The sequence below is a fragment of the Fulvivirga ligni genome, assembly GCF_021389935.1.
GTDB classification, from domain to species: Bacteria; Bacteroidota; Bacteroidia; order Cytophagales; family Cyclobacteriaceae; genus Fulvivirga; species Fulvivirga ligni.
The window spans coordinates 6,371,543-6,486,885 of sequence record NZ_CP089979.1; the positions used below are offsets into that span (position 1 = coordinate 6,371,543).

Genomic DNA, 115,343 nt, shown 5'->3' on the forward strand with positions numbered 1-115,343 from the left:
ACTATTGTATGAATGGTAAATAAGACCTAAATTATGGTCAAACCTACTATTACTTAAACCTATGAATTCAAGACGCTCATTTCTGGGAAAGTCTCTACTTGCCCTCTCTTCTGGATTAATTACTAAAAATGCTTTTGCCAAAGGACTTCCTCAAAGTACTGTCGATGCTCTTCCGTCTTTAAAAGGACGAAAAATACTTTTCACCTATGGAGGATGGGACGGCCATGAACCAGAAAAATTCCTTAATTTTCTCAAACCCTGGATGCAGAAAGAAGGTGCTGAAGTAATGGTTTACGATAACTTAAGCCCATACGAAGATGAATCTATTATGAATCAAATAGATCTTATCGTTCAGGTATTTACTATGTCTAGCATTACAAAGGAGCAGGAAGCAGGCCTACTTAAAGCGGTTAAAAATGGCGCCGGAATGGCTGGCTGGCACGGAGGTATGTGCGATGCTTTCAGGCCAAACACAGAGTATCAGTTTATGACTGGTGGGCAGTGGGTGGCACATCCTGGCGGTGTAATAGAGTATAAGGTAAACATCATCGACCATGACGACCCTGTAACTAACGGACTTAAGGACTTTGCTATGCACAGCGAGCAATATTATATGCATGTAGACCCGAATGTTAAGGTAATGGCTACCACCACATTCAATGGTGATCATTCGCCCTGGATAGATGGCTGCACCATGCCGGTATGCTGGAAAAAGATGTATGGCAAAGGCCGGATCTTTTATACCTCACTAGGGCATAATCTTGACCATGTAACTACAGTGCCAGATGCCTTAAAAATTATCCAACGCGGCATTCAATGGGCCAGCGCTAGCAAATACCAACCCGCAGAGAAGTGGATTAGCCCTATGTATGCCAAACAATAGTTTCATCTTAAGCTTTAACTGATAGAAATTGACTTATTTTACAGCCAGTCATTTGTAAACAATATGTTCGATTTCAGATTACAGGTTTTTAAAACGGTAGCCAAACGGCTAAATTTCACCAAAGCTGCTCAGGAGTTATCCATTACTCAGCCTGCCGTAACCAAGCATGTAAAAGAGATAGAACAACACTATCAGGTAAAGCTATTTGATAGAAATGGCACTAAAATCAAGCTTACTCCTGCCGGAGAAATGCTACTACAATATGCAGAGCAGGTATTCGAGGTATACCGGCATCTGGAAATAGATTTGAACGCATTGGCCAGCAAGCATGGCGGCAAACTGAGAATTGGCGCCAGCACCACAGTAGCACAATATGTTTTACCTCCAGTAATGGCCGCCTTCCATGAAAAGTTTAAGGAGGTGCATATAACATTGGAAACAGGTAATACTGAGAAAATTGAACAGCACCTACTCCAAAGAAACATCGATTTGGGAATTATAGAGGGCCACTCAAAGTCAGCGGGCATTAAATACTCCACCTTTCTCAACGATGAAATAGTGCTGGTAGCTAATAGCAAATCAGAACTAGCTAAACGATCAGCCATCAATGCTCAGGAACTTTATGACATACCATTGTTGATGCGAGAGCATGGTTCGGGCACTCTTGATGTGATCAATCATGCATTGAAAGAAAACGGCATTAACCCAGCTCTGCTGAAAGAAGAAATGCAACTTAGCAGCACTGAAAGCATAAAAATGTACTTACTCAATTCTCAATGTGCCTCTTTCCTATCAATACATTCAGTACTCAAAGAACTGAAAAACAATGAATTGGCCATTGTCGATATGCAGAACTTTAGTATTGAAAGAAACTTCAATTTTATTCAACCGCAGGGCCAAAATGACCAGCTGGTTGAATTATTTATCAAATTCGCCTCTCGCTATAACTTCAGGTAATAGCTCATCACTAATTGTAATTTCTACGCGGGCCTGATTATCCTCAAGTTTGTATCATAATTTCAAGGATATGAACTGGAATACAGCCCAAAAACACAGAATTACAGCACAACTCAATCATCTATTAGAAAAGAGCATCTCATTACGAGAAGTAATATTCCTGTTGGCTGCATTGCTATGTTTATTTCCCATCATATCTCCGCCTTTGGCACTTCTTATAGGCATAATAACGGTGCAATTCATAGGAAATCCCTTCTTAAAACTCAATCACAAAGCCACACATATCTTACTTCAAGCTAGCGTAGTAGGCTTGGGATTCAGCCTTAACTTTTCAGAAGCGCTACAGGCCGGAGCAAGCGGTTTTAGCTTCTCCATTTTCTCTATAGCAGGCACTTTACTACTCGGCTTTATCTTGATGAAAGTGCTGAAAATAGAAAAAACTACTGGTTATCTGATTGTCATTGGCACCGCCATATGCGGTGGAAGTGCTATTGCAGCAGTTTCTCCAGCCATTAAAGCTAAAGAAAATCAAATCTCGGTGGCTCTGAGCAACGTTTTTATATTGAACGCAGCAGCCTTATTTATCTTTCCTTTCATAGGCAACACACTGAGCCTCAGCCAACAGCAATTCGGCATGTGGAGCGCCATAGCTATTCATGACACCAGCTCAGTAGTAGGAGCAGCAGCCAAATATGGCGCAGAAGCATTAGAAATAGCGACTACCGTAAAACTGGCCCGCGCCTTATGGATTATTCCTGTGACCATCATCTCTGCCATTGTTTTTAAAAGCGATAAGAAGAAGATAAAACTTCCTTATTTCATTCTGCTTTTTATCGTTGCTGTTATTATCAACAGCTACAGTCCCTGGGTACAGCAATATCACAATCACATTATTTCTATTTCTAAAACTGGCTTTACGCTCACTCTCTTTCTTATAGGCAGCAGCTTATCTAAAAAAGTACTTCAACAGGTAGGCATGAGACCTTTATTAATGGGGACAATCTTATGGGTAACCATCTCCGCGACCACTTTAGCGGCTATTATATAATTGTAACTGATCCTTTCAAACATTCTTACCTATTCATGGTTTTATGAAGACACCAAAAGCCTGCCCATATGATTGTAGACAGAAATCTAAAATGGAACCATATTTTCCACTACACCTGGAGAAGTATGTTATATTTCTTCATTCTTTCTGTATCGGTTTATACACTTCATGTAGAGTTTGATATTGAGAAGCTGACTCTTCCCTTTAATGCAGTGGCCACCTTAAGTACAGCGCTAGCCATTTACCTAGGCTTTAAAAGTAACAATGCCTATGATCGCTGGTGGGAGGCAAGAAAAATATGGGGCCTATTAGTAAACTACAGTAGAGCTTGGGGGCGACAGGTGATTTCATTAGCTATTCCGGCAGATTACGAGGATGCCCAAGCACTGAGAAAGTGGCAGTTTAAGGTTATTGAAAGGCATATTGCTTTTGTTCATGGATTAAGAGTTTTTCTAAGAAAAAAACATGCTTATAATGAAACTAGTGTGACAGAGGTTATTGAAGATTTCAACCGATATGAAGACCTAAAAGACTTTCTTTCTCCTGAAGAATACGAACTGGTGATGGATAAGAAAAATCCACCTAACTACTTACTACAGCTGCAAAGCAACGACCTGCAAGTAGCTTATAAAAATGGGTGGCTTTCTGATTACCGCTTTGTAAGGCTTGATGAAACGCTTACCGAATTTAACAACCATCAGGGTATGAGCGAAAGAATTAAGAACACACCATTCCCAAGGCCTTTCAGTTTCTTTTCCAGAATGTTTGTGCTCATCCACGGCACATTAGTTCCATTCGCCTTTGTGGAAGAACTGGGCTGGATTAACATACCTCTTTCATTGCTCATCAACTTTGTATTCCTGGCACTTGACCTAGTAGGTGAGCGCCACGAAGACCCTTTTGAAAATAGAATGGATGATACTCCGCTCACAGCCATCAGCGTGACTATTGAAGAAAACCTGAAAGAAATGCTGGATAGAGATGATCTGCCAGTAAAACCAGAACCTATAGAAGGAGTAGTATTTTAGAATAGGAATAGGCTGTCTTAATATCCGCAGCTTTCACAGCTGGCACCTCTTAAGACAGCCTAAATCGTTATTTTATTTTTGCAAATGCTTTATGATTGCCATCACATCTTCATCACCATATGCGGCTCTGGCATCCTGAAAAGAATCATGAGTATCCAGCCCGGTCTTGCCTTGTAATCCGCTAGCCTTGGCGTAACGTAAATCCTTAGAAAGATGCTCCAAGGTAAAAGCCGCGTTGTAGTTATCCTGCAACACTGCATCACTCTTTATCTTAATATAAGGACTACCTAATGCACTGTTATTCAAGATACTTAGAAAATCCTCTGTCTTTACTCCCATAGATTTACTGAACTCTATGGTTTCAGCTAATCCTTGCGTTACTATACCCAGAAAGGTGTTTACCGCCAACTTAGCTGCATTACCAGTTCCAATTTCACCAATATACACCACAGCCTTTCCAATCAATTCCAGTTGAGGCTTCACCTTCTCTACCACATCCTGTTTACCGCCTGCAATGATTACTAAAGTAGCTTCTTGCGCCTGCTTCACACTACCCGATACCGGAGCATCCACATAGTCAATGCCTTTTGCCTCGCATTTCTCCGCCATCGCCTTGCTCATATCAGGAGTTATGGTGCTCATGTTTATGACCACTTTCCCTTCAGCAGAGCTCTTCAGCAAGCCATCTTCTCCTGTGAACACATCCTCCACTGCCGCATCATCAGATATCATAAGGAACACTACATCACTCTGGTCCAGCAAATCAGCTGGAGATGATGCTGTGCTGGCTCCCTGATCAGTAAGTGGTTTCATTTTGTCCGCAGTGCGGTTATATACAATCAGGTCATGACCTGCATTAATTAACTTTTCTGACATAGGCACTCCCATTTTGCCTAAGCCTATCCATCCTAGTTTCATATGTATGTTGATTATTTTTAAAAAGATTTCATTGTAAAAACGGGCTCATTACAGTTACGTTTTGTCGCCCATGATACGTTTACGATGATTTACGCCCCATTGTCTGAGCGAATCAATCACATTTTCAAGAGATTGGCCGTATTCCGTAAGTGAATATTCTACTGTAACTGGAAAAGTATCATGCACCGTGCGCTTTACCAGCTGGTTAAGTTCCAAATCTCTTAGCTCCTTGGAAAGCATTCTATCCGTAATACCAGGAATTTCTCTAGACAGCTCTGAAAAGCGCTTTACGCCAAAGGTTAGTGCTATAATTATCGGTAATTTCCACTTTCCGTTAATGACATCCAGAGCATCTCTCACCGGCAAAATCATGCCTCTACATTCGGTGTGGTTTCTTTCATGCTTCTTTTCCATAAGTGCAAATATGGCCAATTGAGCCTAAACTATAAGAGAGTATAGCGCTATACTTTGGTATAGTACTTACAAAAGTATAGCGCTTTTAAATAGGTTTGCTTTAAATATTATTACTGAAAATTCAATATAATGAAGAACAAAATCATTTTTTGGGTCTCTACAGGACTCATATCTCTCATGATGTTATTTAGTGCTTATGCCTATTTCACTAACCCTGAAATGGAAGCCAACTTCAAGCATGTCGGCTTTCCAGATTATTTCAGAATAGAACTAGCTGTAGCTAAAATTATAGGTGTGATAGTACTATTAATTCCTGCGCCTAAAATGATTAAAGAATGGGTTTATGCTGGATTTGGAATCACCTTTATATCAGCATTTATCGCTCACTCAGCCGTAGGAGATCCAATTTCTGGTAAGGTTATGCCTTTAGTAGCCTTAGCTCTACTGGCGGTGTCAAGAATTTATTTAGATAAAAAATAAACATCAAACAGAGTTGTGATGATTTATTAGACATTGCAACTCTGTTTGAATGCTTTTATAAAATCAATTCCATTTGAATATTACATCTTTCATAAGGTGTAGTATGTCCTACCACTTTCTTAAAACCCAGTTTTTCATAAAGTGAAATAGCAGGTTTTAGTATAGTGTTACTCTCCAAATACAGATTAGTGGCTCCCAGGCTTCTGGCTTTAGTTTTAATGGCCTCGCCCAAAATATTTCCTATACCTTTTCCCTGAACTTTTGGAGAAACTGCCATTTTAGCCAACTCGTAATCATACACCTCATCCTCCATTTTTACCAAGGCGCAAACTCCAACGGGTTCATCTTGATAGAGCGCAACCAGTATACTGCCGCCCTTATTTAAAATATAACCTTCAGGGTCTTCGAGCGCCTTCACATCAGGCAGCTCCATTTTAAAAAACTTAGAGATCCATTCTTCATTCAGATCTTTAAAGGCCTTTTTATATTGAGGTGAATATTCTACCACAGAAACCTCTTTGCTTTCGCGTATTTTCTTCTGCTCAATTACACGCCGTAATAAAGGTTTTTGCTCCAATAAATACTCCCACTCCTCAATAGCCTGCCATAAATCATTACGTGTTTGCGACATAATATCTTCCACAGCGTTAGTCACATCTTCATATTGATCTTTCATTTTTTCTGCTATTTCCTCTCCTTTTGAGGATAGAGAAATTACATTCCTTCTGCCGTCAGTCTTATCCTTCATCTCCTTCACTAAGCCTGCCTTAGACATTTCTCTCACAATCTTACTCACAGATGGATGTGAGTGGCCAATTTCCTTCGAAATAGTTGTGATGGCTTGCGGCTCTCCTTGTGATAGTACATAGAACACAGGAAACCATTTAGGCTGAATATCAGTGCCATAGAGCTGATATAAACTTGTAGCATCTGTGGTTATTTTTTCGGTGAGTAATCTTAACCTACTCCCTATAGCCATCTTTCCGGTATTATTAAAAAACTCCATACATACATAATTACGTAACTGATTACATAAATCTAAATCATTTCATTTTAAAATGAAATAAAAGACTATCTGTTTTTTTAGTTTTACAAAAAATCAAACAACACCCATGGCCAAAACACACCTATATCAAACTCAGCTAAAATGGACAGGAAATACCGGAGAAGGCACTGCCAATTACAGATCATACGAGCGCAGTCATATCATCTCCGTAAGTGGTAAACCAGACATTCCCGGCTCTTCTGATCCTTCTTTCAGAGGGGATAAATCAAGATATAATCCTGAAGAAATGCTGGTTTCATCTCTATCTTCATGCCATATGCTATGGTATCTGCACTTGTGTTCAGAAGCTGGAATTATTGTAGAAAGCTACGAAGATGAGGCTGAAGGCGTTATGCAAGAGACTGCTGACGGTGGCGGACACTTCAGTGAGGTTACGCTAAAGCCTGTGGTAACAATTTCAGATTCATCTATGATTAACACAGCCAATAAACTTCACGAACAGGCCAATAAACTCTGTTTCATTGCCAACTCATGTAACTTCCCTGTTAAGCATTCTGCCAAGTGCTTAGTGAGCGAATAGAAAAAATATAAGATTATCATAGTCCGCGGCTCCACTGAGCTGCGGACTACTTGCCTAGCATAATAATATCATCTCCCTCTAATACCTTTTTTTCATACCCAACTTTCACCAGCCTGATCATAGCTCTGGCTAGCTCGTCTAGTTTACAAAAGCCCTTGGCATAGATTAACCTACCCATAGGAAACATCCATGAAATGTACTTATAATAAGTGTGAACATTTGGCTGACCTTTAATCGGCAAGATAAAACCAGGCCTTAATGCAAATACCCTTTTAAAGGGCAGTTCCAACAGGTCATTCTCAGTTTTCCCTTTTACTTTTGCCCAGTGCATCTTACTTGTTTTCTCAGTACTATCAGTGCCAGCTCCCGAATAATAGCAAAAGGTCATATCGGAATTTAGCCTGCTCACTAATTCCGCCATATGCATGGTAAGTGTATAAGTAATTCTGAAATAATCTTCTTTCGATAAACCCACAGAAGATATTCCTAAACAGAAAAAGCATGCATCATAACCTACTAATGAATTTTCAATAGGCCTTAAATCATTAAAATCTTTATGAATTATTTCTTTTAATTTGGAAGACTCCACACCACAAGAACTTCTATTAATGACTAAAATCTCCTCTACATTAGGATCTTGCAGACAATAGTGGAGCACTCCCCCTCCCACCATACCAGTACTCCCGGTGATAATAACTTTAATCTTCACTACGCTTATCTCTTACTTTGAAGACGTAAAAGCCAGCTAGATATTTTAAGTGAATCAGTTACAAAAGATTAATTTTTGGAATCTATTGGTACAAGAGAATTCGTAGATCAAATAGTATTTCAAAAAAAATTAATTGATCGGAAAACAAATTTTATTTTATTTTGTTTGAACCTCTTTTCGCAAATTTGCATTTATAAGACTGTAACGACTTTTTAAACTATTTAATTATGATCAAGTCCGAAATTATCTGGTTTCATTTACTACTAGGCTTAGGCATCATCTTTTACGAACTAGCTATGAATAATATGTTCGAAGTTACTATCTGGACTATGCTTACTGGTGGAGAGTGGTTTGTGTTTAAGAGACTAGGCCTCATCAGCTAATTGCTGAAACTTCTGCAATAACTTATCAAGCACTTTTTTAAAGATCAAAGCTTCTTCAGCATTCACATCATCTGACTGCAGCTGAGAAAATATGGCTTCAGGTATACAAGCAGCTTTATCCTGAAGTTTTACTCCTTTAGCAGTAAGAGAGATTATAACTTGTCTTTCATCGGCATTAGATCTATTCCTTTTAACTATTCCTTTCTGCTCCATCCTTTTTAGTAAAGGCGTGAGCGTATTAGATTCCAAAAGCAGCAAATCGCTGATCTGATTCACAGTTTTCATATCTTCTCTCCATAATACCAATAAAACCAGATACTGCGGATAAGTAAGATCAAGCTCCTTGAGTAGCGGAGCATATAGCTTTGTCACCATTCTTGAGGTAGCATATAGAGGAAAGCAAATTTGATTTTCCAACCATAATTGTGGCTGACTTTCAGTTTTACTCTTTGACATCATTTGAACCTTACTTTTTTGAGAACCAAACCTTTAGAACGCCCGCAGACCACAGTGCCCATAAAATAAGCACAGGCTGAAAGAACAATCGGATTAATCTCTTCTTATCGGTATCTAAACCAAAGGCATCAATCCCATTTGTATACTGAGCAATATTTCCTGGAAAAATTAGCACATAGAATATAGCCAGAGCCAAACCGGCCCACACTTTATAACGAGTGATGAACACCATGGCTACACCAAGCATTAATTCGGCTACTCCAGACAGAATTACCACAAGATCCTTACTTAACGGCACCCATTGCGGCACCTGAGCCTGAAACTCTTCCCTCTGAAAAGTCATGTGCCCTATGGCCGCCAGTATCATAAACAACCCCAGGATGATCCGAAGTACTTTTTGCAAGGTAGAAGTCTCTGTATTTTTTGGTAACATATTTTAAATCTTTAGTGAATTAATCGTGCACGATTTAAATAACCTATAGAGATTAAAAAAGTTATCTTTATCAAACTTATTTTACAAGCCCGAGTTAAACTTATAATCAATAACAGGCCGTTGCCTCAACTTGAAAAACATGACCTATACCATAGAAAATCAATACCTAAAAGTTTCCGCCAAATCACAAGGAGCGGAACTTACATCGATCTTTAATAAAATCACTGGTAAAGAAATGCTCTGGGAGGGAAATCCAGAATTCTGGGGTAGACACGCACCCGTTCTGTTCCCCTTTGTAGGTAAGCTAAACAATAACAGCTATACATATAACGGTAAGAGTTTCGCAATGGGTCAGCATGGTTTTGCCAGAGACATGGACTTTGAACTCATTGAGCAAAGTGAAAATAAAATACAATTTAGCCTTAAGTCATCTCAGGAAAGCAAGGAGAATTATCCTTTCGATTTCGAACTTATACTAGGCTATGAACTAGCTGCTGAAACCATTATTCATACTTATGAGATAAAAAACGGCGGCACCACCGACATGCTTTACTCCATTGGCGCTCACCCTGCATATAATATAGAAGGAGAGTTTAGCGAGTATGAGCTACTATTTGAAAAGCCAGAACCACACTTACAAAGAACTTATCTACAAGCTGGCTTATTAGATACACAAAAGGCTTATACTCTAAATAATGAGAGGATCTTAGCACTCAACCATCAACTATTTGCAGAAGATGCTTTAGTTTTTGAAAACCTGGAATCAGATGAAATTACCCTGGTTAGAAATGAAGAAAAAGTCCTTACAATGAATTTTAAAGGCTTCCCATTTTTTGGTATTTGGACCAAGCCAGGAGCACCCTTCTTATGCATGGAACCATGGTTGGGCATAGCCGATGTTCATAATTTCAATGGCGATCTTTCAGAGAAAAAAGGCATAATGACGCTAAAAGCCGATGATAAAATCAATTTCGACTATTCAGTATCATTTTATTAAATTTATTACCACTTACATAAAATTTAATATATAATTTTCATTTAAATGTTAGAATAAGCATATTTCGAAGATTTTTTTATCTTATAAAAAAGACCGCTTTTTCTACCATGAAGTTTATCCATTATCCTCTATCTCCTAAATTAGAGAATACTGATTTTTTAAAACCCAGCGCTTCTTTCAAGAAAATAGCTGTATCAGTGGTTTTATCTATCATTATGTTCTTCCTATTTTACCTACTCTTGGTAGCATTAGGTGCTGGCATTCTAGTAGGTTCAGTATACGCAGGGCTGGGGATGATGTCAGTAAGAATCATGTGGTTCACGGTGGTGGCCGGAATAGGCATAATGGCTTTAGGTTTGATGTTTTTCATATTCCTGGTCAAATTTATTTTCGCAAGAAGCAAAGATGAAAATCCTTACCGAATGCAAATACATGAGTCTGAGCACCCTGAGCTTTTCAGCTTTATAAAACAGCTTAGCCTTGATACAAAAACTAAGTTTCCTAAGAAAATCTTTATATCTCCAGATGTTAATGCTAAAGTATTTTACAACTCTAGTTTTTGGAGTTTGTTCTTTCCAGTCCGTAAAAATCTGGAAATAGGCTTAGGACTTATTAATACCTTAACCATCAGTGAATTAAAGGGTGTTATCGCACATGAATTTGGCCATTTCTCACAGCGCAGCATGAAGCTTGGGAGTTACATTTACACGGTAAACAGAGCAATCTATAACCTGGTATACACCCATGATAGCTGGGATAACTGGCTCGCACAATGGGCCTCCGCCGGCGGGCTCTTTGGTATTTTTGCTGGCCTCACCTTCTGGATGGTAGAAAGAGTGAGAGACTTACTTAAAGTAGCTCATAACCTGATCAATATTAACTACATGAAGCTTTCGCGAGAAATGGAGTATCATGCTGATCTGGTAGCAATAAGTGTAAGCGGCAATGAACCTTTCAAAAATGCCCTAAGAAAAATAGAATTTGGAGGAATAGCTTACGGCTTAACCACTGGCCACCTGGACAAATTGGCCAATCATAATTTAGCCACCAAAAACCTTTATCACAACCATATTGACAGCCTGGCATTCCTCGCCGAAAAGAATAATATACCATATCACAATCATCAGCTCACATTATCCGATGAAGACATTAAAGATCATATTGTAAAAACCAGGGTAAATTACAAAGATCAATGGGCATCGCACCCCACTTTAGAAGAAAGAGAAGCAAGCATTGCGAGAGTTAACATCCAAACTGAAACTGCGGAAGAAAGTGCCTGGCAATTGTTTCGTGAGCCAGCAAGTCTTCAGGAAACCGTTACCAAAAAGCTTTATGAGATCGGCTTTAATAATACTGATTTTGAGGAGATCACTACTGAAGAATATAAAGCCTATATGACTTCTGAAGCAGACATTTATACTTTAGCGGATGAATACAACGGCTACTACGACGGAAGGATGTTCAGCAAATTCAACCCTGCTGACACTAATGCCTTACCAGTGGCTTATTCTACCTTTGATGAGGCCTATGCCCAGGAAAATATTGATCTCATAAAAAGCCTAATTGCTAATAAAACTGATTTGGAAACTTTAAACCTGATCAATGACAAAAACATTTCAGCCAAGCACTTTGAATTTGATGGTGTTCAATACAAGCGAAAGCAGGCCAAACCACTGATTCAACGCCTGGAAAAAGAAGTTCAGGAACAGGAGCAACAGCTTCTAAAGCAAGATCAAAAAGTATTTGGATATCACTTACTGATGGCCAAAATCAAAGAAAAAGAGGGATCTCTAATATCTGCCTACAGAAAATACACTGGTTATGTTACTAACATGAATGAACTAGAGGGCTATGCTTATAGGATTGGTAGCCTCAACCAAAGGTTATACTCTAAAATGAATTGGACTGAAGATGAAATAAAAATAGTGGCCACAGACATAGCTGGTATTGAGAAAGAGTTTAAGCTTTATATTTCCGACGACAGCCTCAAAGAGATAAGCCAGTATATAGATGTAGCTAAAGACCAGGAATATTTGGAGAATTACATTCATTCAGACACCTATCTAAACAGGTCATATGCTTTTTCTCATGAACATTTCCAGGCCTTTATCAATCTATTTAATCTGGTTCATAGTGCAGCTAGTGTAGCTACCAGTAAACAACTTAAAACATTAACAGACTTTCAGCTTACTCTGGAGAGAAGTGCTCAGTACGTTACTGAGTAGATTATTTCACTGCCTCCCACCACTTTTCAAATTTCTGGTCAGGATCATCTAACCTTACTACCTGCCCGATCTTCGGCGTTACAAGGGGAAAGTTATAACTTTCGTTTAACCTGGAAACTTCAGAAAGTGGCTCATCCCATGGGTGAAGTGCAAGCACAAACTTAGATGAATGCACAGGGAAAACTCTCTTAGCACCCAGATCATTAGCTGCCATTAATGTTTGCTCAGGTAGCATGTGAATAGCCTCCCAGGCTTTATTGTATTGGCCATTTTCCAGAATAGCAAAATCTATCGGCCCGAACTTCTTCCCTATATCTGCGAAATGAGTATCATATCCGCTGTCACCACCTATATATATCTTTCTATTGCTAAACTCCAGCACATAGGAGGTCCAAAGCGTATTATTTCTTACAAACCCTCTACCTGAAAAGTGCCTTGTTGGCGTAAAATGAGCTTTTAAACCTGGCGCCAGACTTACTTCATCGTACCAATCGCCTTCTATGATTTGATCAGCAGAATAACCCCACTTCTCAAAATGAGAGCCTACACCCAATCCACAAAGCACCTTACCCACTTTGTTTTTAAGAGCCACTATGGTTTCGTAATCCAGGTGATCATAGTGATCATGGCTAATGAATAGATAATCTATTTCAGGCAGTTCACTCACTCCATAGTTATTCGCTCCCGGGAAAGCCGTAACAGAACCTGGCACTGGCGATGCATTGCCACTGAACACAGGATCTACCAAAATTCGCTTACCCTCATTCTGAATGAAATATGATGAGTGCCCAAACCAAATCAACACATTCTGATCTGGAGACAAGTTCTGAATATCAGTAGTTTCTGATGGAATAACATCTTTTGGATTTAATCTTGGATGCTTCTTAAAAAACCTGTCATAGGCTATTCCTAGCATACTGTACCCCTCTGTAAGAGTAGGAGTGAAATGGAAATTTTCAAACTTACCATCCTTAAAATGGCCAGACTTTTTCATAGCATCTAATCTCTCCCCTTCTGGCTTCTGCCCAAACTTATCCTGACGCATATAGAAATAAGTAGTTATGACTAAGGCCACTGCCACACCAATAATTACAATCATCGCACGCTTTATAATTTTAAAAATTCGCTTCATTGCGTCTATAGACGTAAGCTTGCAAATTATATTTTAAGCAAATTGAAAATTTTTGATTTTTATTTCTGAAGTCATTTAGGCCCAGTGGCTATGATCTTCTGGTGAACTACACAATCTTCATCATGTGCACCCGGCAAGTAGCCAATACTCATTAAAAATTCACCTACTATTTCACCTCCGGTAAACTTAAAAGTCTTCTTAAAAAGCTTTACCCATTCTGGCTTGGTTTTGGGGTGATGGTGCTCGAGCCACTTTTCGAAAGAACCATGTTCCTTTTGTAGCTCAATTATCTTTTTGGCATTTTCAATAGCTGCATTCACCTTTAGTTTATTACGTATAATACCAGCATCTTGCAACAGCCTTTCCCGGTCCTGCTCTGTATATGCAGCGATCTTTTGAATATTAAAATCATCATAGGCCTTTCTGAAAGATTCTTCCTTCTTCAGAATTGTTTCCCAGCTCAATCCAGCCTGATTAATTTCCATGATTAGCCTGCCTAGCAGTTCGTTATCATCATGAATAGGAAAACCGTAGTGGTGATCATGATATTTTTTATGTAGAGACTTTCTCGGCTCAGGCATGGTCTGGATCGCAGTGCAGTATGACATGGTTTATGATTGGGTTAAATAAAAACATACGGGTTGACTGAAATGCTGTTTCGTTATTTCGGAAAACATAATTGATTCTGAGAAAAAGGATGCTGTGCTGCAGATGAAATCTGTCAAAACTAAGGCCTCATCCGATCTTAAACCCCACCTATATTAATCGCTCCAACTTTACAGCCAGCCAACTGACAATAGTAAAATAAACAACAGGCATAACAATGTAGAGATAATAAAAATATGGAGTATCTGCTGGCCAGAAAAACCCGTGTTCAAAACTACCTATCACAGACTTAAAAGAAAATATATTAATAGGAAGTGGATATAGCATAACAATCACCTTGAAAGCAATTGAAGAATTAGTAATTCGAAAGAAATATCCATGGTCATATTCCAAATTATAAAAAAATATAATATTCAGAATAAGAAAAACTACCACTGGAAAAACAAAGATCCTAAACTTCTGAAGAGGAAACCAAATCACTGTTGCAATAGAAAATAAAAGTAATACGGCCTGCAATAAAATAGGGGTGAGAAACTCCCATGCATCAAATCCAAAATATAGCTCATCCGATGCAATATATACAAACTCCATCATTACGTTCAGGATAAAGTTTAATACTATGCATACAAAAGCTATATTAAGGTCTTTTTTTAATGTGAAGGCCTGTTGCTTTAAAGAATATGACATGATGTTAAAAATAACATAAATCTTTCAGCTATTCTTAAAGATTTTCTCAAGCCCCGTAAGTCTTCACCAACAGAACAACAATCCTTTAACCCATTTAAAATGAATTAATTAGATTTAGGCTTACTCTGTTTTAATCACACTGATGCAAAATTTCGAAACTTACCTCCACGACTTCGTAAAACTTCCCGCCGATGCTATGCAGGCTTTATTAGATCTCTTTACTCCGGTGAGCATGGAAAAGCAGTTTCATTTTGCCAGAGAAGGCGAATATTGTAAAAAGCTCTGCTTTATTCAGGAAGGGATTATGCGTGCATACTATAGAAACCCAAAAGGAGAAGAGTTCAATAAGTTGTTTTTTGTTAACCCCGCCATAGTAGGAGGATACTCGTCTCTGATCACGGGCAACAAAAATATGATCAACATCCAATGCCTCACCGAATGCACTTTACTCCAGGCTAATTTTCAAGACATTCTGGACCTGTACGAGGAGTTTCCACTTGTAGAGAGACTGAACAGGATCATTGCTGAAGACTTCTTTGTGAAAAAAGAAAGAAGAGAAATGACGCTGGTAATGAATGACGCCTCTGAAAGATATAAGATATTTAAAGAGGAATATCCACAACTGGAAAATCAGATTGCCCAGTATCATGTAGCCTCTTATTTAGGTGTAACACCCACGCAGCTCAGTAGGATTAGAGCAAAAAGAGCCTAAAGTGTTTTCTTTACATATGTAAATGTTTCTCATCTCGGAGCCTTCCATATTTGCTTCATAATCAAATGATAAAAGTTATGAATCAAAGCACATTCACAACTCCGACAGAAGATAGCTCTTCTACAAAAAGAGATTTCAAAGGAAAGAAGCTAAATGTAAGCAAACCATCAAATGCTTTCGTGGCAGTATCCTGGTGTACCCTCATTGTCGGAATGACGGCCTATTTTATTGGTCTTTATAATGCTGAAATGCTATTGAACGAGAAAGGATATTACTTTTCAATAATAATGTTTGGCTTATTTTCAGTGGTATCAGTACAGAAAAGTGTCCGCGATAGACTAGAAGGTATTCCTGTGACGGATATCTATTACGGCATCAGCTGGTTCTCCGCCTTATTATCGGTAACCCTGCTTATAGTAGGTCTATGGAATGCCGACTTAACCCTAAGCGAAAAAGGCTTCTACGGCATGAGCTTTCTGCTAAGTATGTTCTCTGCCATTGCCGTACAGAAAAATACCCGCGACCTGCAGAGTTATCCGGATAATGACTAAAAATAATATTAAGAAAGACTTCCTTGAAGGAGGTCTTTCTGCCTTAAATTGTTGGTGATAGCACAAGCAGTTTATAAATATCTCTTGCCTCTTAGCCTCTGTTGGTGTCATCAACTACAATAGCGTAAAACTACAATACTTAGCCTCTGTTGGTGTTATCACCAACAATGGCGAGGAATTACCAAAATCCATATCCGGATATAAAAACTAATGCAATGAAGAATGGAACAAAAATAATTTTCGTGGTCGTTACACTAACACTTGCAATTTGTATTGGACACATCTTAAACGATCATGGTGGCTCAGCCCTGAGAAATATATTAGACACAATAACATTAGGTTCGTTAATAGTTTTTATTCTTTCTTTGAGCCTGCTCTCCTTTTCTTTCAAAAGATACGCTAAAAGTATCATCATTTGGATTTTACTGTTAATTAGCAGCCCATTAGCACTCACCACTATAATTAATCTTCATAGGGAACTTACAGTAAGACTCTCCATAACAACAACCCCAAATGAGTTTCGCTATGAGCTAAATGTGACACCTAACTATAAGCAAGATATAGACATGTTGCAGAAGAAGGTTGACAGCCTAGTTGAACTTAAGACAATTGCCATCCCTTCAGAATACACTCGGCGATATTTCAACGGCAATTTCTATAATGATAATATAGACAGACACTGGGCAATAGACATATCTACAAGTAACTACCAATCATGTCTTATTGATACTCTATTTTACGACAAAAATGGAAAAGATATTATTGCGGGCCTGCTTATAACCAAAACCACCAATTATAACAATGAAATAGAATATAATGGCTATGGATTTAGATATAACAAAACATCTATGAAACCTTTTGAAATCTTAAAATATATCATGACGGGTTATGACAATGCGACATCATGCTCCCAACTCCTTAGATATTATTATTTAAAAAAAATAGGCTCTGATGGAGAGGAATACAATATGAATGATATTAGGTTTCTAAACAGAAAAAATGATACACTGCTACCTGAACAAGCTCACATAAAAAAATGATACTTGATTGAATAATTAATATGTGTTACTGGCAAATCCGGTAGAATATAGGTGGTAACACCAACAATGACATAATACCAATAACATTGAATTGAGAATCCTGCAACAATATGAAAGTGCGAGAATTACTCTTTACATACCCTTCTCACCAAATCTCCCAACTTTATTACGTAAAATCCTGAATTTAAATTAGATACATCTATTATTAGCTGAGCATCATTATTTAAATTTGCTTTGGTTAAATGAGTCACATCATCTCCCAAGACATTAAATATTTTAAAATATTCGCCACCTGATATGGCGCCTTCAACAGTAATCTGATTAAAGACTGGATTAGGATAAATATTCAGTTGATTGATTTCCAGATAAGGAATACTTACATGTCTTATGGACGAGTAGTTAAATTGACCATCCATATCTGTTTGTTTTAGACGATAGTATGCTTTGCCAATAGGGTTTTGATCCTTAAAAGTATATCTTAATACTTCGGAAGAATTACCAGCTCCTTTCACCTTTCCTAGGGTCACCCAATTCATTCCATTTCCTGAACGCTCTACAGCAAAGTAGTCATTATTGATTTCCGAAGCAGTTTGCCACTCTAATAACACGCTCAACTGATCAGTCAAGGAAGCTTTAAAATTTACCAGTTCTACTGGCAACACAGTAACAGTAGATGCAGCAACTTCAAATAAAGAGAATGAGGTTAAACTATCATGTTCAACGGGCAAACTTTTAGCTACTCCGTCACACTTATCTCTCCCGGTAGCAGCACCATCTTTTAGAATGGTATAGGAGGTATAAGCATTATCGGTATAATCTGCAGGATTTAAGGTAATATTATAGTTGGTGATACCCCCTCCCGGGTTGGTTATTTCCCAAGAACCATTACCAACCCTATATTGTACATCCTGAAAATCTCCTGTACCGCAGATCACTATATTATCCAAAGCGCCTACACCTGTACTATCATGAAAAATTGCCGAAATCACCCCGCTGCCAATGTTTGATTTAATGGAAGCAAACTGAAGCCCGTCCCCTCCACCTGCATCCACATGTGTCCCTCCCACCGGAAAATCATAGGAAAAACCCTGAGCGACACTTCGGCGCACCTCACCTTCTATCAACTTGTCCACATCTCCATTATTGCCCGAATTAAGAATTGCTGCAGGATCATTATTCTTTACATAAATATAATTGGAAGAAACAGCTTGCAGAACGCCCTGATCAAGGCTGACAACTCCAGATGCATCTACTTCCACGACACTTCCCAACTTTAATACCGCACCAACATCTTTCTTCACGATAACATTGTAAAAATCATTAACTCCTGTAAAAGATCCTGATATAATTTGCGTATTAGAACCTACAAAGACTTCATCTCCGGTGGTGGTGAAGGTTCCTGAATTATACATGCTTCCTGTAAGCTGCACTTCTGCCGCAGTATTCACATATGTTCCTTCAATTGTGATAGTGCTATCAACATAAACTGCAACATTTGCAGGCACTGTTTCTACCGAAGCTAGTGTTCCTGAAGCTGTTCCTACAATATAAAGGCTACCACTCGTACCATCGTCAATGAAGATTTGGGCCTTGGCCTGAACACTATAAAAGGCAATTAGCATTAATGAAAAATATTTACTCATAGCCACCATAAAATTATAGTTTCTTAAATCTAAAGGAGCCTTTATAGGTGATCACATTATGTGCACTTATTACGAAACTCCCACTACTTACGAAAAAGAAAGCGCTTACATCCATATTAACTATTCTGAAATGTGTTGCATCATAAGGGGCTATATAATTTCTATAGCTATAGGCAGCATCCCCTTACAGTAAACCTGAGAGATGAATGAGCTTATGAACCTCAGTAGTGCCACTTACATTACTTGCTTGTGTATTTACTGGATGAACCGAGGTATCAAAAGAATAACCTTCAGGCAGTTTGAATATATAGGATCCAGACCCGGCTGTAGCTCCGGTGATGTTAGTATGTGAATACTCAAAGTTCACCGTTACCCATCCACCATCATCGGTAGCATAGATATAGTCGTTTATGGTTGTGGTTGCCTTGTTTGGAGCTGTGCCTGTTGCCGTGATGGTGAGCGTTTCTACTGGCGAAGTAACTAGCGTACTTACAGTCCTCCAGTTCGTGGCATCTTCGTCCGGTGTGACAGCAGTGTTGGTAGTGGTTAAGTGCTTGTATAAAGAGCCATTATATAAAACCACATAATTAGCAGAGTAGGTAGCTCCCGAAGTCCATGTAGTTGAAAAAGCAGCATCTTTTATATTTCCATTCACTTCTAATTTTTCAGTAGGCGTGGTGGTGCCTATACCAACATTTCCCGTTTGAGCTTGAGCATTATATACAATAAACAATGATAACATCACAACCACATATATTAACTTCTTCATTTTTAGGTCCATATTATTCAGCTTTGTGTTAAAGAATTATCTAGATGAGACTTGTTATGAGCAGATGGCAATCAGTGTGCGCCTTTTTCACTAACATAATCGACTCCCATCGTTCGCTCATTCCATACCTAAAATAATCTCATTTTCAGACCGTTCCTACTTAAAAAAATGAAGGTATAATGCGTTTGTAATTTTTAATGATTATTATGCCTCATAAAATGAAATGATTCAATTCAATAAAACTATACTCATCCTTTTAATAATTTTATTTCATAAGTTCACTTGTTCTGCTCAAGCCATACCCCCTTCCCCATTCTTCGGTCTGAAAGACAAAAAAGAGGCTTCTCAAATATTATTTCCTGAGTTAATCTGCAAGAACACATGGGAAACCAAAGGGACCTTTTCGCCTGACGGCACATTATTCATATATACTGTACAATGGCTCTACTCAGGAGGCACTTTGATGTACGTAAAACTTAAAAATGGCGAATGGACTACCCCTGAGATCACCCCGTTCTCAGGAGAATATGGTGGCGTAGATCCTATATTTTCACCAGATGGAAAAAAGATATACTTTACATCCAGAAGACCTATAGATGAAAAAGATACGACTAGAGACGATACCAACTTATGGTATGTTGAAGTTTCAGGGCATACATTTGGAACAGCTAAGGCTTTACACCATTCTCTTAACACAGCTGATAATGAATTCCATACCTCTGTCTCGAACCGAGGCACGATATTCTTTCACACTAAGAATGAATCTTCAAATTCCATGGATATTTATAAGGCCAAGTGGACAGATGACCAATACCTTGTAGAACCTTTAGATTCAGTCATAAATACATCGCACGGTGAATTTGATGTTTACATCTCCCCTGATGAAGATTATCTTATTTTCAGTTCTAACCGACCGGGTGGCTTTGGCAGCACTGATTTATATATATCGTTTTATGAGAATGGTCAATGGCAGGCTCCTATTAATTTAGGAGACAAAATAAATACTAGCAGTAGTGAATATGCACCTTGCCTCTCATCCGGAATATTAACCTACGCTAGCAACAGGATGCTGGAACCATGGAGTTCTGAGAACAAAAAAGATTACCAGACACTGATGCAAAAGATTAACAGCTTTGATAATCAAACAAATAACATCTGGTGGATTAATATTGATGTGGATCACTATAGGTAACGATTTTAGATGGCGTACCAAACACATTCTTCCAATCTGGTGCAGTCGCTAAGCTTTGGATGTTTGAAATCACCTTGTTTTATCATTCCTATCCTTTTCATCACAGCCTCCGAAGGCTTGTTCACCACGGGGCAAACCGCTATTACTTTCTTCAACTTGAGCTCTTGAAAGGCAAATTGCATGCAGCGCTTTGCTCCCTCGGTAGCATAGCCCTTTCCCCAAGCAGACTTTTTTAGCCTCCAGCCAATATCCACGGCAGGATTAAAAGGCGACGGGTAATCTTGCCAACTCAGACCAATAAATCCGATGAAATTTTGATCGTTTAAGGTTTCAACCGCAAAATAGTTAAATCCGAAGCTTTCAAAATGTGCCTGCTGACGTTCTATGAAAGCTAAGGCATCATCCCTTGTTTGGGTTTGTGGGAAAAACCTCATCACCTCAGGATCCGCTATCATTTGCGCAAAGCCCTCCAAATCTCTACTATTCCAATTACGAAATCCCAGCCTCTCTGATGTAAATAAGTAGTTATTGCTCATTGAATTACCTAACACTTGATAGATTTTTATACTAAGTCTTCAAAACGTATCAAACAGATACTGGGTTACTGTAGCAAACACCTTCACCAACTTCGAAACAATTTTATACATGGAAGTAACTATTGATTATTCATTAAAATTTAATGACTTAATTAAGCTTTATACCCATGCATTTACCTCAAATATTACATTAATAATTTTAGGTCATCATTCACTCTCCTTTCCTTCTCAAGAAGGAACCACTCTTACTCAAGTTATATCTTATCTCAATTAATACCCCTCTATAAAACAGATTTTAATAGCAGAATAACACACTCAGGTACTATTTCGCAATAGTTAATTACTGACTTCTTAAACTCAGAAATATTATTATTCCACAAACAATTCAGCAACGTAAGGTTTGCAATATTTTCATAAAAAAAAGCAACCGGCAAATGCTTAGCTTTTGTAATGTAACTGTAATAATTGAGGCCGGAACTTGGGAATAGTGTTGACTATCTAACTCCTCTTAAAACAGTTAAAACTAACTTTTTTAACCGAACATTTAGATTACGAAAATGCCACTACTCCATAAAACCTTCTCGTCTAAAACTTCATTGACACTTAAAGGAGTGCTCATACAATCAATTATGATTGCCTTCACTTTAATTATAGCACCTTATCACATCCATGCACAGACCCCAGGATTGATCATAGATCCGGCGGTGGGCGGCGCTCCTGTGCTAGATCCGAATGGCGATGGTTATGTCTCCTCAGACAATTCCGGTTTTGTGAGCAATGACAATGCTGAGAGCGAAATTCCATATCAAACCATTACTGTGCCTGAAATAGAACCTATCAGCGACGTAGCCTCTGGTCCTGCCTGCGGATTTACAGATTTTGCCGATGACGCCACACGCTACGTGGCTGCGTCATATCTTGATGCCTCTAACAACTGGCTTTTCCGCTTCAGGTTAGGAGGATATGCTCCTAATTCAAAGGGATATAGCGTTTTAATAGATACAGACAACTTATTCGGAAGTGGCAGTGACCCCAACCACGTGAGTGGCAACCCAGGCTTTGAAATTGAAATAGAATTAGTCACTAATTTTGGTGTAAGGCTCTATGATGTAGATGGCACCACATCGCCTACTTTAATGACCACATTGGCTTATGATGACTATGCTCAAAAGTCCATTGCTCAATCTACATCATGTTCCGATCCAGACTATTTCTATGATTTTTACATACCATTTTCCACCATTACCACCTTTTTCCCATCCATAACCACCTCCACCCCTATGCGCCTGGTAGCCAATACTGTAATTAATACACAAAGTGCTATCGGAGGCGGCATTTCCGACATTGGAGGTATAGATGACGATGCCTATGGTCATAATATTGATAAAATATGGGGCATTGTTATAGATAATCAAGTGGCTACTGCACCTGACGATATTAATTCAGGCTTTCCTCCCAGCCGCAGTGTGGCCCCTGCCATTACCAGCCCGGTATCAATTGGAGCCACTAGTGTTTCTGGAACATCAAGCGAAGCTGACGGCACCGTTATTGAACTTTTTGTAAATGGCATTTCAGTAGGTACCACTACTGTCACAGGCGGTAGCTGGACATTGTCTGGTTTAAGTGCATTAGCTGAAAATGACGCCCTTACCGCCACTGCTACTGCAAGTGGTGAATCTGTATCTTTAAGTTCGGAAGAAGTGAGTGTAGGCGCCTCTTGTAGCACCGCCCCCACCATTACCTGTGGCGGTAGAAAAGGTATAGAAATAAGTACTGTCAGTACACTGCCAGTGGGCACAGTATTGAGGTCATACAACCCAAATGATGCCTCTTTCCCCAGCCCGGTTGGCACTTTCACTGTTACCACACCTGGAACATCTTTTGTCATCGCTTGTAATGGATCCAATTCAGGCTGTAATTCAGGTACCAACTGTCAACCCAACGGTAGTTACTGGGCTACGGTGCAGGAGCCAGGAAACTGTGAATCAGTACCTTCAGCTTCATTTTGCACGGGTGGTGGTAGCTCTGCCAGCACCACACCTACCGTAAGCACGGCATCGGTAACCACATCTACCACTTCCATTAGCGGAACCTCCACCAGTGGGTTCAAAATATTTCTTTTTATTGATGGTGATTACACTAGTACTACCACTGCCGATGGCTCCGGAGCCTGGAGCTTTTCTGGCTTAAGCTTGAGTTTAGGTCAAGTATTGCAAGTGAAAGCACTACAATCTGGCCAGTGTTTATCAGCAGCCGTTAGCAGAACCGTAACAGAGCAATCTACAGCACCTATCATTAACGGCCCGCTGTCCAATGGCGCTACCAGCGTATCAGGAACAAGTACGGAGGCTGCTGGAACTGTAATCGACGTGTTAGTAGGCGGAGTTTCCGTAGGCACCACCACTGTAGATGCCAATGGCAATTGGTCGCTTACAGGCCTTTCTTTGAGTACAGGTCAGGTAGTAACTGCCACAGCCACAGCGGCTGGTGAATTAGTTAGTGCGGCATCATCTGCTTTCACGGTTCTGGAGGTAAGCGCTACACCTTCCATCTCGGGCAGTTACACTGAAGGAGGAACATCAGTATCTGGAACCTCTCCCTCTGCAGATGGTACCGACATAGATGTTTACATTGACGGCGGCGAACTAGGATCCACAACCACCTCATCTGGAAGCTGGACCGTGGGTGGTCTAAGTTCTGCTAATAATGATTTATATGCCGGAGGTGTTATCACTGCAACCGCTACCGAAGCTGGCAAGGCAGAAAGCCCGGAATCTGCCGGCACAACCGTGTCTTGCAACGCACCATTAACGGATCGCACAGTAAATGTGCTAAGTACAGAAGTATGCGAAAATACCACTGCACAGGTAGAAATTTCCAACTCCGAGGCGGGAGTAATTTATACTTTACGAGACAATGCCAACACCGTAGATAGAAGTACAGCCCTGCTCGGCACTGGCGGTGCTATTATTTTTGACTCTTTTGAACTCTCTTCCACAGAAACATTACAAATAGAAGCACTGAAAATACCTGACCTCTCCTGCATTGGCCTTAACAGTAATTCTGCCGCCATTACGGTATACAGTAACCCTGCTGATGACAGGACCGTTACCAGCACAGCTTCCACCATAGATTCGGGTGAATCTACTGACATTGAAGTGGCAAACTCAGAGGTGGGCGTAGATTATCTATTGAGAGATGATGCCGACGACTCGGCGATAGGAAGCTCCGTAGCTGGTACGGGTGGCACCATTCTTCTTCCTACTGGCACCATCGGATCCACGACCACATTTAATGTGCTGGCCACCAAAACATCTCCCATCACTTGCACCATTGAACAGCTCAACACAGCCACCGTGACCGTAAACCCGGTGCTACCTGTAGAATTGATTAACTTCACTGCTGAAGAAGATGACAATAGCCATGCTATTCACTTAACCTGGGCCACTGCATCTGAACTTAATAATGACTATTTTGTAATAGAGAGAAGTTCAGACGCAGCATCTTTTGATGCTATAGGACAAGTGCAAGGAGCTGGAGACAGCCAGGAAAGATTGGATTATAATTTTACCGATACTAAACCAACCACTAACCTAAGTTATTACAGACTTAAACAAGTGGATTTTGATGGAAGCCATCATTATTCATCCATTATATCAATCACCAGCGATGGCAATTATCAAATTCTGGTAAACCCGAACCCATTTGAAACTTTTACTACTATAAAAGTTAATGGGCTACGAAAGGATCAACAGATCTCTGTAGTCATAACAGATCAATCAGGAAAACCAATAAAGCGAATAACAGGAGGATCTGAAGTGAAACTGTATAGAGATAACCTACCATCAGGCCTATACATATACCAGGTATACATAGGCAAGCAATCTTTAAAAACAGGTAAGATCATTATCAAATAATGCATGCCACACAGCTAGCATATAGTCGTTGCGAGGGCGCGTTGAAATTATGTCAATGAAACAGCAATTCAACAAAGGTATATTTTCATATTATCAATAAAATAACATTTATATTAAAAATATAATATAAATAAAGAAAAATGCTTATGAAAATTTGAATAAATAAACCCTTTTATTAACTTTGAAATATCAATTAACGAATTGATCTACACTGTAGGGTGATGAAACAGGCAGACATGCCCTCCGGTCTCGGGGGTGGAGGTCACGGGATAAATTCTTTAGAGTATCCAATAACACTAAAAAGTACTAACCGCTCCGTGGAGGTTCGAATCCTCCCTCTACAGCAACAAGAAAGGCAGCTCAAATGGGCTGCCTTTTTTTATGTTATCAATTTCAAGGAAAGGTATTCATTCCATCAAAACACATCCACTAGATTCATACAAACCACATTCCTACTTTAATCCTATGCTTCATTGTAAATTTCACAATAAATTCGCCGAAGATATAAGCGATTTTAAAATTCAATCAACAATAAAGAGTTAATATTAAAAATATCACATAAATCAAGCTAATTACTTGCAAAAATTTGAATAAATAAACCCTTTTATTAACTTTGAAATATCAATTAACGAATTGATCTACACTGTAGGGTGATGAAACAGGCAGACATGCCCTCCGGTCTCGGGGGTGGAGGTCACGGGATAAATTCTTTAGAGTATCCAATAACACTAAAAAGCGCTAACCGCTCCGTGAAGGTTCGAATCCTTCTCCTACAGCTAATAGTAAAAATTCCTTGTATTGCACAGAATGTTTGACAAACGACCTGCCCTCGGGCAGGTTGTTTTGTTTTAAGGCATTTCTAAATCATTCCATTGTCATGCGCCATAGCCTCAGGAATTTTCTGCTTCACACTCCAATGCTCAGCAATCAATCCATCTTCCACAAGATAAATATTATAAGCTACACAAGATTCATTGTTGCCAATAGTGCTACACTGACTCACTACAAAGTTTCCCTCAGCTAATACACGATAGCATTTTTCAGTCTTTTGAGAAGCAGCAAATCTTTTCCAGGCTAGGTTTCCATCTTCAACATCTGGTATATGCTGAATGAGATTAGTATGAACATACTTATCCCATTCATCTGTACCTCCAATTAGCACTTTATTGATGAAATCTGCTACCAACTTTTTATTCCGATTGGTGGATTCATGCTCTTTTATCTCAACCGGACCTTCTACCATATTATCAATTCCTGATGGAATAATCTCAGAAGCATCCCAATGTTCAGCTAGTTTTCCATCTTCCAATCTAAACAGGTCCACTACTGCTCGCTTTTGCCCCATAAAGGAAATGCCTATATGAGCCACCACAAACTCACCATCACTAATGAATCGATAAAAGGGCTTATCAGGATTTTGTGATTTCGGCAGGCTAGCAAACATATCTATCATTTTCAGAATGCCTTGCTTACCGTCTTCAATGGTTGGGCTATGCTGTATATAATCATCTTTTATCAGTATATCTGCCAGTTCTTTATTGCTCTTACCTATTATTTTAGAGTAAAAATCAATTACTATTTCTTTATTATTCTTCATTTGAATTCTGTTATCGCGCGCCAGATAATGCGCGCAGGGTTATGAGTTGATATTGTTATCAACTTTTTAAAATTATTAAAATTTGGATGTTGGAAGGCGGGCACACCTGTGACTTGTGCAAGGTCAGTGCTTTACTGAACCACCTTCTTAAAAGGGTGCCTTAATGTAAGGCTTAGATATGTGAAGAATAAATAACAGAATATAAATTTAGATATATGAATGAAAGGATACAAGTCTTAATGTCCTAATAATAAATATTCCTTCAAAGTATCCGTTTTAGGATTTTCAAAAACCGAATTGGGTGTACCCTGCTCTATCACCTCTCCAAAATACATAAACACCACATAATCAGCTAACCGTTTAGCTTGCCTTAATATATGAGTTACTAAAATGATTGAGAACTCCTCGCTCAGCTCTTTAAACTGTTCCTCAATCCTTCTGCTGGAAATAGGATCCAGGGCAGATGTAGGCTCATCTGCAAGAATAACTCTTGGCTCTACCGCCAAACCTCTGGCCAAACACAAACGCTGCTGCTGCCCTATAGAAAGTCGACCTGCCGAGCTCTTGAGCCGATCCTTTACCTCTTCCCACAAGCTCACTTTCTTCAAATAAAACTCCACTCTATCTTCTAACTCGGACTTACCATTAATACCTTTTAACTTTAGGGCGTATTTAATATTCTCACTAATTGTACCAGGCAGTGGCTGTGGCTTTTGAGATAATAATCCCATTTTTTGACGCAGATCATAAACATCAACATTTTTATCAAAGATATTCTTACCCTCTAATAGAATCTGTCCTCGCTGGCTCACATCAGGGTAAAGGTCAGACAAACGGTTGAAGGTTTTTAGTAAAGTAGTCTTTCCACAACCAGAAGGCCCCAGCAGAACAGCTATACCTTTATCTTCTATATCAAGATTAATGCTTTTTAAAGTTTGTTGCGATCCATGCCAAAGATTTAAGTCTTTTACTCTAATTAGTGTCTTGTGTCTATGTGCGGCAGTTGCATGCAAATCCAACTCTGGAGCAGTGGCTATATGGTTATTTATAGTTTGTGTCATTATATAATATTCTTTGATAGTTTTCTAGTAATTAATCGGGATGAGAGGCTTATTATCAAAATTATGATGGTAAGCACTACCGCTGCGGCGTAGGCTCTCGCTTTCACCTCAGGTATGGGTGAGCTAAGCTGAAAGAAAATGGCCAATGGTAGTGTAGCAGCAGGTTCTGAAAGACTTTCAGGAATGTAATCAGTATAGCCAGCTGTAAATAAAACTGATGCCGTATCACCTATTCCCTTTCCGAGCGCCAGCAAAAAGGCTGTAGCCACTCCTGGAAGAGACTGTCTCAACAGAAATTTATACCCTATTTCACCTTTAAAAAAGCCCAGAGAAATAGCAGATTCAAATAATGAATGTGAGACCTGCTGCAAGCTTTCATCCATTGTTCTGATCATAACAGGGCAAATCAAAAATGCCACTGTGATGATAGCTGCCAACAATGAACTTGACCAACCGAACATAAGCATTAGATTAAACCCAAAAGCACCGTAAACTATAGGTGGAATGCCCCATAGCACATCAAGACTTAGCCTGATTCTTCTCTGCCATGCAGGGAATGAAAATAGATAAGTATGCATGAATAATGCTACCGGAACACTGAGAACGATAGCGATTAATGAGGCACCAAAAGCGAGATAGATAGAACCAATGATAGCATTTAGAATACCACCTTCTTTCCCAAAGTAGTAACCTCCTTTGGGGACCTGGCTGATAATATCCCAGGTTAGAGCCGGCAAGCCTTTCATGAAAATACCTACTAATATGCTAGCAAGAACCACTACAACGAGAAAGGTAAAAAAAGCCAACACCAGCCTTGCCAGCTTTTCTTCCGTGTATTTATTCAATTTCATAATTATTATAATTTAGTGTAATAATGATTGACCAGTGTTCTTGCTAATAGATTGAATACCAGCACTATCATAAAAAGAATTAATGCAGACAGCATAAGTGCGGCATCATATCGAGGTATAGTCATCATCTCCCCATAATTGTTGGCCAATAAGGCGGGTAAAGGGTAGCCAGCAGAAAACAGCCCCTCAGGAACCTTCACCATATTGCCCACCACCATGAGTACAGCTATGGTTTCTCCAAATGTTTTACTAACACCCAGAGTAAATGCTGCTATAATTCCTGGCCTGAGCTTTTTTAAAAGAACATCTTTTATCACCTGCCAATAACTGGCACCCAAAGCCAGGGCCGACTCCTTGAGGTCCGTACTTACTGACTCGAAAAGCTCCATAAGCATATTTAAAATATAGGGTGATACAGAGAAAGAAACTACCAGACCTGCGGCCAGGATAGAATACCCTGTGGTATTAGTAGCTCCATAAGCTACGGCCAGGCTGGCTACCATAGGCACAATGGTTATCACACCCCACAAACCGAAGATAACAGAAGGAATACCTGCAAGAATATCAATAATGGAACGTAATGATCTTGACAACCAAGCAGGAGCAAATTGAGTTATAAAAATAGCGGCTGATAGACAGACCGGTACCATGAATAATAAACCTATAAAGGATACGATGATGGAACTACAAATAAATGGCCATAGGCCAAACTTCCCTTGAACGGGTGACCATTCTGTACTCAAAAGGTTAGTGAATAATTCATTAGGCTGCAACAAAGGCCATGATTTATATACCAACGATAACCCAATAGCAATAGGCAGAATAACTATTAACCCGAGTGCTATTCTCATCCAAACACTTCTTAAGTGCTCTTGATAAAGTCGTGTAGCGATCATATTATAAACTATTTTTTTGAGTAGTCAACACTTCATCACTCAACAGGATGTAGCCATTTTCCTGAACAAAATTTTGACCTGAATCCAGTATCCACTGAAGAAATGTTACCATCAATGGATCAGTCGGCTTTTCCTTTGAAATCAGGTACAGCTCCCGAGCGGGTGGAGAAGGGTATCTCCCATCTGCTATAGCAGCAGTAATGGAATGGATATCATGATAAAAATCTTCCTCAACATCTATTTTACCATTACCATTGATATCAATAGGAAGTACCTCTAGACCTGGATACTTCTTGCCACTAGTTAAGTCATACGCATAGATCACATTGTTATAGCCTATGGCCAAAGGATCTTTCTTCACGGCTTCAGCCAAACCAGGATCACCATATACTGCCACCCCCTTAATAGCCTCCTGACTATCAGCCCCCAGATACTTTGCCCATGTATCAGCGGCTCCAGCAGCATCAGATCTGGTGAATACACTCACTTTATTGGATGAATTTTTCCATGTTTCATTACCCTCTTTTAAAAAGTAATTGATCAATTCACCCCTGGTAATTCCTTCTTTCTTTAACTGGCTCAATATTGGATTTTTATCACTGATAGTAGGCACTACCGCATCTTTGGCAACAGAAACCCACCACACTCCCTTATCTCTTTCTTCCGGTTTTATCTCTCTGGAAAACATTCCTAAATCTGTAGCCCCGGCTAATACATCAGCCATACCCTTTCCGGCACCACCTCCTGATATGTTAATTTTTACCTTGGGATGTTCTTTTCTGAACTCCTCAGCCCAAACATTCATGAGTGGATACAGAGCAAAAGCGCCCGAAACTGAGATAGAGCCTTGGATTTCATCAGAAGAACTTTGCTGCTGATCATTGGCAGTACGCTCACATGCCGTGGTTAAAGCCGTAACTACACAAGCTAAAATTAAAAATGAATTTCTCATCGTATTATTTATTTATTCTATAGGATTTATAGAGTATTAGAAAAAAATTAATGTTTTGTATTGATTAATTCTGGAGACCATGTAACCATAACATATAAGAATTGACCTGTTTGATCCTTACTACCACCCTTTCCTGTATTCAACATCAAGATGGTTTCGCCTGGTATGAGAAACATATATGCTAGCTCTAGCTCGGTATAATCATTAGGATTAAACCGACATCTGAAATCATTTTCCCAAGCATAAAACTTATCAAGCGAATTACTCACCCCATCGTTTTGCTGGTATATGGTTTTCTGCGTTTCCAGGATATGGCTTTCCCAACTGAGCTTGAATTTTGCCCCTAATTTATAATCGTGTATCAGATATGGATTTACTATTCCTTCATGTTCATTGGTTCTCACAGTTTTTTGAGTGTAATCCATACGACCATTATATCTATGAAAAGCTCCGTACTGAGCCAAAAATGCTGTTGATTTTGCATCATCTGGATTGGCATCACCACTAAAAACCTGTGCCCCCACGCGTAGGGTGTAATGTGGGTTGATGGTCCATTTCATTTCAGGCTCTAGATAGTAGGCCTGATGCACTTTACCACTCTCAATTTCTCCCCATTGATAATATCCTGCAAAGGTAAAATATAGCTCTCCTTCTTCATATTCCACCCTACCGCCATTTGTAAATTTCCATCTTCCTACATTATCACCACGGCCGGGGTCTGTATACTCATCAGTGAAGTTGATAAACCTTAAATTCACCTTTGCAGAAGGTTTGAAAGACACAAAGCTTGCTAACAAAGTCCGGTATTCATCCCATGGGATTTGGTAAGCAGTACCATATTCACTTTCTTTCTCCTGATTATAAGCGGCAACAACATCAGCTTGCCATTTATTCTTTTTGTAAATAAATCTCACTGCATCATGCTGCCCGCCTGCTTGCCGCCAGTTGTTTTCAGCAAATAATCTTTCATTATCATATTGAACTCTTTGGCGGCCTATTCTTACGGATAATGACTCACTAAGTATTGGTTCTACATAAAATTCATAAAATTGAGCCTTACCAGTAGCGTCTCTAGGGTCAGTATCTCCCCATACCCTGATATCTTGAAAACTTGTATGGAAAATAAACTTATTCGATTTGTAGTCAAAATTCAAGCGAGCCCTGTGAGAGGTAAAAAAGGCAATTTGTGACGAATCATTGGGCAGACTTCTGTACCCTCTTCTTAACTCAGTTCTCGGTCTATACTCAAGACTTAAACTTATCTGTTTACTACTTTCTTCATTCGGTGCTAAACCCTGAGACTGTAGCGCGTGCGGAAGCCATACAGAGGCTAAAATTACAAGTTTGATAATCTTCATTTCTTAGAAATTAATAGTTATTAGATAAGATTGATGTATACCTAAGGTAGGTAGTCACATTTTTGAATCCCTGTGGGAATTTTCTACTGGCCTCTTCATTTGATATTGAGTCTGGTATAATTACATCATCTCCTAATTCCCAATTAGCCGGTGTATTATTTGCTCGTATTCGTTTAACTGTAAGTTATCCAACACCCTCAATATCTCTATGAAATTTTTACCTACAGATGCTGGATAAGTGATGATTAACCTTATTTGCTTTAAGGGGTCAATGATAAATACAGATCGAGTATTACAACCAGAGATGTTCTTTCGATGTGTACCCAAGAATAGTTGCGTTACGCTTGCATCCTGATCTGCTATAATAGGAAAATATACCTTGGTCTGATGAATTGTATTAATGTCCTTGATCCATATTCGATGTGAATACAAGCTATCGATGCTGCAAGCCAATACCTTGGTTCTTCTTAATTCAAATTCATTTTTAAGTTGTGTCGCTACACCTAACTCAGTGGTACAAACTGGCGCAAAATCACACGGATGAAAAAATAAAAGACCCCAAGAGTCCCTATCCAGTCATACAGTTGAATGAGGCCATCAGTACTACTTGCCCTAAAATCCGGTGCATCCTGTCCTATTCTTAATTGATCCATATATAAAGGGTATAAAGTCTATAGTTTCAGTAGAGTATTTAAACAAAATAAAAACACATGATATATGTGCTTCCAATCTTGTTATAGAAAGACAAATGTAGAAAATAAAATTAATATTCCAATACCCTATAGATTTAATAGGGTAATAGTTTTAATTTAATTATTATGCCGTTAGCACCATTAGGATTTCCTTTTAGAAAGTACGTCTTCTCTTTCTACTAAAGTTTTTAATGTATGATTTTTGAAAATTCGAACAGATTCATTTCGTACCTTTTGAAAGGCTTCACGAATGGAGCAGGTCTCCTCGTCCTTACATTCTTCACACCTTTCATAAAATCTAAAGGTTACACATGGTAGTAGAGCTATCGCACCATCGAATAATCTGAGAATTTGAGCCACGTTTACATCCTCTGGGGGCTTCCTCAAATAGTAACCTCCACCTTTTCCTTTTTTACTACCCAAGATACCAGCATTCCGTAAATCGAGTAATATGGTTTCCAAAAATTTCTGGGGTATATTTTCTTCCTCTGCTACAGTACTTATTAGCGTAGGTCCATCTCCGTATTTACGAGCCAGATGAACCAAGGCATTCAGTGCATATTTTGCTTTTTTCGAAATCACGTCACAAATATAACATATAGTCTATCTTCTTAATAGACTTCTATCTTTTATTGCTTAATGGTGAGCAGTCTACGCATTTGGCAGACTACCCTTATCAATATCTATTTGTTATATACCTGACTAAATTTTTCTGCAAAATGTTCCAACTTCACCTTCCCAGTTGGCTTGTTTCCTTTTGCCACATAATCTTCCATCAATCTGCCATTGTGTAAACTGGCCCCCAGCACCACAAAATCTTCTACAATATGAGCTGGAAATGCGTATGACAAGCCTTGCCTCATTTCCTCGTTTGTTAAGGTTTTCCACTCCAGTTGTGGTTTATCAATGGCTTTTCCTAAAACGGTTGCCACTTCACTGGCTGTTTTTTCATCGCTCACCACATACCTTATGGCTTCTGCTTGTGTTTTTTGCAACTCATCAGCCGCTGCTTCTGCTATATCTTCGGGGGCAACTAATGGAATTTTATCAGCTCCACCGTAATTGGCAGCCATCATTCCCTGATGCTTTATCACATCTATCTGACCAAATAAATTATAATAGAAATAGCCAGCTCTTAGGAAGGTTATCTCCACATTTTCGATGTCCTTTAAAATATTCTCAGCATAATGAGCTCCAAGAATAAAGCCCGTATCCTTGCTCAGATGAGCACCATAACTACTTAAATAAACTACTCTTTTCACACTGCTAGCGGCAATGGCAGCAGCATATTTCTTTGCTATTCTTTCATAATAATCTACTACGCTCTTTTCAGAGAAATTAGGAGGCACCATAGCAAATAAAGCGTCCTTTCCCCGAAGTGTAGCTGTAAGAAAATCGAGATCGTCTAGCGAGCCGATAGCAGGGTGAGCTCCTAAATCATAAATCTCCTCCGCCCTCTCCTTATTGCTGCTTACCACTGTAACCTGGTGGCCGGCATCTATTAAAAACTGTGTTAATGGTCTACCAATATGACCTAAAGAACCTGTGATGACAATGTTCATAATCTTTGCATTTAGTTAAATAACAAACATCCTATGCAGACTTATCCCAGGTGTAGCTAATTCTCCGGTTGTTGTAGCCAATTATATTTATCAGGCTGTTTTTAGTGATTTTCTTAAAGCTAACAATCCTAAAATTGGACCTAAAACCAGCATCCAGAAGATATAAGGAGAGTCAAAGTTTTGCAACAAAAGGGTTAGCAATTGAATGCTGAGGATAGTAATCACATAGCCGAGACAGTTGACAATGGTAAGAGCCGTACCTTTTACTTCAGGGTCAGCATTTTGTGCCACAAGGGTAGAAAACAGTGGCGAATCAGCCACCACGGCCATGCCCCAGATCAGAAGAAAGAAAATAAAGAGCCATTGACTGGATACAGCAAATAAAAATGGACAAAGCAGACAGCAAACTCCTGATAATGAAAGTGCTCCAAAGGCCGTTTTAGCAGTTCCTTTGTTCTCCGCCACAAAACCACCGATAACACAAGCCGCACCTCCCACAGCAATAATCAAAAATGACCATAATGGAATATTAAGGTCAGCGTGACTGTGGCCTTCTAAATACTTTAATAAAACCACAGGAACAAAGGCCCAAAATGAGTACAACTCCCACATGTGACCGAAATAACCAAAGGCCGCAGAGCGAAAAGGGTCATTCTTAAACACCTGAACAAAAGAGGACAACTGCACTTTCAGGCCGGGCTTCCTAAACGGCCCGTCTGGCACTAACAAAACCATCAATATCCCGCCAAGCAACGCCAATATAGAAGTAGTGACAATGACGGTTTTCCACGGAAACAATGACTGCATATTTTTCAATAAATGCGGAAAAGCAGTCCCCAACACCAGCGCACCTACCAGAAAGCCAAGTGACTTGTCCAGGCCTTTCTGAAAATAATCAGCGGCTATTTTCATGCCTACGGGATATATTCCAGCCAGAAAAAAACCAGTCAGGAACCTGATCACCAATAAGCTACCTAACTGATTACCAGACCAAACCATGCCAGCATTACAAAGTGCAGCCAGCAAAGCACAAGCAAAAAACACCTTTGAAGGAGAAAATCTATCGGCAATTGAAAGAATGGCAAAAAGCAGTGTACCGATGATAAAGCCGAACTGCACGGCTGAGGTAAGATAGCCCAGGGCATCTGGCTGAAGCCCAAAATTATGCACAAGCTCATCCATAACAGCATTACCAGCGAACCACACCGAGGTGCAGCAAAACTGAGAGACAATGATGACGGTAAGTACAGATCGATTCACAGAGAAAAAAGGTTTACCCAATATTAATAAACCTAAGTCATTTGTTTGTCATCAGCAATACAAACTGCCTTTATTGAAATGATTGTCTGAAAGCTAGCGGAGAAAGGCTGGTTTTACTTTTAAATAGCTTACTGAAAGACTGAGAGTGTTCAAATCCCAAATCATAAGCAATTTCACTCACGGTTAAGTCGGTAGTAGAAAGCTTTTCTTTAGCTTTTTCAATCACCTTATTGTGTATATGCTGCTGTGTGCTTTGACCCGTAAGCACTTTCAGTAATCCACTGAGATAGTTAGGCGTGACATGCAGCTCTTCTGCTATCATTTGCACCGAAGGCAGACCTTTTTTCAATGCATCGCTCTCGAAATAATCAGCCAATATTCGCTCTAAGCGGCCAAGAATTTTATGATTACTGATTTTTCGAGTGATAAACTGCCGATGGTAAAACCGCTCAGCATAGGCCAGTAATACTTCAATCTGGGCAATGATTACAGTCTGAGTAAATGCATCAATATTTGCATGGTATTCGTGTTTTATATTTTCAATCACTCCTTTTATAGTCATCTCCTCTTTCTCAGATAAATGCAGCGCTTCATTCACCGCATAGTCGAAGAATTCATATTGTGCAATGGTTTTGGCCAAAGGCGTATTCCAAAGAAAATCAGGATGGATGAGCAACAGATAGCCAGAATGCTTTAGCTTTTTATTATTCTCAATGTGTAATACCTGCCCGGGCGACATGAAGTTCATGACTCCTTCATCAAAGTCATATTCCTGTTGGCCATACTTCATTTTACCATTGAATCCCCGTTTCAGAGCAATAGAATAAAACCCCAATACCATATTAATATCTCGCTCATCGGATGCACTTTTGATGTCATCAAAATTAATAACACTTATTAAGGGATGCTCCGGTTTTGAAATGCCTACCAGCTGATGATAGGCAGAAATTGTATTTATTTTTTCAGGTGTGGAATATTTCATTATTCATAATTTATAATGCCTGAGAAGAAGTGCTTTTTCATTTATTGTAAAAATGATAACACAAAATTCTGAAATTCAAAATTATTCTTTGTAGCTGTATCTCAGATCGATGTAGTCATTTCTCTCATGTAATAAATCCGGCTGCTTTGTTAAACATAATTTCCTTTTATTTGTCAAATGAAGGGGCGTTTATCGAGTTTGAGACTCTGCTCCTACATATTAGAAACAAGTAACCAATCTCTATGAGTTCTATTAACAGTAAAATCCAAAACTACAATAAGCAGGTAGGTCTGAAATTCCAGCTGTATAACAGCTTATTTACAAACTTACCGTTTCACCGTGTAGAAAAAACCGGCGTTCTATTATCCACCTTTTTACTTCATTGCGAAGAAGGATTTAAGAATAAACAGAGCCCCACTGAGATTATTGATTCTTTTTTCAAACAAAACACGTCATACAATACTAAAGAGCAAATAGATCTGCTTTTTAGATTTATACAATATACAGAAAGGCAAATTGTACTGTTCGATGCCGTAGAAGAAGCTGCTTTCAGTGAAATCTACGATCTGAAAGGAATTGGTACATTGAAGCATTTGGAATCTGAAGTGATCCAGTCGAGAAAGCAGGAAGAGCTGGCCGAGAAGCTTAAGGACTTCTCTGTGAGGCTAGTGCTTACGGCTCACCCTACGCAGTTTTATCCGAATGAGGTGCTAGGTATTATCAATGACCTTTCAAAAGCCATTGCTAAAGACAATACTTCCGAAGTAAACAGCCTACTACAGCAGCTGGGTAAAACGCCCTTCTTCAAAAAGGAAAAGCCTACACCTTATGATGAGGCTGTGAACCTGATCTGGTTCCTGCGCCACAGATTCTACCGTGCGGCAGGTAAGATTATGTCAGAATTTAAAGCACAATTCCCACAGGAAGTGAGCGAAACTAACCCACTTATCCGCCTGGGCTTCTGGCCTGGTGGTGATAGGGATGGAAACCCTTTTGTAAATGTAGACATCACCAAAAGAGTGGCCACTGAGCTAAGAGCTGGGGTACTGAAAGTGTATTATGAAGATGTGCACCATCTTAGAAGCAGGCTTACCTTCAAAGGTGTAGCCAACGTGCTTGCCTCTCTGGAAGCAAAAATTTCTGAGAACCTCGCTAACCCGGGTAATCCATCTACGCTGACAAAAGAAGAGATCATAGCTACGCTGAAGAAGATTCAGGATACCCTTTGGGAGCAACACAATGGCCTTTTCTCTGAAATGGTAGATGACTTACTTAGAAAAGTAGAGCTATTTGGGTTGTACTTCGCCTCATTAGATATCAGACAGGATAGCTCAGTGCATACAGAGCTGATGTCACAGGTTTCTAAAAAGACTTCTGCCCTACCTGATAACTACACTGACCTTTCTGACGAAGAAAAAATAGATATCATACTTAATATTGATCAGACGGCGGATCCTTCAATTTTTGAAGATGATCTTTTAAAAGACACCATCAGATCGGTAAATACAATAAGAGAAATACAAAAGCAGAACGGTGAAGACGGTTGCCACCGTTACATTATCAGCCACAGCACCAGCGCATTAGACGTTATGAATGTGTATGGTATTCTAAAGCTAGGTGGCTGGCAAGATGAAACGATGAGCGTAGATATCGTGCCGCTTTTCGAATCTGTGGAAGACCTTAAAAATGCCTCTGAGGTAATGAATACCTTGTATAGCAACAAAGTTTACCGTGAGCATTTGAAGAAAAGAAATAACATCCAAACCATCATGGTTGGTTTCTCTGATGGAACCAAAGATGGTGGCTATCTAATGGCTAACTTCGGTATCTATAAAGCAAAAGAAGAGCTGACCAAGGTATCCAAAGAAAATGACATCCAAGTGGTGTTCTTTGACGGACGTGGTGGGCCTCCTGCCAGAGGTGGAGGTAGAACGCATCAGTTCTATGCATCATTAGGAAACAACATTGCCAATAAAGAAATACAGCTTACCATTCAGGGACAGACCATTAGCTCTAACTTTGGAACGGTAGACAGTGCTCAGTTCAACATTGAACAACTGATGCATGCTGGTATTAGCAATGACCTTTTCTACTCTGATCAGGCCACGCAAACAGAGGAGGAAGACAATATTTTGTTGAGTCTTTCTGAAATCAGTTACAAGGCTTATGAAGACCTGAAAAATCATCCTGCATTCATTGAGTACCTGAATGAGGTGAGCCCGCTTAAATATTACGGACAGGCCAATATCGGTAGCCGACCGTCTAAAAGAAAACCAGGCAAGCTTAACCTGGATGACCTGAGAGCGGTGCCTTATGTAGGGTCATGGAGCCAATTGAAGCAAAACCTTCCTGGTTATTATGGGGTTGGCTATGCTTTTGAAAAAATGGAAGCTGAAGGACGTTGGGACGAGGTTTGCAACCTGTATAAAAACTCATCTTTCTTCAAAACCTTGCTAGACAACTGCGAGATGGCGATGACTAAATGCTTCTTCCCACTCACGGCTTATTTGGCTGATCACCCTCAATACGGTGAGCTATGGACATTAATCCATGAGGAATATGAGCGTTCTAAATCATATATGCTGAAGCTGGCGAACGCCAAAGAACTGATGGAAGACAAGCCTACCAATAGGGTATCCATCCAGATGAGACAGCGCATTGAATTACCGCTATTGACCATCCAGCAATATGCTCTAAACAAAATACGTGAGATGCAGGACACCAATGCAGATGAAGAAGTAGATACCTTTGAAAAAATGGTAGTAAGATGCTCCTTCGGAATTATTAATGCAGGGAGAAACTCGGCATAAGGGTTTAATAGATTTTAGACCTGAGATGTGAGATATGAGATAAGAAGGCCGACTTTGTCGGTCTTTTTTTGTTTCTTAACTTTTGATCAGCCTATTTTTTTTGAAATAACGAACTTTACCAACCATGCGCAATCCAACCCGAAGAAATAGAAATATAGGAACCAGCAAGCAAGGACATGGTAAAGACAACAAACTTACTATACCGTATCCAGCAGTTGTAGAAAAATCATTTATTGAAAGGCTATCTGATTATCATAAGGAGAATCGCACAATAAATGGAAATAATTTCAAGTTCGTTATAGAAACTACCAGAGAGAATTCAGCACATGCATGTACCGTGGATGATATAGCAGAGATTATCCGCCACATACCTCCGGAGGATTATCAAGATCTTAACCTAATTATTCTAAGGCAACCAAAAAGAAAAGAAGAAATACTAGCTTCGGTTTGGGGTAGGCTAATCTACTCTTATGATTTTGAAGGCACGAATGGCCCGGCCATTATGTTGGAAGCTATTGATTCTGACAAAACCCTTAAATGGACAAAACATCTGACCCCGGAAAAAAGATGGTCATGATTTTGTGGAAACCAAAAGGCACTACGAAGCTGAATATAATATTGAGAATGTTCGAAACACACAACTTTACCGCACACTTCCTCATGAATTCGGACATTACAAACATTTTTTAAAGGAAGTAGAAGACCCGGGAAGTGATGATGAACCGTTCGAAGAATGGGAAAAAAGATATGACAGCTACTTCAGCATACCATCAGCTACTAAAGAGCAATTTGCTCATCAGTATGCAGACAAGCTCAGAAAAAAGTTAGAAGAAAGTAGAGTGATTCCATTTGAGAGGATAGAAGACAAACCAGAGTGTTAACTCATAAAGTTAAATATCACATTCATAATTATAGGCCTAATAACACCGAGTTTTGTCCTCATTAAATACGAACCTGAATCAATAAAACTAGAAGACACTCACCTCCTCCCCCAACACACAAAACCCGCAAACAACCCAAACACTAAATTAAATCCAATATCCTCAGCCTCACCTCTGGAGACATGAAAGACAATGGCACTAACCATTAATACCACTACACCCAGAGCTGCCCAGAAGGTAAGCGCGGGCTTAATGTTTAATAATCCTGGTAATACTAATCCCAAACCTCCTAAGAAATCGATAATGGCTGTGGTGTATAAAAAGGCAGGTGATACTTCCGCCATCCAGGACCATAAGTCAGACAGTTGAGGTTGTGGGGTGAAGATTTTCATGTATGCTCCCCAGACTAAAGTAAGGCACATGAGGATCTGAACGATCCATAAAATAATATTAAAGGCCTTTGATATATTTTTCTTAGCTGTCATGTTTTAAAGTTTAATTACAGCCTCAAAAGTATTTATCTTTACTATCCATTGGATATTACTTTCCCATTGGATAGCACTACCCAAATGGAAAGTATGAGTAGAAATTGATAAAAGCATGCTAACAAGAGAAGATTGCCCTGAAAACGTACTAGCCATTAAAGATGCTTTAGAAGCCCTGGAAGGCAGATGGAAACTTTTGATCTTACTTTCTCTTTCTATGCGGAGCATGCGATTCAAAGAGATATCAAGACAAATTTCTGGTATTACTGATAAAACTCTGTCTAAAGAACTGAAGCTTCTTGAAAGTAATAAACTCATTACCAGAAAGGTATATGATACATTCCCTCCCAAAGTGGAGTATACTATTACAGACCATGGTTTGTCATTACAAAAGCTCCTGGACGAACTTCATGTTTGGGGACTGAAGCATAGAAAAGAGGTAATGGGTAAATAACATCGCATCCCCACTCTTATCTTTCCAGCGTATGATAATGCCCAATAATCGAAATTTTATTCGATTTCTTTTCTCTAAATTTTAGTAACGTTCAACCTACACTAATCACCTCTATGTTACTACTATCTATCAGCCGCATTGTCTGGAGAAGCTCCGTTTTTAGGCGAAAATCTGCGATTCAACTACTGTACCCCTGATGCTTTGACCATCAGCTTCCCCATTTGGAGCAGTGGCCATATAAAGCAGATGCGTAATTAATAAGTGCTATTGATTACTCAAACACATCCCTAACGACCTGAACGCGCCATGAAACTATTCTTTCATACCTTAACCCTATTGTTGCTTTCACACTTTCTTTTCGCTCAAATATCACAAGAAGATTTTAGGATTTATGCTAAAAAAGATGGCTTATCCAGTAATAACACTACGGCCTTTGCTCAAACCCATGATGGCTATTTATGGGTAGGCACCTCAGACGGACTTAACCGGTTTGATGGTCATTCTTTTCAAGTATTTAAGCACATGGACAATGAGCCTTCTTCCTTATCAGACAACTATGTTACCTCCCTGTTTGTGGACCACATGGGCGTGCTCTGGGTGGGCACAAAAACAAAAGGATTAAATAAATATTTACCTGAAAGCCAGACATTTGAGCATTTCCTTCATGATGATCATGACCCTAATTCCATCACTGACTCATACATTACCTGCATTACCGAAGATGCCAACCAAATTCTGTGGGTAGGCACCAGCATTGGCCTGAATCAATACAACAGAGAGACTAACCAGCTGAAAAGGTATTTTCATGATACTGAAATACTCATTGACCAAACATGTATCAATCAGCTATTGGCCAACGATGTACCGCCTGAGATCATTAAAAAATTACAGCCATTAAAAAGTGTTGTATTTCCCAACATGACACAATTTTCCCTGGCACTAGAAAAGGAACTGCAGACCAATCAATATAATCAGGTCATTTTACAGCATGTAAAAACCAAAATGTATGGGGATCATATTCAAATTCTGGAACCTGACGAAAAAGGGAACTTATGGATTGGATATATGAATAATGGTTTATACTACTTCAACCCGCACAGTGGATTTTTAGAAAAAATCAAACCCGAAAACTCCTCCACGCCCATCAAAAATATCAACGCGCTTCACCTTCAGGGAAATGATTTATGGATTGGCGAATCAACCGGCCTACTGAAGGTGCTGAATCTGAATAGCTTACAAGTTAAAAACATCCCTTTCGAAGAAGAACCTGGAAGTGTAGAGGCTATTTTAGCCACCCATGACCGTCAACTCTGGGTGGGAACAGATATTGGTGAGTTTATGCTCAGTGACCTTAAAAATCAAGGTAAACCTCTGCAGAAAAAATTTAAGCAGACCGCTTCGGAGTATTTTGCCGGTAAGCGATTTTTTGAAGACCGAGAGCAAAACATCTGGATATCGTTGGATCAAAGAGGCATTAAGATCATACCTAATCAGAAGTTTTCACCCATTACTACTCATTTTAAAACCCAGGATGCCCTTTCACTGGAGAGCATTTCTGCTTTAACTGAAGATCATGCGGGCAACCTCTGGATTGGCTACTATTCCGGTGGCATTTCTATTTGGGATAAAAACAGGCAACAAATCACCTACCATGAACCCACCGGAAAATCGGGACAGCTGGGCAAAGGATCAGTATACAGCATATTTGAAGACAGCAATAATAGCATATGGATCGGCACATATGATGGCGGCCTGCAGCAGTATAATTCCACGCTGCATATTTTCAAAAACATAGACCTGGCCATAGAAACCAACAATAATGAAAGGCTGGACATCAGGGATATTAAAGAAGATGCACACGGAAACTTATGGATGGCCTCACACGGCCAGGGCCTCATCACCTATAATCATGACACTAAAAAAGTGGAGCAATTTAAGGCCAATTACCTAAAATGGGAAAGGAGCCTGGCCAATGACTGGCTTTACACCTTGGAAATAGACCCCAAAGGCAGAATCTGGATAGGCAGTGTAGCTGGCATCACACTTTATGATCCGGGGCAAAATGTATTTAAAACTTATAATGAACAGAACAGTAATCTAAGCCACAACCAGGTAAGATGCATTTTTATAGACCATGAGCAGCAAATTTGGATTGGCACTGAGGATGGACTTAACCGTACAGACATTGCTTTTTATGGTAAATTTAAAACTTACAATCTTGCTTCAGGCATCAGTGAGCCCAACATAACCGCCATCAGTGAGGATAGCGCACACCGAATATGGCTTTCTACCAAAAGTGGTATTTACACCTACAATAAACCTTCAGACACTTTTCTTCAAGAACGCAATAATGGCCACTATGATCATAATGAAATATTCCATAATGCTTTTTCTAAAGGCCAGAACGGAAAACTGTATTTCGGTGGTAATCAGGGACTCATCTCCATCAATCCATTTCCTGAGAAGGATGGCCCTTCTCAACTGTCACTCATGCTTAAAAGCCTTACAGCCTATAACCAAAATGATAGCATCAGCTTGCAAATGACAGGGAAACATACCATTGAAGTTCCTCATCAGTTAAATAATATCAGCTTAGATTATATTGCCATTAACCTGAGCAACCCCAACCAAACCCAATACAAGCATCGGCTAAAAGGTTATGATAATCAATGGATTTTTGATGATAGAAATCAGTCAGCATCTTACTACAATCTAAAGCCCGGACACTACACTTTCCTCCTTCAAGCAACCAATAAAAATGGTGATTGGGCTGATGCTCCCTTAGAGATCCATTTCAGAATAACAGCACCATTCTGGATGACAGCTGAAGCATATCTCATTTACATATCGGTGGTAATGGTAGCCATTCTGATATTCATTTTTGTAAGAAAACAAAGTTCAAAGTCAGCAATTGTTAGGTCAGTTAATTACGGATTTACCCCACCGTATGCCTATCAACCAGTTATCGGCCTGACTCCGCAAAAAAGCATTAAGCTCATGCCCTTAATCTTCAATATTGACAATGAATATAAAACCCTTAATAACAATACTTTACCCAAGCTTCTAATTGCTGATAATGATAAAAAGCAGGCCTACAAACTGGAGCTGAGCAGAAATTTCAGAATAGAGAAAGCCATTTCAGAAAAAGAGGCCATTGCTGAGGCACTTCGGCTGGAGCCTGACCTCATTATCTCCAGGGTGTCTAACCATTTCGACGGCATTGACCTATGTCATAAGCTCAAAGTAAATCCTAAAACCGCCTTCATACCGGTAATATTAATAGGCGCAAAATTCAATGAAAAGACTATTCTTCAAAGCATGGCAGCCGGAGCTGATGATTATTTTCAAACCTCTCAAAAGGTGGTTATCCTGAAGTCGAAGCTCATTAACATGGCTCGTTTGAAACGTAATATTGAAGAGCATTCACATTTACTGAGTAATGACCTCCTGCCCTCCCAGGAAGCCAATCAAGAAGAGGATTTTCTTAACACTGTGCATCGGATTATAAAGGAACATATGGCCGATGATTCTTTCGGACCTAATCACCTTGCCCGCATGTTACACCTGAGCAGGTCGCAGCTATACAAGAAAGTAAAGAAAGAATTTGGTCAGTCGGTAAGTATTCTTATTCGAAATATCAGACTACAAAAAGCGGTGGACCTGCTGACCTCCTCCCAACTCAATATCACTGAGATTGCCTACAAGGTGGGCTTCACTGATCCTGGGTATTTTACTCGCTGCTTTAAAAATTACTATGGCCAATCGCCTTCAGAATACCTCCACAGAGAGCATCGATGAGAAAAATGTGAGACAATAGTTCAAATAAAAGACAATAGTCCTACCGGGAAACAATAGTATAAATGATTGATAAAATAGTGACGCCCGGCGTGAGATAATGAAAGTAACTTCATATTCTAACCTAAAACCCACGTGAATATGAATACTAATCACTACTGTTATGGCTTTTGGCAAAACTTCAAAAGCTGGTCTTTCCTCACCGCTATTGTTTTAAGCCTATTTGTCTTTCATCAATCAAAAGCTCAGAACTACTTAAGTGCTCAGGGCAATCACCTCATAGATAGCCAGGGTAATGAAGTACGTCTAACTGGTGTAAACTGGTTCGGTTTTGAAACAAGTATGCTCACCCCACACGGCCTCTGGACCAGAGACCTGAAAAGTATGCTCCAGCAGATCAAAGATCAGGGCTTCAACTCTGTGAGAATACCCTGGTGCAATGCTATGCTGGCTCCCGGAGCTTCTATAAATATTAGCTCTTATGGCACCGATGTTTATACTGGCATTAGCCCTATGAATGCTGAAGAAGCTACCAAATCCAGCCCTATAGAGATTATGGACATTCTGGTAGAATGGTGCCAGGATAATGACATGAAAATCATATTAGACAACCATTCCAGAGCCCCTGATGGCTACCTCAGTGAGGACCTTTGGTATACCAGTGCTGTACCTGAAAGCCAATGGATCAGTGACTGGGTGTTTCTGGCCAATCGCTATAAAAATTACGACGCCGTGGTAGCCATGGACCTCAACAACGAACCTCATGATGCCGCCACCTGGGGTAATTCAAACCCAGCTACCGATTGGAACAAGGCTGCCGAAAGGTGTGGCAATGCCATACTTGCGGTAAACCCTAATGTACTGATTATGGTAGAAGGAATTGAGGATTACAATGGCGATGTATACTGGTGGGGAGGCAACCTTATGGGCGCTGCCAGCTATCCCGTTACCTTGAGTAATCCTTCTAAGTTAGTGTATTCTCCTCATGAATACGGACCTACCGTTTATCCTCAGAGTTGGTTTACGGATCCATCATTTCCATCGAACATGCCGGGTATTTGGAACCAGCATTTTGGTTATTTATACAATAATAACATCTCACCTCTATTTGTAGGTGAATTTGGAATACGTGATCCGGAAGGCACCGACGAAATATGGTTTGATAGCTTTCTTGAATACATGGGTAATGATTACTCATGGACATTCTGGTGCTGGAACCCTAACTCTGGGGATACTGGTGGGCTTTTGGATAATCAGTGGGCCAATATCGTAACCTGGAAAATGAATAAGCTCATTCCATACCTAGCGCCTGAAATACCCAACGGCACCGTGTCTCCTCCTCAGGATCAATTAGTTGTAAGCACTAGCAACCTCACTTTTAGTGCTACAGCCGGAACGCAGAACGTAGACGTTAGTGCCAATATCAGCTGGTCTGCCACCTCCTCAGCTACCTGGCTTTCAGTGAGCCCGGCAAATGGATCAAATAATGGAACTCTAACCATAAGTACTACAGCTAATTCAGGGTCCACCGCCCGTACAGGTACTATCACGGTAAGCGGTAGTGGAATAACACGCACCATTAACGTATCTCAAAGCGGAGCTAATAGTAATCTATACCTCACTGTTTCAACCAATGAACTAAACTTCAACTCCAGCTCCGAAACAGAAACTGTCAATATCAGCGCTAACGTGAGCTGGTCTGCCAGCATCAGCGCTTCATGGATTGATGTAGCTCCTGCCAGCGGCACCAATAATGGCAGCGTTGATATTTCAGTTTCTGCTAATACAACCAGCTCAGCAAGAACAGGTAGCGTAACCATTTCAGGAGGCGCACTCAGCCAGGTAATAGCTATCTCTCAAGCAGGAGATTCTGGTCTACCATGCAGTAATCCAACCCCAATCAGCATATCCTTTAGCCACGATGGAGCAGGTGATTTTTGCTGGGTAACGACAGACCCCATCACCTACCTTAACTCATGGAACACAGCATCTGTAGAAATTAACGGTATTGACTATACTAATACCTGGTCTAATTCTCTACCTGCCAGAATCAATGGTAATTACTACATTCATTATTCAGCAAACTACGCCTATTCACACATAGAGCTGATGGCTGGATATACTTTTGCTAAAACAAGCGGTAATGAGATAGAACAGAACAAGCTGGCTTTAAAGATTTATCCTAACCCTTCACAAGGTGAATTTTACATAGACCTAAAAACAAAGGATAATTATCAGTTGCAAATTGTAGATGGGCAAGGGAAGCAGGTCTACATGAAAAGTATGACGCCAGAAAGCGGAACATCTCCGCTTCATCTTAACCTGAATCCTGGACTATACATTATCCAGATCATTCAGCGCGACCGCATCATACATTCTGAGCAAATCATGATAGCAGAGTAACTCAAAGATTTCATGGAGGATTGCCATTAATAGCTTTTCAAGCTAAATGGCTCCTCCATGTCTTTTCCAAACCAAATAAACCAACTACTTAAAACCTTATGTTATGAAAAACAGATTGACAAGCCGGGTGCTACTGTGCCTGGGCTGCTTGTTCGGGAGCCTTACCGCTTTCAGCCAGCAGACAAACGAGTATCTACAGCGGTTTATGGACCTAAGAAACAAGATCCATAACCCTGGAAACGGCTACTTTAGCCCTGACGGAGTGCCTTACCACTCTATTGAAACCCTGATTTGCGAAGCTCCTGATTATGGACACGAAACAGTAAGTGAAACCTATTCTTACTGGTTTTGGCTGGAAGCCTTCTATGGCCGAATAGCCGGCGACTGGCAACCTTTAAATGATGCCTGGGATAATATGGATCAGTACATCATCCCAACCATGGACCTGCAACCAACAGCAGGGAATTACAATCCAGGCTCACCGGCTACTTATGCTCCTGAGTTTCCTTTGCCGTCATTCTACCCAGCTCCTTTAAATTCAGGTGTGCCGGTAGGCCGAGACCCGATTTCGGCGGAACTCACCAGTGCCTACGGCAGCAGAGTTTATGGAATGCACTGGATACTAGACAGCGATAATTTCTACGGCTACGGCCTTAAAGGAGATGGCGTGAGTACACCATCCTACATCAATACCTTTCAGCGAGGTGAAGAAGAATCTGTATGGGAAACTATCCCTCAGCCTTCCTGGGATGAATTTAATTTTGGAGGCCAATATGGCTATCTGAATTTATTCACAGCTGAAAGTCAGGCGCCAGCACAGCAATGGAAATACACTAACGCTCCTGATGCAGATGCCAGAGCTGTTCAGGTTATGTACTGGGCTTATCAGTGGGCTGAAGAACAGGGCCTTAACCCAGAAAATGTACTTCCAATTTCTGAAGCCAGCAAAATGGGAGACTTTCTTCGCCTATCTATGTTTGATAAGTATTTTAAGCCCATGGGTGTGCAAAGTGCTTCCGCTCCCGGTGCCTCTGGCTATGAAAGTGCTCATTATCTCATCTCCTGGTACTACGCCTGGGGTGGCCCTACATCGCCCTCGCAAAACTGGGCCTGGAGAATAGGCTGTAGCCATAACCATTTCGGCTATCAAAATCCTGTGGCTGCATATGCTTTAAGCACATTCGATCCTTTAAAACCAGTTACTCCCAACGGAGCCAGAGACTGGGGCACCAGCCTTGATCGACAGCTGGAGTTTTACCAGTGGCTACAGTCTGACGAAGGTGCTATTGCGGGTGGCGCTACCAACAGCTGGAATGGAGACTACAGCCCATATCCATCCGGAACCCCTACTTTTTATGACATGGCTTACACTGAAGCCCCCGTTTACAAAGACCCGGGCAGCAACACCTGGTTTGGATGGCAGGCTTGGTCTATGGAAAGAATGGCCGAATACTATTACATTACCAATGACAGCCGCGCCGCTCAGGTATTACAAAAATGGGCCGACTGGGTGAAATCTGAGGTAGTGTTAAGCAACGGCACCTACCAGATTCCATCGACATTAAGCTGGAGCGGAGCACCTAACACCTGGAATCCTAACAGCCCTGCACCCAACACGGGCTTGCACGTAAGCGTTGAAGACTACACCCAAGACGTAGGTGTGGCCGGATGTTTGGCTAAAACGCTAACCTATTACGCAGCGGGCACTGAAAAATGGGGCACTTTAGATGCTGACGCTCAAAATTTAGCCAAAGAGATTTTAGATAGAATATGGGCTAACTACTCTGATAGCCAAGGAGTTTCTAACCCAGAAAGCCGTGGTGACTATAATCGTTTCTTTGATCAGGAAGTATATGTACCTGCCGGATGGACTGGCGAAATGCCTAACGGAGATGACATTGAGCCTGGTATTAAGTTCATAGACATCCGCTCTAAATACAGAGATGACCCTGACTGGCCAGACCTGGTAGCAGCTTATAATTCGGGCATTGATTACACCACTAACTACCATAGACTATGGGCTCAGATTGACGTGGCTACTGCCAATGCTGTTTATGGCTTATTATTTGGCGAGGGAACGGGCATAAATCGAGTTCCAAACGCCATAGCCTCCTCTGATATCACCTCCGGAGACGCTCCTTTAGCTGTTAGCTTCGATGGTACTGAATCATCTGATCCTGACGGCGACCCCATAACACTCATCTGGGATTTTGGAGATGGATCTACAGCCTCCGGCGCTACAGTTACACACACTTACTTAACCCCTGGCACCTATGCCGCCACACTCACCGTAACTGATAGCGCCGGCCTCTCCGATACTGCCACTATTACCATTGAAGTAGGCTCTCCGGGCAATGATGCGCCAGTAGCTTCATTCACAGCCACTCCAACCTCTGGCACCGCTCCTCTCACCGTGAGTGTAGATGCCAGCGCATCCTCCGATCCTGATGGTGATGCCCTCACTTACAGTTGGAACTTTGGCGACGGCTCTACCGGATCTGGCGTTACAGCTAATCATACTTACAGTGCTGCTGGCTCATACACCATTACGCTTACAGTAAGTGATGGTGACCTGAGTAGCACCGCCACAGCAGATGTTGAGGTAGATGAAGCCGGTGGTGGCACTTGTGAAAATAGCACTGCAGTGTCGTTACCATTGCGCCATGACGGTGCAGGCGAGTATTGTTGGGTAACAGAAGGCAATGTTAGCTATGTAAATTCATGGAATACCACTTTCGTGGAAATCAATGGAGTAGACTATACTAACACATGGTCTAACAATATGCCACCTGCTATCGACGGGAAGTACTACATTCATTACAGCTCGCCTTATCCATGGGGTCATTTTGAAATGATTGGCTCTAGTAATGCCTCAGCGCGCCGAACTACTAAAGACAAACTGAAAAATGCTGAACTTAAAATTTTCCCTAACCCTGCCAAGGATAAATTTTATATCCAGGGAGCTCAGGCTGATGCGGAAATACAAGTATTGGATTTAACTGGTCACGTGGTAGATCAAACCTTAAGCGCCGGCCAGGCACAAATAGAAATATCAACCAGCACTTATCACAAAGGTATGTACCTGATCAGGGTGGTTGAAAAAGGGCAGACCTCAACCCTATCCCTAGTCGTAGAATAATAGCGACACTTTAAAGAGGTTGTATCCAGGTTTCATCACTTAGATACAGCCTCTTTTTTATCTTTTTAAAAATTCTTCACAGAAAGTGTAATAATAACTCTCCACCTGACTCTAAAGGGTAAACAAATTTTCAAAATCATGAAAAAGAACCTGTTTACCACGAAATTACTTAGCGCTATAGGATTGATAATCATCTCATTAGCTACTACCCTCGCTCATTATTTCCAACTTCCTGACTTTATTTATGGCAGTTTTATTGGATTAGGTATTGGCGCTTTACTGGTGGCTCTTTTGAAAAAGTCAGACAAAAACATCAATATTACAAAAGGCTAAAAATAGGCTGAGTAGCAGGTTGATGGATAAAGAACAGAAGTTTAAAAAGGCCTTTGAGGTATCTAAAGATCAGATATATAGGTTATGTCTGGGCTTTATGGGCAATCATGAAGATGCTGACGATCTTTTCCAGGAGGTTTACATTAAAGTATGGAATAATCTGGATGCCTTTAGAGAGGAAAGCCAGATTACCACCTGGATTTACAGGATAGCCTCTAACACTGCGCTTTTACATGTTTCTAAAAGAAATAAAGCCACCGCGCTCACCAGCACACAGAAACCAGAGGACCTGCATTTGCCCGAACTGGAAAACACTACCCGGTATACAGATAAAGACCTGAAAAGACTATATCAGGCCATCGCCACCCTTAAAGAAAGAGATAGAATTATCATCGGCCTCCTTTTCGAGGATACGAAATATGAAGAAATAGCCGAAATAGTAGGAATAAGCACCTCTCATGTAGGTGTGCGCATTAATAGAATTAAGAAAACCTTAGCTAAAATACTATCATAATGAATGATTTTGACCAATGGCAGAACTTATGGCAGCAGCAAAAGTCAGAATCAGTAGATGCTGATGACCTGATAAGAAGTCTGAAAAAAATAGAGAAGACAAGGAAAGTGCAACGTGTTCTAATCCCCACTCTGTTCGCTTTTTCTTTAATTTCAATGATCACTCATCTTACACTAACTGCTTTTAATATTGCTTTGATCAGTGCTATGGGCATCGGAATGCTGTTGTTAGTGCTTCCATTATTTAAAGGCAAAATTGCTACCTCTAACTATCAGCTACTGGAAAGCAACGAATTGTTTTTAGATCAGACTATTTCTGGGTTAAAACAACGGGCCAAGATTCCTAAAAGGATTATGATTTTTAACATCATCTTGTTCATCGTATTTAACATGGCCTTTTTTTATTTCGCCAATGATTTCAAAGAGTATAGCCATGCCATGCTCTGGAGAATTGGAGCTCATTTACTTACACTGGTCATCTTCGTTGAGATTTATGTGGTGTTTCGAAAAGCCTCTAAAAACTATGTTAAAAACATTGCCCCGCTGATAGTAAAACTGCAGGATCTAAGGTCTGAAAAGGGGCTCTAAAAAAGTGAAAATTGGCAGAAAATATCCCTAAAACGGCGGTTACCTAAAATATTAACTTTTATTAACAATAATCTTAAACGGAGACCCAAAATGGGACTACCCTTTATTATTTGCCAAATAATGGTCTTTTTTTCAACCTGAATATTAAAAAATAATGATTTTTTCACATTATAAGACCTCTTCAAAAACTGACCTATGCGCTCATCGCTTGACTTGAAAGATGGCGTTGTGTAAGTTTGAACCAGTTTCAAAAAATGTTATTGGTGAGAATCTTAATGATCATATGCTTTTTACTGGCGGGAGTAGCCTCCCAGGCCAATGCTTATGCATTAAAATTCCAACAAACCAATAGCTCTGAGTTATCTCACATTGGTCATTCATTGCATGGCGACTACATTCTTTCTCCTGCACCTGCCAAAACTACCAGTGAACATCATGAGATAGACCTTTCAGAAAATGAAATAGAAGAAGACGAAACCTGCTTTGGTAAAAAGCATTTTGAAGTTACTGCACATTTTAAAAGCCTTCTTCACCCCAGGCCTAATGGATTTTTCTCTAGCCGCAAACACTATTTACATTTAAGTGAAAATCTTTCTATATCATCCTTTAAGTGGCATTTGCTCTTAGGCGTATTTCGTATATGATATAGCTCCTAGCCATATTTCGTGGCCACTACCCCAACTTATTTATACATTTTTTTAAACAACCAGACTCCTGCATAAGGATGTCAGACCAAGGTATAACAATACCGCTAATTTAATTTTCAAAAACAACCTTATCGTTTTTAAACAGCAATTAAGCAGAATTATTATGAAGAGAATTTTCATGATTATGAGCTTGTGTGCCTTACTAGGTTATACAAGCTGCGAATCTAAAAAGGAAAAACAGGAGCATGAATCCAAATTTTCTGTGACTAGCCCTGTTCGGCTAGATACTTCATTAACCAAGGAATATGTATGCCAGATCAGATCTATCCAACACATAGAACTTAGAGCGCAAGAAAAAGGATATCTAGAAAAGATATTCGTAGATGAAGGGCAGACAGTGAAGAAAGGACAATTGTTATTTAAAATTATGCCTAAGCTTTATGAAGCAGAGCAATCTAAAGCAAAAGCTGAAGCAAGAGCGGCACAGATTGAATTAAAAAACATTCAGTCATTAGCAGATAGCAACATTGTATCTCAAAACGAGCTAGCCATGGCAGAAGCTGAGTATGAGAAAGCTAACGCAGAATTGGCCCTTGCCAATGTACACCTGGGATTTACAGAAATCAGAGCGCCATTCGATGGTATCATTGACCGTTTCCATGTGAGACAAGGTAGTTTGGTAAACGAAGAAGATCTACTCACTAACCTTTCTGATAACAGCGAAATGTGGGTTTACTTTAACGTACCAGAAGCTGAGTATCTTGATTATAGAGAGAAAGTAAAGAAAGACAGCACCATGAACGTGAAGCTTTTGATGGCTAACAATAAAATGTTTTCATACCCTGGTGAAGTAAAAACAATAGAAGCCGATTTCAACAACGAAACTGGTAACATTCCTTTCAGGGCTACATTCCCTAACCCTGACAAACTTTTAAGACATGGTGAAACAGGTAGCATTCTTATGACTACTCCATTAAAGCACGCTATGATCATACCTCAGAAAACTACTTTCGAGGTGCTTGATAAGAGATATGTATTTGTGATAGACAAAGAGCATAAAGTAAGAGCAAGACCAGTGGAGATAGCTGCTGAAATGCCACACCTATATGTAGTAAGCGGTGGTATAAAAGAAGATGACCAAATTCTATTAGAAGGATTACGCCTGGTGAAGGAAGGTGATGAAATAGAAACTGAATTTGTAGAGCCTAAGAAGGCTATAACCGGCCTTGATCTATACGCAGAATAATCAGGCACGCTAAAAGTATTATTTATGTTTAAGAAAATTATTCATAGACCGGTCTTTGCGATTGTAATATCGGTCATTATCGTTTTCGTAGGTACGCTGGCCATTAAGCAGCTGCCTATATCGCAGTTTCCCCAGATTGCTCCTACCACGGTAAACGTGGCCATAGCATACCCTGGATCAAGTGCGGATGTATTAGTAAAATCGACACTTATTACCCTTGAGAACTCTATTAACGGTTGTCAGGGAATGAGATATATGGCTACCGATGCTACCAGTGCCGGTGAAGCTACCTTAAGATTGATCTTTGAACCTGGCACTGACCCTAACCAGGCGGTAATCAGGGTAAAAACCAGGGTAGACCGGGTAATGCCGCTCTTACCAGAACTGGTACAAAGGGAAGGTGTGGTTATCACACCGATTCAGCCAAGTATGTTGATGTACGTAAACCTTTACGGTACTGAAAAAGGAATGGATGAGAAATTCCTTTACAACTACGCTAACGTAAACATGATCCCTGAGATCAACCGTATTAAAGGTGTGGCTAACGCCCAGATCCTGGGTAGCCGCCGTTATGCTATGCGTGTGTGGTTAAACCCAGACAGAATGAGAGCTTACAACATTTCTACTGATGAAGTGATGGAAGCCATGCAAGAGCAAAGTATAGTAGGTAGACCAGGTCGATTAGGTAGAAGTTCCGGTATAGCAGCACAGTCATTAGAGTATGTACTTACTTATAAAGGTAGATATAGTACTCCTGCAGAGTATGAAGACATCATCATTAAAGCGAACGCTGATGGTGAAAGTGTACATTTAAGAGATGTAGCAAAAGTAGAGCTTGGTAGTGAGTTCTTTGACATTTATTCCAACTTAGACGGTCATCCCTCTGCCGCTATTGTACTTAAACAAAACTATGGAAGTAATGCCAGTGACGTAATTGCCGATGTAAAAGAAAAACTGAATGAGATGAAAGGATACTTCCCTCCGGGAGTAGACTACAAGATCAGTTATGACGTATCTCAGTTCCTCGATGCTTCTATTGAGCAGGTAGTTCATACTTTGAGAGATGCATTTATCCTGGTGGCCTTGGTAGTTTTCATATTCCTGGGCGACTGGAGGTCTACATTGATTCCAATTTTGGCGGTACCAGTGTCATTGGTAGGAGCCTTCTTTGTGATCCAGTTCTTCGGGTTATCTATTAACCTGGTTACGCTATTTGCCCTGGTACTAGCTATTGGTATTGTGGTGGATGATGCCATTGTGGTGGTGGAAGCCGTGCACGCAAAAATGGAAGAAAAGCATCTGAACCCGTATAATGCGGTGAAGGAAGTGATGGGTGAAATTAGTGGTGCTATCATCGCTATTACAGCTGTAATGGTATCTGTATTCTTACCTATATCATTCATGTCTGGTCCGGTAGGTACTTTCTATCGTCAGTTCTCTATCACCATGGCCAGCTCTATTGTGATCTCCGCGCTTATAGCCCTTACACTTACGCCAGTGCTTTGTGCCATGCTTTTGAAAAACAACCATGGTAAAGAAAGAAAGAGAAACATTCTTACCAGAGGTTTAGATAGCTTCAACAGAGGTTTTGATAAATTAACTGGCCGTTATACCAACCTGCTTAAGAAAATTGTAAGCAGAAAAACAGTAACCTGGTTAGTACTACTAGTATTCTGTGCGGGTATTTTCTTTGTAAACAAAGTACTTCCGGGCGGCTTTATACCTAGTGAAGATCAGGGTACTATCTATGCTATCATTCAGACACCTCCGGGAGCTACGTTAGAGCGTACAAACGAGGTATCTCGTAAGCTACAGAAGATATGTGAAGAGGTAGACGGAGTAGAATCAGTATCATCTTTGGCTGGTTATGAGATTATGACTGAAGGTCGTGGATCTAACGCGGGTACTTGTTTGATTAACTTAAAACCATGGTCTGAGAGAGAGCATTCCGTAACTGAAATTATGGAAGAGCTTGAAGAAGAAAGCAAAGGCCTTGGAGCTATTATAGAGTTCTTCGAGCCACCGGCCATCCCAGGTTTCGGTTCTTCTGGTGGTTTCTCTATGAGACTATTAGATAAGACTACTACTACTGACTATCAGGATTTTGATAAAATAAATCAGGAATTTATAGCTAACCTACAGAAGCGAAAAGAGCTTACTGGTGTATTCACCTTCTTCGCGGCTAACTACCCTCAGTTTGAGCTGGAGATAGATAACAAAGCGGCCATGCAGAAAGGTGTTTCCATTGGAGATGCTATGGAAAACCTGGATATACTCATTGGTTCCACCTACGAACAAGGATTCATCAGATTCGGTAGATTCTTCAAAGTTTACGTACAATCCGACCCACAATTCCGAAGACTACCGTCTGATGTCCTTAACTTATTCATCAAAAATGATCATGATGAAATGGTGCCTTACTCTTCATTTATGAAGCTTAAGAAAACCCAGGGCCCTAACGAGATTACACGCTATAACATGTATAACTCAGCGGCCATTAGAGGACTTCCGGCACCGGGATACACCACTGCAGATGCTATTGCAGCTATTAAAGAAGTAGCCAGCAATACCCTACCTCGTGGTTATGATATTGCCTGGGAAGGTTTATCATATGATGAGGCTAACAGAGGTAATGAATCTCTATATATCTTTATCATTGTATTGGTATTCGTTTACTTGGTGTTAGCAGCTCAGTATGAGAGCTTTATACTTCCACTAGCCGTTATATTCTCACTTCCTGTAGGGGTATTCGGATCGTTCCTGATACTGAAAGCCTTTGGTTTGGCCAATGACATTTATGCGCAGGTAGGTCTTATTATGCTGGTGGGTCTTCTGGGTAAAAACGCGGTACTGATCGTGGAATTTGCCGTGCAGAAACACCGGGAAGGAATGACCATTCTTGATGCCGCTATTGAGGGAGCTAAGGTGCGTTTCAGACCTATCTTAATGACATCTTTTGCCTTTATCGCGGGTCTTATTCCATTAGTGATAGCCTCCGGAGCAGGCGCCATTGGTAACAGAACTATCGGTTCTTCTGCCTTAGGAGGTATGCTTTTCGGAACCATCTTCGGGGTAATCATCATCCCTGGGCTGTATTACATCTTCGGAAAAATATCTTCCGGCCGTAAGCTAATAAAAGATGAAGACGATAATCCTTTAACTGAAGATTATGTTCATAATGACTAAGAGAAACATATATAAATATTTAGGAGTGGCCGCCATAGCTTTTAGCGTAACGGCCTGTGCTCCATCTATTACAGAAAAAACTGCCAAAAAGGATGTACCTACGAGCTATAGCAATAGCTCGCAGGATACAACCAATACGGCACAAATGAACTGGAAAGAGTATTTTACAGATCCTTATCTGACAGCGCTTATTGATACAGCTCTACAGAACAATCAGGAACTGAACATCACTTTACAGGAAATACAAATCTCACAAAATGAGGTAAGAGCCAGAAAAGGGGAGTATTTACCATTTTTAGGTGTAAGAGGTGCTGCTGAAGTAGAAAAAGTAGGTCGCTACACCAGCCAGGGAGCTAATGATGCTAACACTGAAATTAAGCCTGGTAAAGAAACTCCTGATCCACTAGGAGACTACCTACTTGAGGCATATGCAACTTGGGAAGTAGACATCTGGAAGAAGTTGAGAAATGCTAAGAAAGCTGCATTATCACGCTACCTATCTAGTGTAGAAGGTAGAAACTTTATGGTGACCAACCTGATTGGAGAAGTAGCCAGTTCTTATTATGAGCTGCTTGCTTTGGATAATCAGCTGGCCATTGTAAAAAGGAATATCGAGATTCAGAGCAATGCTTTAGAAATTGTAAAAATGCAAAAGCAGGCTTCAAGAGTTACTGAACTGGCGGTGAGAAAATTCCAGGCTGAAGTGTTACACACCAGAAGCTTACAGTTTGATATTCAGCAGGAAATAGTTGAAACTGAAAACAGAATCAACTTCCTTTTAGGTAGATATCCTCAGCACATAGAGCGTGATATGGAAGCTTTTGTAGCGTGGACTCCGAACCAAATTCAGGCAGGTGTACCAGCTCAGCTTTTGGATAACAGACCGGACATTAAGCAAGCTGAGTTAGATCTAGCAGCAGCTAAGCTAGATGTGAAAGTAGCCAAAGCACGTTTCTACCCATCATTAGGAATATCTGCTGGCGTCGGTTTTCAGGCATTTAACCCTAAATATCTGACTACTACACCAGAATCTCTTATCTATTCTTTAGCAGGAGATTTAATGGCTCCTTTGATTAATAGAAATGAGATAAAGGCAACTTACAAAAGCGCGAATGCTAAGCAAATACAAGCTGTTTATAATTACGAGAGAACAGTTTTAAACGCTTACATAGAAGTAGCTAATCAGCTTTCTAAAATAGACAACTTAGGCAAAAGCTATGACCTGAAAGCTCAGGAAGTAGATGCTTTAACCAGCTCTATCAACATCTCTAATAACCTTTTCAAATCAGCCCATGCTGATTATATGGAAGTGTTATTAACTCAGAGAGATGCGCTGGAATCTAAGTTTGACTTAGTAGAAACAAAAATGCAACAGATGAACGCCATGGTAAATATTTATCGGGCGCTTGGTGGGGGATGGAATTAATTTAGTGCCCTATAATTAATAGTTGTTCCCAATTTAGTGTAGAAGCCCTCAAGGATTATTTCTTGGGGGCTTTTTTATTGAATGGCTTTATTCAAGCAATCTATAAATACTATATTGCGGCCAGAAATGGAGAATGAATATACTATCACAAAGGCTATAGCTAAGAAGAGTACTATGAATTGGTTGATTCTTCTCCTTTTTCTCATTGCTTTCTTCGGTAGTTTTATTGTGATGGGCCTACTGGATCTCCCCTTGTGGCTTGGTTTAGTATTCCATTTCAGTCTAATAGCTATAATCATTTTATATAACTATAAGCACTTTTATAACCTACCTCAGATTGGATCAATTAAGATAACTGATGATAATATCGTATTGTCAGCAGACGAGGAAATAATTACTATTTCTGGAAATGAGATCAAAGTGATCAATATATATCCTCATTTAAACCTGGGTCAAACCCTTCATTGGGATGGAGTTAAACTGATAGAAGTAGTAATAAAACTTCACTCAGGCCACCATTTCACAAAGATCGTTTACAACACAAAAAACGGATTTGAGTACAAGCCCAACGATCCCTCCAAATTATGGGAAACCCTTGACCGGTTCGGTGGTTTACATAATTTTAGAGTGAACTTACTTTTGAGGAAGAATAAGTGAGTAGCTAACGGCGCATCATGTGCCACGATAGCACTTTAAAGATTCCTAATTTTCCCTGCTTAATCTCAAAGATCACTTTATAATCTTCCGGACTATTCTTTGCCTGCTCCATAATTGGTTTATAGTCGTAATAAATTCTAACATCGTCCTCATATTTATAGTAAAAGCATCGATTCTGACTATAGGTGGTCACCTTAATAACTGGCACTTCTATAGCTTCTACTTTTGACTGTTCCAAATCAAAAATAATCCAGAGATTAAAGCATAGTAATAATATGGCCGACACACCAAAAGACAAAACCAACATCTGCACTATATAAAGCCCAAACTCTATAACACCATCTTTAAAACTGGTTAATAGATGCTTAAAGAAAATAACATTAGCTACTAAAAAACATACCCCAGCCACAGTGTAAGTAATCCAATCCGGGTAATTGAGTAAGTTCTGATCCGTCCTAAAATAAACCGCAATTAAGATAAGAGCAATTACCACATACCATTCGGGCTTCCGCTGAATTTTACTCCACACCCCTGACTTTTTTCTGTGCTTCATCACCTACTTTTTTAACTGCTTCATCCGTAAACTTAGCGGATATATACCCTTTTGCATTCTTAATCATTTCTTTTTCTGCCTTTGCAACTTTCTTTTGATAATTATTAAGTCTCTTAGAGGATTCTCCTGCGTCAATTTTATTTAACAGTTTTTGAAACTTTTGAGCATAGACTTTATTAGTCTTTGTGAATTTATTTAATAATTCTTGAGCCTTATCCCCCATTTGATTTTCAATTAATGTTCCGATTGCAGCAGTGTATGCTAAATTCATAAAATCATCTGACAATAGATCAAAGTCAAAATCACCGTCTTTATCGTCATATTTTCCAGAAACATAATTTTTCATTGCCTCAGAAGTCAAATTGGCAACAAACTGAGCTGTAATTTTTCCAATCTTACTCTTGCCAATCTTAGCTAAGCGAATGGCTGTTTGTGAACCGGAAGGAGCAAAAAATGAAAAAGCAGTTGCTTTTACTCCTTCAAAGGCAGCCCCCTTCCAGTTAATATTATCAAAAGCTTGCTCAGCATTATCTCCCTTCAATACCAGATTAGTCACGAAGTCTAACCCAGCTTCAATCGCAAAAGCTGTGACTCCTTCCAATAGAGCTGTTATCGGATCATCACCCTCTGGATCTCTATAATTAATAGGGTTATTGTTAAATCCTACATATGGAGACAGTCCTGGATAATCTTTGAACTTAGGCTCAATACTCCACCATCTTCCGATTTTAGCACTATATTCTCTAAAGGTCGAGGTGTAGGTATCATTAGATAAACCCAAATCGTTCTCCATACCATTAAAGCCAAATCGATAAGCCGCGTCTCTAATATAACTTCTATCCTCCATCGCCATCCCAAAAGCATAATAATCTGTTGCATTAAGAATATCAGTCCAAGTACTATCTGATTTAAGGTGAATATTATCCGAAACTACTGCTAATACATTACCAAGATGATTAACCAGCTCATAGCGCTTATTCCCTAATAACCTAGTACCCTCCTTCTTATAACCTATTCTTACCCCGAGCCTATTTGTCCCATAAATTACTTGCTCTGTCAATAGACTATCAGTATATATTGCGAGAATATTTCCCACACCGTCTCTGACGTAATGAGTCTTGGTTAATACTCCTCCTGATAGAGTATTTTTCATTATTCTTTGTCCACTGGCGTCATAAGCAAAAGTATGCACCGTTCCATTAGACAGAGTCACTTCCTTTACTAACCCACGTGAATTCCAATTTATACCTAGCCCTTCAGACTGATCACTAATAAGATTACCTCTTTTATCATATTGAAAGGTCTGATTACTGCTGCCATCGATGTTTTTCAATCTATTGGTTTGGTCATAATAAATGTACTGAAAGTTGTCACGAACAGCATTCTGACCATTTCTTCTGATGAGTTGATTAAAATTCCCGTTGGCATCATAGCTATATGAAGCATCAAAAGGTGAAATTCCTGACCTCGCACTAAACCCGTTACCATCTATATAGTTACTCAAAGATGAGGCGTTTTTGATTCTGTTCAACTGGTCATATTTATATATCATAGCCTGCATCCCCTTGGTCCTGTCATTATTTTCCAGACCTATTTGCGGCAGATCGGTGGTCATCCAGGCAATATTTCCGTTATATAACCCGTCTGATGATGTATGCGTATTGTATCTCTGCCATACCTGATCTCTTTCACCGGATATAGCCACCGATGGATTGATCGGTTTATAGTCTCCCTGATAGTAACCTAACTCATAAGCAAATGCGTCCTTACCGATCCTTGAGCCATATAATCCATCTCTGGCAAGATCTGCTTCATAGGGCATATTTACACCCTTTAACCAGCCCTGCAGCGTATAATAATAATCCAGACCCTGAACATTATACTGACCTAAACTAAGCCTGGCAACAGGGCCATGTAAGTAATAAAAATAATAGGCATCCCTATCCCAGATAAATCCGTCACCAGAGGTGTATACTTCGGTGATACGATTATCAGCATCATAATTATAGCGATGGATAAACTCATCCTCTTGGCCGAACTGATATATCAGGTAATTAACTTTACTGCTGATCAGATCATAGACATAATCTGTGCGTTTTTTCTCTAGCCCCGGCAAGTCCTGGATCATTGACCTCACATTTCCATGACTATCGTAGCTATAGTAGGTAGCCACTGTATCAGAAGATAAAGGATCAATCTTTTCAGTCCATGACACCCTACTTCTCAAGTGTTTTTGCTGTAGATCAGATTGTATATCCGGACTTAGATCATCATAAAATGTTTTTGTGACATCTGACAGAACATAGTCTTGTTGAGTAGGAAAAACCGTACTTGTATCCATTTGCGTAATGAGATCCGCTATATTCTCTATGGTCTCAATTTCTCCTACTTCAATAATTCTACCCTGATCATCATACTTGGAGTAACTATATTGATCTTCAACTGCTTGCTGAGCATTTTGAGATAGCCTTAACTGACCTTGGGGATTATACCAGAACTTACTTACCCCAGCATCAGGTGTTTCTTGCTCTATGGCCTGATTAATAGAATTAACATGATAAAAAGTTCGTAAAGTGTGATTTGGCTCTACTATATTCCCCGCCAAAAACGCATCTACCTGAGTTGGGGTAAGTGGATGCACCCCCTTAGGAGGCACTGTTTGCACTAGCTGACTCGACTGATCATAATAGTAAAGAGTATAATGATATTCCTTTTGCTCAAAAGTATAATCAAGCCTCTCTTCCACTGTTTCTAAGCAAGCGGCGGTATAACTATCATATACACTACTGGTCACTTCATCCAGATAATCCTGTATGGCAAAGCTTAGCAGTCTATCTCTCTCTTCAGCAGCCCTTTCTTGACATAGAGCCACTTCTCTATCCCAATCTACCGTATAGGAAAAAGCACCCAGAGAACTAGTTGTATCATAATTCAGGCACACATACTCCCCTTCAAACCAAACTCCATTAGGTGTAGGGTTAATCTTCCTTACTTTTAAATCCTTAATATTAATGGCCTGGAAGGTATTGGCTGTACAGCTCATTATGGCCAGATAGAAATAGGTGCTGGCCTCTGTAGGTGTGAATACTATGCAGGTATCCTTATAAGTGGCATTACCCGCATTATTTTTCATCCACACATAATCACTAGATGCAGTTTGACCGCCAATTATTACAGGATCTATATACTGAGGCCTGGGTAAAAAACAACTTGCCAATTGCGATACTTCTGACATATTCGCTACCCCAATTCCTTTCTTAATCGCTGAAGAATCACTCAATAATGCAGTTTGTTTTGAAAGACTATTGGTAGTGACAATACCTTGAGCATTTAAGAACCCTTTACTACGGGAAAGCTGCATGTAAACATTATCCACAATAGGGGATGTAAATGTATTACCATCAGTATAAACCTCATATTTAAGGCACAATTCGTATTTCTGCCCCGGCTCTAAAGCTTTGACAAACGTGCCTCTAATAGCCTCAGAATCAACCTCTCCAGGGTATCCCCATAATAGCACTCGGCCATTTCCACCTCCTACATCTGTATTAGGTGTACCGGTAGCTACGGACCAACCATCATAGCAGGATGCTACTATATCTGAATTAGGACAATTACCATTTCCGTTTTGAGTAAAACTAGGGTTCACAATCCAGTTTTCCGGTTCTTCAACGCACACCAGTGGATCCTCCTGAGCAATACTATCTAAAGAACAGTTGTAGGTACTTAATATAGACTGAATGGCGGTTAACTGCGGACTGCTTTGAAGGTCTCCTCGTATGATAAAACGGAAGAAATTATGAGGATTTCCATTAAAATAAGCCTCTAAATGTCCCGCAATAGCTGTACTATCAGTTTGGCTTAGCTGGGTTCCGCAATTGAATGCTATATTACTAATAGTCATTTCCAGTTCGGCAGCACTTACAGGAGCATTAACACCATTGTCTTCTCCCCATTCTTCCAGCCCATCAGGTGTCTGTGGTATATTATCTACTTGTTCCAGTTCTTCTTTGGCTGCTGCACAATTCTGGTATGCTGGTATGGTCAGCTTAGTTTTTCTCTTGGCTTCAAAATAAAAGCTTTTGTACAAAGACCACCTCTGTTGATTTAATAGCTGCTGGTATGTTTCAGCATCTAGCTCACTTTCCCGCTGCATAAGATCAAAATACAGGATGTGGTATCCGCCAGATGCGTCTGGATTACCCCTTTCATCTACATAATATGAAGTGTTATTTGGATTAGTTACCTGACTCAGTGTACCTGAATAAGCATTAGATCCATCAGGAATATTATCTCCATTGGAGTCATATTGAATAGTTCCTATGCTAACATTATTAAGTCGGCTTTGTATGGCTGATTTGAATCCATTTCCACTTAAGCTACTATTATTGAAAAATGGATCCAGATTAATTAAATCAGTATAATTTGCTGAAGAGGCAGAAGACCAATCAGCATAACGAGCCACCTGTTTTTCAAAAATACTGCTCTGTTTATCTCTAATACAAAGCTCGTATTTACAATATAAGGGATGAGAAGTTATACTATCTTCAGGCACCACATACGGATCTTCGGAAAGGTCACCGTACTTGTCTTGATAGTATTGAATAATTTGCTGATAAATGTTATCACAGTCCAGCTGTGATACTTCCTCAATTGCCTCATTAATAGCATCTTCCACCTCAGGGCAATCTGTACAGATCTCACAAGCGGCTGAGTCTATAACATAACTCTCTATAATGGTTTGTATAGCGTTAACCACTGAGTCATCAGTCACCACCAGGTTCTGCATTTGCTCATAGCTTAGCTCCTGAGCTTTTAAGGTTTTGGTTACAGTGTAGTCTCCTATTTCAGTAAATAAGACAGTAAATTCTATATCATTAACCAGAGTTGCATTGGAGCAACTGCTGGCAGAAATATCATTTCGGATATAGGACTGTCCAGTTAGCGATTCGTTTCCTGAAGCGGACGATAAATCTATAGGATGCCCTTGAGTATCCGTAATAGAAATTTCCAGATCGTAATTACACGTTTGACACCCCATGTTCCCCAGCTCTGTACCTAGAGCCGATAAGCTATAGCTAAAGGTATAACTACTGTTAGGGTTTGCATTTAAAATTTTATGGGCTATTTCAGATTGATTATCATAGAACTGGTTCTTCTGAAATAAGTCAATAGTTATGGGGTCCGGATCCAAGTTATTATAACTTTCCAGTGCTTCAACATTAGATGGCGGATTACCGGCTAAAGCCGTTGCTATGACATCTCCTTTTTGAGTTTCATAATTTACCATTACTTGACCATTTGCTCCCACTACTAAATTCTTACTATAATGCGATGCATTACCAACATTTGACCCGAAAAGCCTGATTAGTTCTGAAGGTGCCGCATCCCCATAATAGTGCCTGGTAGAGTGATCACCATCAATTCTAAAGGATTCTCCCACTCGCCCCTGCCTACTAATACGTCCCGTTGGATCATTCAGGTATTCCGTTTGTTTATACACAAATCCCTCAGCATCAGGCAAATAACTCCTATGAATAACTCCTAAACCATTAGCCGGAGAATAGTATCTGGAAGCACCATCCACATTTGAAATGGTACTATTTTCTAATCTAGCGTTATCATAATTAAACTTCTTGCGTAATGCAGAGGTACGATCTGACACTTCTGTATTAGAAGGTACGAAATCATTGAGTCCTGAGGTATAGTCTAGAGAATTGTTGAGTACCGGACCAGGAATTACTTTGGCAGCCTCCCGACCTTCATAGTCATAATAAGTCTCTTCCAGCATAGTGATACCCAATGAACTTTGATTGATTAAAGTCTGACGACTCCTAAAAGTGGCGTCATAATACTGCATAATTTTTTTATACTTGCCTCCTTCTGAAAAAATGGTTTGCTGCTGCCAGGTTTTTTCAGCCTCATGGTTATCAATAGTGAGAGGTAAACCATTGCCGTAGGACCATTCTCCAAGAATTTTAAAATCCGGATGATCAGGGTTATAGCCTACCGCTCTAACCCTGAACCATATTCTACCGTCAGGGTAATAAGAAAGGTGTTGATAAAAATATCCATCAGACGTTATTCTTACCGGCTCCTTGTATTCAAAAGCATCTTCAGCAGAACTACCATTGTAATTTTCATAATCGCCTACAAAGACCCATTCTAGATCAAACTCATCGGCACCACTATTAGCAGGATAACTCCAACTGGCAAAAGTATTATTACTAGATATCTGATAATTTAATGAAGGGATAACCGTAGGATCAAAAACATTCTCATCTTTTCTGAACATAAGAATGTTTAGGTATAGATTATTCACAGCCACCACGCCGGTGTCTAATCTATCAGTAATGCTAAACTGAATACTCGAATTACAGGTTAAAAGACTATCATGAAAAACGGTGTTTACAAAGTGCTGAGAAACTGTGCTTAATCGGGCAGACTGAACCCATGTAGTATCCGGCTGGTCCAGCAAAATGATTTTCATATCTGTGCTCCAGGCCATTTCTGTATTGAGATCACCCAGATCATATTCTAGCTGAAATGCAATAAAATACTCCCCTTCCAAACATGGTGGGGCCTCAAAAACCTGATATGCATTATCTTCTTGCAGGTCTGCAAGCAGGTAGCTTCTTTCGTAATCAGGGATTGGGAGTCGTCCTGTTCGGCTGAGACGAATCTCATTTGGCATCTTCACTACGCCTGTGGTATCAGTATCCCACGCCACATTTTCGGCTTGCGTATCATGGCTCACCATTAGATATAAAACTCCTGCCACAAACAGGATATGAGAATACCTTAAGAGTCTACAGGCTTTTGAAATGAAGTTTCCCATGGTTTTATTTATTAGGTTTAAGTTTTTGTATCCCTTCTACCTTACCCAGATTAACAATATTTTTAATTCGATGTAGTTTCTACAAAATGATAGCCTTTATAGGCCGCTGAGGCCGAAAGCTTTCCATCATCAAGACGGATGAAATTCGTCTCATTGAACATTTGATCAGACAATTTTGCATGTCCATCAAAGAGTTTAAAATCAATCCTCACATAAGCACCCTGCCTGTATAAGTAGGCTATCTGCGTAAGCATTTTAGTATTAGAATTTATAGAAAGATATAATTCACTTACAGGGCCTTCTTTTTGATTTACTTTAAACTGTTCAATGGCACCCTCGCTACGCAAAAACACAGGTTCTTCATAAAATGAAAGAATACTATCCAGATTAAATTGAAAGGCTGAAGCCATCATATTTTCATCTGTATTGGCTCGCTTGCTACATACCATTTCCTTTGCAGAACCATCTACCATAATTAAATAGCGGTCATTCATTAGCATGGCATTACCGCCATAATTGTAGAGATAATTGTCTCCCTTTTTCTTAATATCCACATCAAGGCTATACATCTCTTCTTTTAATTCTTTTGAGGCATAAGCTTTCACATCCATCTTTATATGTAGATCTGTCATTTGCTCATAGGCCTCTCTCATTTCATTGAGGGAATTCTTTAAATCCTGAGCGTTTAATTTAGTAAGAGGTATTAAGCCAATTATGCTTAAGACAATAATTTTAATATAATTCTTCATTTCTCAGGTCTGTTAGTGCTCTACCAGGTAGCTTACATTTTCAGTGATGGTTTTCACCCCTTCCTCCGTTTCCTTTTTAGTTAAGTACAGATTACCCTCTGAATCGTAATAGAAATATGATGCGTAGTTCTCCTCATCTAAGGTTGCTTGTAGCCTATAGTCTGTAAGGTTGTAGACATAAGAAGTCATATTACCTTCAGAAGGAAAAAGGCGCAGATCATCGAACCAGGCTGTAGGGGCACTTCCTGATTTAAAAGTTAATTCAATGGAAGAATTTGGAATGGGGCAAACAAAGGCGCTATCTATGCGCTGCCACCCTTCGATGATATTGCCCTTTGGTTTTAACATAAAAGAAGCGACCTGCAGATCATCTTTATCTTTTATTTTGACTTCGATACCAATATTCTGAGCCAGAATGGGAACAGTTTTATGCTTATCATTTACAGAAACCCATGCGCTCACCTGATATTTTTTAGCAGAATCGAGCACCAATAACTTTTGTTCAAATGTCTCTTCTCCAGAAATTTTCAAGCTTTTGCTTCCACTATGCGCGATATTATTATCCAAGTTAGCATTTACTACAGGCTGAATATCATTTCTAAACATTACATGACCTCTCCAGGCACCTTCAAACAGGGCTCTTTTAAGAATTAGGATAGACCATTCAGGGTGCACCGGATGCTCCCTTCTACAAATAATTTCATTATCACGAATGTGACGGAAGTAAAAGAAAAATGGAAAACCAGACCAGAAATAGCTCCTTCCAAAGACGTCTACTTCATCATAGCCTTGTATTTCGTCTAAGCTAGCTTTAACAATTACAATGTGTTTATAGCAAAAATCTGTAGGATACCATTTATAGCGAGGCAACTGTTGGTTACCAAACACCCAATTCCCAGAGGCCTTCCCAGTAAGGTATTCGAAACCCGTATAGGCCATCTCATTGTATCTCATATTGACACCATTGGCACTTGGTAAATGACCACCATAGTCATACAATGCCGCATTATGAATTCCAAGTACATTTTCATTTTCAATATCGTAGCTATACGGACTATAAGCTGTCATGGTATTTAGCTTAATCCAATCGGGCACAGCATCGATGGCTGCATATTCCCAACTAAACTGGTCCATTTCAAATGTTCCTCCATCTCTTAAGGAAGGAGGATTAGTTTGATCTCTATCTACTTTATATACATAATCAGCTTCCTTACGCCATACCCCTTCACTACCATTTTCATAGCCCGACTTATCATTAAGTCCACTAGCTTCATATTGCAATGGCCAAGTATCAGAAAAAGTGGCTGTAGTGGTGGAGATAACTCTACTTTTCACCTGTGTGGGCACCTGAATGACGGTATCCTTGAATAAATCCTCATCAGGATCTACGGTGATCTGTTTTGTTACTGTAGTGAAATTACCCTGACAGGCAGCACACTGATAGTACACATTGAGTTTCACCGTGTATGTACCAGCTGAGGCGTAGCTATGCAGAGGAGCTTCTTCTTGAGAGGTTGTACCATCACCAAAATCCCATTGGTGGATCACATTACAATTTTGCGGATTACTTATATATTTCGTGAAATCAACAGCACAAATTAAGTTTTGCCAATCAAAATCTGCTTCAACATCCTCCAGAGTAGAGGCATCAAAAGTAAAACACTTATAATCCAAATAACTCACACCGCTGATATCAGTAGAGCTAATATATTCGCTACCTGGCTTTCCAAACCTTCCCAGTTGAGAGTAATAACAAGAGCCACTTCCTTGCCCATTATTGAGTCCTACTGTTGCTGGTATGCCGTAAAAACCATTATCACTACTAGATGCATCTCCGGTAGTCCACTGCATATCTCCGTAATAAAAGGCAACATTATTGCCAGCACCTAAATAAGGATCTGCCCCATCACTTATTACCAGCTTGAAAGTATTGCGTTTATCAGATTTCATTCTGAAATAACCCACATTATACCATATTACGGTAAGCCTGGTTGCTTCAACCTTATACGCCACATAACCAGTGTTATTTCGGGTATCCACGTCTGCCCAAAATGGTGCTATCATATCTCGTGGAGAGGGGAATCCGGTAGAACTGTAAGTTGAGTCTAATTCATCAAAAGTGATATTCCCATTATTATTTATATATACCTGATTATAATTTGTGCCAAAAAAATTGAAATTAAACGGTATGTTGATCACAGAGGTGGAACTATCATCATTTGCAGGCAAATAACTGAATGAAGGATCTAATAATGGATTCTCCACCGAACATGAGAATGACTGTCCTACGTTAAATTGAGCAAATCTAGACGTCTGATCAGTTTTATCAGGAGATTCAGTAGCCTCCTTTTGAAGGGTAGGATAATTCTTCTGAATAGCAGACTGAACTACCGGATTTTTAGCTGCCTCCTGCATTTTTCTATAGTCAGAAGTGCCCGGTGCCGGTTGATTTTGAGCCTGAACTCCAAAAGGTAGTAAAAGCAACAAAATCCATAATATCTTAATAGGGTTAGGCCTTTTCATCGTTAATAATCTTTTGGAATTGAAATAGTCTTGCTGTAAGTAGTGGTTCCCTGGCTTTGGGAAGGATCATCTAGTGCGGTAATGCTACTGACCTTCGCCATGAGCTGGTTACGGTACCCTGCCCTGATAATCATACATTTATACTCTGTAGCTGCTAATGAATTATTGGAGTAAAGGATCATTTCACCTCCTTCACTACCTATATAAATTCCTTTGCCAATAGGATTTTCAAGTTCACCGTTATGATCATAAAGCAATATTTCATCACCAGGATGTAAGCTGAGCTCAACATTTGATGGTGTAGAAAATGTAAACAGATCATTTTTATAAGGATTGGCCTGAACGTTACCTATGGTAAAGCCAAAACCTACATTTTGGTAAGCACCACCCATACCAGAATATTTAGTGTAAGCTGGTATAGAATAGGTGTACACAGGATCATCAAAATTATTATTAACCGTGCTCAATAGAACCTCCCCTGATAGTTTATCCCATTTCAGGTTAGTGGTTTTTACTAGTGAGCCTCCATCATAAGCCTCCACACTCTCAAGCACTCCTGATTTAAAAATCACCTTATTGGTAGAAGCTGTTTTTAAATCTGTACTACTCTTACTTACTCTTGGCCACACCGTAGGTACCGGCAAAGGGATAATCACAAATAGTAAAGGAATATAGACTATATCCACATTAAGCCTTGCTCCGCCTGTCCATGCGTTATCTTCATAATGTCGCATATCCATGAACAGCTCTGTTTCCTGACCTAAAGTCATTTTTGAAATGGAATTATTATTAATTTCATTAGATGAAGCCAGGCTTATGGTTCCATCCCCGTTATCTTTGAAAATATTTCCCAGTTCATTTATTTTCTTCTGCTTGTAAATTTTCTGAGATGAGCGGTAATTATATTTCACCCAAGAAATAGGCTCAGGCTCTATAGATCCTGTATTGTCTTGGCGGTAGTTACTTACCTTTTTAGGCTTACCGTGCATATCATTAGTTATTATGCTATAGCCTTGAGAACTGGCCAGACTGGAAATACCAATGCTTCCCAAGAAAGGCACCATTACTGACAGCTTATAAGGCTTATTCACTTTGTCTGTTTCATCAGTAATTACCGGAAAATCTTTTGCAGTATAGAATTCACTTACTTTCATTCCTGAAGTTCCATAGGTGATATTAGGGCCGGAAGGAAATAATGGCTCGCCATCCGATAAAGTAATATGATTGACCTCTTTTCCTGCCAAATAGGCTGAAGCCAAGCTTGTTACGGAAACCTTACTATAACCCACTTGAGGCCCAGGATAATAGGTTTCATTGATCGGATATTCGAAATAAAGATTATTATCCGACCTTAATGGCACTGTTTCTACATACTTCTTCGCATATCTTAAAGGGATTTCCTCTCCGCCAATTATAGGCTCATAAGCAGCCACGCCGCTACTAATAAGCTCTCCATTTTCTTCCGTAGTATATTCGTAAACCTGCCCATACAGGCCTTCTTCATCATCTGACCATTCATCGGTTATAGTGAGCTGCTTCACCCTCAGGCCTCCACCATACTTTATTTTATCGGGCGTTTTCAGCCTGATCCATGATTTATCGGCTACAACCTCTCTTCCCCATTCTTTTTTATAGCAATAATTATAAAATCCCTCAAACATCTGACGGATCTGAGCACCTAACCCAGCTAAGCTCTTCATTTGGCTTATGCGCTTCGAAGTGCTATTAGTCTGCTCTAGTCTTCGTCCGGAGTTGGTTAATTCAGGTTGGTTCGTTCTTAAGTGCTGAAAGGTTCTTAGCGAAAACGGGTGATAGCCCTCCTCTGACTTTACATAAAAATATCCATAAGCGTATTTTCCACTACCATCTTTCTCCAGCCCCATATTCTGAGCAAAATCAATATCTGCGTAGCCAGATATGTATTCATGAAAGTTTTCGGCAGGGGTTCTCAGATTTATAAAATTCTTAAAGAAGAGCTGACCTGTTTCATTATCAAGATATTTCAGCACTTCCTTTCTATGATCACTTGCAGGAAATGATGTTTCTAATGGCTTTTCCAGTTTAAACCTGATCTTCATGTTACTCTTACTTAAAAGAAATTTATTCTGAAGACTTCCGGTGGAAGAGGAATAAGGGTCTACAATATCTGTCATCTGCATGGCAGTACGATTCTGCACATAAGCATAATCATCAGACTCATAATCTATCATTACCCTACTGCCTGATGGCTGCCTTATCTCAGATAAACTCCAGGCTGACATATAATTATCTAAATCTTCCTTGTGCGCAGGATTTTGATCTACATATGGAAAATCTCTATTATAACGCTGATTACCAGCAGGGTAAGGCTTGTAATTCCCCCACCTATCATAAGCATAGAAATCATAGGCTGGATTAGCATTACTATAGGTAAACTCATAAGGGCTCATACTCCCCCTAGTACTATTCCCATGCTCAAACCACATTTTTTTAAGGGTTAGCTTCCCTCCAGAAGCGTTATTATAGACTCCCGGACATAGTGAATAGTCATATTGAAACCTGACCGTTTTAATTGGATAATTCACACCTGCAGATCTGGTGTAAAGTTTAACTGTATTTAAAGCATGTAATCTTGCTCCCTGGTTATTGCTATCCTGTAATTTAGCTGCTACTCCTCGCCCATCATTTCTGGCAGAAGTTTCAAAAGTGGCTATGTGTGATTTAGTTTCTGCTTTTGCAAGATACCAAACCTCTTTCTTCCCATAAGTGTAGGAGCCCATATCATCCCTTGGATCTGTTATCCAACCCTCTTGAAAATGCGCCTTAGAATAAGGATCTCTCCATTGGTACGGGCTGCTAGCATCAGAGGTTTGCTTGTATGTAAACTTCACCCAATAACCAAGATCATCAGCGCTCACACCGTTACCAGTTACGTCCACATAGTCTGCACCCACAATTGATGTAAGAAGGTAAGAGTGCGCATATGGCGGTAATTCAGTCTTTTTTAATTGTTTTCTGGTTCCGCTATGTTGATAAGAAGGATCATTACCACCATTATTACCTACGTTTACTCTAGCCGTTTGCCCGGCTTGTTTTTTAACACTAAAGCTGGCGTTTTCCTGATATAAATTATAAGCAGGTAAAGCATAATTATATCTCAACCCCTGTGCGTTTAATGCTGTATATCCTGCGATATGATGTGCCGGCAAAGAGGATCTGTTAAACTTAATCTCTGATCCGCTTTTGTTTATATAAGTAATATTAAACAGCGAATTCATCTCCTGCGCTCCACTTAAAAGCTCAGCATTTGTAATAGGCTGCACCACCTGACTTCTGGACTTACGCTCTCTATTTGCGCTCACATTTGATGGTGCTAACTGTTTCCAATTCTTATTTTCAAAACTACTTTTCAAAGTAGGATTTCGCCTACTGCCCCCCAACTCTAATCTCACAGCCTTATCTCCTCCTATAGCTTTAGAGGTAGCAAGTTCCTCAACGGTGGGCTCGCCATGCCCTTTTAAATACCATGGCTCATACAATTGATTGAGGTTCTTTTCCTGAAAGGCTGCTTTAGAGAGCATATCATTATTGTCACTCCATAAGCCAGAAGTGGACTTAGAATGGTTAACATCTAGGTTAACTCCACCATGAGACGCTGCGGGCGCCACATCTACCCCTACCGAAGCACCTACCGATATTGATTCGGTTTTTGGATCATGGATTCTACCATAATCATTTCGCATAGGCCTATACATGGCTGCCAGACCTTGCCCATTTACAGAATAAATATCATAAGTAAGTGAAGGAATGGCCAGGTTAGGAGACTCTTTAGACACCATTCCATCCTTTTCCCGGTTAAAGTCAAGTAAGTCCTCATCACTCTGTGAATGCTGATAATGCATATATCCATAAGCATTTGACTTCACTCTTTTCCGGTTATTTTTTAGCCATTGCTCATTATAAAACCCTCTAACGTAAGGAGCGCCAAATACACCCCACCACGAGCCACCTAACTGAAACTGAGCAGCAATATTGATATTCCTCATAGGCATGCTTACCATGGGCGTGTAGGATGGGTGCGCTAATGAAAGTGTAGCCCCCCACTTATTTTCAACAGTGGTTGCTCCCTTAAAAACTTTAATGTCTTTAAAAGTTTGAGACATTGAAACATTTTGAAAACCTTGTCTGGAATGATATCCGGCGGTTAATCCAGTTTTGCCCAGCTTCGAATCCAGTCCTAGAGAAGGCGAAACCCCTATTCCTTCTTTAGGATTTAGACTTACTTGCAGCGCCGCACCGGCAGTCATAGATGATCCCACCGACTGTTCATAGCCAACTGATCCGTCTATGCTGTAGCCCATTCCGGTATAGGTATTGTGAGAAACACTGAAACCTACATTCAATGAGAAGTTATCACTACCAAAAAGCTCAACTCCTGCACCTGCGCCCAGGCCAACTGTAACACTAGGCTCAATGGCCATCTTAGTGTATACTTCATCACCCTTGAACTCATCTGGCAAACCTCTCATTTGGCGCGTAATGGCTCCTGGATTTAAATTAAACCCTAATCCTACCCAACTGGCCTCCTGGTCCATGCCTATGCCTGCCTGATAGTTCAAATTAAACGGATACCCACCATTGGGACCGGGCAACTCAAAAAGCGGAATGTTATAACTAAAATCTCCACTAAAAAGATTAACCATCTCGGTGGCTCCAGCTGGCTGAAAAGACTGAACCTCTGGCTGAGTAGGTCCAGAAGTAAGAGCCTGAGCTGAAGGGATGTAGAATAACTGCAGACACATTAGAAAAGAAAGAAATAATGCAATGGTCCGCTTTCTTAGGTTGAATAAATTCATCATAGGTCTACTGTTGGAATGTCTTTTTTAGAAATTGATATTTTCACTAAGCCATCTCCAAATGCTGGAGAATCTATTAGAAGGGTCGATTGATCTGATACTGCGGCGTCGAAGCCTAAAACAAAGTTTCGTTCTGGCCTTAAATCAAAAGCCTTTTCAAAATGGAACATAACACATGGGTAGCGCTGCCCGTCTTGTTCAAGGTAAATCTGATCTTGAAAATTATAGGAGAAATAATAGGCCCTCTGCTCCCACACTTTTTTATCTTCAGAAACCCCTTTGACAAAGTCAATAGATGGATCTTTAAAGCTGATTCTAAGAATATAGTATTGAAAGGAGTTATCAGCCGACTTAAACTTCTCGCCACCTGAATGGCTTTCCTGAATCCATTTATATTCCGGAGGTAAATACTGTAAATCAAAAACATATGGATCTGCTACAACTTTTGAATGTAGTCCATGATCATAATCTCTTACCCACTTCACATAATCTTCCTTATCCAAGGAACCTGAACATGAAATACAAAAGCTATAAAAAGCAAGAACTAAGACAATGGCCAATCTTCTCATCATCATATCACTACTTAATATTTGATGTTACTGATTCAGGAATAGATACTGGCTCTACAAAAATGGAATGAAACACTTTGTCACCATCTTCACAATTTACCTTTACAATGCTCTTAGCCTCATTACCACAAGCATCTTCTACCTTTAAGAGCACAGTGTAAACCGGAGATTTATCTATCATTACCATCATCCCCTTTCCTCCTTTGCTAATTACTTCTTGCCTCGGTTGGTAAAGCATTTTTGACATGGATTCATCCAAAACAAACCAATGTGCTTTATACGGTGCTCTTCCTCCAGAAATGGACACATAATATTCCACCGAATTTTGAGCTTCTAACTCACAACTTAATTGTATAGGGTTGACAGTAATCTGAGGGTTAGGAGGGTCATTTTTTAGATGTCCTTTTCCTTGAAGTGCCAAATTGAATCTTCGATTATTTTCTGCAGTAGCTTCAACAAAATAAACTTGGTCGGGCATTAACCAGTCCATTTTTATTTCATAATGGTTGAGGCCGTAAGATTTAGCTAAGGAGTAATTGGCTACTTTTTCATGCTTCCAATTATATATCTGAATATTAAGAAACTTGTCTATACCTTGCTCATCAAAGTATTTGATATGCCCCACACCATCTATTATTTCATAAACTTTGGCGTGACTCTTACCATTGAGATCTATATAATATGGTACTGAGGTAGATGTAGCTATTTGCCCAAAGCACAGGACAGAAGATAACTCTACCAATAACAGTACAATACCACTTTTTAGGTTTAGGTTAATCATGGTTATAGTGGTTTACTGATACTATATGTTTATTTAAATGCGCTTATTCCTAGTCTAAATATCCATGGTGAATGATGTATAAAATATTGATCGTTAGGCTCTTCATTTACATTATAAAGAACAGATATATTAACAGCTATTTTTGATGTAACAGGCAACAAATACCCCCCACCAAAATAAAAGTGATGATTTGATGATTGTGCTTGCTCTTCTTGATTTACCTCACTAATGATATCTTCAGCCTGAGCATAAATCCTATACTTTAAAAAGGCGGCTTTTACAAAGGTTCGCACGCCCACCTCGGAACCAGGATATTGCGGATCACCTGTAACATTCCATTGTATGTCAGGCCCTACTCCAAGAGAAACTGATTTCCAAAATTGATAACCGAGAGCAGGTGACAGATAAATCACATCATTATTTAAGAAATTAGAAGCGCCTATATTCCCATCGAAATAAAGTTTATCCCAAATACTTGGTCTTGGAGAGACATCAATTTGTTGTAACTCTCCCACGCTCTTTTCTTGAATTATCGAGTTTAAATAGGCTTTACCTTTTTGCGAAATGCTCTCAATCATATCATCTATCATGGCTTCATCTAAAGAATATCCATACAGATAGTCCATATCCGAAATGGAATAGGCAGGTAATTTCATATTACCAAGCGAGGGGGCATCTACCTGAGCATTTAATTCCGGTAATGACATCTCTTGGCTGGGTTCGGCAGGAGGTTGATTATCAAAGAAATCTTGCTTCAATGCATTTATATAGCTTTGTTCATCAACTTCCGTTGGAGCATTTAAATCTTTCGGGAGATACCCCACCTGCAAAAGCGAATCCCTCTTTTCTTTTATAAATTTCGCATTATGAATTACGGTAGTGGAGTCCACTTTTGAATTCTCAACAAGCTGGCTCCAGCCTGAACTGAAATCTTGTGCTTGCACAGAAATGACAGTAAGTAGGGTCATCAAAGCTCCCAAGCTTAGAAAGTTACTAATGAGGCGATATGGTGATGAATGCCATATCATTCAATAATAAATTTCACAGTATCAACCAGCTTTCCGTCCAGTTTTAGCTTAGCAAAATAAATTCCAGGAGCCGCTTTAGAATATTCCTTCCACTCATACCGGGCATCATTTTGTTGAAGCTTTATGTCAGTGCCTCTTTTACCTTGTGCATTATAAATTTCAATGGAACCACTTGAAAAATTTAGTGCTTTCAGCGCAAATACTATGTAAGAAGATGATGGATTTGGGAAGACCGAAAGCAGTTTATTTTCATTAGTATTCTCCACGCCAGTAATCTTAAAACCAGTATAATTTTGGTTACTCAAATCTTGAGTGAGTCCATCATAACTCTTGCTAATTGGCTCAAAATCATACCCTTGTAATGAGGGGGTTAATACTCCGTTGAAGTCATAAGGCACATCAAGCGAATAATATCCTTCTTCGTTGGTAAATATTTCATTGGAAACCCCATTAATCAGCACATGATTCAGATAGCCACCTTCTGGAGTGGTTATCGTTCCTGATATAGTATAATTACCAACATATTGGCCGAAATAATTCTGATTGCTTTGATCCCCCTGCACATTTTCATAACTAAGTGTATCTGGAGTGAAAATGTAATCTTGTTTTACCGGGTAGACTTGCCCACTCCAACCTTCCAGTACAAAAGCTTCATAACTCCCATTAGAGGAAGAAAAAATTGGCTCATCGAACCCAACCAGTTCCACACCTTCTAAAGGCAGGTTATTCTCATCCGTAACTACACCTGAAATAGATAAACCATCGCTAATGATGTAAGTCACATCTATACTACTCCTTCTGTGATAGTTTGTTTTCTCTGAAACGTAGAAGGTGATTTGTGCTGTATAGCTGCTATCTAAATAAGCCGGCTCTACAAACACAATACTATCAGTTCTATCTATATTTAAAGATGGATCCGATGTATTTTCCCACCAGAACAAATCCGAAGAAACATAATCATCTGAGGCATATTCATTTAGATTAAGGACTGGAAATTTTGTAGTTCCTCTAGCTATAATTTGATCAGGTATAGCGGTAATTTCTGGACTCTTATTAGGAGGATTTGTTTTTCCGATAAGGGTAATTTCTTTTGTAGTCTTTCCTCCTTCTATATCAGTCACTTCTAAAGTGACGACGGCAACTGTGTCTGTGAATGTAAGCATGAAAGCATCCAATGTTATGCCGTCAGGCCTTGTATTAAACATCATATTTATTTTGCTATTCACCGCCCCAGTATTTGGGTCTGCTTCCAAAATTCTATATGATAAATCATCATTATCGTCATAGTCATCTTGCACGAAATGCTTCATGTAGGTCATGCTAGTAAAAGGATAGAGAGCCGGACATCCTTGATCTCCCGGGGTACAAGGCAACTGTACATCTTGATAAATATTTGTGTAGATGGTGTCTAAAGTGATTGTGGGTGCTTTGTTTTCAGCACTTATCATGGTTATGGTCACTTCAGCTATGGCCACATTACCACCTTCATCTTCTACCTCCACGGAAATAGTATCTGAGCCGTATCCGTTTACAGTTTTAGGAAAAATAAATTTGGCATAACTACGACTGTATAAAGTGTCTGGTTTTAGTATAAAATGCTCAGTTTCTTCGGGAAAACGATATTCCAAGTCATTGACTGGAGTGAAATCATCCTTTGCGGCAATATTGAGATAGGCTCTTTCACCCTCCCTAAATATCAGGTCTTGATAAGTTAATTCTGGAGCATTATCATTTCCTAATACCCTCACTACATGGCTCCTCAAGCTTAAATTAGGTAAGGCAGGGTTCTTAATAATGCAGTAATAAATGCCAGCGTGGGCAGAAGCATCATAACTAGAGATATGTATACTGTCTTCAGTCGAATATTTCGTTGCTCCTGTCAGAGCAATATTATCAGCTCTATACCACTGATAAGTGTTTCCTGATGCAGGGATATAATTATCAATAAAAACATCCAAACTCTCTCCTGCACCGGGTTCTAAGGTTCTATAGGTGCCAATATATTGTTGTGGTTGAAACTCAATGTAAGAGGGATTAAACTGTCCGTAAAAATTTATAATATCTCGAAAGGTGTATCGATTATTAGTAATTAAAAGACGCTCGGTGATATTATTATCTATTACCGCCAGGTCCCCGGAAAGATTATTATCACTTACATCTAAACGTAGTCTGTTTATTCTAAAAACGTCTTCAGGGATTTCTCCCACCATTTGATTCTTATTCGCTGTAATATTTCTAAGGCCCCGCAGCCCAACGATACTTTCCGGAAATTCGGTAAGCTTATTTTCAGAAATATCTATCTGAATTAGATTGGTTAAATTTGACATATCCGCAGGAAGAGCAGAAAGTTGATTTCTGTTTACATCTAAACGCTCAAGCTTTGTGAGATTATTGATAGATGAAGGCAAGGCTGTAAGTTGATTATTGGATAATACCAATTGATCTAAATTTGATAAGTTACCTACAGATTCAGGCAATGAAATTAGTCCATTAGCCTGTATATATAACTTTTGTAATTGTTGTAATTCATCGATTGAAGAAGGGAGTTCCGTAATGGAATTGTAAGATAGACGCAAATCAATTAATGATTCTAATTCTAATATAGATGCTGGAAATTGCTCTAAATGAATATTTTGGCTAAGACTTAATACCCTAAGATTGATCAAATCTGAGAGATCTGGAAGATCAGCAAATTCATTATTACCAAGTAATAATATCTCTAATTGTTTTAACTCATTAATAAAATCTGGTAAAGTTTCAATGCTATTATAACCAAGACTCAAACTTTTCAGATCCTCTAGGTCAGTTATCTCTTCAGGTAAATATTTTAGGTTAAAATGGGAAACACCTAAACTTACCAATGAATCCATGGAGCTTAAAACTTGTATGGCAGCAGGAAGACTATCTGTTGTGAAATGAGGATTGTACCAGTCACCTGAAAGTGTTATTCCATATACTTTACCTGAATTATAATCATATGAAACTCCTGTCCACTCTCTTACATTTTTTGAGGTATTCCAAAAGCCTGGCCATCCAGCATCAACCATTTGCTCATGAAAATTGAGCAATGTTAAACTGTCGGGTTTATAGGCAGAAATTTGCGCTTGAGCTGTGCTAATAGCAAAAAGTGATAGCGCTATAATAAAAGCAAAATTCTTTAGCATAAAAATGATTTATAAAAAAGGGCACTCCATGAACAGAGTGCCCGTTATGATTTAGTCAATTATTACTTTAGTAATTTGGGATTTCTCTCCTTGATTAACTCTAATAAGGTATATTCCGTCTTTAAGAAAATCTACATTCAGTTTTTGAGATAGCAAGGTGTCTTTTTGACCTTTCAACTCTAACCTCTGCATATTTTTCCCTTGAAGATCAGTGATGTTGATTATAATATCCTCCTCACTCTCAGAATTATACTTCAAAGTAAATTGGCTTGAGGCAGGGTTAGGAAATACGCTTATGCCATTCACCATGTCAACAATTTCAGAAGAAGTTGCTACTGCCATTTTAAGATTATGATAGTTTCCATCACCTACCTTCCAGGCCACTTCCATTCCCTTGAGTTCTCTCCCTTGAGATTTCAACCAAAGGTCAAATTCTGCGCCATCTGACAAGCTTAAACCATCTAAAACCATTGATACTCCACTGGCAGATACCATAGCTTCACCTATCTTATGTCCAGCTTTATCATAAGCCATAACTACATCACCCTCTTTAACATCAAGTGCTAATGACTCTGAAGGCAACATTACGTGCATATAAGCATCAGTAGATCTTACCTTCTGTGGAATAGACTGGTTAACCTGAGCGGTTCTTGAAGAAGTGTATACTCCGGTAGCAGCAGGGAAACTAAACGAAGAATTAGGCGCTAACGAGAATACATAATATCCTTCTCCAGGTACCATATTTTTATCCACCCAATTATTAATATTAAACATTGGAGAATAAGTTTCAATGGAAATAAATCCTGTGCCATCATTAACATATTTATCAACAGCATATACATCTGAAACATAGGCCGAAAATACTGCCTCAACATTTTCAGGTGATTGATAAGGACAACCTATCAAAGTTTTTTGTTGCTGTCCTTTAAGATTTACCTGAAGCTGATTAAGCTTAATTTTACTACCTTCAATATTTAAGGTTTCACCACTATTGTACATATATACCTCATAGCCATATCCTGGCACGTATGTGTTGAGTGTATTTGATGGATCACCTGGAGCCCACCTGTTACCATCATCATCAAATACCTCTCTTACGATAGTAGAGTAGCCCGCCATTATATCATCGAAAGAGGTCTCAACAGGAGTAAGGTTCGATGACCAAAGGTTCAGATATTTTTTTGGATAAGTAGAATGTTGATAATAGCTTTTTAAGCTCTTTAAATCAGTCACTCCGCCATTAATAAAAGTGGTATTTAAAGAAGATGTCTTAAAAACATGAGTAGCATCATAAACCTTTTTATTTTGCTTACTGAAAATTTTGAATATAAAGCTATCTCCATCAGCAAACCCATTCTTTGCTGGCGCAGTAGCATCATTTCCATATACCGGGAATGAGCCGAAGAAAGGTTGACCATTCCATAGATAAAAACCACCACATTTTTCCACGGTTTCACAATTACCTTGTGCATCACACTCAGTAGTAGTATAGAAGGCTCCTATATAGTCTCCTGGCAGTAAAACTTCGCCTCCCAAAGTAGCATCAATACTCCACGGAGTAAACGTAGTTGGATCAAAACCAGCAACATTAATAGTATGTCTTTTGGTAGACCCGGTATATACATCCCATGGTATATCTGTAGCAACTACAAAAGGTTGAATTTCCGTTCCTGCAAAACTTCTCACACCAAAATTATCCTCAGCAATAAAGAAGTATTCAGTAATTCCTGTGGTAGCAGTGATATCGTAAGTGAAAAGATCGTTGCCGATAGACTGCATACTAAAGAACTGATAATTAATATCATTATCTGTTTTTAAATAAATCCATACATTAGACAGACTATTAGTATTATCTGATGCCTCGACTTCAAAATGTACAGGGTCTCCTGACTTAACACTAGATACAGTAGTTCTATTTTCTATTTGAGGCGGAAGATTTGGCAAGACCGCAAATGACCAAGGATAACCGTAACCCTCAATAAATTCCGGCGCCGTAGTCGTGGCCTCTGTATCAGTAGCTCTTATATAATATTCTATACCTGGATCCAGAACTTGTGGTCCAGGAATGGTTGCCTGCCACACAGAATAACCAGTACCTGAACTAACTTGGGACATATTTAATTCAGTGTAAGCACTAGCACCTAAAACTCTATAGTATAATGTAGAGCTTGATGTAAAAGGAGCTATTTCATCTTTTATATTCACTTCAATCACAATTGGGTTTTCGGATGGCTGAGCCGCTTTGTGAATATCCAGGGTAGCATCTGTCCTTATTATAACAGGAGCCTTTCCTGGAGTATATTCACCCTCTAGAAGTAAAGTGGATGAATTATAGTCAACTGTAATATCCACTTCTCTCTTCAATCCATCAAAGTAAGGACTTGTAGGGGTATACCTGATAGTGTACGTATTACCAATTTGAGTACCTATATCATCCAGTATGCTATTAAAATTCTGAGTTAGGTCGTATGATCGACCACCCGTAGCATCAGCTATAGTACCAAAGTCATCGACAAACTCCTGGCTGGTTGGCACTATAGAATAGTTTTGAATCCCAACATTATTCAGGCGATCTATAACTAGCTGCTGATCAGTAATATCACTATAGTTGTAGTTCGTGGCATTAGTAGTTATAGTCTCATTTACAATTAAAATAAATATCTTTTGTGCACCATTTCTAAAAGAATATTCTTGGGCAGAATAATATAGAGCATCCCATGACGGTTCAATACCACCATCATCAGTGTTTACCGCATTCCACATAGCTACAAAGGCAGAATCATCAGAATACCACCCTGCATTATTATGAAAAATAGGAGCTCCCTGAGTGGTTCCACCCTGACCAAATCGACATAGGCCTAATCTATAATCAAATCCCAAAGAATCTAATCTTGTCACAAAGCTTTCAACATTGACAGCCACCTGAGCTTGAAAAGAACTCATACTACCACTGTTATCCATTAAGAAAACTATATCAACCGGTCTTTGGACCTCAACGCCATCTGGAGCAAAGACTTTAAATGTTGAGTCTTTCACGACAGCCACTGGATTAGGTGTGCTATCTAACACAGTTTCCGTAACTGAAAAATGAGATTTGTTCAAACCTCCAACAGGTGCACCATCTTCTTCAACCGTTAAATTAGCAAAGATAAAACGAGGGAATTTTTGGGCATCCAAGCTCAATAAATTACCATCTAAGACTCCCATTTGTCTTTTATCAGAGTTTTTCTTAATTACCTGCGAATTAAGCTTATCTTTCTTTAACTCTATTTTCTGAATGTTCCAACCATCATAAGTGTTGGATCCATCAGTTTTTAACTCGAAAGCTATAAGTATATTTTTGCCTTCATATTGAGTTAAATTGATAATAGAAGTATTAAGTTTACTGGCCCCACTGGCTCTAGATAGTGATTTCCAGCTTTTACCCCCATCTTCAGATACCTTTATTACTCTTTCATCATAGCCACTTTCAAGAGCAAAGCTTTCCTCTAAATAAAGATTGACTCTTTCTCTACTTTCTAAGGATGGCAACTTGATAACTGGACTTATTAACTCATAGCTCATATTATTTTGATAAAAACCAGTGGAGATTAACAGGTCATCGGTACGGAAGTTAGTGATAGTCCATTCTTCCAAATCCTCCTTAGAACTTAAAGTTAGTAAGACTTCAATTGGTTGATAATCTGAAACAACTGACCTTTGTTTGACTTCTTGAAGCTGTCCTTTCTTCAGAGGAACACCCTCGTGATCTTGAGCTTTTAGCATATAAGACATGCTAAATACAAGCATTAGTAAAAACAGTAAATGCTTTTTCATTGAATGTAGGTTTAGGTGATTAGTACAATTAATGATAATGATGCTGTCGGGCTTTTTCATTATCAGGATACTAAGGTGAGGAAGGATGAACTACAAAAAAATCAAAAAAAGCATCAAATATTACACTAATTATATAATGACCATTTATTGCATTTATAAAAATTACATAACCTTATAGTAATAAATATTAAATATAATTATAATATAAACAATTTAATTAAAAGGAATTTTCATATTTATAACTATGTAAATATGAAAATGTTTTATTAAAATTTTCGATCTTATTTATTGAACAACAAAACTTACATGACTTTCTCCATGTATCTATATTTAGAACACCTTGCATTAAAACCAACATATACATAGCTTGTGGAATAATTAACCTACTACCAATGAAAAAACTCTTAACCCTGGCAGGGCTCTTAACCATATTTGCAGCCTGCCAAAGTCCTAAGGAAAAACAAGAAGATGCAGCTGAAGAGAATACCACAGCAGAAGCCGTGGTGATAGATGAGGCCGCCAAAGAACGATTGGATGCGGTGCTGCAATCATTCATTAATGACAGCATAGTGGCTGGTGCTTCGGCACTCATTTATGAAGATGGCAAGGAAGTGTATTTTAACGCTGTAGGCTATGCAGACCGCGAGGCTGAAACGCCGATGGGAAGAAATACTATTGCCACTATCTATTCTATGACTAAGCCTATTACAGGCACCGCTCTCATGACGCTTTATGAAGAAGGTAAATTTAAATTGGATGATACTTTAGCCAATTACCTTCCTGAATTCGGGGATATGAAGGTGATCTCTAAAATTGATGAATCTGGCAAAAGGGTGATGGAGCCATTAAAAAGACCGATCACCATTGCTGACATCACCAGACATACCGCTGGCTTTTCTACGAGAGCTGATTTTGGCCTTGACAAAACCTATCAACAGGCCGATCTATTAAATGTGAATAATTCACTGGAAGACATGACTAGCAAGCTGAGTCAGATTCCACTCGGATATCAGCCGGGAGAGCGCTGGGAATATGGCATTTCTGTGGATGTACAAGCTTATCTGGTTGAGGAAATTACTGGTAAGCCTTTCGCTCAGTATATGAAAGAGGTGGTTTTAGATCCGCTAGGTATGAGCGAAACCCGCTATTTTGTTCCTAACATGGATAGAGAAAGGGTGGCGGCCATTTATAATAGAAGTGATGGTAGTTTAGACAGAGTTCCTGATGAAAACGTGCATAATATCAATTATGAAAAATGGCCAATGACTCCTGGTGGCTGGGGACTAACCTCAACTATAGATGATTATATGAAGTTTGCTCAAATGCTGGTAAACGAAGGTTCTTTTAAAGGATCTACCATACTAAAACCTGAAACAGTGAAACTGATGGCCACCAATCATCTGCCAGCCGTGCAGGATAGTCTGTGGCTTCCAGGCAAAGGGCAAGTAGGATTCGGGATTGACTTCGCTGTGAGAACGGCAGAACCACAAAGTGCTGAAGAAAATAACGGTGCGGTGGGCGAGTTTTTCTGGGATGGCGCCGCCAGCACGCTCTTTTGGGTAGACCCTGAGAACAAACTAACTGCAGTGTTATTCGTACAAATATTCCCCTTTCAGGGAGAAGTGCACAAAAAATTTAGAGATGCCGTTTATGGCCCTTATTCCAAATAGGTCATAAAAGCATTTTAAAGAAAAAGGAGGTATATCATAATAGTGATATCACCTCCTTTTCACTTTTTTCAAAAATCAACTTTATTGCTTTATCAGCTTTCCTTGTAAGTCTTCATTACCACAATAAACGTGGTAGAAATAAATACCCGGACACAACTGCGTCAGATCAACTTTTTCATTTTCTATCTTCTGCATCAGTACTTGATTTCCCTGACTATCGAATAATCTTAAGGACGCCTCCTGAGCAGATGGAAAGTTAAAATGAAGATAGTCTGTGGTGGGGTTAGGAAATACCTCAATTGAATCTGCCAGATCTGAAATACCAACCACCGGCTTTGGCTCTACAGGATCAGTGGGTTCACCCGTTGTAAGGTTGGTGTAGTAGTATTGAACCTCTGAGTTTTTTATTTCTTCATTAGAATTCATATCCAATTTGTACACATCCTTATCCAATACCAAATGATGGAAGGCCCTGATTTCACTGTCATCGAAGTCCGGAATAATTAGCTGATCCCCAGATACTTCCTTATCGAAATGGTATCGTGATCTAAACATTTCATATACTTTACCTTCGCTATATTGTACGAAGGAATAACTATCAAAGTAGTCATCATCGTCATAGGAATAACCTTTGACCTGATAGGGAAGCCAATCATTAGAAATTTCATCAAAAATATGCTCTCTCACCATGTATAATTTATGAAAGTAGTCATATTCATAAGATTTACTTAAGATGGCAATGGTGGTTTCTCCCTCATATCTAAAGACTCTGACCATATCCAGATACTCACCTTTATAATCATATTGATAAGCCACAAACGGCACCAATGTACCGGGTTCTGTACCAGGTATATGCATAACTGTGCTTCCCAGATGACCGTTTTCATAATAGTAATAGGTTCTATCTGCCAGCATCCAGCCTGTAGAAAAATCATAAGCCATACGCATAGATTCTTTTATGTTACCATCTTCCTGGTATGAATAACCCTCTTGTTGGGCTGCAATCCATTCTCCTGCCTCAGAACCTGGTACCGAATAGATGATATCAGATAATTTCCCGTCTTCATAATACTCATACTCTGTTCTATTTACTGGATATTCCTCTTTTTTATTGTCATCCCAATTCCAAAGCTCCATGGAGAGAATCTGATGATCCTCAGTGTATTCAAATCTTTGTCTGGCCAATGGAATAGCCCACTTGCCGCTAGGCTGATCAAAACCATACATGATCAAACTGTCTAGCTGATGCAGCTCAGTTTGTTCAGCCGTAATATTTGCTTCCGCTTGCTTACCGGCCGCTAGCTGCATAGGGTTAGGCCTTGGTGGCTGGATAAGAAAAGGATTGTTTTCAGACACTTGACCAGAGGCTGAAAAGACACTAATAATAAGGGTAAAAAATAGAATAGTTTGTTTCATCGTTTTTGTAAAAGCTTCATTTTGCTGGCAAAACAACGAACTTTATAATGCAAAAAAGTTACCTCCAGACAATAACGGAGGCAACTTCAAAACTATCCTGCTGACTGTAGTTATTCCTTTATTTCCTGTCCATTAAAACCGTATTTCACTTCAGAAGTAAGGCTTCCATTGGCATATGTTTTCTTAGATAATATGTGCCCCATATTATTGTAATAGTAAAAAGTGCCATTGAACTCCAGGTCCTTTTCATAGACACCCTTAGAGCGTAAAATTCCATCTTTATCATAGAATGTAGCTTCACCATCTTTGAGACCATCAGAATAGTTTACCTGCTGTATTAACACCCCTAAATAATACTTTTGATATAATCCATGCAGCTTGTCTGCCTGATAATGACTTTCAGATACAGGAATTAGGTCAATCTCTTTGGATTTACGCTCCAACTCAGTGGCTAATCCATGCCGCTTGCCTTCATGGTATTGAGCAAATCCATATATTTCACCTTTGTTATAAGCATAAAAGTCGCCTTCAAAAGCCTGACCGTTTTTAAAGACACCTTCACCAATAAGTTGGCCCCAATAATTATAAAAAGATGCTTTACCGTTATCTGGCTTGTCGTACAAAATGGCTCCGTTGAGGCCAAACTCTTTTTGCCTCTCCTTACTGCCACCCTTATAATAAACCATTCTATATATTCTATCTCCTACAAAAAGCACCTCTACGCCATCATTTGCACCCAGACCTTGGAAAAAATGAGCTATCTCATCACCATTAATATCATAGTAGGTAACATTGGCCTTATCATAACCATTTTCATAAATTGCTTGACTCTTGAGTGCACCATTGCTGTAATATTGAGTAGTACTTAATCGATCTCCATTTTCAGCTTTTGTGGTCGTTTCGATCAATATTCCACTTTCATTAAACTTTTCATGCTGCACATCATGAGCATTTTCGTATGTTATTCGCTCAGAAACCACACCACTATTATGATACATTAACCGAACACCATCCTGTGCCCTAAAATACCCTTGGTAACTTAAGGTTCCCACAGTATCTCCTTCCGCATTGAAATAAGTTGTAGTCTCAATACCAAGATTATCGATATAGCTATTGCCATTAGGATATTTAACAAGTTCCATAATTTTTTCACCCTCATGATATTTCTCCATTCTATGAATGTAAGGTGCTGAATTATCATCCAGAGCTGAGCTTACGTCTATAATAAAGTTACCTTCATGCAACTCTCCTTCCTTATATAATCCCTCCGATAGTGGCTCTCCTTCAGGATCATAGAATTCTACCTGTCCTTCCTTTCTGCCATTTTCCATATGGCCTCTTTCTTTCAGCTTGCCATTGTGATAATATTCTGAATATGCGTCATGCTTTATGCCTTGTTTTATACTATACTTGCTTTCTACGTAAGGAGTAAGGTAAGACAGGCTTGTTTTAACGCCTTGGAACGGCATTCCCATATCATAAATCAAAGTATCGACGGCGCTACCTGCCGAAGAATAGCTTATAATCATGTTTAGCCGGCCATCCTTATACAGTTCTTTCTGCCTCAATTTACCATTAGCATCATACGTCCGGCGTGACTTATGCTGGCCTTTTTGATAATAATCTTTCATATAGATACCATAAGGCTGATATCTGAATTTAGGAAAAGTACCCTCCCAGGGAATATTGCCATGATAAATGCCTTCCGCTATCAATTTTCCGCTCGTATTATAATTGTGCACCTTATACCAAGGAACCTGAGAATCAGAATGGGCAATGGCGGTAAATACCTCTTTAGCTCCCTTGTTAGGCGCCGTAAGATATTTTACACCATTTTTCATCTCACCCTTATTGAAATTAACGACTACATGTTCATTTTCATTAATCTGAAGAAATGTACCATCATATGGCTTTATACCTCTATAGTTACCATTACCAAGCTTGGTGCCGGCCTCGCTATACCAGGTAGACTGGGTTAGTAATCCGTTTATGTATTCAGAGATTTCCTGTAGTTTGCCATTCTCATAATATCGCCTCACCTTTCCGTGATAAATTATCACCCCTTCAGAACTAGAGGTCCCGTCAGTTTTGAGCTGACCACTGACATAATAGGTTTTTACCCTCCACAATTCTCCTTCCTGCACCGGTGCAGTGATATAGTAAGTGGCATTTATTTTTGATTCCACGAACTTATAGCCGTCATTCATATAAACAGTGTCTGACTGCGCAAAAAGCTGCGGTAATACTTGAATAATGAAGGTAAACGTAAAGATGAATCGAAGTGACATGTTCCTTTTAAAATTTAAGGGCGCAAATCAAATATATTTTGCTGTGATAAAAGTTATCTGGAAGCAACTAATTCACAATCAATCATCTAACTCCCTATAATACTTCTTTTTCTCCTTGCTGTATTGCTGAGGAGTCATATTCAGGTAGCTGGCAATGTATTTATCAGGAGTATCAGCCAGAATGTAGTTAGCTCTGTCTACATTTTGCATAAACAGATAAAATCTTTTACCAGGCTGCCTATGCTGTAGAAGAAACATGCGGTTTTCACGGTCTAGCAAAATAGCCTCATGCAGCTTGAACATGATATAACAAAACTCATGATGTGTTTGCACCAGCATCTCCATATCCGACTTTAAAATATAGAGCACCTCGACGGGTGTAATGGCCTCGTGTGTTTCTTTAGATGGAGTATTTTCCAGGTAACTTTTCAAACTATTAAAGGCGAGTCCGGCCGGTGTAATATTGAGCGTAATGGGCACTTCCTCATCAAAAACGCACTGAATAACCACACCTTTGATCACAAAATTGGATCTTGTTTCTACCTGCCCGGCGCTAAGAATAGCATCGCCTTTTGCATAAATTTTCTTTTTAACGTACTGGCTCACTTCGCTGAAAACATCATCAGAAAGTGGACCTACAGATCTGAAAAAAGCCTTGAGTTGTAATAATTCCGAAGATATAGAATCAATCATTTTGCCCTGGGTAAACCGTTTTATTAGGCGGACAAAATTATATACTTCCTGAATAATTCAAATTGGAAAATAGAATTTTTATTAAGTGTTATGACATTGAAATGCGGATCAATTGATTCACTACCAGACCAGCTACCCCCCTCATCTTTAAATAGCTCATGTCCCATGCCGGCCATGAAAAAACTCTCTAACTTCATAGCGTTAAGCCATTGATCAGTGGGCTTAAAGGGATCAGCCTGACCATAGTAAAGTGTCACTTCGCCCGCCGGACGCAATTTCTCATAACGAAGGCGAGTAGATGATACGCACACCAGCCTGTCCACATTTCCTCTTGCCAAGTCATATTTCCAAGCTATAGTACCTCCCACACTAAAGGCTAATATTCGGACCGTTTTAGTTTCTTTATTTCCAAAATATTTAACTTCACCTATGGATAAATTGATTCAGTTTTTATCAGCTTACGGAGAATTAGCGCCTGAAGACATATCGTTGATAAAGCGTGAGGTCAAAGAGGTAAGCGCCCCAAAAGGCACCAGGTTGGCCAGCGCCACAGAATTTTTGCAGGAGATCTATTTCCTTGAAAGAGGGATTACCCGGGTCTTTTATTTTACGGATAAAGGTGATGAAGTAACCAAATATTTCATTGATGAAGAGCACTTTAGCAGTGATGGGCATAGCTTTTTGCATCAGCTGCCTCTTACCTCTTATGTAGAAACCGTCACCGATTGTGACCTTATAAAAATCTCAAGAGAATCCTTTGATCTCTTCACTGAACAGATAGCAGGCTGGAGTGAGATCTATCTAAAAATACTCAACCAGGGACTTCATGATAAGATTAACCGAATTAGCCCGATGATGGCAGAGACAGCTACAGAACGATATGAGAAGTTTATGCAGCGCTTTCCTCATTTGCTCAACCAGATTCCGCTTAACTTACTAGCCTCTTATCTGGGCATTACTAAATCATCATTAAGCAGAATAAGAAAAAACATTGTCTAACACGGTTTAGTTGTCATATGGCAACAGGTTTTTATTTCCTACAGTTCAACTTTGCTTCAGTAAAATTTAAAACATGATGAACATTAAAAAAGACATAACTATCGGTGCTAACACTAAAAATCCATGGACAGTAAAACGATTTGGATATGGCACCATGCGCCTCACCGGAGATATGATTTGGGGTGAACCCAAGAACCGCCCGGAAGCTCTGGAAATTTTAAAAACGGCAGTGGATAAAGGAATTCAGTTTATTGATACGGCAGACTATTACGGACAGGATGTGACCAACCGACTCATAGCCGAAGCGCTACATCCTTACGGTGATGATTTGCTGATCTGCACAAAAGTGGGTGCCACCAGAGGTAATGATAAAAGCTGGAAGGTTTATGACACACCTGAAAACCTGAGAACCAGCATTGAAAATAACCTAAGAACCTTAAAAATTGATCAGGTTTCACTGGTACATCTACGCATGATGCCTGGCTCAGCTACTGCTTTTGAAGATTCTCTGGAGGCTATGTTTAAGATGCAGCAAGAAGGGAAAATTTTGCATGTCGGTTTAAGCAATGTGACTCCGGAAGAGCTAAACAAAGGCATAGAAATGGGCAACATCGCCAGTGTAGAAAATGCTTTTGGCTACGGCCAAAGAACAAGTTTCGAAATGCACGGCATGAAGGTAAGAGGTATGCAGGAAGTGATGGATATCTGTCTGGAACAAGAAATTGTAATGGTCCCCTTCTGGTCTTTACAGAATGCCTCTGCAGCCGACAATAGCAAAATAGAGGAAGTTGCAAAGAAATATAATGCTTCTGTACAACAGATTAACCTGGCCTGGACACTGCATCTCAATGATCTGATGCTACCCATACCAGGCACCTCACAGCTCATACACTTTGAAGAAAACTTAAAAGCCTTTGATATCTCTCTTACTGAAGAGGATATGGAATTATTAGGATAATATACATTAGAGGCTGCATCTGATGATGCAGCCTCTAATGTTTTTTTTCAGATATGAAGAACTGAATACTTCTCCTATCACAAAAACCGCCTTATTCCTTAACGGTCATACATTTTAATAATTGATGGCTTTAAATTTTCCGGTTCGCCTATCTTAAAATCATAAGATAGTTGCTCTGCTAACATTTTAAGCTGGTTCTCAGAGCATTGAATCTCACCTTCGAACCAATTATCCCAGGCCATCAGGATTTTTTCTTTATTCTTTTCCAACCTGATGAAGTCAAAATCTATTCCAGCATCAAAATTCTCATATTTGTAAGTGAGCCGCCATCCATTATTCTGAAGCCATTCTATAACTTCATTCCACTTTTCAGTAGCGATATTGACAGCGATCACTAACATATACTTTAATTACTTTCCCCTGAGGCGGGTTCCCAAAGTTCAATTTTGTTACCTTCCTCATCCATGATATGCACAAACTTACCATAGTCATAACTTTCAATATCATCCAGTACAGTAACGCCATTTTCCTTTAGCTGAGCGACTAAGCCTTCAATGTTTTGCACGGTATAGTTGATCATAAATTCCTTTTCAGAGGGAGAAAAATACTTACTACCCTTTTTAAAAGGGCTCCACTGCAAGGAATTGACCTCCTCAGGATTATCCATTTTTCTTGATTCGAAAGTAGCCCCGTATTCATTAGTATCTATGCCCAAATTTTTACGGTACCAATCTTTGAGCTGATCCGGATTCTCGGAGAAGAAAAATACACCGCCAACACCTGTTACTTTTGGTGTTTGATCGTCATTAGCTTGTTCTTTCATGTCGTTAGGTTTCTTAGATGAAGAGTTGCAGCCTGATAGCACCAATAATATTAAAATGACTGCCAGGGAATTGTTGATTTTAAAGAGTGTGAGCCATCTCATCATGTTGTCTATCAATTTAATAATAAATATAATTAACTCTTTATCAGTTACAACATTGCTTTCATAGATTCACCCTTCGAAAAGCCTTCTCAACTAATAAAGGCTAACATTTTATCCTGCGCTTCTGCCCCATGCATCCATTCTACACCTTCCATGGACTCCACAGCTTCCGCGGCAGCCCTGATTCTCATTCTATGCTCATATGTTTCTATGGCCGTTTTTAAATCTGTGAAATCTTCATTGGTTAGGCATTCGCACAGTTCCAGCGCATCCAGCATGGCCAGATTCACCCCTTCCCCTGATGGTGGCATAATGTGGGCTGCATCTCCCAACAAAGTGAGATCAGGCTGAGCCTCCCATGATTGATCTACCGGAATACAATATTGAGGCCTTACCAACAAGGGAAGAGTAGTATTTTCAAATAGCTCAAACCATAACTTACTCCAGCCATTGAAGTTTTCCTGACACCAATTCAAAAACTGTGATCTATCAGAAAAGTCAGCACCACTTTCTTTGACCGAATTTTCAGGCACTTTGGCACTGATATAGAAATCAATACTGCCATCACCTTTAGAGGATATATGAAAGTATTTTCCATCAGCATGAACATATATTTTACCTCCTTTTAGCATATCATAAACACCAGGAGCCCTAACCTCAGCTTCTTCCACATTACCCTGAAATATGGTTGTGCTCGCATAGTATGGAGTGGCATCCGTTACTATCGGTCTTATTTTAGAATTACCGCCATCGGCTCCAATAATAATATCGGCAAACACCGTAGACCCATTTTTAAAAACAAGCTGCCAACCCTCTTCCACTCTATCAGCCGAGACTATGTGACTATCCCAGATAACGGTATCTGGCAAAAGCGAATCCAGTAAAAGATCCCGAAGATCAGATCGGTCTATTTCAGGCCTCCACTCTTGTTCATCTGTTCTTTCTGGTTTATTATGTTCATCATAAAGAATATTTCCATGCTTATCTATAATTCGCCCTTTATCTGCCCCTGGTCTGTATAATTTTTTAAACTGATCCATAAGGCCAGCCTTCTCCACTGCCAACAACCCTGATCCAGCGTGTAGGTCTAGCGTTGCTCCCTGAAGGCGAGCTTCACGACTAAAATCTCTTTCATACACCTTTACATCTACTCCTTTAAGTTGTAAAAATCTCGCCAGGGTTAGTCCTCCCGGGCCACCACCAACGATGGCTATTTGCTTATTATCTACCAACATAACTCTGCATCTTTTAAATTAATAATGATGCAAAGCTGGCTGATTAGAGTAGCGGAAAATAGTAAAAATCAGACGTTATCAGGTTTTTGATTTTGAAGTATGGTGAGATAAGAGAAGCGATTATCCTCGTTTTTGCTGAGCGCCTTTGGAGTAACGCCAGCGTACTTTTTCACACTCTTAATGAAGTGATTCTGATCAGTGAAATTTTGCTCAGGAAACAGCTTTCCTTCACTAATATGCTTAAGCGATGCCCGAAAGCGGATGATGTTACAATAGGCCTTTAATGAAAGTCCAAATTGCTGATTAAAATATCGGTTAATTTGTCTATCACTCCAAAAAACCTTCTCAGAGAGCTCTTTTACACTCATTTCTCCCTGACTGTCGAATATCAAATCAAACAGTTTTTGCTTGCGAGAGTCAATCTCCCGAGGCAATCGTTCCTGAATAGTTTTAGTTACCAGCGTACAAAAAGCATCAAAGTCATCCAAATCAGCAGCCTTAATTGGCCAAAAGTCGGGAGGCAGTATGTTGCCTGTATCTAAAATGTCAGACACAGATACGTTTAAAATATATTCCATGGCCAATGGCTTAAAGCTAATAGCAAAATGGGTATCACTCACTGTATCAGGCACTTTTGAAGATTTTGTTTCAACCCCCATCAATGCGACCCAGAAAGCACCTTCCTTAGATTTGGTAAATATCAGATCAATCGTACCATTAGGTATCGAAACAGCAGCATTATGACTTGACGGCTTGAGATACCAGAAGCTGTCTACATACTGACTGATGGCCAGATCCGCTTTCACATATTTATAGTCTTTCTGCTGCATTTGTTTCTTTCTGGCATCCCTAATGATCCGTTATTGCCTTAATTTATCGTTCAACACTTCTTCAACCTTAAAACCACCGAGTTTTCTTCCTCCTTCGAATAATTGTATTATGTCTTTCTCATTCACGGTAATTTGGAAATGAGGGTGGTCCAAAAATTTAAATCTGAAATAAGCCTTGCAACTTTCTCCTGGAAATAAATAATCTCTTCCTATGAGCTGTAGTAAACAAGAGTCTTGTCTCACCTCTGGATTAATGCCTCCTTGTCCCCAGTATTCAGCATGTATTGGTCCTATGCGGCCGCTGATAGTTTCTGAACAAAGTATAACTACTCCCTTTAAATCAAATGACGAATCTTGCATCACACCAATGCTTCTCAAGGTAGATTAAACCCGACTGAGAATCGTATATCTTGAGAAGAGATCCTTCCACGGTCTGAGATATTTCATATTGCCCAATACTTTAAAACATCCTCAACTCTTTTCCCCAGTATTCCATCAAAGAATTACCATATACAATGACATCATCACCTTGATGAATGGAGATTACAGGTGACAGGTTTTTATCACCAAAAACAACTAATGCTCTGTGTTCATAAAGAGGTACACTACCCATCACATCTGAAGTCTCAAACCCTGACAAATGAAGTGCTTCCAAAACAAATTCCATATTCATCTCTATCTCATTTCTAAGATGCGCCGTTAATTCAAAATCCTCAGGATACCTGTAAATTCTTCTTTGATACTCATATTCTGTATGATATTCGGGATTTATCGCAATTTGCTCTTTATCTACACCATTTATAACCTCCAACATCCGCCTGTAATCTAGCGGAAATGTAAAGCCAAATTGCTTTTCTAGCTCATCTATTTGGTATTTCTGCAAACCAGGGTTCCATCTGGTGCCTGCCTGAATCTGAAATCCCCAAACACTTTCAAGCTTCAATTTATTAAATTTTTGCTCTGACTTAAGTTTAAATTCTTCCCAGTTCATGAAATAGATTTACTACCATAATTAATAACTCCCAAATTACGAAATTATGGTATACTGCACGAAAAACTTAGCTCAATACTCCCCCTTACTACAAGTCTTATAACTATGGCTCCAACTGTAATATTCCTGATAGCTTGTGGTGAAAGTAGACAGCCGCCATTTAGAATAGCCGTGTAGTGGGTCAGCTATAAGTAAATGATCATTTTCTATTCCATAGATTACCACCACATGCCAGCCCACGAAATATTTCATACAGGCTATAATGGGCTGCTTATGGTGAAGTTCCAGATCTATTTGCTCCTTGGATAATGGAGTGGTGAGGATTTGTTTTAAATGCCCATAAGTCATAAGGGCTTTATCCATAGCGCAGAACTGATCATAATGCTCACCCATGATACTTCTGGCAAAAGCTATCTGATCCTGAATACTCTGGTGACCGTAATATTTTGCAATAGCCACTGAAACGGCTGCCCAGCACATGCGCTCCCCTTTTTGCAATTCAAGCTGAAATGGCAGCCTAATTTTCTCAGCTATCATAACAGAATACTTATCAAGCGCTTTTCCTCCATATTTCTCAGTGTTATTAATAGGTCATCTGCATGATTATAATCCTCATAAACATCCGCCACAGAATCATACTTATGAAGCTTTTCAAGGATACTCTTCTCTACAGTATTAAGCAAAAGCGGGGCTCTATACCTCTTAAAATGAATACACATCTGCCCACCTTGACGACTGATAAAGTCAATAGCCCCACAGAGTTTTACTTTTGATGACATGAAGAAATCATGTCGTTCCTTTTTATCGAAAGCATATTTTTTGTCACTAAAAATCACTTTGCTCACTTTATGCCTTATACAAGATGAAATTACTTCAAGGGTGGACACTGGCAGTTCATTACTATACTGTGTATCAGTGTAAATGGTGTTATAATCTTGCAAACTAGGCAACAGGGCACAAAGCACTTGATAAGTGAGATTTTTCAATTCATCATATGACTTAGCCTTATAAACACTTTTATTATTGGAAGCAGATGCCAGCACACATAAACCGGAAGTACCAACAGCTATTTCAGCTCTTTCATCATTTGTGTCTATCCTCATGAAGCTAATTTCTGAATGCGACACTTCTTTCAAATTCATCTTAGACTCCGCTACGGCTTGTGATAAAGACTCTTTTAATCGCATTGAGATGTCCTCTACCTTTCCTGATTCCGAGCTGAGCCCTTTTCCCAATATAGCCTGTGCTACCCTCGGAGCCAGAGCCTCTGGCACCTCATTACTCAGCCAGTGCAAGCAAGTTCTCAGCCAATAGAGCAACGCCAATTGATGGTGCCCTTCCATAGATTCCAGCTGGGCAAAACATAAGTTAAAATAAAGAAGATCGCTTTCATTTTTCAGGCTATGGTTTATAAGAAAAGCCTTTAAATAATAATTTCTGGCCGACTTATAATCTTTGATCTTCTTGTACAGCCTGGCCTGATTGATGGCATTGATATAACCAATATGCCAATCCATCTTATCCTGATTCAGAAGCCGTTTTTCAATCTCTTTTTCAAATTCGAAGGCGGCTTCTGTATCGCCAATTTTCAGTTTATTCAGCGCTGAAATATTGAGTAAGTAGAGGTAGATTCTCGGAAAATTTTCCTGCGAAATAAGCTTCCTTGCTTTTTCAAAATACGGCTCAGCTTCTTTAGCCCGGTTAGACATTACCAATCCCCAGGCTTTACTCTGGCATAAAGAAGCCATAAAATCTGCGGGCAATCCTTCTTGTGGCACCTCCTCAGCAGCGGCATCAGCAAAATGCATAAGTGCTATCCTAATGTTCTGAATCTGGGATACTACTGAGGCTCGAATAATTGGGTCTGCAATGCTTCTTCTTACTGACTCCAAAATACGTAATGCTATGGAATAACCTCCTTCAGAAAAGCGCTTAGATGCCTGCCATTGAAAGAATTCTACATCATGAATGAGACTAGGCGCCGCTAACTCAAAGTATAGCAAGAGGTAATCATGGTTAGAATGCTGCTTCAGCACATGAATGTAATAAGAAATATTAAAGGGCCTTACCATCCTTGCCGTGGGTGATATGACTACATCTTTATTATTTAGGAGCAGGCTATTAGCTGGTATTAATGCCGAAAATGCAGCAACCAGTGATTCAGGAACTAAACCAGGAATGGGGAAGTAAGGGTCAGAATCAACAATTTCATCCTGAGAAGCCTCCGTTATGTTCCAATGCTCCGGAAAGTTAACATGAGGATAATTAAGTATAGCTAACTGACAAGAAGTACCCCGCAGTCCCTGATTCAATAACTCTATAAAATAAAGATTCTCCTGCTCCCAATGGTAGCCCGCACCGGGGGGAATAATTACCACCCACTGCAGTTGATGCCTGACCAACTCCTGAATAATTTGCTTACAGCTGTTATAAGCAAAGAGGAAGTTCTGATCTCCAGAACTCTCATTATCAATAAGTTGATTAATAACATCAGTATATTCATCACCCTGATCTTTAAACCCTACCTGTGGCTGCACAGAGAGCGGAATGTCCAGATTAAGCTGTCGGCTGAGCTCACGCACTACCCAATGACCACGCCAGGTACCCAGAGACAGGTCAGAAAACACACAGCAAGATGCCAAATCTTCCACCTCCAGTTGCTGAGCGAGCATGCTCCAGGAGATAAAATTGAATACTTCAAAACGGTATGATTTATCACTCCTTATAATCAGCGGAGCAGCTGTTTCTTTAATTTCTTTTACAAATTCCATTCATATAAATAGTTGCGTGATTTAAACCGTCAATCTCCATGAATCGATCTACCAGTCTATCATGGAAGCCGCCAATATTGATTACACCCAGATCCAAAGCCGTAGCCGCCAGATTTATGTTCTGAGCCACATGGCCTGCCTCCAGCAAGGCAAAACGATAGCCTTTTTCTTTGTACTTGAAAACAGATCTATTGAAAACAGCCGTAATGAATATGAGCAATGAGGTGTCATAGGCCAGATGGGTCTGAAAGCTCACCAGTGCTTCAGCTATCTGCTCATCATGAATGCCAGGTTTAATCAGCTGCACGGCATTTTCAGTGGGCGCATAATGATAGACACCAGGTTCGAGCCCCTCCACGGTATCGTGCACATAAAAGTATAGCTCCAAAGGATACAGAGCTCCTCCGGAGGGCACTGTTCTAAAAGGCCTTTTTATATATTCATTGTCTGCATTATCTCTGGTAACGCCATAACCACAATAGAGTATGGTTTTTAGCTGCTCTAAAGAGAGCTTTTCAGCAGAAATTTGCATCGGAGTCACCCTGTTTTGCACTGCTTCTAAAAAAGTGCGACGAACAGGGGCGAAAGTATCTGGTAACTTTATTGAAGGAAACTGCTTGTAAGGAAACACATCATACAGATTGCTCATTTCCTCCACTACCTGATTGTTAGTAAGTGCTCCGTCATAATGGCCCGTTTTAGAGCTCTCATGAAAAATTTCCCAACACGGGGTGGCAGACTCGGAGCTTAATTCTGCCTCTTTCCATAGTGAATTCAGCATGGTGATTAGTTTGTATTTTAAGGAAAAGGATGAGGAAAAGGATAGTCGCCTTCTTCTTTGGTGATACCTTTAAACCCGAGTTTCTGAGGCACAGTCCATAATCTTTCTCCGCCTAAAGCACGCTTATGATATCCCATGAATAAAGGATGATACCCGGGAATTACGGCCCTGACCACTTTCATACCAAGGCTTTGAATATCTGAAGTGGTAATGTCCGTAATAAGCACCTCATAACCAGAAGCATTGATTACAGAGACCACCTCTTTCATCTCTTCTAAAGGATTACTTTTTGAAAAATCTTTCAGCTCACCGAAATCAATATATTGATCGGAACTATAGAGAAATTCAGCATGCTTCCTTACTGCGGGGTTCATCCAGAAATTAACATGATGCACTTGCCCCAGCACGTTATCATACTCAGGGTGAGCCTGTAACCGCGGTAGTTCATACTTAATCTGATAAGCATATCGCTCAGTGTGTGCCAGCTCTTCCAGAGCCTTTCTTACGGCCTCTTCTGGTGATAGCGCTACTGATGCTGCCACTACCAGGGGCACAAAATCCGTTTTAGAGCCAACAGCCACGGCAAGAATACCAGGAATACCTGTTTCATTAGAAATATCCATCAGGTGAATCTCATACCCTACTTTCTCAAAGCGAGCGACTAAATCCTGATTACTCTTACTCAAAGACGACTTTGTTATTTTAGTTCTGGAAAGCTGTGCCTGCCAGGTAATCATAAAATCATCTCTTTCTATCACTTCACAAATGCCACCAATCACTGCCTCCTCAAAAGAACAATGACAAGAAAGACCTGAAGATATGGGTTGAATGATAGGAGTTTCATCACCATTTTGATAGAAAAAGTAGGGAACAAATACCATTGATGCAGGAATCCACATCGGCTCTTGGCTATCCATGTTAAGGGCCTCTATCCACCTTACCGGCGAGTCTGTGGTGAACTCATCAAAATCGAACTCAGGGTGAATATATTGCTCGGCACTGTACAGGGCAAAGTCTTTTGGATGCACACATTTGAATGGCGCCTCATTGTATGTGAACAAAGGAAATTGTTGCTTATCATAAATAGCTGCGCAATATCGTTCCACGCATTCTCCAACGGTTTTTGCCAGAGCGAGCTCCCGGCTGGTAGCGGCACCGCCACCGATGGCAAAATTGCGGTATTCGCCAAAAGCTTCAGTATTGGCCGCAGAGCCATTAAACCTAAAAAAACTTGGCGAATCAATCTCAAGAGGATGCTCACTAAGCCCGGTAATGATGCCCACTTTAGGATCGAGAAGGTAAGGCAAAGTATCAGTAAGCCGCCTGATAGGTGTTAATAGATCACTCATCATAGCCAACGGTTTGTTCTATCTCTTGCCAGGATTCTTCAGAGGTAAGCTGCTTATGAATGTTTACCAGAGGTTGGCTATCCAGAGCACTACAAACTGGGCAGCGCGGAGCCTTCATCAGCTTTCTTTTAGTCATGGTGCTACTCAGCAAATCTACCTCGCACATGGTGCTCAGATCCCACTGAATATTTGATTTGAACCTGACCAGATCAAAAGCTCCTACTTCTGCCAGTATGTTTACCATAGACTGATGATAAGCCACAACATGCTGACCTTGAGAGGCAAACTTTTCTGTGAGTCTCTTTTCCGCAAAATTATGAGAGGCCGAATTTTGTCTCAGCTTTACACATTCCAGGCACGCGCCTTCATCTCGAATTACTAAAGGACCTGCATAGCCCACCATATTTTGTAATAGTAGTGGGTAGAATGGAATGGCATTTTTCACCGCATAGGCATTCCATGACTCTAAAAGATAGAAGCTGCCAAACTCAGAAGCAGCCACCATAAATCCTATGTCGTTCGGTTCGCGGATAAATTCTTCTTCCGATACTTTTTCAATTCTGTCATCTTTCCAGAAGGCATCTATAATTTCATGCTGATCATCATAATACTTTACATTTCTTAATGACGGATCATCCACCACTATGAAACTCTCTTTCCCTTCAGCAAAAAGCGATTGTATTAGCCTTTTATTCAGCTCATTAATACCAATAAATGCCCAGACCTGCTCATTAAGCACCTTAGCAATATCTGCCTGATGCAGGTTAAAGTGCCAATAGAAAATATCTTGGGGAGACTCTTCATTATGCAGATGCTCCTGTCCATCAGACTCTGGTATTAAATACTTTTTAGTGATGAGGTGTTCGACAAAATCACGGATCAGGTTCTGCACTGCTCCGGTAAATAATTGTGTTAGTTCGGTGATGGTTTTAGGTCCTTGAAGTAGCGCCTTTTGAATAACCTTGATGATTATCAAGGCATTTTTATCAGATATTGCCATAGAAGAGAGGCCGCGTTTAAGCACTATTCTATCTTCCATTTCAATAACCTGAAAAGGCAACATTTTATATTTCTGTTCCATTGTAGATTTAGGTAAGAAAGCAATGGGGAATATTAAATCAGCAGCTCAGCGCGTTAACCTATCGATGATCAGGCGCCACTGCCACTAATTCTCTCACAGCACTTTTAATACTCCCTCATTACTAAGTTGATAGAATTACTTAAGCAGCCTTTATCACCGCAGCAGCCGTACAGCAGCAAGCAGGTGTACAGGTACAGCAGCAGCTCGCCCCTACCACAGGAGACTTAGATGTGCCATATAAGCTGTGACTAGCGAAGGCTTCTTCTATAGACTGTAAATCTCTTACACCTAACTTCTCAGTGCGAGGCGTAATATTTCTCCAGGCTAAAGCCACTAAATCACCTTCAACAAGCTGTTTGGCTGCATCGGTTAAAATGTGTGCATCACCACCTTCAAGAAGGTCAGTAATAGGAACATTGAAATCCTGATAGTTTTTTAAATCGGAATTACTCATGGGCATTAAATTTTAGTTTATTAAAAATTTATTTAAATACTAAAACAGCAGGTATGGAAGTGAGAGCTTAGCTTTGAGCTAAAGGGAGAAGCGCTCTATATCCGATTTTTGAACACAGCACTAACATAGAGCACAACTATAGTTAATCTAATATTTTTTTATAACATTCCATAAATATTAACCACATAAAATCACTATTAGATTATTAATATAACTATATACACCTGCTTTATAGACACTTACAATTCAGAGTTTTTTCTATTTATTAATGCATTAATAATTCCTTGCACGGTAAATAACCTAAGTATTAATACCATAATGCGTACATTTTAATTTCAAAAAATCAATTACTTCTCACCTCTATTAGGGTATATATACCGGTGGTATTCAATTAATTATCTAAGTAATTAGGGTTTACTTTATAGAAAGGTGCTTTACATGCGGAACTGGCTAGTAAGAAGTTGGAATCGGGTTTTAAATATTGGTATGGATCCTCGGCTGAATAAGACTCAGCTGATCCGGTTACATACTATTAATGCCTTCCTTTTTATTGCCATGACCTTAACGATACTGTTCATAGCAGTTTTTAGTGCCATGGGATCTTACAGCACACTTGAAGGCCTTTCCTTGCTCCCCATTGCGCTATTCATTCTCTACTTAAACTCCAGAAAAAAGTATACTGCAGCCCGTTTATTACTGATATATGGTCTCATTACTGCCAGTCTGATCCTCGCTATTTCTGATAGACGAACAGGAACGGAGTTTTTGATTATAGCTATTGGTTGTTGCTCCACCCTAATTTTCGAAAAGCCCATATCCATTGTACTTGCTTTTCTGACGGCACTAGCGAGCTATTCTTTCTACCAGTGGTATGATAATACTTTTCCCTTTGAGCCGGACCCCACTCTACCCTATGTGCTCATAGAAAGTACTTTATTATTTCTTTCAGCTCTAATGATACTTTGTGCATCCCTGGTGTTTCGCTCGCTACTGCACAATTATGCTAAAAGCCTGGAGCAGGCCAATAATGAAATTCAGGACATCAACATCCAACTGAAAGATAGTAACGAAGAACTCACCGCTACCACCGAAAAGCTTAATGTTTCTATTCAGCAGAAGAAATCTGAGTTGAAGGCATATCTGGACATCATCGATATTAATCTATTTGCTGTCACTACTGATAAAGAAAGTCGAATACTGTCCATCAACAAACCCGCCCTTGCGCTCACCGGCTACACTAAAGAGGAACTACTCCACAAAAGCTTCAACATTTTTAATTCCGGGTATCATGACGAGGCCTTTTTTAAAGAAATGAACGAGACCATCCATGCTGGTGAAAGCTGGCGTGGCGAAATTAGGGACAAGGCTAAAGACGGCTCTCACTTCTGGCTAGATATGGTGATTATGCCTGTGAAAGAAAACGGCACCGATATATCTTACTTTTTATGCCTTGCCCTGCCCATTACCGACCGGAAGATCGTGGAACTGGAGAGAACCAAAAACCTGGAAACCCTCAATACCATTGCAAACAATGCCTCTCATCAGGTGAGGCGTCCTATTGCGAGCCTGCTTGGACTTCTCAACCTACACCGAGACATGAAGATAAAGCCCGAAGAACTGCCGTGGATAGCTTCCAAACTGCACGATCACATTCTGGAGCTAGACAAAGCCGCCAGCCACCTCACCTACACCATCCACACCCATACTCTGGGGATAGAGGAACTCATAAAAAAGGGGAACAACGGCGAAGCCAAAAAAGAGTAGATTTAACTACTTTTTATAGCCGTTTCCATCCATCACCTCCAGTAACTCGGACTTACTTTTACGCAAAGCACCTAATGTCTGCTCTTCAAAGAAAACCATATCATTTCGCATGGTATTCATCATACCCATGGCATCAAGCACGGTGGTCCTGGAATTGAGCCCCAGGATATTGGTAGAATAAGTTTTAGTAAATTCTTCATAGACCTCCATCATAGAATAGGCATTGGTTATGCTTCTTAAAGTGCTGATATTCACCTCTTGAAACACACCACTCACCTTCGCACTTTCATAACTCACCTGATCAGGCTTAGCCACACCGATACCCGTCCACTCAGGCAACTCATAAAACTTCGTTCGCTTGTAGGCATAGTATTTTCCTTCCAAGGCATCATCATCCAGCCCCCGGAAGGTGCTATCAATTTGAACTGAAATTTTCCTATGATAATTTATAGCCTCCTCAAACTTCTCGATGTTAATATCCAGCTCACTTACTATCTGCATCAAAGCCTTGTGAGTATTTTCATCAGTTCTCTTCTGTTGATAATGCTGTGACAGCACAAGACCCAGAACCACACCAAAAGCCACGATCATGACCTCTATAAGGTATTTAATTACATCTGTGAGTTTAATTTTCACTGAAGCCATACGCTCTTTTTGGCAATGAATATAGACGTTTACGTTCAAAGAAAGAGCAGCTATGTCAAGAAATATTAATTTTCAAAGGTTTTTTGGATTTGTGTGTAATTGTGCCAGCCAGTGATGAATAAAAGGACCGGGATCAGATTAAAAACAGCTAACAGTATTATTAACCAAGAAGGTAAAGTGCCCCAGGAGTATACCACTGAAGCAAAACTAAAAATGAATACTGCCAGGCCATAGACAAAATACATCGGCCTGGCCTCTCCTTTAAACCTATCTTTAGAGAAGAATGATGGTGGCTCATCTACAAAATCTCGTACAGATGAAACTACTAGATAAAATCTCTTGGTATATCCTATTTCCATCCAAAACATGAAGTTTAAGATGAGGTTAGTGAAAAATAAAATTACCGATACAATATTTAAACTAACATCACCACCCAGTTCAATCATCGATGCAGGCTCAGGCTTAATTTTAAACACAAAAGCAGCTACCAATAATATCAACGTAACAATAGAGATCCTCGCCCTAAACACCAGCTTAGAATAATGCTCAAACAACCGATAATGGTTATCATAGGAGACTGCCTTTAAATCCGTTTTATTCCGCCCGAACATTTCTTAATCTTTAAAATGATCAGGAAAAATATAAGTCTGAGGTTTGAAGGTCAATACCTAAGATTGGGTATTTGTAATTTTACAATGAAAACTTCGGCCCCATCAACTCATCAACAAAACTAGCTTCCGTGGGTAACTTAAAGTTAGACCTGAAAATCCAGATAGGGTATTCCAAACTTTCAATGAAGTCCTCTCCAATAGCTCGCTCCTGAGTGAAAGGTAGCAATCGATCAACCATGCTCTTCGACTGAGAGGCAATTGCTATCAAATCAACCTTTAACTTCTTGGCAGCCAGAATGATGCCCTCTTCCTTATTATAGTGGTTATAAGTGACTAGCGTACAGTTTTCGAGCAAGTACTTATCTACGAACACCTGAAATTTAGTCTCCAGCACCTTGTCACTTTCAAAATCTTGTGGAGTGTTGATATGCACAATCTCCACGTGAGCACCAAAAAGCTTATTCAACCTCTTTATTTCAAAAGCTATAGTAGCTTCATTCTCTATAAAATCGGCAATCATAGCGATTTTGCTGAACTCCCTTTTGGCGAAATCAGACTTTACCGTGAGCACCGGGTAATCTAATTTTTTAATATTCTTTTCAGTGAACGAACCAATAGTGTTCAAACTCTTATCACTATACCCCTTCACGCCCATCACGATTAAATCAGGTTGGTTAGCCTTTGTATATTTCTTAAACTCGTCATTCAGGCTGCCTACATAAGCATGAATTTTAACTTCAGTATTACCATTCTTAGCAGCTATCCACTGCTGAATTTTCTCTTCAGCCAATTGGATCAGGTTCTCATTGAAGTTCTTGCTATTAGGGATACCTTTCAAATATAAATCTGGCAATAAAACGGATGTTTTTGGATTTTCAATGACGTGGAACACGTTGAGCGTGGCATTAATCCTTGAGGCCAGGTCATAAGCAATGGTGAACGCCGCTTTAGAATGCGGAGAAAAATCAATAGGTACGAGTATATTTTTCATATGATTAGTTAAGCAATAATTCGCCAGAATGTTTCATTAATTCGCCCAGTCTGGCAAGTTCTTAGGGTTTAGCACAAATTACACTGATGCTATGACGCTAAAATGTTGAAAGGTCACGGGGGTGGAAGGATTTTTTGTTGGAAAGGAAGTGAAGCTTGCCATAGTTTAGTAAGTGAGGACACCTGCTAAATGCATATCGGAAGAAGTTAGATATGTATGAATTCAAACCTACAATATTTAATTTAATAACAAATAAATCATATTTTCAGAGTTTACCAGACCTATTCAATGAAAAATAAGATATTTAAACACCTGACCAAAGGTGATCATGGATCCAGCACATTCGTAGTATTTGATTATGCCATAATGGTGTTGATTACCTTAAATGTTATAGCCATAACTTTAGAAACCATTCCTTCAATCTATCAAAGCCACAAAACAATACTTCAAAATTTCGAAATCATTTCAATAATGATTTTCACCATAGAATACTTGCTCAGGCTATATATTTCTGATCTTTCACACCCGAGCAAGAGCAAATTTAAATCTGCTCTAAAATTCATTTTTTCATTTTATGGCATAATAGACTTACTTGCTATACTTCCTTTTTATATTCCATTTGCAATTGTTATAGATCTACGGTTCTTAAGGCTGTTGCGCTTAATGCGTTTCATGCGCATTCTTAAAATGAACCGATATAACAATTCATTGAGTTTGATATGGAGCGTGGTTAAGGATAAAAGAAGAGAGTTGATTATGACAGGATTCATTACACTAATGATTATTCTTATCTCATCATTTCTGATGTTTTATATTGAAGGACCAGTACAACCGAATAAGTTTCCTAATGTTTTTGCGGCCTTCTGGTGGGCAATAGCAACTTTAACCACAGTGGGTTACGGAGATATTTATCCAATAACCGCCGTTGGAAAATTCGTTAGTGGCATAATCGCTATTCTTGGAATAGGCGTGGTGGCGCTTCCCACGGGAATTATAAGCGCAGGTTTCATGGAAAAGTTAAAAGAAAAAAAGACCACAGTGAAATGCCCACATTGCAAGAATAGCTTTGAAATTTCTTCGGAGAGTGACCTACAGTGACTGGTTTTAACCAAAACCTGAGGTGATCAAATATTTCGGCAGTGAGGCATCTATAAATTAGTAGGAGGGCGACGGGTTAGTACTACTAACTACATAGATCTCTCCTTACGTACCAATGACGTAATAAACTAAATAGGTATTTGTTCAAGCTCATAACCTAATTCTTTAGCTGTTTTTATTAGCCACTTTTCTCTATGAAGCTGCATTTTTTCTTCATATGCTTTGATCCCTTTTTCTGTGTAGTCAAGACCTTTTACCATAAGCCGCCAGTAGAGTACTGCCAGTTTTCGTGCTGTGGCTTTAGTCGCTATTCCAGGACCTCTTTTGCTTTTTAATCTGCGCCCAAAAGCACCTAGTGCTATCTTTTTGCTTTCAATTAAACTTTGGGCAAGTTGCCTAAATATTTGTCCAGCCTTCGGCCTGTACTTTCGGTTTCTGGTTTTGTTTTTCTTGCCGGACTGGTGTTGACCTGGAGATAACCCTAGCCATGAAGTGAAATGTTTCTCGCTTGGCCAATTATAAAGTTCCAGACCTATTTCCGAATACAATTGTAGCCAGGTATAATCGGTAATGCCCGGCAAACACGTAGCATCTTTGCCTGAAAAAATTTTGAGTAGGTGTCCTCCTAAGTGGTCAATATCAGGCTTATTATGCCTAACTGGTTTTCGGTCTTTAACAGACTCTATTTCATTTTTGCTTTGCATATCTGAATCGTAATTATTGACCCGTTTCATAACTTCCTCTAGTTTATGGTCACATGCCTGTATTTGTTGCTTATAAAATTTATAACCGCTGAATGCCTGTTCCAAAGCAAACAACCCAGCCTCGGTATAATAGCCTGAAAGCGCCTTGAGGACTTGAGATGCCTTTTTTTCTCTAATACTGCTATGGCACAGGGATAAGAGCTTTTGGGCATCACGTTCTCCTGACAGGATAGCTTCTATGATTGCCAGACCACTGGCTCCATGTACCTGACTGAGCACCTCTTTGAGTCGAATATTCATCTCAATTAGTGACTTTTGCATATGATTTACATGCATAGAGGCTGTTCTCAGATGATCTTCTCTCAAGCGCTGGTAAGCACGAACTTCCTTTACTTGAGCATCGGGAACAAAACAGCGATTCAACAAACCATGACTATGGAGTTGCTGAATCCATTGACAGTCCTTTACATCAGTCTTTCGACCTGGTACTTGTCTAGTCTGGCGCCCATCTACTAACCAGACATCTAAACCTGCTGATTCAAGGATCTCATAAAGGATGATCCAGTAAACACCTGTAGCTTCCATAGCCACTGTCTCGATCCCCTCTGATAATAAATAGGAAGATGCCTCTCGAAAACTTTCAGTGAAGGTCTCAAAAACTCGAACATCCTTGTTTTCTAAGGACACAAAAATGTGCTTGGCACCTATATCTATGCCTGCAGCATTTGCTCTCATCTTTTTCATGACTAAAATATTTAAAAGATAAACAAAGACCTGTAGGATGAAATATTGTACACGACAGACTACCAATCGGACATTCCTAAACAAGGAAGTACCATACTTTGTGACTCCTTTCTATCCAACCATGCTCGAGGACAGGCAAATTGCACTATACGAGGTACGGCTATATTGTACAGGCCACTTCTATCTTAACGTCATTTCGTTTTGTGCGGTTGGGTACCAAATGTTCGGTCTCGAGATGACTTTAACACGAGTCAATTGGGGTATGCATTAAACAAGCCTTGCTGCCCAGTCGTGCGGTGAAAGAATATTGAAAAACAGGCTCATCTCAAGTCCTTAGTGGTAATTGCAGTCTATGAAATGCTCCAGTTCTCGGAAGACCTTGCAGCAAGAAAGACTTTTTTGTTACTTTTATGGTTGATTGCAAAAAAGTAAAGCAACTGTGGCGATGGAATGCCGAAAGTAATAATCGCATTACAAATGCTGAGTTCTACAAATCCTCGTTATAAACAAGGATTAGGTTGGATCGGTAAGCAGTTTTGTAGGTGGAGACACCTACGAAGGCGGCGGGTGACTCGGTTAATGCCGTAAATCTTGCTGCCCAGTCGTGCGATAAAAGAGCATTGAAAAACAAGCTCATCTCAAGTCCTTAGTGGTAATTGCAGTCTATGAAATGCTCCAGTTCTCGGAAGACCTTACAGCAAGAAAGACTTTTTTGTTACTTTTTTGGTTGATTGCAAAAAAGTAAAGCAACTGTGGCGATGGAATGCCGAAAGTGATAATAGCATTACAAATGCTGGGCTCTACAAATCCTCGTTATAAACGAGGATTAGGTTGAGATCGCAAGCAATTTCGTAGTATCTCAACCTACGACAGGAGGCCATACATTCAATTTATTTACAAAATTTCTTGAAATCATTAAAATATACTATTTTTAGATTAGCGTAACCTGATCAATCATTCATTTATTCTAATGAAGTTTATTCAATCATTTTGGTCAAAGCCATTTACAGATTCAAAACATAGCAACAATTGGAACTATCGTCATAACGGAGGATATCCCAATCCCTTTCTTTTCTATGCTTCTTGGTGCTATAGCTGCTTGTCAATAAAAAAATACTATCCCAACCTACATCTGATAACTGATGATGAAGGGGTTTATATTTTCAGAGATGTTCTAAACCTTCCCTACACATCTTTTTCCACCAGACTAAATACTCTTGGCGATTACGACAAGGGGTTGTGGGCTTTAGGTAAATTATTGGCCTACAGCATGCAAGATAAACCTTTTTGCCATTTAGATGGAGATGTGTTTTTGTTTGGTTCCGTGCTCGACAAAGTGATCAAAAAACCTATTTTCTGCCAGAGTTTTGATCATGATACTGACCAGTATACCGAAATTCATGCTTATGTACATTCCCATTTTAATGATGTCCCAAAATCATTCAATGGAAACCTCAACAACAACTTAAAACTCATAAATGCGGGCATCATAGGGGGAACCAACATCAAAATTTTCCAGGATTATACTGCCTCAGCTTTTGAGCTGATAAATAATAATGCAGATAAATTAAATGACATTAATATGGGGCTGCTCAATTTATACTACGAGCAATTTCTGTTCAGCAATATTGTGGAGCAGCAAAAATTTCAAGTGCACACTCTCTTTCCTGAGACTGATCAAACTCCCAATTTCGCAACATTTCATAATATTCCGAATGAAGCACAGTACGTGCATTTGATAAGTCATTTAAAAAAGTCAACCGAATTTCTAGAACTAATAGTGGCAAGGCTATTTCTCGAATTTCCAGAATATTATGAGCGATTGAAAAACGTATTTAAAAAAGAATTGCTGTGAATTCAAGACAGATATTTATAGAGTGGCTTAATGAATCTGGGATGAATGAAAAACGTCCTATAAAAATGGCTCGATTTCTAAATTTTCAGGAAAAAAATTATGTTTTTGAAAATTTAAATCAATTAATGACTGACTTTCCATCAAACCAAAAGCTCATTGAAGATTTCACCTTATTAGAAAACCAGCGTTATCAAATATTTGATAACACATCTCTGGTTACTGATGATTGCGTACAGGAGATACGGAGTGCTACAAGGTTTTGTTCCAAGCCCAAAAATGAAAAGGAAAAGGGACTATTTAGGGTAAACCCTAATATAAAAAACTACTTGGCGAGCTGTAATTATGACTGGAATACCACGGGATCAGATAAGCCCGCAACGAACAAAACTCATTATCTTTTTATACCAAGCTATTTAAGAATAGCTCCAAAAGAATTATGTCTGGTCGGCTTTAACAGTCTATTATTGGACCTGATAGACTTTCATGACGTGTTTTCCTTTCACGAATTCTTAAACCTGGTATCAGATGCTCTCGAGAAGGATAAGAATGAATTAGTTGATCCTTTAATGAATTTTATAACAGGTCAAACATTGTACTACCGCACCTTTCTTGCAGTGGAATAAAAAAGTCCGAAAATTATTTTCGGACCTTTAACATTTTTCCTTTTGTATAATGTAGTAACAATTATCCTGGACAACAGCAGGCATTTGGATTTACATTTGCACAATAGTAAGCACCACAATAATATGTTGGATAACAATAATATCCCGCCGCTCCTTTAATGCTTTTCTTTTCAGCATCATTTAATGCTTGGTTTTTTAGGTTTTTGAGATTTAGTTTATTCATGATTAAAGAATAAGTTTCTCTACAATTTCAATATGTGGTTTGAGAGACCGACCAGTTAAAACATTATAATATAATATTTTAACCTGATATATATAAGAAAAATACCATAATACTTATTAAATAATTTAGTTATTAACATATATAAACGTATTAATTTAATTTTTTCAACATCAAACACTCTTTAACGCACGTGAAACAGCCATCTCTTCAGTAAAAACATCAACAAAATCTTCCAAAAAATCTGCATCGTAATAATGCGGCACTATTGAAGCGTTAATCACTAAGGTGGGAGTCTGATGAATATTATTCATTTTGCACCATTCACGCTGATTCAATAATATCTCTACTACTTTTTGAGTATCGGGTTTATTATCCATCATTTTCTTATTCAGGTACCAGTCTTGCAATCCATCCAGAAAGGTATTGGGATAATCGGACTGGAAAGAATTAAACAAAACTCCTATAACCCCAGCATAAATATTGTTTGTCGGATCGTATTGATTGAACACCAATCTAAACCTTATATCAGTACCTCTTTTTTGATAAAGACTGTAAAATTTTAAGAACGCCTTCGCACAAAAACTACAACTTAGGGAAAGTATAAGTGTAATAGTCATGGGAGATTTCACCTTACCAAACTCGAATTGCTCGGCACCATCAGCAATGTTTAAAGACTCCGCATCCTTAAGTACAAATCTTATGATTTTTGGCAACCTTTTAAATTTGAGGAGATCCATCTCTGAAACTGTCAAACGATAGTTTTTTTTTCAGCGTGCCCCTATAGTCACTTACCACGATAAGACTGATCCCAAATATGACTCCCAAGAGGCCCAGTTCCGAGATAATGGGCAGCACAAAAAAATTCTGGCTATCCAGATTATTCCAAAACAAAAAAAAGATAAGGATGCCCTGAATTAAAATTATCCCGCTGGATAAAAGACAAAGTCTGCACCAGGTTTTCAACACGAAAGCCTGAATACCCATTGTAAGGGTTAGAGTAAGCATAGCCAAGGCATATGAAATAACATGCGCCCAGCCCAGATCCTGCTTCAATAATAAAAGTATTAAGTTGGAGTGTAGAAAGGCAAACAGTGCATCATTTAAGGTGTAGGACCCAAGATTATATTTTTCAGAACGGAGTATTTTATCACACCCATCTCCATCCTTACTTCCGCAAACCTTCTGACCAAAATTTGTTGATCTATTATTGGCCGTAGCAAAAATTTCCATGGAGATGTAAAGGCCTAGTAATGCTAAGCAAGAAAAAACTAGAAGGTGTGATTTTTCCCAAAAAAGTATAAGCAGTAAAGCCACCATTAGGGCGATAGATATATTTATAGATTTTGTATTATGAAACTCTCTACCTCCTTGCTGTTCTGCTACCAGAATTACTCCACCCCAGAGCTGTCTGAATTTTCCTCCTTCTAGTCTTCTTTTTTCGTTAACGAGATAGACTTCATCATTTTTTTTGTGAACATGGGAGAAGTAAGGAGATCCGTCATCTCCATCTATAAAAGCAATAAAATGATCTGGAAGCTCATCCAGTTGGTCGATTTCTACTTTAGCAGCTACATTGTCAATACCCAAAAAATCCAGGGTTTCGGAAATAGCAAATAACGAGGGAGTGTGCGGATTACTGTAAAGTTGCAACTCCAATTCTTCGGGTGAAACTTTTATTTGCACTGCTTTAAAATAAGACTTGAGCGCCTTCAGAAGCATTACATCCATGAGAAAGGGTTCAAATTGATATTATTCAATATAATAAGAAAAAATTTACTTCTATAGATACAGAATGTATCATAAATATTAATCTACTCTGCTATTTCTATTTGAAAAGATTATTGAATTTGTAAAACACACGTTGAAGAACGGTTAACTCTTCTGTGATTATTTGGGCAGTTCCTTGCATCTCATGTTCCAATTGGATTTGTTTACCTGCGGATGTAGTTAACCCGTTAAGTTTAACTTCTACCTTTTGAAAAGGTCCTCCGTTTACTTCTGAAACATAGTAACTCGTTATAACGTATCCCTGCAGACTTCCCCATTCCTCAAATGGATATTCTAGCAATTTCACAATCACGTGCTGCCCTCTTTTTATTTTTTGGGCCTTATCCATAGTAATTTTTGACATACCCAAGACCTCACCAATATCATTTAAACCCAGCGTAAATAATTTCTTTCCTTCCCGCACAACCTCAAAAGGGGAAATATCATTAATGAAAGTTATCCTACCGGAAATAGGAGCTGTAATTAAAAATTGATCCTTCCAAAGTTGGATATGAGTTTTAAGGCTTTGTAATGCTCTATTTAACCGTTGAAATTGCAGTTTTTGCATCCTGCCTAACATCGCACCCGGGTTGGAGGAATCCAAGATTGAAATTATATAACCCTCATATTTTAATACAAAATCCTGGTAGGTGTTTTGTAGATGACCCAGATTAAGATTTGCTGGAAAAATCATGTATAACGTATCCAAACTTCGTATGCTAACGTTGTATTGCTCAAGCTTCGATGTCAATCTGAGAACATCTTCCAGGTTCACTGAATTCTTAAGCATTGCTAAAACATCCCCTTCGCTCACCGGCTGACCCCTCGAGACCATAACATCCGAGATTACTCCTGAATGGCTGGATTTGATCACTACGGGTTTGCTTTTTTCACCAATTACAATAGGAGTAGAAACCACATCATTGTAGCTGATCAATGCACTGCCAACAATCAATAACGTGATGACAATAAATATAACGGTGATTCCAGCCCTAACCACCCAACTTGGGGCTTTACCAAGAACTTCCTTGACCTCATCAGACCGCTGGTCTAGGGTAGCAATTTTCCTCTTAATAGTTTGAGGATGTTTCGACATATTGTTAATTTCCTAATTCAAGTTGATTCTTCACCAAAGTAAAATACATACCTTTTTTTTCGGTTAAATACCTATGGGTTCCCTCTTCAACAACCCTCCCCTGGTCTAACACTATAATTTTATCAGCATTTTTCACCGTACTTAATCTATGCGCCACTATAATCACCGTTTTACCTTGATAAAATTTTTCCAGATTTTCCATAATCTGTTTTTCATTATTGGCATCAAGCGCACTGGTGGCTTCATCCAGGAAAATGTAGGCGGGATTTTTATATACCGCACGGGCGATTAGAATGCGCTGTTTTTGGCCACCGCTAATGTTAACTCCACTACCTCCTATTTTGGTATTGTACCCTGACGGAAGTTGCTCTATAAAGTCGGCAATGCAAGCAATTTTAACAGCATGTTCCAATCTTACCTTGTCTATGCCTGCCTGAGAATCTGACTCAGTGATGTTTCTTACAATGGTGTCTTCAAAAATGAACCCATCTTGCATAACACTTCCACAGTTCTTCCTCCAATAAGGCGTACTAATAGCCTTTAGTGCTTTGCCTCCAATTGAGATGGTCCCTTGATAAGGTTCATAAAATTTGAGCAAAAGCTTAATCAGGGTAGTTTTTCCGCTGCCACTCACACCTACCAACGCTGTCACCTTACCTTCCGGCACATCAATATTCAAGTTACTCAACACATCTATAGATTCTTCGCCTCCATATCTGAAGCTTGCGCTATCTATTCGTATGCTTTTGTTCAGTGGTAATTTGGTGAGGAATTCCCCATCACCTTCCTCATCTTTTTTGTTATGGATTTCAGCCAGGCGCTCCAGACTTAATTTCGCATCCTGTCCAT

Annotated in this window: 96 protein-coding genes (1 of these 96 cut by a window edge); 36 read left to right on the plus strand and 60 right to left on the minus strand. The window is 39.5% G+C overall.

Annotated features, from left to right (window positions below):
- Positions 1-61: 61 nt before the first annotated feature.
- From LVD16_RS26975 to LVD16_RS26990, 4 genes are all read left to right on the plus strand, one after another.
- A complete protein-coding gene (locus LVD16_RS26975; protein WP_233771405.1) occupies positions 62-883 on the plus strand; it encodes a ThuA domain-containing protein in 822 nt (273 codons plus the stop codon).
- A gap of 63 nt (positions 884-946) precedes the next feature.
- Positions 947-1,840 (plus strand): LysR family transcriptional regulator, encoded by an 894-nt coding sequence (locus tag LVD16_RS26980; protein ID WP_233771406.1) that lies wholly within the window; start codon positions 947-949, stop codon positions 1,838-1,840.
- Between the two features lie 70 nt (positions 1,841-1,910).
- Complete coding sequence (locus LVD16_RS26985) at positions 1,911-2,888, plus strand: YeiH family protein (protein ID WP_233771407.1); 978 nt, start codon at positions 1,911-1,913, stop codon at positions 2,886-2,888.
- Positions 2,889-2,956: 68 nt separating this feature from the next.
- On the plus strand, positions 2,957-3,916 hold the full coding sequence (locus LVD16_RS26990; protein ID WP_233771408.1) for a bestrophin family protein: 960 nt from the start codon (positions 2,957-2,959) through the stop codon (positions 3,914-3,916).
- Positions 3,917-3,988: 72 nt separating this feature from the next.
- Here LVD16_RS26990 and LVD16_RS26995 read toward each other — a convergent pair whose 3' ends face one another.
- Together LVD16_RS26995 and LVD16_RS27000 are read right to left on the minus strand one after the other, a co-directional pair.
- Positions 3,989-4,834, minus strand: coding sequence for an NAD(P)-dependent oxidoreductase (locus LVD16_RS26995; protein ID WP_233771409.1), 846 nt, complete (start codon positions 4,832-4,834; stop codon positions 3,989-3,991).
- A 54-nt stretch (positions 4,835-4,888) separates the two neighbouring features.
- Positions 4,889-5,248, minus strand: a complete 360-nt coding sequence (locus tag LVD16_RS27000) for a winged helix-turn-helix transcriptional regulator (RefSeq protein WP_233771410.1) — start codon at positions 5,246-5,248, stop codon at positions 4,889-4,891.
- A gap of 129 nt (positions 5,249-5,377) precedes the next feature.
- Between LVD16_RS27000 and LVD16_RS27005 the strand changes: the two genes are divergently transcribed.
- Positions 5,378-5,728, plus strand: a complete 351-nt coding sequence (locus LVD16_RS27005) for a DoxX family protein (protein WP_233771411.1) — start codon at positions 5,378-5,380, stop codon at positions 5,726-5,728.
- A gap of 55 nt (positions 5,729-5,783) precedes the next feature.
- Here the strand turns inward: LVD16_RS27005 and LVD16_RS27010 are convergent, their stop codons facing one another.
- Entirely contained in the window at positions 5,784-6,734 is a 951-nt protein-coding gene (locus tag LVD16_RS27010; protein ID WP_233771412.1) for a bifunctional helix-turn-helix transcriptional regulator/GNAT family N-acetyltransferase, read from the minus strand.
- 106 nt (positions 6,735-6,840) lie between these two features.
- Here LVD16_RS27010 and LVD16_RS27015 point away from each other — a divergent pair, with 106 nt between their 5' ends.
- Entirely contained in the window at positions 6,841-7,314 is a 474-nt protein-coding gene (locus tag LVD16_RS27015) for an OsmC family protein (RefSeq protein ID WP_233771413.1), read from the plus strand.
- A gap of 46 nt (positions 7,315-7,360) precedes the next feature.
- Here LVD16_RS27015 and LVD16_RS27020 read toward each other — a convergent pair whose 3' ends face one another.
- Positions 7,361-8,023, minus strand: a complete 663-nt coding sequence (locus LVD16_RS27020; protein ID WP_233771414.1) for an NAD-dependent epimerase/dehydratase family protein — start codon at positions 8,021-8,023, stop codon at positions 7,361-7,363.
- A 227-nt stretch (positions 8,024-8,250) separates the two neighbouring features.
- Here LVD16_RS27020 and LVD16_RS27025 point away from each other — a divergent pair, with 227 nt between their 5' ends.
- The gene (locus LVD16_RS27025; protein WP_233771415.1) at positions 8,251-8,406 is read left to right on the plus strand and encodes a hypothetical protein; all 156 of its coding nucleotides are present in this window, start codon (positions 8,251-8,253) and stop codon (positions 8,404-8,406) included.
- On the opposite strand, the gene LVD16_RS27030 is transcribed toward LVD16_RS27025, so the two are convergent.
- Positions 8,389-8,865: a MarR family winged helix-turn-helix transcriptional regulator gene (locus LVD16_RS27030; RefSeq protein ID WP_233771416.1), complete on the minus strand. Its 477-nt coding sequence runs from the start codon at positions 8,863-8,865 to the stop codon at positions 8,389-8,391. The two genes, LVD16_RS27025 and LVD16_RS27030, sit on opposite strands and share 18 nt — an antisense overlap.
- Positions 8,866-8,872: 7 nt before the next feature.
- The gene (locus tag LVD16_RS27035; protein WP_233771417.1) at positions 8,873-9,295 is read right to left on the minus strand and encodes a DoxX family protein; all 423 of its coding nucleotides are present in this window, start codon (positions 9,293-9,295) and stop codon (positions 8,873-8,875) included.
- A gap of 139 nt (positions 9,296-9,434) precedes the next feature.
- On the opposite strand from LVD16_RS27035, the gene LVD16_RS27040 reads away from it, so the two are divergent.
- Positions 9,435-10,292, plus strand: coding sequence for an aldose 1-epimerase family protein (locus LVD16_RS27040; RefSeq protein ID WP_233771418.1), 858 nt, complete (start codon positions 9,435-9,437; stop codon positions 10,290-10,292).
- 107 nt (positions 10,293-10,399) lie between these two features.
- Positions 10,400-12,517 (plus strand): M48 family metalloprotease, encoded by a 2,118-nt coding sequence (locus LVD16_RS27045; RefSeq protein WP_233771419.1) that lies wholly within the window; start codon positions 10,400-10,402, stop codon positions 12,515-12,517.
- Between the two features lies 1 nt (position 12,518).
- Here LVD16_RS27045 and LVD16_RS27050 read toward each other — a convergent pair whose 3' ends face one another.
- From LVD16_RS27050 to LVD16_RS27060, 3 genes are all read right to left on the minus strand, one after another.
- Entirely contained in the window at positions 12,519-13,616 is a 1,098-nt protein-coding gene (locus tag LVD16_RS27050; RefSeq protein ID WP_233771420.1) for an MBL fold metallo-hydrolase, read from the minus strand.
- Positions 13,617-13,720: 104 nt separating this feature from the next.
- Positions 13,721-14,257: a DNA-3-methyladenine glycosylase I gene (locus tag LVD16_RS27055; protein ID WP_233771421.1), complete on the minus strand. Its 537-nt coding sequence runs from the start codon at positions 14,255-14,257 to the stop codon at positions 13,721-13,723.
- Positions 14,258-14,405: 148 nt separating this feature from the next.
- Positions 14,406-14,942: a hypothetical protein gene (locus tag LVD16_RS27060; protein WP_233771422.1), complete on the minus strand. Its 537-nt coding sequence runs from the start codon at positions 14,940-14,942 to the stop codon at positions 14,406-14,408.
- A gap of 142 nt (positions 14,943-15,084) precedes the next feature.
- Between LVD16_RS27060 and LVD16_RS27065 the strand changes: the two genes are divergently transcribed.
- The 3 genes from LVD16_RS27065 to LVD16_RS27075 all read left to right on the plus strand — a co-directional run bounded on the left by LVD16_RS27065 (position 15,085) and on the right by LVD16_RS27075 (position 17,245).
- Entirely contained in the window at positions 15,085-15,654 is a 570-nt protein-coding gene (locus tag LVD16_RS27065; RefSeq protein ID WP_233771423.1) for a Crp/Fnr family transcriptional regulator, read from the plus strand.
- A gap of 77 nt (positions 15,655-15,731) precedes the next feature.
- Entirely contained in the window at positions 15,732-16,205 is a 474-nt protein-coding gene (gene yiaA, locus LVD16_RS27070; RefSeq protein ID WP_255697752.1) for an inner membrane protein YiaA, read from the plus strand.
- A 152-nt stretch (positions 16,206-16,357) separates the two neighbouring features.
- Positions 16,358-17,245, plus strand: coding sequence for a hypothetical protein (locus LVD16_RS27075; protein WP_233771424.1), 888 nt, complete (start codon positions 16,358-16,360; stop codon positions 17,243-17,245).
- A 125-nt stretch (positions 17,246-17,370) separates the two neighbouring features.
- Here the strand turns inward: LVD16_RS27075 and LVD16_RS27080 are convergent, their stop codons facing one another.
- Positions 17,371-18,888 carry a T9SS type A sorting domain-containing protein gene (locus LVD16_RS27080; protein ID WP_233771425.1) on the minus strand — a complete coding sequence of 506 codons (1,518 nt, stop codon included), beginning with the start codon at positions 18,886-18,888 and terminating at the stop codon, positions 17,371-17,373.
- A 184-nt stretch (positions 18,889-19,072) separates the two neighbouring features.
- Positions 19,073-19,657 (minus strand): hypothetical protein, encoded by a 585-nt coding sequence (locus LVD16_RS27085; RefSeq protein WP_233771426.1) that lies wholly within the window; start codon positions 19,655-19,657, stop codon positions 19,073-19,075.
- A 223-nt stretch (positions 19,658-19,880) separates the two neighbouring features.
- On the opposite strand from LVD16_RS27085, the gene LVD16_RS27090 reads away from it, so the two are divergent.
- On the plus strand, positions 19,881-20,849 hold the full coding sequence (locus LVD16_RS27090; protein ID WP_233771427.1) for a TolB family protein: 969 nt from the start codon (positions 19,881-19,883) through the stop codon (positions 20,847-20,849).
- A 5-nt stretch (positions 20,850-20,854) separates the two neighbouring features.
- Here the strand turns inward: LVD16_RS27090 and LVD16_RS27095 are convergent, their stop codons facing one another.
- On the minus strand, positions 20,855-21,385 hold the full coding sequence (locus tag LVD16_RS27095) for a GNAT family N-acetyltransferase (protein WP_233771428.1): 531 nt from the start codon (positions 21,383-21,385) through the stop codon (positions 20,855-20,857).
- A gap of 557 nt (positions 21,386-21,942) precedes the next feature.
- Between LVD16_RS27095 and LVD16_RS27100 the strand changes: the two genes are divergently transcribed.
- Positions 21,943-25,302: a T9SS type A sorting domain-containing protein gene (locus LVD16_RS27100; protein ID WP_233771429.1), complete on the plus strand. Its 3,360-nt coding sequence runs from the start codon at positions 21,943-21,945 to the stop codon at positions 25,300-25,302.
- An 859-nt stretch (positions 25,303-26,161) separates the two neighbouring features.
- Here the strand turns inward: LVD16_RS27100 and LVD16_RS27105 are convergent.
- From LVD16_RS27105 to LVD16_RS27155, 12 genes are all read right to left on the minus strand, one after another.
- Positions 26,162-26,899 (minus strand): nuclear transport factor 2 family protein, encoded by a 738-nt coding sequence (locus LVD16_RS27105; RefSeq protein WP_233771430.1) that lies wholly within the window; start codon positions 26,897-26,899, stop codon positions 26,162-26,164.
- Positions 26,900-27,135: 236 nt separating this feature from the next.
- Entirely contained in the window at positions 27,136-27,960 is an 825-nt protein-coding gene (locus LVD16_RS27110; RefSeq protein ID WP_233771431.1) for a phosphate ABC transporter ATP-binding protein, read from the minus strand.
- Positions 27,960-28,811 carry a PstA family ABC transporter permease gene (locus LVD16_RS27115; protein WP_233771432.1) on the minus strand — a complete coding sequence of 284 codons (852 nt, stop codon included), beginning with the start codon at positions 28,809-28,811 and terminating at the stop codon, positions 27,960-27,962. Before LVD16_RS27115 ends, LVD16_RS27110 begins: the two co-directional genes overlap by 1 nt.
- A gap of 5 nt (positions 28,812-28,816) precedes the next feature.
- On the minus strand, positions 28,817-29,707 hold the full coding sequence (pstC, locus tag LVD16_RS27120; protein WP_233771433.1) for a phosphate ABC transporter permease subunit PstC: 891 nt from the start codon (positions 29,705-29,707) through the stop codon (positions 28,817-28,819).
- Between the two features lies 1 nt (position 29,708).
- Positions 29,709-30,659 carry a PstS family phosphate ABC transporter substrate-binding protein gene (locus LVD16_RS27125; protein ID WP_233771434.1) on the minus strand — a complete coding sequence of 317 codons (951 nt, stop codon included), beginning with the start codon at positions 30,657-30,659 and terminating at the stop codon, positions 29,709-29,711.
- A gap of 47 nt (positions 30,660-30,706) precedes the next feature.
- The gene (locus LVD16_RS27130; protein ID WP_233771435.1) at positions 30,707-32,017 is read right to left on the minus strand and encodes an alginate export family protein; all 1,311 of its coding nucleotides are present in this window, start codon (positions 32,015-32,017) and stop codon (positions 30,707-30,709) included.
- A gap of 10 nt (positions 32,018-32,027) precedes the next feature.
- Positions 32,028-32,186, minus strand: a complete 159-nt coding sequence (locus LVD16_RS27935; protein WP_441716375.1) for a thioredoxin domain-containing protein — start codon at positions 32,184-32,186, stop codon at positions 32,028-32,030.
- Complete coding sequence (locus LVD16_RS27135; RefSeq protein WP_306309409.1) at positions 32,150-32,593, minus strand: redoxin domain-containing protein; 444 nt, start codon at positions 32,591-32,593, stop codon at positions 32,150-32,152. Before LVD16_RS27135 ends, LVD16_RS27935 begins: the two co-directional genes overlap by 37 nt.
- 257 nt (positions 32,594-32,850) lie before the next feature.
- A complete protein-coding gene (locus tag LVD16_RS27140; RefSeq protein WP_233771436.1) occupies positions 32,851-33,291 on the minus strand; it encodes an RrF2 family transcriptional regulator in 441 nt (146 codons plus the stop codon).
- A 101-nt stretch (positions 33,292-33,392) separates the two neighbouring features.
- A complete protein-coding gene (locus LVD16_RS27145; RefSeq protein ID WP_233771437.1) occupies positions 33,393-34,271 on the minus strand; it encodes an NmrA family NAD(P)-binding protein in 879 nt (292 codons plus the stop codon).
- A gap of 90 nt (positions 34,272-34,361) precedes the next feature.
- The gene (locus tag LVD16_RS27150) at positions 34,362-35,531 is read right to left on the minus strand and encodes an MFS transporter (protein ID WP_233771438.1); all 1,170 of its coding nucleotides are present in this window, start codon (positions 35,529-35,531) and stop codon (positions 34,362-34,364) included.
- A 70-nt stretch (positions 35,532-35,601) separates the two neighbouring features.
- Complete coding sequence (locus tag LVD16_RS27155) at positions 35,602-36,513, minus strand: helix-turn-helix domain-containing protein (RefSeq protein WP_233771439.1); 912 nt, start codon at positions 36,511-36,513, stop codon at positions 35,602-35,604.
- A 242-nt stretch (positions 36,514-36,755) separates the two neighbouring features.
- On the opposite strand from LVD16_RS27155, the gene LVD16_RS27160 reads away from it, so the two are divergent.
- From LVD16_RS27160 to LVD16_RS27170, 3 genes are all read left to right on the plus strand, one after another.
- Positions 36,756-39,323 (plus strand): phosphoenolpyruvate carboxylase, encoded by a 2,568-nt coding sequence (locus LVD16_RS27160; RefSeq protein ID WP_233771440.1) that lies wholly within the window; start codon positions 36,756-36,758, stop codon positions 39,321-39,323.
- 124 nt (positions 39,324-39,447) lie between these two features.
- The gene (locus LVD16_RS27165; protein WP_233771441.1) at positions 39,448-39,900 is read left to right on the plus strand and encodes a hypothetical protein; all 453 of its coding nucleotides are present in this window, start codon (positions 39,448-39,450) and stop codon (positions 39,898-39,900) included.
- Positions 39,901-39,904: 4 nt separating this feature from the next.
- Positions 39,905-40,204: a hypothetical protein gene (locus LVD16_RS27170; RefSeq protein ID WP_233771442.1), complete on the plus strand. Its 300-nt coding sequence runs from the start codon at positions 39,905-39,907 to the stop codon at positions 40,202-40,204.
- Between the two features lie 98 nt (positions 40,205-40,302).
- Here LVD16_RS27170 and LVD16_RS27175 read toward each other — a convergent pair whose 3' ends face one another.
- A complete protein-coding gene (locus LVD16_RS27175; protein ID WP_233771443.1) occupies positions 40,303-40,689 on the minus strand; it encodes a DoxX family protein in 387 nt (128 codons plus the stop codon).
- Positions 40,690-40,804: 115 nt separating this feature from the next.
- Here LVD16_RS27175 and LVD16_RS27180 point away from each other — a divergent pair, with 115 nt between their 5' ends.
- The 12 genes from LVD16_RS27180 to LVD16_RS27235 all read left to right on the plus strand — a co-directional run bounded on the left by LVD16_RS27180 (position 40,805) and on the right by LVD16_RS27235 (position 59,076).
- Complete coding sequence (locus LVD16_RS27180) at positions 40,805-41,143, plus strand: winged helix-turn-helix transcriptional regulator (RefSeq protein ID WP_233771444.1); 339 nt, start codon at positions 40,805-40,807, stop codon at positions 41,141-41,143.
- Positions 41,144-41,449: 306 nt separating this feature from the next.
- The gene (locus tag LVD16_RS27185; RefSeq protein WP_233771445.1) at positions 41,450-44,941 is read left to right on the plus strand and encodes a two-component regulator propeller domain-containing protein; all 3,492 of its coding nucleotides are present in this window, start codon (positions 41,450-41,452) and stop codon (positions 44,939-44,941) included.
- A 138-nt stretch (positions 44,942-45,079) separates the two neighbouring features.
- Positions 45,080-47,341 (plus strand): cellulase family glycosylhydrolase, encoded by a 2,262-nt coding sequence (locus tag LVD16_RS27190; RefSeq protein ID WP_233771446.1) that lies wholly within the window; start codon positions 45,080-45,082, stop codon positions 47,339-47,341.
- Between the two features lie 103 nt (positions 47,342-47,444).
- On the plus strand, positions 47,445-50,480 hold the full coding sequence (locus LVD16_RS27195; RefSeq protein ID WP_233771447.1) for a glycoside hydrolase family 48 protein: 3,036 nt from the start codon (positions 47,445-47,447) through the stop codon (positions 50,478-50,480).
- Between the two features lie 138 nt (positions 50,481-50,618).
- On the plus strand, positions 50,619-50,813 hold the full coding sequence (locus tag LVD16_RS27200) for a hypothetical protein (RefSeq protein WP_233771448.1): 195 nt from the start codon (positions 50,619-50,621) through the stop codon (positions 50,811-50,813).
- 22 nt (positions 50,814-50,835) lie between these two features.
- The gene (locus LVD16_RS27205) at positions 50,836-51,327 is read left to right on the plus strand and encodes an RNA polymerase sigma factor (RefSeq protein WP_233771449.1); all 492 of its coding nucleotides are present in this window, start codon (positions 50,836-50,838) and stop codon (positions 51,325-51,327) included.
- Positions 51,327-51,914 (plus strand): hypothetical protein, encoded by a 588-nt coding sequence (locus tag LVD16_RS27210; RefSeq protein WP_233771450.1) that lies wholly within the window; start codon positions 51,327-51,329, stop codon positions 51,912-51,914. The genes LVD16_RS27205 and LVD16_RS27210 overlap by 1 nt, the downstream gene beginning before the upstream one ends.
- A gap of 254 nt (positions 51,915-52,168) precedes the next feature.
- A complete protein-coding gene (locus tag LVD16_RS27215; protein WP_233771451.1) occupies positions 52,169-52,558 on the plus strand; it encodes a hypothetical protein in 390 nt (129 codons plus the stop codon).
- 166 nt (positions 52,559-52,724) lie between these two features.
- Positions 52,725-53,807 carry an efflux RND transporter periplasmic adaptor subunit gene (locus LVD16_RS27220; RefSeq protein ID WP_233771452.1) on the plus strand — a complete coding sequence of 361 codons (1,083 nt, stop codon included), beginning with the start codon at positions 52,725-52,727 and terminating at the stop codon, positions 53,805-53,807.
- Between the two features lie 24 nt (positions 53,808-53,831).
- On the plus strand, positions 53,832-56,993 hold the full coding sequence (locus tag LVD16_RS27225) for an efflux RND transporter permease subunit (RefSeq protein ID WP_233771453.1): 3,162 nt from the start codon (positions 53,832-53,834) through the stop codon (positions 56,991-56,993).
- The gene (locus LVD16_RS27230) at positions 56,986-58,419 is read left to right on the plus strand and encodes a TolC family protein (protein ID WP_233771454.1); all 1,434 of its coding nucleotides are present in this window, start codon (positions 56,986-56,988) and stop codon (positions 58,417-58,419) included. Before LVD16_RS27225 ends, LVD16_RS27230 begins: the two co-directional genes overlap by 8 nt.
- Before the next feature lie 126 nt (positions 58,420-58,545).
- The gene (locus LVD16_RS27235; protein WP_233771455.1) at positions 58,546-59,076 is read left to right on the plus strand and encodes a hypothetical protein; all 531 of its coding nucleotides are present in this window, start codon (positions 58,546-58,548) and stop codon (positions 59,074-59,076) included.
- A gap of 4 nt (positions 59,077-59,080) precedes the next feature.
- Here LVD16_RS27235 and LVD16_RS27240 read toward each other — a convergent pair whose 3' ends face one another.
- From LVD16_RS27240 to LVD16_RS27285, 10 genes are all read right to left on the minus strand, one after another.
- Complete coding sequence (locus LVD16_RS27240; protein WP_233771456.1) at positions 59,081-59,629, minus strand: hypothetical protein; 549 nt, start codon at positions 59,627-59,629, stop codon at positions 59,081-59,083.
- Positions 59,595-66,467 carry an RHS repeat domain-containing protein gene (locus LVD16_RS27245; protein WP_233771457.1) on the minus strand — a complete coding sequence of 2,291 codons (6,873 nt, stop codon included), beginning with the start codon at positions 66,465-66,467 and terminating at the stop codon, positions 59,595-59,597. Before LVD16_RS27245 ends, LVD16_RS27240 begins: the two co-directional genes overlap by 35 nt.
- 62 nt (positions 66,468-66,529) lie before the next feature.
- Positions 66,530-67,216, minus strand: coding sequence for a LolA3 family protein (locus LVD16_RS27250; protein WP_233771458.1), 687 nt, complete (start codon positions 67,214-67,216; stop codon positions 66,530-66,532).
- A gap of 12 nt (positions 67,217-67,228) precedes the next feature.
- The gene (locus LVD16_RS27255; protein ID WP_233771459.1) at positions 67,229-69,739 is read right to left on the minus strand and encodes a nidogen-like domain-containing protein; all 2,511 of its coding nucleotides are present in this window, start codon (positions 69,737-69,739) and stop codon (positions 67,229-67,231) included.
- 2 nt (positions 69,740-69,741) lie between these two features.
- The gene (locus LVD16_RS27260; RefSeq protein WP_233771460.1) at positions 69,742-74,577 is read right to left on the minus strand and encodes a hypothetical protein; all 4,836 of its coding nucleotides are present in this window, start codon (positions 74,575-74,577) and stop codon (positions 69,742-69,744) included.
- Entirely contained in the window at positions 74,574-75,149 is a 576-nt protein-coding gene (locus LVD16_RS27265) for a hypothetical protein (protein WP_233771461.1), read from the minus strand. The genes LVD16_RS27260 and LVD16_RS27265 overlap by 4 nt, the downstream gene beginning before the upstream one ends.
- Before the next feature lie 4 nt (positions 75,150-75,153).
- The gene (locus LVD16_RS27270) at positions 75,154-75,924 is read right to left on the minus strand and encodes a hypothetical protein (RefSeq protein ID WP_233771462.1); all 771 of its coding nucleotides are present in this window, start codon (positions 75,922-75,924) and stop codon (positions 75,154-75,156) included.
- A 29-nt stretch (positions 75,925-75,953) separates the two neighbouring features.
- Complete coding sequence (locus LVD16_RS27275; protein ID WP_233771463.1) at positions 75,954-76,895, minus strand: hypothetical protein; 942 nt, start codon at positions 76,893-76,895, stop codon at positions 75,954-75,956.
- Between the two features lie 53 nt (positions 76,896-76,948).
- Positions 76,949-80,116, minus strand: a complete 3,168-nt coding sequence (locus LVD16_RS27280) for a leucine-rich repeat domain-containing protein (RefSeq protein WP_233771464.1) — start codon at positions 80,114-80,116, stop codon at positions 76,949-76,951.
- A gap of 51 nt (positions 80,117-80,167) precedes the next feature.
- Complete coding sequence (locus LVD16_RS27285) at positions 80,168-83,932, minus strand: T9SS type A sorting domain-containing protein (protein ID WP_233771465.1); 3,765 nt, start codon at positions 83,930-83,932, stop codon at positions 80,168-80,170.
- Between the two features lie 392 nt (positions 83,933-84,324).
- Between LVD16_RS27285 and LVD16_RS27290 the strand changes: the two genes are divergently transcribed.
- Positions 84,325-85,602 (plus strand): serine hydrolase domain-containing protein, encoded by a 1,278-nt coding sequence (locus tag LVD16_RS27290; protein WP_233771466.1) that lies wholly within the window; start codon positions 84,325-84,327, stop codon positions 85,600-85,602.
- 81 nt (positions 85,603-85,683) lie between these two features.
- Here LVD16_RS27290 and LVD16_RS27295 read toward each other — a convergent pair whose 3' ends face one another.
- The 4 genes from LVD16_RS27295 to LVD16_RS27310 all read right to left on the minus strand — a co-directional run bounded on the left by LVD16_RS27295 (position 85,684) and on the right by LVD16_RS27310 (position 90,367).
- Complete coding sequence (locus tag LVD16_RS27295; protein WP_233771467.1) at positions 85,684-87,018, minus strand: T9SS type A sorting domain-containing protein; 1,335 nt, start codon at positions 87,016-87,018, stop codon at positions 85,684-85,686.
- A gap of 110 nt (positions 87,019-87,128) precedes the next feature.
- Positions 87,129-89,306, minus strand: a complete 2,178-nt coding sequence (locus LVD16_RS27300; RefSeq protein ID WP_233771468.1) for a toxin-antitoxin system YwqK family antitoxin — start codon at positions 89,304-89,306, stop codon at positions 87,129-87,131.
- Between the two features lie 78 nt (positions 89,307-89,384).
- Positions 89,385-89,999 (minus strand): Crp/Fnr family transcriptional regulator, encoded by a 615-nt coding sequence (locus LVD16_RS27305; protein ID WP_233771469.1) that lies wholly within the window; start codon positions 89,997-89,999, stop codon positions 89,385-89,387.
- Positions 90,000-90,022: 23 nt separating this feature from the next.
- On the minus strand, positions 90,023-90,367 hold the full coding sequence (locus tag LVD16_RS27310; RefSeq protein WP_233771470.1) for a hypothetical protein: 345 nt from the start codon (positions 90,365-90,367) through the stop codon (positions 90,023-90,025).
- 61 nt (positions 90,368-90,428) lie between these two features.
- Here LVD16_RS27310 and LVD16_RS27315 point away from each other — a divergent pair, with 61 nt between their 5' ends.
- Together LVD16_RS27315 and LVD16_RS27320 are read left to right on the plus strand one after the other, a co-directional pair.
- On the plus strand, positions 90,429-90,998 hold the full coding sequence (locus LVD16_RS27315) for a Crp/Fnr family transcriptional regulator (RefSeq protein WP_233771471.1): 570 nt from the start codon (positions 90,429-90,431) through the stop codon (positions 90,996-90,998).
- 73 nt (positions 90,999-91,071) lie between these two features.
- A complete protein-coding gene (locus LVD16_RS27320; protein WP_233771472.1) occupies positions 91,072-91,956 on the plus strand; it encodes an aldo/keto reductase in 885 nt (294 codons plus the stop codon).
- A 98-nt stretch (positions 91,957-92,054) separates the two neighbouring features.
- On the opposite strand, the gene LVD16_RS27325 is transcribed toward LVD16_RS27320, so the two are convergent.
- From LVD16_RS27325 to LVD16_RS27380, 12 genes are all read right to left on the minus strand, one after another.
- Complete coding sequence (locus LVD16_RS27325; protein ID WP_233771473.1) at positions 92,055-92,351, minus strand: hypothetical protein; 297 nt, start codon at positions 92,349-92,351, stop codon at positions 92,055-92,057.
- An 11-nt stretch (positions 92,352-92,362) separates the two neighbouring features.
- Positions 92,363-92,884: a VOC family protein gene (locus tag LVD16_RS27330; RefSeq protein ID WP_306309373.1), complete on the minus strand. Its 522-nt coding sequence runs from the start codon at positions 92,882-92,884 to the stop codon at positions 92,363-92,365.
- Positions 92,885-92,970: 86 nt separating this feature from the next.
- Positions 92,971-94,116 (minus strand): FAD-dependent oxidoreductase, encoded by a 1,146-nt coding sequence (locus LVD16_RS27335; RefSeq protein WP_233771474.1) that lies wholly within the window; start codon positions 94,114-94,116, stop codon positions 92,971-92,973.
- 68 nt (positions 94,117-94,184) lie between these two features.
- Entirely contained in the window at positions 94,185-94,946 is a 762-nt protein-coding gene (locus LVD16_RS27340; protein WP_233771475.1) for a helix-turn-helix domain-containing protein, read from the minus strand.
- Between the two features lie 30 nt (positions 94,947-94,976).
- Positions 94,977-95,306: a hypothetical protein gene (locus tag LVD16_RS27345; RefSeq protein WP_233771476.1), complete on the minus strand. Its 330-nt coding sequence runs from the start codon at positions 95,304-95,306 to the stop codon at positions 94,977-94,979.
- A 100-nt stretch (positions 95,307-95,406) separates the two neighbouring features.
- Positions 95,407-95,937, minus strand: coding sequence for an SMI1/KNR4 family protein (locus tag LVD16_RS27350; RefSeq protein WP_233771477.1), 531 nt, complete (start codon positions 95,935-95,937; stop codon positions 95,407-95,409).
- Positions 95,938-96,009: 72 nt separating this feature from the next.
- Positions 96,010-96,474, minus strand: coding sequence for a papain-like cysteine protease family protein (locus tag LVD16_RS27355; protein WP_233771478.1), 465 nt, complete (start codon positions 96,472-96,474; stop codon positions 96,010-96,012).
- On the minus strand, positions 96,471-98,708 hold the full coding sequence (locus LVD16_RS27360) for a hypothetical protein (RefSeq protein ID WP_233771479.1): 2,238 nt from the start codon (positions 98,706-98,708) through the stop codon (positions 96,471-96,473). Before LVD16_RS27360 ends, LVD16_RS27355 begins: the two co-directional genes overlap by 4 nt.
- Positions 98,686-99,489, minus strand: coding sequence for a SagB family peptide dehydrogenase (locus LVD16_RS27365; RefSeq protein WP_233771480.1), 804 nt, complete (start codon positions 99,487-99,489; stop codon positions 98,686-98,688). The genes LVD16_RS27360 and LVD16_RS27365 overlap by 23 nt, the downstream gene beginning before the upstream one ends.
- A gap of 17 nt (positions 99,490-99,506) precedes the next feature.
- Positions 99,507-100,841 carry a YcaO-like family protein gene (locus LVD16_RS27370; RefSeq protein ID WP_233771481.1) on the minus strand — a complete coding sequence of 445 codons (1,335 nt, stop codon included), beginning with the start codon at positions 100,839-100,841 and terminating at the stop codon, positions 99,507-99,509.
- Complete coding sequence (locus LVD16_RS27375; protein WP_233771482.1) at positions 100,831-101,919, minus strand: hypothetical protein; 1,089 nt, start codon at positions 101,917-101,919, stop codon at positions 100,831-100,833. The genes LVD16_RS27370 and LVD16_RS27375 overlap by 11 nt, the downstream gene beginning before the upstream one ends.
- A gap of 139 nt (positions 101,920-102,058) precedes the next feature.
- A complete protein-coding gene (locus tag LVD16_RS27380; protein ID WP_233771483.1) occupies positions 102,059-102,373 on the minus strand; it encodes a hypothetical protein in 315 nt (104 codons plus the stop codon).
- 438 nt (positions 102,374-102,811) lie between these two features.
- On the opposite strand from LVD16_RS27380, the gene LVD16_RS27385 reads away from it, so the two are divergent.
- Positions 102,812-104,137, plus strand: coding sequence for a PAS domain S-box protein (locus LVD16_RS27385; protein ID WP_233771484.1), 1,326 nt, complete (start codon positions 102,812-102,814; stop codon positions 104,135-104,137).
- 6 nt (positions 104,138-104,143) lie between these two features.
- Here the strand turns inward: LVD16_RS27385 and LVD16_RS27390 are convergent, their stop codons facing one another.
- From LVD16_RS27390 to LVD16_RS27400, 3 genes are all read right to left on the minus strand, one after another.
- Positions 104,144-104,782, minus strand: a complete 639-nt coding sequence (locus LVD16_RS27390) for a hypothetical protein (RefSeq protein WP_233771485.1) — start codon at positions 104,780-104,782, stop codon at positions 104,144-104,146.
- 65 nt (positions 104,783-104,847) lie between these two features.
- Positions 104,848-105,393, minus strand: coding sequence for a hypothetical protein (locus LVD16_RS27395; RefSeq protein WP_233771486.1), 546 nt, complete (start codon positions 105,391-105,393; stop codon positions 104,848-104,850).
- Positions 105,394-105,472: 79 nt separating this feature from the next.
- The gene (locus LVD16_RS27400) at positions 105,473-106,384 is read right to left on the minus strand and encodes a universal stress protein (protein ID WP_233771487.1); all 912 of its coding nucleotides are present in this window, start codon (positions 106,382-106,384) and stop codon (positions 105,473-105,475) included.
- Positions 106,385-106,672: 288 nt separating this feature from the next.
- Here LVD16_RS27400 and LVD16_RS27405 point away from each other — a divergent pair, with 288 nt between their 5' ends.
- On the plus strand, positions 106,673-107,482 hold the full coding sequence (locus LVD16_RS27405; RefSeq protein ID WP_233771488.1) for an ion transporter: 810 nt from the start codon (positions 106,673-106,675) through the stop codon (positions 107,480-107,482).
- Between the two features lie 128 nt (positions 107,483-107,610).
- Here LVD16_RS27405 and LVD16_RS27410 read toward each other — a convergent pair whose 3' ends face one another.
- The gene (locus tag LVD16_RS27410; RefSeq protein WP_233770635.1) at positions 107,611-108,930 is read right to left on the minus strand and encodes an IS110 family RNA-guided transposase; all 1,320 of its coding nucleotides are present in this window, start codon (positions 108,928-108,930) and stop codon (positions 107,611-107,613) included.
- Between the two features lie 970 nt (positions 108,931-109,900).
- Here LVD16_RS27410 and LVD16_RS27415 point away from each other — a divergent pair.
- The gene (locus tag LVD16_RS27415) at positions 109,901-110,785 is read left to right on the plus strand and encodes a DUF6734 family protein (protein WP_233771489.1); all 885 of its coding nucleotides are present in this window, start codon (positions 109,901-109,903) and stop codon (positions 110,783-110,785) included.
- Complete coding sequence (locus LVD16_RS27420; protein ID WP_233771490.1) at positions 110,782-111,408, plus strand: hypothetical protein; 627 nt, start codon at positions 110,782-110,784, stop codon at positions 111,406-111,408. Before LVD16_RS27415 ends, LVD16_RS27420 begins: the two co-directional genes overlap by 4 nt.
- Positions 111,409-111,469: 61 nt before the next feature.
- Here the strand turns inward: LVD16_RS27420 and LVD16_RS27425 are convergent, their stop codons facing one another.
- The 5 genes from LVD16_RS27425 to LVD16_RS27445 form a co-directional block, all read right to left on the minus strand.
- On the minus strand, positions 111,470-111,631 hold the full coding sequence (locus LVD16_RS27425; protein ID WP_233771491.1) for a hypothetical protein: 162 nt from the start codon (positions 111,629-111,631) through the stop codon (positions 111,470-111,472).
- Positions 111,632-111,801: 170 nt separating this feature from the next.
- The gene (locus LVD16_RS27430) at positions 111,802-112,368 is read right to left on the minus strand and encodes a DsbA family protein (protein WP_233771492.1); all 567 of its coding nucleotides are present in this window, start codon (positions 112,366-112,368) and stop codon (positions 111,802-111,804) included.
- Positions 112,349-113,359 (minus strand): cysteine peptidase family C39 domain-containing protein, encoded by a 1,011-nt coding sequence (locus LVD16_RS27435; RefSeq protein ID WP_233771493.1) that lies wholly within the window; start codon positions 113,357-113,359, stop codon positions 112,349-112,351. Before LVD16_RS27435 ends, LVD16_RS27430 begins: the two co-directional genes overlap by 20 nt.
- Positions 113,360-113,456: 97 nt before the next feature.
- On the minus strand, positions 113,457-114,494 hold the full coding sequence (locus tag LVD16_RS27440) for an HlyD family secretion protein (RefSeq protein ID WP_233771494.1): 1,038 nt from the start codon (positions 114,492-114,494) through the stop codon (positions 113,457-113,459).
- A 4-nt stretch (positions 114,495-114,498) separates the two neighbouring features.
- Positions 114,499-115,343, minus strand: the final stretch of a protein-coding gene (locus LVD16_RS27445; protein WP_255697754.1) for a peptidase domain-containing ABC transporter. The gene runs 1,354 nt beyond the window's last position; the window shows 845 of its 2,199 coding nt (coding positions 1,355-2,199); its start codon lies beyond the right edge, outside the window; its stop codon occupies positions 114,499-114,501.

Bases quoted from the DNA above. Each gene is read 5' to 3' on its own strand.
- LVD16_RS26975 (WP_233771405.1), top strand. From the start codon at position 62: ATGAATTCAAGACGCTCATTTCTGGGAAAGTCTCTACTTGCCCTCTCT.
- LVD16_RS26980 (WP_233771406.1), top strand. From the start codon at position 947: ATGTTCGATTTCAGATTACAGGTTTTTAAAACGGTAGCCAAACGGCTA.
- LVD16_RS26985 (WP_233771407.1), top strand. From the start codon at position 1,911: ATGAACTGGAATACAGCCCAAAAACACAGAATTACAGCACAACTCAAT.
- LVD16_RS26990 (WP_233771408.1), top strand. From the start codon at position 2,957: ATGATTGTAGACAGAAATCTAAAATGGAACCATATTTTCCACTACACC.
- LVD16_RS26995 (WP_233771409.1), bottom strand. From the start codon at position 4,834: ATGAAACTAGGATGGATAGGCTTAGGCAAAATGGGAGTGCCTATGTCA.
- LVD16_RS27000 (WP_233771410.1), bottom strand. From the start codon at position 5,248: ATGGAAAAGAAGCATGAAAGAAACCACACCGAATGTAGAGGCATGATT.
- LVD16_RS27005 (WP_233771411.1), top strand. From the start codon at position 5,378: ATGAAGAACAAAATCATTTTTTGGGTCTCTACAGGACTCATATCTCTC.
- LVD16_RS27010 (WP_233771412.1), bottom strand. From the start codon at position 6,734: ATGGAGTTTTTTAATAATACCGGAAAGATGGCTATAGGGAGTAGGTTA.
- LVD16_RS27015 (WP_233771413.1), top strand. From the start codon at position 6,841: ATGGCCAAAACACACCTATATCAAACTCAGCTAAAATGGACAGGAAAT.
- LVD16_RS27025 (WP_233771415.1), top strand. From the start codon at position 8,251: ATGATCAAGTCCGAAATTATCTGGTTTCATTTACTACTAGGCTTAGGC.
- LVD16_RS27030 (WP_233771416.1), bottom strand. From the start codon at position 8,865: ATGATGTCAAAGAGTAAAACTGAAAGTCAGCCACAATTATGGTTGGAA.
- LVD16_RS27035 (WP_233771417.1), bottom strand. From the start codon at position 9,295: ATGTTACCAAAAAATACAGAGACTTCTACCTTGCAAAAAGTACTTCGG.
- LVD16_RS27040 (WP_233771418.1), top strand. From the start codon at position 9,435: ATGACCTATACCATAGAAAATCAATACCTAAAAGTTTCCGCCAAATCA.
- LVD16_RS27045 (WP_233771419.1), top strand. From the start codon at position 10,400: ATGAAGTTTATCCATTATCCTCTATCTCCTAAATTAGAGAATACTGAT.
- LVD16_RS27050 (WP_233771420.1), bottom strand. From the start codon at position 13,616: ATGATTGTAATTATTGGTGTGGCAGTGGCCTTAGTCATAACTACTTAT.
- LVD16_RS27055 (WP_233771421.1), bottom strand. From the start codon at position 14,257: ATGTCATACTGCACTGCGATCCAGACCATGCCTGAGCCGAGAAAGTCT.
- LVD16_RS27060 (WP_233771422.1), bottom strand. From the start codon at position 14,942: ATGTCATATTCTTTAAAGCAACAGGCCTTCACATTAAAAAAAGACCTT.
- LVD16_RS27065 (WP_233771423.1), top strand. From the start codon at position 15,085: ATGCAAAATTTCGAAACTTACCTCCACGACTTCGTAAAACTTCCCGCC.
- yiaA (WP_255697752.1), top strand. From the start codon at position 15,732: ATGAATCAAAGCACATTCACAACTCCGACAGAAGATAGCTCTTCTACA.
- LVD16_RS27080 (WP_233771425.1), bottom strand. From the start codon at position 18,888: ATGAGTAAATATTTTTCATTAATGCTAATTGCCTTTTATAGTGTTCAG.
- LVD16_RS27085 (WP_233771426.1), bottom strand. From the start codon at position 19,657: ATGAAGAAGTTAATATATGTGGTTGTGATGTTATCATTGTTTATTGTA.
- LVD16_RS27090 (WP_233771427.1), top strand. From the start codon at position 19,881: ATGATTCAATTCAATAAAACTATACTCATCCTTTTAATAATTTTATTT.
- LVD16_RS27095 (WP_233771428.1), bottom strand. From the start codon at position 21,385: ATGAGCAATAACTACTTATTTACATCAGAGAGGCTGGGATTTCGTAAT.
- LVD16_RS27100 (WP_233771429.1), top strand. From the start codon at position 21,943: ATGCCACTACTCCATAAAACCTTCTCGTCTAAAACTTCATTGACACTT.
- LVD16_RS27105 (WP_233771430.1), bottom strand. From the start codon at position 26,899: ATGAAGAATAATAAAGAAATAGTAATTGATTTTTACTCTAAAATAATA.
- LVD16_RS27110 (WP_233771431.1), bottom strand. From the start codon at position 27,960: ATGACACAAACTATAAATAACCATATAGCCACTGCTCCAGAGTTGGAT.
- LVD16_RS27115 (WP_233771432.1), bottom strand. From the start codon at position 28,811: ATGAAATTGAATAAATACACGGAAGAAAAGCTGGCAAGGCTGGTGTTG.
- pstC (WP_233771433.1), bottom strand. From the start codon at position 29,707: ATGATCGCTACACGACTTTATCAAGAGCACTTAAGAAGTGTTTGGATG.
- LVD16_RS27125 (WP_233771434.1), bottom strand. From the start codon at position 30,659: ATGAGAAATTCATTTTTAATTTTAGCTTGTGTAGTTACGGCTTTAACC.
- LVD16_RS27130 (WP_233771435.1), bottom strand. From the start codon at position 32,017: ATGAAGATTATCAAACTTGTAATTTTAGCCTCTGTATGGCTTCCGCAC.
- LVD16_RS27145 (WP_233771437.1), bottom strand. From the start codon at position 34,271: ATGAACATTGTCATCACAGGTTCTTTAGGTCATATTGGTAGACCATTA.
- LVD16_RS27155 (WP_233771439.1), bottom strand. From the start codon at position 36,513: ATGAAATATTCCACACCTGAAAAAATAAATACAATTTCTGCCTATCAT.
- LVD16_RS27160 (WP_233771440.1), top strand. From the start codon at position 36,756: ATGAGTTCTATTAACAGTAAAATCCAAAACTACAATAAGCAGGTAGGT.
- LVD16_RS27165 (WP_233771441.1), top strand. From the start codon at position 39,448: ATGCGCAATCCAACCCGAAGAAATAGAAATATAGGAACCAGCAAGCAA.
- LVD16_RS27175 (WP_233771443.1), bottom strand. From the start codon at position 40,689: ATGACAGCTAAGAAAAATATATCAAAGGCCTTTAATATTATTTTATGG.
- LVD16_RS27180 (WP_233771444.1), top strand. From the start codon at position 40,805: ATGCTAACAAGAGAAGATTGCCCTGAAAACGTACTAGCCATTAAAGAT.
- LVD16_RS27185 (WP_233771445.1), top strand. From the start codon at position 41,450: ATGAAACTATTCTTTCATACCTTAACCCTATTGTTGCTTTCACACTTT.
- LVD16_RS27190 (WP_233771446.1), top strand. From the start codon at position 45,080: ATGAATACTAATCACTACTGTTATGGCTTTTGGCAAAACTTCAAAAGC.
- LVD16_RS27195 (WP_233771447.1), top strand. From the start codon at position 47,445: ATGAAAAACAGATTGACAAGCCGGGTGCTACTGTGCCTGGGCTGCTTG.
- LVD16_RS27200 (WP_233771448.1), top strand. From the start codon at position 50,619: ATGAAAAAGAACCTGTTTACCACGAAATTACTTAGCGCTATAGGATTG.
- LVD16_RS27205 (WP_233771449.1), top strand. From the start codon at position 50,836: ATGGATAAAGAACAGAAGTTTAAAAAGGCCTTTGAGGTATCTAAAGAT.
- LVD16_RS27210 (WP_233771450.1), top strand. From the start codon at position 51,327: ATGAATGATTTTGACCAATGGCAGAACTTATGGCAGCAGCAAAAGTCA.
- LVD16_RS27215 (WP_233771451.1), top strand. From the start codon at position 52,169: ATGTTATTGGTGAGAATCTTAATGATCATATGCTTTTTACTGGCGGGA.
- LVD16_RS27220 (WP_233771452.1), top strand. From the start codon at position 52,725: ATGAAGAGAATTTTCATGATTATGAGCTTGTGTGCCTTACTAGGTTAT.
- LVD16_RS27225 (WP_233771453.1), top strand. From the start codon at position 53,832: ATGTTTAAGAAAATTATTCATAGACCGGTCTTTGCGATTGTAATATCG.
- LVD16_RS27230 (WP_233771454.1), top strand. From the start codon at position 56,986: ATGACTAAGAGAAACATATATAAATATTTAGGAGTGGCCGCCATAGCT.
- LVD16_RS27235 (WP_233771455.1), top strand. From the start codon at position 58,546: ATGGAGAATGAATATACTATCACAAAGGCTATAGCTAAGAAGAGTACT.
- LVD16_RS27240 (WP_233771456.1), bottom strand. From the start codon at position 59,629: ATGAAGCACAGAAAAAAGTCAGGGGTGTGGAGTAAAATTCAGCGGAAG.
- LVD16_RS27245 (WP_233771457.1), bottom strand. From the start codon at position 66,467: ATGGGAAACTTCATTTCAAAAGCCTGTAGACTCTTAAGGTATTCTCAT.
- LVD16_RS27250 (WP_233771458.1), bottom strand. From the start codon at position 67,216: ATGAAGAATTATATTAAAATTATTGTCTTAAGCATAATTGGCTTAATA.
- LVD16_RS27255 (WP_233771459.1), bottom strand. From the start codon at position 69,739: ATGAAAAGGCCTAACCCTATTAAGATATTATGGATTTTGTTGCTTTTA.
- LVD16_RS27260 (WP_233771460.1), bottom strand. From the start codon at position 74,577: ATGATGAATTTATTCAACCTAAGAAAGCGGACCATTGCATTATTTCTT.
- LVD16_RS27265 (WP_233771461.1), bottom strand. From the start codon at position 75,149: ATGATGATGAGAAGATTGGCCATTGTCTTAGTTCTTGCTTTTTATAGC.
- LVD16_RS27270 (WP_233771462.1), bottom strand. From the start codon at position 75,924: ATGATTAACCTAAACCTAAAAAGTGGTATTGTACTGTTATTGGTAGAG.
- LVD16_RS27280 (WP_233771464.1), bottom strand. From the start codon at position 80,116: ATGCTAAAGAATTTTGCTTTTATTATAGCGCTATCACTTTTTGCTATT.
- LVD16_RS27285 (WP_233771465.1), bottom strand. From the start codon at position 83,932: ATGAAAAAGCATTTACTGTTTTTACTAATGCTTGTATTTAGCATGTCT.
- LVD16_RS27290 (WP_233771466.1), top strand. From the start codon at position 84,325: ATGAAAAAACTCTTAACCCTGGCAGGGCTCTTAACCATATTTGCAGCC.
- LVD16_RS27295 (WP_233771467.1), bottom strand. From the start codon at position 87,018: ATGAAACAAACTATTCTATTTTTTACCCTTATTATTAGTGTCTTTTCA.
- LVD16_RS27300 (WP_233771468.1), bottom strand. From the start codon at position 89,306: ATGTCACTTCGATTCATCTTTACGTTTACCTTCATTATTCAAGTATTA.
- LVD16_RS27305 (WP_233771469.1), bottom strand. From the start codon at position 89,999: ATGATTGATTCTATATCTTCGGAATTATTACAACTCAAGGCTTTTTTC.
- LVD16_RS27315 (WP_233771471.1), top strand. From the start codon at position 90,429: ATGGATAAATTGATTCAGTTTTTATCAGCTTACGGAGAATTAGCGCCT.
- LVD16_RS27320 (WP_233771472.1), top strand. From the start codon at position 91,072: ATGATGAACATTAAAAAAGACATAACTATCGGTGCTAACACTAAAAAT.
- LVD16_RS27330 (WP_306309373.1), bottom strand. From the start codon at position 92,884: ATGATGAGATGGCTCACACTCTTTAAAATCAACAATTCCCTGGCAGTC.
- LVD16_RS27335 (WP_233771474.1), bottom strand. From the start codon at position 94,116: ATGTTGGTAGATAATAAGCAAATAGCCATCGTTGGTGGTGGCCCGGGA.
- LVD16_RS27340 (WP_233771475.1), bottom strand. From the start codon at position 94,946: ATGCAGCAGAAAGACTATAAATATGTGAAAGCGGATCTGGCCATCAGT.
- LVD16_RS27345 (WP_233771476.1), bottom strand. From the start codon at position 95,306: ATGCAAGATTCGTCATTTGATTTAAAGGGAGTAGTTATACTTTGTTCA.
- LVD16_RS27350 (WP_233771477.1), bottom strand. From the start codon at position 95,937: ATGAACTGGGAAGAATTTAAACTTAAGTCAGAGCAAAAATTTAATAAA.
- LVD16_RS27355 (WP_233771478.1), bottom strand. From the start codon at position 96,474: ATGATAGCTGAGAAAATTAGGCTGCCATTTCAGCTTGAATTGCAAAAA.
- LVD16_RS27360 (WP_233771479.1), bottom strand. From the start codon at position 98,708: ATGGAATTTGTAAAAGAAATTAAAGAAACAGCTGCTCCGCTGATTATA.
- LVD16_RS27365 (WP_233771480.1), bottom strand. From the start codon at position 99,489: ATGCTGAATTCACTATGGAAAGAGGCAGAATTAAGCTCCGAGTCTGCC.
- LVD16_RS27370 (WP_233771481.1), bottom strand. From the start codon at position 100,841: ATGATGAGTGATCTATTAACACCTATCAGGCGGCTTACTGATACTTTG.
- LVD16_RS27375 (WP_233771482.1), bottom strand. From the start codon at position 101,919: ATGGAACAGAAATATAAAATGTTGCCTTTTCAGGTTATTGAAATGGAA.
- LVD16_RS27380 (WP_233771483.1), bottom strand. From the start codon at position 102,373: ATGAGTAATTCCGATTTAAAAAACTATCAGGATTTCAATGTTCCTATT.
- LVD16_RS27385 (WP_233771484.1), top strand. From the start codon at position 102,812: ATGCGGAACTGGCTAGTAAGAAGTTGGAATCGGGTTTTAAATATTGGT.
- LVD16_RS27390 (WP_233771485.1), bottom strand. From the start codon at position 104,782: ATGGCTTCAGTGAAAATTAAACTCACAGATGTAATTAAATACCTTATA.
- LVD16_RS27395 (WP_233771486.1), bottom strand. From the start codon at position 105,393: ATGTTCGGGCGGAATAAAACGGATTTAAAGGCAGTCTCCTATGATAAC.
- LVD16_RS27400 (WP_233771487.1), bottom strand. From the start codon at position 106,384: ATGAAAAATATACTCGTACCTATTGATTTTTCTCCGCATTCTAAAGCG.
- LVD16_RS27405 (WP_233771488.1), top strand. From the start codon at position 106,673: ATGAAAAATAAGATATTTAAACACCTGACCAAAGGTGATCATGGATCC.
- LVD16_RS27410 (WP_233770635.1), bottom strand. From the start codon at position 108,930: ATGAAAAAGATGAGAGCAAATGCTGCAGGCATAGATATAGGTGCCAAG.
- LVD16_RS27415 (WP_233771489.1), top strand. From the start codon at position 109,901: ATGAAGTTTATTCAATCATTTTGGTCAAAGCCATTTACAGATTCAAAA.
- LVD16_RS27425 (WP_233771491.1), bottom strand. From the start codon at position 111,631: ATGAATAAACTAAATCTCAAAAACCTAAAAAACCAAGCATTAAATGAT.
- LVD16_RS27430 (WP_233771492.1), bottom strand. From the start codon at position 112,368: ATGGATCTCCTCAAATTTAAAAGGTTGCCAAAAATCATAAGATTTGTA.
- LVD16_RS27435 (WP_233771493.1), bottom strand. From the start codon at position 113,359: ATGGATGTAATGCTTCTGAAGGCGCTCAAGTCTTATTTTAAAGCAGTG.
- LVD16_RS27440 (WP_233771494.1), bottom strand. From the start codon at position 114,494: ATGTCGAAACATCCTCAAACTATTAAGAGGAAAATTGCTACCCTAGAC.